Raw genomic sequence first — 115343 nt, forward strand, 5'->3', positions numbered from 1 at the left:
TCTTGATTGTTTGAAATAATATTTATGTGTGCATTTGGGTATATGGAAATAACCAGATTAAATATTCGCCAAGTCAGATTCCTAATATCTGTCGCACCCATAATAATTAAAACGTTTATAATGTCATTGGCCGATTTTCCCCTCGCAGCAGTATTCCAAAAAGCGGGCCTCAATGGCTGCCACTCAATACCCATAAGCCATTTTGCATCAACAAGATGATCAGGTTTTTGGTCTGGTATACTGTGGATTGCTAGTCCGCTTGGATAATTCAATCGGAAAGTATCATCAAGATACACAGTTTGTAAAAAACAATTAGAAATTTTGTTTAAAACGGGTGGTGAAGCATAGTAACTATCAACAAGAGCAAAGCCAGTGACACTATTAACTAACCCCGGATTATCTTGCCAGCATATCCAGGAGATATTTTCATCTGGAATAAAATTCTGCGCACATGAATCCCCATCTATTATCCAATAGACGTCACCGCCTCTTTGTTTCCATGCGAATGCATAGGCACTACAGCGGCTTATATGTCCCATGCCGCGCTGTAGATCTCCTTCGGTAAATATCCATAGTGGTAGCAATTATCTCACCTTGAATACAGGTTGAATAGGTTCTCCATCAAGCGCACTGGCCAGTGTCAGGTCTCTATCGTGGCGAATGAGCGCTGGTAGTATGTCGCGATAAGCAGCCAGCAAAACGGCCACATCCTGTTCGCTGTGGGCCAGATTCATATTGTGGCTGCCAAGTGTGAGGATCCCTCGCTTGCACAACTCCTGGATCAGATAGCTCTTGAGAAGCCAAGTCGAGTGGTTTTCTGAATCCGCAACCAGCAGAAAGTTCCAGCTCGGGTGTCCGGCGGTTTGTAGCCAGACTGGGGCATCGATCTCTTTTAGCAAGCTATCGAGCCCATCCAGTACCTGTTGTCCCCGCTCTGCAAGCCTCTTTGGTACATCCAGTCGCCGCATCTTTTTGATGACGGCGTTTGCTGCAGCGAGTGCAATCACGTCCCCGCCGAAGGTGCCGGAGAAGAAGATATCTTCCATCCGTTTCATATATTGGCGGCGGCCGACAACGGCAGAAATAGGGAAACCGTTGGCCATACCTTTGCCAAATGCCGCGAGGTCCGGTGTTACACCAAAGAGGCTCTGAGCCCCGCCCAAGTGGTAGCGAAAGCCGGTAATGGTCTCATCAAAGATGAGCAGCGCGCCATGGGCATCGCAGAGTTGGCGCAGACCAGGCAGAAAATCCGGGTTTGGCCAGGTTACATTCATCGGTTCCAGAATGACGGCGGCAAACTCGCTCGGGTGAGCTTCCAGCAGACGCTGCAGCGAGGCAAGATCGTTGTAGTCAAATCTGTGCGTCAGCTCTCTCACGCATTCGGGGACCCCCAAATGGCGGGTGGTCGAGCCTATATACCAGTCTTGCCAGCCGTGGTAGCCACAAACGGCTACCCGCTCGCGGCCAGTGACTGCGCGGGAGAGCCTGATACAGGCTGAGGTGGCATCAGTCCCATTTTTGCCAAAGCGAACCATTTCGGCACAGGGGATAAGCTCAATGAGCTGTTCCGCGACCTCGGTTTCCAGCCGGTGGGGAAGGGAGAAGATCGAGCCCAGATTGAGCTGTTCCATTACAGCCTCATTCACATCCTGATCGCAATATCCAAGACTGATGGCCAGCAGGCCGCTGGCGAAATCAAGATACTCGTTGCCATCTACATCCCAAACATGTGCACCTTTGCCGCGCTCGATAAAGAGTGGGGCGGCGCCATAGGGAAAACAGAGGCGGCTTTTGGAGAAGGTTTGGGAGCCAAGAGGAATGCTCTGTTCCGCCCGAGCAGAGAGAGCCAGTGAATGTTGATAACGTGAGGTCATATGTGATTCTCCTTGGCCAGCGAATTAGCCAATCCTTCGTTGCGTTGGTGCCGGGTATTCAGTGTTGCCAACTCCGGCTGCTGCGCCAGCAGGTCGAGGATATCGTCAGTCGTAAAGGTTGGGTTGACAGGATAGAGAGCCTGATAAATGCGCTCCACCAGCTCAAAATCGTCAGGCTCATCGACAGTCCAGCGCAGGTGGGCCAGCGAAGGCGAGCGCTGCAGTTCGCCGATGGAAAACTGCTCGGGATGACAGCGAACGTAATAGGTGACATGTTCCTGCTCGGTCTGCGTTGTGGCTTTTTCCTGCAAGGTTGCCAGAGTCGCTCCAGTCATGATCTCGGCATCCAGCCCATCCGGATAACTGGGATTGCCGCAGTTGCTGCTGTAGTCGAACTTGCCCGAGAGATGGAGGGCTATCAGCTCGTCTATTACCATTGGGTCTGCCAGTGGGCAGTCAGCTGTGAGACGCACAACATGGGTCGGACTATAGGGTTGGGCCGCCAGATAGAAACGCAGCAATACATCGTCAAGAGGACCGCAGAAACAGGGGATATGCAACTTTTCGCACAGTTCGGCAATGGCACGATCTTCTGGCTTATCGCTGGTGGCAACCAGCAGCTTGTCCAGTAGTTTGCTCTGTTGCAGCCGTTCAATCTGCCTTGCCAGCATGGGTTCGCCCAGCAGTTCCTTCAGTACCTTGTTGGGCAGGCGGGAAGAACTGGTTCTGGCTTGCAGAATACCTAGGATCATTGTGTTCTCCAGAGTCCGGGGTTGATAAGTTCCTGTTCCATAGACGCCAGATGGGCGATATCGGCCTCGTAGCACTCGTGCAGCGCTTGACTGGCTGCAACGATAGCGGCCAGCTCTTGGGCATGACAAACACCGACAACAAAGCGGCTTACTTGTGGTAGGGCCGTCATGATGGAGAGGGCTCTGCCAAGCGGGGCCATTGAGGGATGCCAGTGGTCAAACCGTTCAAGTGCGGTAGCGAAACGCTGAAAATAGTCAGGTCGCTGTGCTGGCTGCATCAACAACAGTCCCTGCAAAAAGAGCGAGCGAACATGGATTTCACAACCCATATCTACCAGTTTGTCGAGCCATCCAGTGCGTAAAAAGCGTTGATCGAGCAAATTGGCAGGTAATTGCACCAGTTCCAGAGGATATCCAGCTGCGCTCCAGGCATCGAGCTCCTCCGGGGAGTAGACGGAGATCCCGAGTTTTCCGATCGAGCCCTGTTGCTGCAAATCGGTGAGCAACTCGAACATGGCAGGTGAGGCATCCTGGCTGCGGTGCAGCAGCAAGCCATCGAGCCGCTTTCGCCCCAGCAAATGCAAACTGTTGTTGACTGCGGCCTTAACATCGTAGAGCGGTAGCCCAGGCGCCAGCTTGTCGATGAGCGTGAAGCCAGTGATATCTCTTTGTCCCAGCCTCTGCTCGGCATTGCCATAGGCTTGCGCCGTATCCAGGGTATCGATACCTGCATGACGGGCCAATGCAATGATCTCGTCGAGTTCCTCATCGCAGACTTGTCCGTCGTGATTGCTGATCCCGTAATCCAGACCGAATTGCACCGTGCCCAGAGCTAGTCGCATAGTGCCTGCTCCAGCGCATCTACGACCTGTTGCTGTTCTGAGTGTGTCAGAGCCGGGAACAGCGGAAGAGAGATTGCACCCTGATAGTAGGCTTGCGCGCCCGGATAGGCAGCTGGATCATGTCCCAGACCATGGTAGTAGGGCTGGGCTGGGATAGGAATATAGTGAACATTGGCGCCAATACCGGCAGCACGCAGCCGGGCAAATACCTGATCGCGTTTGGCTACTTGGATGACATAGAGGTGATAACCGCTCTGGCGGTTATCACTCTGCTGCAACGGCTGGACCGACAGGGGGGATAATAGCGCGTCATATCGACTGGCAAGTTCACGTCGCTGGGCAATGAACTGATCAAGACGGCTCAACTGACTAAGCCCGAGTGCAGCTTGAATGTCGGTCAGACGATAATTGAAGCCAAGAAGTTGCTGTTCGTAATACCACTCTCCGGGGGAGGGCATGAGCAGCGCTTGCGGATCACGAGTGATTCCGTGGCTGCGATAGAGTCGCAATTTGGCTGCCAGCTTCTGATCCCGGGTGGTGACGGCACCTCCCTCTGCGGTCGTAATCGGCTTGACCGGATGAAAGCTGAAGACCGTCATATCGCTGTGAAGGCAACTACCGATAGGTGACCCCTGATAGTGGGCGCCCAGTGCATGGCAGGCATCCTCGATCAGAACGATTCCGTACTGGCGACAGAGCGCACCGATCTCTTCGAGATCGCAAGGCTGCCCGGCTAGATGCACCGCAATCAGGGCTTTGGGCTGGGTGTGGGTAAGCACTGCTTGCTGCAGTTTCTTATCCAGTGCTACTACATCGATATTACCGGTAGAAGGTTCAACGTCGACAAAGTCAACGTTGGCATTGCAGTAGCGAACACAGTTCGCCGAGGCCACAAAACTGACCGCGGAAACCCAAACGGTATCTCTGGCGCCAAGCTCTAGTACGGCGCAGGCTAGATGAAGTGCCGTGGTACCGTTACTGCAAGCCACTACGTGTGGCACTTGGCAATAATCGGCGAGTCCTTGCTCGAAGGCTGGAACGGCTTGGCCTTGGGTCAGATATTCAGATTTCAGTACGGCAACGACTGCCTCAATATCGGCATCGCTGATCGATTGGCGGCCATAAGGGATCATTCGGACAACACCTGCTGGTTCATGCTCTGTAGTTCAGTTATCGACAGAAAGTGCTTATTATTTAGAGAATTGTATTCAAAACTCGGAGCAACCAGCGTAGCTGTTTCGCCCAGAGCATTAATGCTGAAATCATTGTTGCGGCTATTGAAGCTGATGCTGGGGGCAATCACGTAGTAGTCATTGAACTCATAGGTATGGAAAGAGTCGTCTGCCGGGCACATTACCTCGTGGAGCTTCTCCCCGGGACGAATACCTATAATCTCCTGCTTGAGCGACGGGGCCATAGCAGTAGCAAGATCGGTGATCCTGACCGACGGTATTTTAGGTACGAACAACTCTCCGCCACGCATGCGCTTGAAATTGTTCAATACAAAATCGACCCCTTGCTGCAGTGTCAGCCAAAAACGGGTCATCTCTGGATGAGTGATGGGAAGCGTATTGGCGCCGCTCTTGATCAGATTGTCGAAGAAGGGAACGACCGAGCCCCGTGAGCCGACGACGTTGCCATAACGCACGACCGAGAAAATGGTTGGATTCTTGCCAGCCATATTGTTGGCGGCGACAAAGAGCTTGTCAGAACAGAGTTTGGTGGCACCGTAAAGGTTGATCGGGTTGGCAGCCTTGTCGGTCGAGAGTGCGATAACCTTCTGGACTCCATTGTTGAGAGCGGCCTTGATGACGTTCTCGGCTCCCCCAACATTGGTCTTGATGCACTCCATCGGGTTGTATTCAGCGGCTGGCACTTGTTTGAGCGCAGCGGCATGCACAACAAAGTCGACATCACGCATCGCCATATCGAGGCGCTCGGCATCACGAACATCGCCGATAAAGTAGCGCATGCAGGGATGGTTGAAACGTTGCTGCATTTCAAACTGCTTGAGCTCGTCACGGGAGTAGACGATCAGTCGTGCGGGCTGGTAGTGAGAGAGCACGGTCGCAATAAATTTTTTGCCAAAAGACCCGGTGCCACCGGTAACCAGAATTGTTTTTCCATTGAACATGATGGTGCCCCACGATGAGGATTGATATCTATAGAATTCTAATGCAGTTTTTATGCCATTTGCAGACGGATATTTATAGGTATGATCTGAATGGCTGTTTTTTGGTTACTTATCACCACGCATGGTGCTAGCGCTGGCGAGCGTGTGGCATATATCTTCCACCGCATTGAGGGCTCTTGGGGTGAATCGGTGCAGCTCATCGGAGTTGACCAGCATCAGTCGGTGATGTTTCACCGCATCAAGGTTTGGCCACTGCTGCCAGTGACGCAGGGCGTCAGGATCTTGACTCCCGGCCAGGATCAGCTCGGGGTTGGCCCTGATGACCTGTTCAATATTCACCTGTGGGTAGGGCGTTCTGGCATTGCTCATGACGTTGACTCCGCCGCAGAGTTCGATGGCCTGCGTAGGCCAGGCATTGCCACTGACGCTGGTGAGGGGGGGATACCAGAGCTGGTAGAACACCTTGACGCCGGTTGGTTGGCCATAGCGCTGTTGCAGGGCATGCAGGCGTGCCAGATAGCGAGCGGCGGCTTCGTTGGCGCTCTTTTCCACCCCCAGCAATTTGCCCAGCGCCCGCATCTCGGTAGCCAGCGAGGCAAAATCGGTAGGCTCAGAGTAGAAAACCGGGATACCCAGCTGCTCCAACGGGGCCAGCATCCGTGATTGAGCCGAGCGCCAGCCGAGAATGAGGTCCGGCTTTTGTGCCAGCACTGCCTCGACGTTGATGCTGCGATAATTCGCTACCCTAGGCTTGGTTTTGACCTCGGCTGGGTAGTCGGAAGCATCGTCGATGGCGACCAGCTTGTTGCCGGCGCCAATCTCGTAGAGCAATTCGGTCAGGTGGGGAACAACGCTCACCACCCGGGTCGGCGTTGCGGCCAGCAGCACACCGGGCAACCAGGCAAGCAGCACGCAGGGCAGCCAGACAGGCAAGCGCAACACTCTACCCATGAAATAACCCCGCTACCGTGACAACCAGCGCCAGTATCAACCAGCCCCAGCCGCACCCTTGCAGAATGTTGAGCACCTTGCGCGGTGTCTCGCTATCTGGTTCAGCACCCGTGCCGATGACGGGCCAGCGCTGGAGAGCCCCCTGATAGTAGCGAGGGCCACCAAGACGGATCCGGCACTTGTCTACCAGCAGAGTGAGCAGCATCCCCATGGCGGGATAGGGCCAGAGCGCGCCACTGCGCAGCAGCTGTGCGGCCTGTTTGAGACGGCTTGCCAGCAGTGGCAGCCCCAGCAGCAAAATGACGGAGGCATTGAGCCCCTGATAGAGGGCGCTGGCGGCGCGACCAAAGTGGTCGAAGGCGGGATCTTTGCGACTCCAGCTCTGATTCATCAGCTGCACCAGCCGCCAGAGCAGGGCGCCCTGTACGCCGGCCAGAGCATATCCCAGCAGTGGGCCAGCCCATTGGCCGACCAGACGCAGGGCACAGCTCTCCGTCACCGCTTTGGCGAGCCCCATGGCCGAGAGTTTGCCGGTTTCCCGTTTGAGCCAAGGGGCTGCCTGCAATCTCGCCAGCGGCAGGGTCTCCTGGGTGGCGAGCGAGCGGGTGGCATGGGCGAGTTCGCGCAGCGGGCGGGATTCGAGCATCAGCAGCAGGAACAGCAGGTCGAAGATCGGCTCGCTCAGGGCCAGATTGCGCAGCGACCAGAGCCCGGCTGCGCAGGGGAGCCAGACTACCAGCATTGCCAGCAGGCCGGCCTGTATTTGCTGGCCGGGTGAACCATCGGGTCTGTGTACCTTGTGCCCCAGCCGGGTCAGCAGGGGCGTGACGGCCGAAAGACGCAGATGGGATGGCCACGGGATCACCGCCTCCAGCAGGGCAGCCCCCACCAGAATGGCCGCCGTCGTCGAGAGGAGGGCGTCGGCCATCAAATCAAGCGAGCCGGTCTCGATCACAGCTTGCCGAGCATCTTGATAATCACTTCGGCGGAGTGCTTGCCGGCCACTTCGATGAAGGCATCGAAGGATTCAACCTGTTCCTTGCCGGCGATATCGGACATGGCGCGTACCACCAGATAGGGCACCTTGAACATGTGGCACACTTGACCGATGGCGGCACCTTCCATCTCGACCGCCAGCATCTGCGGGAAGTCGGCGCGAGCCTTGGCGATGGCGTCCGGTTTGCACATGAACTGATCGCCGGTGCAGATAAGGCCGACCTTGGTCTGGTGTTTGCCCTGCTCGGCGATGCAATCCTGAGCGACCGCGATGAGCTTCTCGTCGCAGGGGAAGGCGGCGGGTTGCTGCGCCATCTGGCCCATCTCGTAACCAAAGGCGGTCACGTCGACATCGTGAAAACGCATCTCGCTGGCGATCACCACATCACCGATGTGCAGGTCCTGGGCAAAGCCGCCCGCAGAGCCGGTATTGATGACGCAGTCGGGGGCGAATTTTTCCAGCAGCAGGCTGGTGGCCACGCTGGCGGCGACCTTACCGATACCGGAGCGGGTCAGGATCACCTCTTTGCCTGCCAGCATCCCTTGATAGAGCTCGCAGCCGCCCAGTTGCAGGGTGGTGGGGTTGCTCATCTGGCTGCGCAGCAGGACCACTTCTTGCTCCATGGCGCCGATAATACCTACTTTCATTGCTGACCTCGTCTTGATAGCCGTGTGGCTGAATTTAAGTTGCTGTAGATCATAACAAAAGATGGCGTCGGCGCCGAGAGGCACAAGCGAAAGGAGAGATGAAGCGCGGCGCTCCATATGGGAGCGCCGCGGGTGACAAAAAGCATTGATGAGGCGGGACGAGGGCCTTTAGCCGAGCGCGGTATCGAGGGTCATCATCAGGGCAAAGCCCGCCATCAGGCCGAGGGTTGCATAGGTCTGGTGACCGTTGCGGTGGGTCTCCGGGATCACCTCGTGCGAGACCACAAACAGCATGGCGCCGGCGGCGAGCCCAAGTCCGATGGGGTAGGCGATGGCAAGGCCGCTGGAGAGCCCGACCCCGAGCAGGGCGCCAACCGGTTCGAGCAGGCCGCTGGCGATGGCAACCAGCACCGCCACCGAGGGGCGAAAACCGGCGGCGCACATGGCCAGCGCCACCGCCAATCCTTCCGGAATATCCTGCAGTGCGATGGCAGTGGTGAGCGGCAGCCCCACCGACATATCCCCCTGCGAGAAGCTCACCCCGATGGCCATCCCCTCCGGCAGGTTGTGCAGGGCGATGGCAAAGACGAACAGCCAGACCCGGGAGCAGCTCTCGTGGCCGGGGCCGCAGGGGCCGGTTTTGTCATGCTCGTGCGGGGTAAACTGATCCAGTCCCAGCATCAACAGCACCCCGAGGGTCATGCCGACCACCACCACGGCGGCGGCGCTAAAGCCGTTGCCGGTAATCCCCTCGGCGGCCTCCAGCCCCGGCAGCAGCAGGGAGAAGGCACTGGCCGCCAGCATCATACCGGCGGCAAAGCCCAGCATGGTGTCCTCAACCTTTTGCGGTACCGAGCGCAGAAACAGGGCGGGCAGGGCGCCGATGGCGGTGGCGGCAAACCCGGCGGCACCACCGATGAGGCCGTAGCGCACGCCGCTGGTCACCTCGCCGGTAGCGAGCATGATGAGACTCTGCAACAGCAGCAACAAGACGGCAGCCAGCGCGATAAAGAGACCGAGGGCGGTAAGTGGCCGCGCCTGCAGTTGTTCACGCAGCTGGGCAGACCAGGTTGAAGCGGGCAGATACGAGCTGTTATCCATAAACAGGGCCTCTTGTTACAGCAAATGATTACAACGAAGGGGGGATGGCGCTCCGCCATCGGATTATGTTGGTCATTACAACGAGTTGATGGCCCCTTGTCCATGCCACTGCCTCGATTGCATTTATCGGTTAACTATTTGAAATGATTTGGTCGCTATAAATATTTTGTGATGAATGTCAGGTTGTGAAGGAAATCAGCTTGCATTCATTTGGTGAAATCTGGTGAAGGATTAGGCGATATTGTGATAGAGTGCGCGCCTCGCGAAATCGTCCTTCCCCCGCTTTCGCAACCTTCCATCTCCCGTCAGGAATGGCCGGGATCAGCTCATACGGATGTGATCGCTACTGTTTACCTGCTTGTCAGCAGTTGAGGATCAACAGCCAATCATGTTTTACAAGAATCTCTCCATCGGCAAAAAGATTGCCGTGGTTTTTGCGGTCATTGCCGCAGTCAACGTTGTCTTCGGTGTTTTTCTCTCCAGTGAATTGCGCGGCGTGCGCGATCGGGTGCTGAATTTTACCGACTCCACTTTACCGAGCGTGCTTTCGGTCGAAACCCTGCTCTACGACGTCTCTTATGTACGTCGGGCCCAGTTTGCCCTGCTGATGGTGGATGATGCCGCCGACTTGCAGGCCCGTCGTGGCCGCATTCAGGAGAATATTCGCAAGGTTGACGAGGCATTTCGTGCCTACGAGGCGACCGTAGGGGCCGACAACGAGCGCCAGGTGTTTAACCAAGCCAAACAACAGTGGCTGACTTATCAACGTTCGGTAAACGAGTTTGATATGCTGCTGGTGCAGGGTCAGCATGATCAGGCCAAAACCCAGCTGTTTGCCTCCAACCCGCTCTTCGGGGCGCTGGAGCAGGCGGTCAACTCGCTGATCCAGGTGAACCTCGGTTTCGTCAAAGAGAACCGTGGCAGCCTGCTTGGCAGCGTCAGCATGGTGACCACCTTCGCCATGGTGAGCATCGGTGCCCTGCTGGTGTTCATGGTGGTGATGACCTGGTTCCTGACCCGCCAGATCTGCCTGCCGCTGCAAGCCGTGGTGGCTCAGGCCAATGCCATTGCCGCCGGCGATCTGACCCATCAGCTGGAGCGTCAGCACATCGGCCGCGACGAGCTGGGCATGCTGGCCAAAGCTTCTCTCAAGATGCAGGACAACCTGCGTGGTCTGATTGAAGAGGTAGTGGCTGCTGTCACCCAGCTTGGCACTGCCATCGAGGAGGTGAGCGCCGTCTCCGAGCAGTCCGCCAAGGGCATTCAGAGCCAGCAGCAGGAGATCTCGCTGGTGGCGACCGCGATGACCCAGATGAAGGCCACTGTGGCCGATGTGGCTGGCAATACCGAAACCGCCTCCAGCTCTGCCAGCTCTGCCAATGCGCTGGCCCGCAGCGGCAATCAGGATGTGCAGCGCTCGCTGGTGGCTATCACCCGGGTTGCCGAGGAGATCGAGCAGGCCGGTACGCTGGTGACCGAGCTGGAGCGTGAATCTGCCCAAATCAACGTGGTGGTGGATGTGATCCGTGGCATCGCCGAGCAGACCAATCTGCTGGCCCTCAATGCGGCCATCGAAGCCGCCCGCGCCGGCGAGCAAGGCCGTGGCTTTGCCGTGGTGGCCGACGAGGTGCGCACCCTGGCGGGCCGTACCCAGGCCTCGACCGGCGAGATCGTGGCCATCATCGAAACCCTGCAGGCGCGCGCCAATCAGGCCAAAGAGGTGACTGGCCAGAGCTGCGAGATGATCCGCCAGTGTGTGGATCAGAGCGAGCAGACCAGCAACGGCATCCAGCAGATTGAAGAGGCGGTCGCCCAGATTGCCGACATGGCGATCCAGATTGCCAGCGCCTGCGGCGAGCAGGATGCGGTCTCCGACGAGCTGGGCCGCAACGTCGAGCGGATCAACGAGTCCGCCAACGAGGTGGCTCTGGGCGCCGATCATACTGCCCGTGCCTGTCTGGAGCTGAGCCAGCTGGCGGTGGGTCTGAAGCAGACCATCGGTCGTTTCCGCCTCGCCTGATAAAGGGGCTGGCGTACGCCGGCCTCTTCATGCATAAAAAGTCGGGGCGCTTTGCATGCCCTCACGATACCCGGCCATGTGCCGGGTGTTTTTTTATCTGGCGATTGTTACTCGGCCTGATGGTTGGGGGTCTTCGCAAGAGGATGAAGATCAGGGCAAACAGGAGGCCAGGTGTTTATCCCGGCCTGTGTGCGGTGATATTCAAGAAGGTTGGTTAAGGCGTATTTGCTAACGAGAGAAGGGCTACGAACTTTTTCGGGGATGGGAGTGGGGTGAGCTGCGGGGGAGGAGAGCATAAACTGTGTGCTGCGGTGACCCTGTCAGGGGATATCGCAGCAATAAAAAAACCGGCTTGCGCCGGTTTTTTTATCTGTCTGCTCGAAGGCTGGCTTATTTGGCCAGAGACTCCGGCAGATCTTCGCGGATCTTGCCCAGCATCTCTTTCAGGACGCGCGGGTTGGCAACCACGATGTTGCCGGAGTTTTCGTAGTTGTGGCCACCAACGAAGTCGGTGACGATGGCGCCAGCTTCTTTTGCCAGCAGCTCACCGGCAGCGGTGTCCCAGGGTTTCAGGCCGATTTCCCAGAAACCGTCGACACGACCGGCAGCCACGTAGGCCAGATCCAGTGCGGCAGAGCCGGAGCGACGGATGTCGGCACATTCGATGAACATGCTCTGGAACATCTTCAGGTAAGGCTCGATGTGATGCTTCTGCTTGAACGGGAAGCCGGTCGCCAGCACGGTGCCAGCCAGCTCTTTGGCCTTGCCGACACGAATGCGGTAGCCGTTCAGCTGGGCGCCGCTACCACGGGTAGCAGTGAACAGCTCGTCACGGATCGGATCGTAAACAACGGCTTGTTCAGTCTTGCCCTTGACGCGCAGGGCGATGGAGACGGCAAAGTGCGGAATGCCTTTGACCAGGTTGGTCGTGCCATCCAGTGGGTCAATGATCCATTGGTAGTCCGGATTGGTACCGGCAATCTCACCAGACTCTTCAGCGACGATGCTGTGTTCCGGGTAAGATTTTTTGATGGTGTGAATGATGGCCGCTTCAGCTTCACGGTCAACGTTGGTCACGAAGTCATTGCTGCCTTTTTGGATAGCCTCAATGTTCTCGGGCTGGGAGAAGGCTTTTACTACAACTTGACCGGCGTTGCGCGCAGCGCGCACGGCGATATTCAGCATCGGATGCATAGGTTCACCACTGGATGTTAAAGAACGGGGGATAAAAGGACGCGGTATGATACCAGTATTTTGTGCGATGGCAACTGTTATCCCCCTACGACCAATTGATTGCGACTGCCAGATCTGACGGCTCCAATATAGCCCTAATCTGCGCTAGTCTTATGGCAGCAGCCGGATACTGGCTGCCATGAGCATAGGGATATGAGCCATGAATTTGTCATTAGTGAGTCAAAACGTGTCAGGCGCCAGTGAAGGTCTGCTGGCCATTTTGCGGTCATCACCCGAGTATGGTGACCATTTTGCCCACATCAGCGTGACGCCACTGACCGAGTGGCAACCGGCCAAGGCCGAAGCGGCGATCCTGCTGATCGATGGCGATACCCCCTGGCAGGATGCCGGGTTTATCCGTGGCGAAGACGATGCCATCGGATTGCCGGTACTGCCGCTGTTGATCCGAAAGGGGGACAAGGATCTCACCATCTGCGGCCCCGATGTGCGTGACCCCCGTTTCTACTTTGTCTCCAACGGCATCGTGCTGGAGGAGTCTGAGCTGGCAGACCCCTCGTGTAGCCGGGTGCTGCTGCGCAAGCTGGAATCCTACTTCCCGCTGCTCTCTCGTCTTATCCTGCTGCGTCAGCGCAAGTCGGCCGTCGTCTTGAACTGATTTCCCCGGCAAGCTATGCAAGCGGCGCACTATCTGTCATCACTGGCAGATAGTGCGCCGTACTCTTTATGGTAAAACCATATCTGGTGAAATCGCGGGCATCAGGATGTTCTGTTTTTCGTGTGATCAAATCAGCAAGGAAGGAGTGAAGGATGATCGACTTTTATACCGCCGCAACCCCCAATGGCTTCAAGGTGGCCATTGCACTGGAAGAGCTGGGACTGCCCTATCGGGTCATTCCTCTCGATCTCTCGGCACTGGATCAGAAGAAGCCGGAATTTTTGGCCATCAACCCCAACGGCCGCATTCCGGCCATCATCGATCGGGATAACGGCGATTTCGCCGTATTCGAGTCGGGCGCCATCCTTATCTATCTGGCGGAGAAAACGGGCAAACTGTTGCCGGCGGATCCCAAACGCCGCTCTCAGGCCATTCAGTGGTTGATGTTCCAGATGGGCGGGGTAGGGCCCATGATGGGACAGGCCAACGTCTTCTATCGCTACTTCCCCGAGAAGATCCCCGCCGCGATCGAACGCTATCAGAAGGAGGGGCGCCGCCTGTTCGAGGTGCTCGACAGCCATCTGGCTCATCACGAATATCTGGCGGACGAGTACAGCATCGCCGATATCGCCACCTGGCCCTGGGTGCGGATTTATGACTGGAGCGGCATCGCCATCGAAGGGTTACCCCATCTGCAAGCCTGGATGGATCGGATGGCCGAGAAGCCTGCCTGCCAGAAGGGGATCACCATACCGCCGCGCAAAGAGCAGCCGGATGAGCTGATCAAGCAGGCACAACAGATGGTAACACGTTGATTTTGAACCGCAGACGGGGCGTATTGCCCCGTAATATTAGAAAAACTAAGGCAAGCCGATTATAAAGATTCGTTCGTTTTCTGTGAGCTGAATCACTATGATGCCCCCATACCACCAAGCGTCCTGTGCGGTGGTCTGGCGGGCTCCCCGCCTACTGTTTCCAACACTGTTTTTGATTGCATCACAGCCTCTGTGATCAGATTCCTCTGGGCACATTTTGTGCCAGAGGGCGGCAGCATTTTTTCGATTTTTTGGGACTGATATGGATCGGCACAGTTTTTATCCGTTGTTTTTACTGACCATTCTGATGGTCGCTGTGGGCCAGATGACCCAGACCCTCTATGTCCCCTCCATTCCCATGATGGCGGGGGACTTCAATGTGGCCTCGGGCCAGTTGCAGGCGGTGATGGCCTGTTACCTGATCCCCTATGGCCTCTCCCAGTTTGTCTACGGGCCGCTGTCGGATCGCATCGGTCGTCGTCCGGTGCTGATCGTCGGCATGATGGTGTTTCTGGTAGGCACCCTGATCATTCAGGTCATCCCCCATTTTGCTGCCCTGCTGGTGGGCAGCTTTATTCAGGGGCTGGGTACCGGTGCCGGTGGCGCCATGAGCCGTACCGTGATGCGCGATCGCTACAACGGTGCCGAGCTCAACCGCGCCAACAGTCTGGTGAGCATGGGGGTGATCTTCTCCCCGCTGCTGGCACCGGTGCTGGGTGGCTGGCTGACCGAGCTGTTCAACTGGCGTGCCGGTTACTGGTTCCTGTTCGGTTTTGGTGCCGTAGCCACTCTGGCGATCATGGCCTGGTTTGGTGAGACGCTGCCTGCTGCTGCCCGTCAGCCACTGCGCGTCGGTGCTGCCTATCGCCATGTGCTGGGCAACCCCAAGTTTCAGGGCAACCTGCTCTGCCTGATGGCGACCTTTGCGGGACTCGCGGTATTTGAAGCGGCGGCCGGTGTGCTGCTCGGCGATGTGCTGAAACTGAGCGCCCGTACCGTGAGCGTGCTGTTCGTGCTGCCGCTGCCCGGCTATCTGTTCGGGGCCTGGCTCTCTGCCAAGCTGAGCTTTCGTTTGACTCAGGGCAAACTGATGCGTCTTGGCATCGCCTTTCTGGCGCTCGGCTCCCTCATCATTCTGGTGCCGGGGCTGTTCGGGGTGGTGAGTGCCGCCTCGCTGGTCGGTGGTGCGGCCGTCTACTTCATCGGTAGCGGCATTCTCTACCCGACCGCCACTTCCTGTGCCATCGAGCCCTTCCCGGGTCAAGCCGGCACCGCGGGGGCCATTCTCGGCGGGATGCAGAATCTGGGGGCCGGTGTGGTGACCCTGCTGGCGGCCGGTTTCCCGATGACCGGTCAGGTGACTTTGGGTGCCATCATGACCCTGATGGTGCTGATCGTGGCGCTGAGTTTTGTCTGGCTGCGCCACCACGGCTCGCCGCACGAGCAGATGGCGATTTGATGCCCGCGCTTGCTCTCTGAAAGCCCGCCTTCTGGCGGGCTTTTTCTTTGCCAGAACCTAATGCGGTCTACTGCTCGGCCTGCGTCAAGGCTCGTTTGCCGGTTCACCTTCTGCCACCAGTTCAAGAAAGGCGCGCATGGCGGGGGTGATGCTCTGCTGGCGGGTCAAAAAGGCGGTATGGCCGATATTCTTCAGCGGAGCGAGTGGCAGGCAAACGAGATCCGAGAGTTTGCTGGCAGAGCGGGCGAGGCCGGCGCTGACGATGGCCCAGCCCAGCCGGTGGCGTACGGCGCTGACCAGATGGAACAGCGAGTCGGTCTCCAGTACCACGTTGAGCGAGGTTCCCCCCTGCTCGGCGGCGCGATCCAGATACTGACGAAATTGCATGGTGCGGCTGGGCAGCACCAACGGCTGTTGCTGCAGTTCAGCAAGCGCAATGTCGCCGTTGCGCGGGTACTGATCCGCTTCGTCACGGTTCATCAGCACCGCCATCTGATTGGCGCCTTGCGGGTAGACATGAAAGGCGCGCCGGCCAGCTCCGCCAACCGGTTCATCAAATCCCAGTCCGATATCGCACTGATGCAGCTCCAGCTGTGATAGCAGGGCTTCGTTGCTGAGCACCGACAGGCGAATGACGATATCGGGATAGCGCTGCTTGCAACGGGCGATAAACGGCATGATGTCGAGATTGGACTGGGGCACGATGCCGATGCGCAGGGTACCGGATAGCTCGCCCTGAAACAGGGCCAGCTCCTGCTTGAGCGCCTCCTGCTCCAGCAACATCCGTTCGGCATACTGGCGTACCAGCTCGCCAGCCTCGGTCAGGGCGACAAACTGGCTGGTGCGTACCACCAGATCGGTGCCGACACTCTTTTCCAGCGCGGTAATGCTGGCCGAGAGGGTGGGCTGGGTGATGTGGCAGGCTTTGGCCGCTTTGGCAAAATGCCGGTGTTTGGCTAGCTCGTGAAAGTAGTGAAGTTGCTTGATATTCATCTGGTTGTAGTGGAGGCAGTGGAACCGGCTATTGAAGAATTAATCAATTGAAAAAACATCTTCGATAGAACAACTCTATCAGGATATAGATTTATTTCATTGGTTTTGCGTCAGTCGCCTCTCTAAACTTGAATGCAGTTTGCATTTTTAGGCCAACCTGCATGCCTGCCCATTCTCCCGTCGTAACCCCCGCCAACTTGCTGTCACTGGATCATCTGGTGGAAGAGGTAGCCGTAGCCATCAACATCAATGGCATCAACCACGCGGTGATGATGGCGACCCCAGACGATCTCGACGACTTTGCCGTCGGCTTTCTGTTTGGTGAGGGGATCATCCGGCATAACCACGAAGTTCACGACATCCAGGTCGCGCCAGCCGAACAGGGTATTGTGCTGGATGTGACCATCGCCAACCGCTCCCTGGCCGCTCTGACCGAGCACAAGCGCCGGCTGACCGGGGTGACCGGCTGCGGTATCTGCGGCGCAGCGGCGGTAGAGCAGGCGTTGCCCGCACTGTCGGTGCTGCCGCTGACGCCGCCGCTGGATGGGGCCTGGCTGGCGGGGCTGCGTGCGCAGATCGCCCAGTGGCAGCTCAAGGGTCAGCAGCACGGCGCCCTGCATGCAGCGCTGGCGCTGGATGCCGAGGGGCGGATCCTCCACTGCCGGGAAGATATCGGGCGCCACAATGCCCTCGACAAGCTGATCGGCCTGCTGCTGCGTCAGCAAAGTGCGTGCGACACCCTGGTGGTGACCAGCCGCTGCGGTAGCGAGTTGGTGCAAAAAGGCGTCCGCTTTGGTGCCCGTCATCTTATCTGCCTGGCATCGCCCAGCCAGCTGGCGGTCAGGCTTGCCCTCAAATACAACCTCAACGTCGTTCATATTCCCAAGTTTGATGCCCCGGTCAGCTATTCGAGCTATCGCCCGGCGGATCCCATCGGAGAGTGCCATGAGTCATATTGAAAAGCCCGCCAAAGCCGGCGGTTTTTCGTCCCTGCAATCCACCATGAAACAGGTGCTGCGCAGCCAGAAGACCCGTCAGAACATCAAGAACCTGCTGCGGGTCAACCAGACCGACGGTTTCGACTGCCCGGGTTGTGCCTGGGGTGACAACGACCACGGTACCTTCCAGTTTTGTGAAAACGGCGCCAAGGCGGTGGCATGGGAGTCTACCGGCAAGACGGTGGGGGCCGAGTTTTTCGCGGCCCATTCGGTGCGCCAGCTGGCCACCCAGAGCGACTACTGGCTCGAGTATCAGGGGCGGCTGACCGAGCCGATGCGCTACAACCCGGCGACCGATCACTATGAGCCGGTAAGCTGGGACGATGCCTTCACCCTGATTGCCGGCACTCTCAAGGGGCTGAATAGCCCGGACGAGGTGGAGTTCTACACCTCGGGGCGTGCCAGCAACGAAGCTTCCTACCTCTATCAGCTGTTTGGTCGCCTGTTTGGCACCAACAACTTCCCCGACTGCTCCAACATGTGCCACGAGGCGAGCGGGGTAGCGCTGATCCAGTCGGTCGGCATCGGCAAGGGGACTGTGGTGCTGGATGACTTCGACCAGGCCGATGCGGTGTTCGTCTATGGTCAGAATCCGGGTACCAACCACCCGCGCATGATGAATGCCCTGCGTCAGGCAGCGCGCGGCGGCTGCAAGATCGTCAGCTTCAACAACTTGAAAGAGGTGGCGCTGGAGCGCTTTGCCAGCCCGCAGAGCCCGCTCGAGCTGCTGACCCCGGCGGCCACCACCATCAGCCACCAATACCTGACGCCGAAACTGGGTGGCGACATGGCCGCCATCCGCGGCATGGCCAAGTACATCCTGGAAGAGGCGCCAGAGGCGGTGGATCGCGACTTTATCGCCCGCCACACCCGCCACTTTGCCGAGTACGAGGCGCAGGTGCGTGCCACCGACTGGGCGGCGATCGAGCAGCAATCCGGCCTGACCCGCGCCGACATCGTGCAGGCTGCCCGGGTCTTTGCCGCCAGCCAGCGCATCATCAGCTGCTGGGCCATGGGGGTGACCCAGCATCTGCACTCGGTCGATACCATCCGTGAAATCGTCAACCTGCACCTGATGCGCGGCCAGATTGGCAAGCCGGGGGCTGGGCTCTGTCCGGTACGGGGTCACAGCAACGTGCAGGGCAACCGCACCATGGGTATCAACGAAAAGCCCACCGCCGCCTTTATCGAGCGGCTCGAGCGTCACCTGCAGGTGAGCCTGCCGCGGGCCCGTGGCCACAACGTGTACGAAGCGCTCAAGGCGCTGGACCAGGGCAAGAGCAAGGTGCTTATCTGCCTGGGCGGCAACCTGGCGGCAGCGGCGCCCGATACCGACTTCACCTATGGGGCGATGAAAAAGGCCGAGCTCAACGTGCAGATCAGCACCAAGCTCAACCGCAGCCACTTGCAGGTGGGCAAGACGGCGCTGATCCTGCCCTGTCTCGGTCGTACCGAGCTCGATATCCAGAGCACGGGCAACCAGAAGATCACGGTGGAGGACACCTTCAGCATGGTGCACGCCTCGACCGGTGCAGCAGAGCCGGTGTCGCCCCTCTGCCTCTCCGAGACTGATATTGTGGCGCGGATGGCTCACGCTACCGTGGGCAGCGAGCGGGTCGACTGGCTGGCTCTGCGCGATGACTATGCTCGTATTCGCGATCTCATCGAGCAGACCATCGCCGGCTTTGCCGATTTCAATGCCCGCATCCAGCAGCCGTGCGGTTTTCATCTCGATAACTCCGCGGCGCTGCTGACCTGGAATACCGCCAGTGGCAGCGCTGAGTTTCGTGCCAGTACCCTGCCGCACTCTGTGTTGCCAGAGTGTACCCGCCATGCCGAGCAGATGGTTGATCAGCCGGTACTGCTGCTGCAGAGCCTGCGCTCTCACGATCAGTACAACACTACTATCTACGGTATGGATGACCGCTATCGCGGCATCAAGGGCCAGCGCAACGTGGTGTTCATGAACGAGGCGGATGCCCGTCAGCTTGGCTTTGCCGAAGGGGAGCGGGTCGACATGGCAGCCATCTGCAACGATGGGCGCGAGCGTAGCGTGACCGGTTTTGTAGTGGTGATCTACGAGATCCCGCGTGGCAACATCGCGGCTTATTACCCGGAGACCAACCCGCTGGTGCCCATCGACAGTATCGGCGCCGGCTCGTTTACCCCCACCTCCAAGTCCATTCCGGTGCTGGTGACCGCCTCCCGCCAGCCAGAGAACCTGTTGCTGGTCAAATAAACGGACTAACGCGGCTGGCTGCGCTCACCGTCTGCACTTTGAATGCCGTGATGCCCCGGATGAACTGTTCATCCGGGGCATTTTTCTGGTGTGCGGGGCAGGGGGTTGGCTGGTTGCGTGGACAGGCAGGAAAAGAAAAAGCCCGTCACATCAGTGACGGGCTTTTTGCAGTTGGAACCCCGGAGATGCCGTTGCCGGTTTGGGCCCTTGAACCGTCGGTTCAAGGCGGGGTTCGGATCTGACCGCAGGCTTCTCGGTCGTGCCGAGCATGCGCAATAGCCAGAAGGCAGAACCCCTGTTTGGTATGAATATCGGCTCGGGGACTTGAACCGGCTGACAAACACCCCAGGGTATTTCAAAACAGTTTGCGATTAGGGCTGCTGCCCCTCTTCGCTGGAATCGCCATATTGACCGTGTTCGATCAAGGCCGCTTCGATGGTGCGCTGCAGCATCTTGATCCGCTTGTCCATGGTCTCAGAGTATTGGTGGTTCTTCTCTTTTTCAAGACAGAGCTCATGGCAGAAATTAAGCGCCGCCATGACCGCCAATTGCTCGTTGCTGGAGACTTTGGAGCGTTGACGCAGGTCGATCAGTTTATCGGTCAGCTGGTCGGCGGCCTGGCGCAGGGCATCCTGCTGTCCCAGGGGACAGGATACCTTGTAGGGACGTCCCAAAATGACGATTTCTACGGCCTCTGTGCTCATGCCTTCCTCAATACGGCGGAGCTGATTTCCGCCTTTATCCACGTGGACAACTGGGCGGGACTATATAGCGCAGATACATAAGTTTCAAGGCCTTGCTGGCTCTGGAAGAGGGAGAATGCTAGGATCCTGACCATTAATTCTGCAAATTTGCCTGAACTTTGAGCGGATCCTCTATGAGCAAAACAAACCCCCTTAAATATGCGGCTGTGGCCGACATCATGGAGCAGCATGAGCTGATGGCCAGTGCAGTCGAGGCCCATGGTGTGATCTGCGGTCTGGTGTGTGGTGGTGTGGCACTGGATGAGAAGAGCTGGGTCCCCCATTTCAACGATTTGGTGAACGACGGTTTCGGTCTGCCGGCCCCGGTGCGCCAGGTGATGACCGATCTTTATCACAATGTGGTCGAGAGTCTGATGGCCCAAAAAGGGGTGGAGTTGTTGCTGCCAAGCGATGATGCTCCCCTCGATGAGCGGATCGATGCGCTGGTGGACTGGTCCCAGGCGTTTCTGGCCGGTTTCGGCGTGGTGCAGCAGGAGCTGTCGCGTGCGTCGGAAGAGCTGCAGGAGATGATCCAGGATATCGCCAGCATCACTCAGGTCTCTGCCGAGTTCGATCAGGAAGATGACGAGAACGAAGCCTCCTTCCTGGTGCTCTACGAACACGTCAAGCTGGGGGTGATGATGGCCTTCGAAGAGTTTGGCAAGCGCCCCGATACCCCGAGCGCGCCGCCGACCCTGCACTGATTGGGTGTGTAGGCAAGCCTGCCTCCTTTTGCAAGAGCGCCAACAGGCGCTCTTTTTGTCGGCCATATTCTGGCTAACCCTGTGAGCCATAACCGCTTTTTTGCCCTCAAGCGCACATCCGCCGGTCGCCTTTGTGGTAGCATGAGGCCACGTTTTTCACTTCTCCCTCTCTGCTTATGCCCCAATCTGATGTGCGACAGGTCGATGTGACGCTGGTCGGTGGTGGAATGAGTGGTGCCGTGCTGGCCCTCTCGCTGGCGGCCCTGCGCAAGCCGGACGGCTCGCCCCTCGATATCCTGCTGCTGGAGGCGAGTGCCCCCGAGCCGCAACCATCCGCAACCCCTGCTCACCCCGGTTTTGATGCGCGCGCCATTGCGCTCTCGGCCGGTACCTGCGAAGCCCTTGAGCGGCGCGGACTCTGGCCCCTGTTTGCTCCCCATTGTGCCCCCATTACCCATATCCATGTCTCGGATCGCGGCCACAGCGGTCAGACTCGCCTCTCGGCGGCGGAGTACGGGCTGCCTGCGCTCGGTCAGGTGATCGAGTTGGCGGCGGCGGGCAGTGAGTTGCAGCGGGCGATGGCCGCTATTTCGCACATCAAGGTGATCTGTCCGGCCAAATTGCGCGAGGTAGCACCGCGGGAGGAGGGGGTGACTCTCACCCTCGAGAGCGGTGAGCAGATTGATACCCGACTGCTGGTGGCGGCGGACGGGGGCAACTCCTTCGTGCGCCAGCAGTTAACGCTGCCGGTGAGCCGTCACGACTATGAGCAGAGCGCCATCATCGCCACCGTTAAAACGCAGCAGGATCCGGCGGGCCGTGCATTCGAACGTTTTACCGAGAGCGGGCCGCTGGCGCTGCTGCCGATGCAGGACGGCCTCTCTTCGCTGGTGTGGAGTGTCAGACGGGACGAGGTGGATGAGCTGATGGCGCTCGATGATGCCGCCTTCCTTGGCCGCTTGCAGCAGGCCTTTGGCTGGCGGCTCGGTCGCTTCGAGCGATGTGGCGTGCGCAACGTCTACCCGCTGATCCTGACCGCCTGTGACTACCCGCTGGCCCAACGTACCGTGCTGGTGGGCAATGCAGCGCATGCCCTGCACCCCATTGCCGGGCAGGGTTTCAACCTCGGGATGCGGGATCTCGACCTGCTTACCGGGGCGGTGGCCAAGGCGCTGGCAGAGGGCGAGGATATCGGCAGCTTCAAGGTGCTGAGCGGTTACTGGCAGCTGCGTCAGCGCGATCAGGAGCAGACCGTCTGGCTCACCTCCTCGCTGGCTCAGCTCTTCTCCAACAGCCACGATCCGCTGGTGGCCGGGCGCAATCTGGCGCTCTCCCTGATGGGGCGCCTGCCGTGTCTCAAGGCGCCGCTCGCTGCACGAACTCTGGGGTTCGTTGCCGATCTCTGTAGCAATAATCGGCGGCAATAAATCGCAAGAGTTCAACAAAGAGCCCAGCAAAGAGTTCAACAGTTGCACGAGGGGAGGCCATGCGCCTCCCTCTGCTGGCCGATGGCCAGCCATGAAAGGATGAGATGATGCAGATGCAGATGCAAAATGTGGATGTGGTGATTGTCGGTGGCGGCATGGTGGGGCTGGGGCTCGCTGCGGCCTTGAAACATAGCGCCCTCAAGGTGCTGGTGGTGGAGGGACAACTGCCCGACCCGCAGCTGGGGGAGGTGGCCGACAATCGGGTCAGCGCCCTGAGCCTGGCCAGCCAGCAGATCCTGCGCCATGTTGGCGCCTGGGACGGTATTGAAGCGCGCCGCCTGCAGGCCTACGACAAGATGGCGGTGTGGGAGCAGGACAGTTTCGGCCATATCGACTTCGATGCCGCCAGCCTGCGTCAGGCCAACCTCGGCCATATTGTCGAGAACCGGGTGATCCAGTTGGCACTGCTCGAAGCCATTGAAGGTGCCAGCAATATCCAGCTGCTGACCCCCGCCAGAGCCAAGAATCTGCAGAGCGGCCCGGCGGGCGCCCTGCTGCTCCTTGAAGATGGTCAGGCCATCTCGGCCAAGCTGGTGGTGGCTGCCGATGGTGCCCACTCCTGGGTGCGCCGTCAGGCCGATATTCCGCTCACCAGCTGGGATTACGGCCACCACGCGCTGGTAGCAACGGTACGCTGTGCCGAACCCCATGAGGCGGTGGCCCGCCAGATCTTCACCCCGGATGGCCCGCTCGCCTTTTTGCCGCTGTGGCAGGAGAACCTCTGCTCCATCGTCTGGTCGCTACCTGCGGCCCGCGCCGAGGCGCTCTGCGCCTGTGATGACGAACAGTTCAACCGCCAGCTCACCACCGCCTTCGATGCCCGCCTCGGTCTGTGCAAGGTGGAAGGGCCGCGCAGCGCGATTCCGCTCACCGCCCGCTATGCCCGCGATTTTGCCCGCGAGCGGCTGGTGCTGGTGGGTGATGCCGCCCACACCATCCACCCGCTGGCAGGGCAGGGGGTCAACCTCGGCCTGCTGGATGCGGCCGCGCTGGCCGAGCAGATCTTGCAAAACCATGCCACGGGCGAAGATATCGGCCTGCTTGCCAACCTGCGCAGCTACGAGCGTTGGCGCAAGAGCGAGGCGGCTCGCATGCTGGCGGCGATGGAGGGGCTCAAGCGGCTGTTCAGCGGTGCCAACCCGCTCAAGAAGCTGGTGCGGGGCGTGGGATTGCGCGCGGCCAACCTGCTGACTCCGTTCAAGGAGGGAGTGATCCGTGCGGCCATGGGGTTGGAGGGTGAACTGCCGGCACTGGCCCGTCTTGACGGGATTGTGGCGTCTGTTACGCCTGCACCTACCCGGCTAAAAGGTGAAAAAAACTAATATTACTGGCCGCTTTTGGCAACAAAAGTAATCCGACAAGGCTGATGCCCCATTTTGGGCATCAGCCTTTAATTTTGGTGTGTGGCGAAACGTTTTTCTGCAAATTGTGACGAAACGGTAAAAATCAAAATTTAATCTCGGCTATGGCCGCTTGAGGCTATTTTTATCGCGCCATTTATCTTAGTGTCTTGAGTCAGTTTACGGGGAGGGGATTAGTTTTTTTTGAGCGGCACGCTCGACGGCTTGTCATATAATCCGCTCCGTTCAAGGAATCCCTCTTGCCTGGCAAGGGCAGGAGCGAGCCACACCCTGTGATCCGATAGTGTTCCCGCTGCGGCGCAGCGCTGCCGGGGTGAAGATGCGGATCGCAAGGGCTGTCGCTGAAGCGAAAAGGCTTTTTGCTAAGGAAAGAATGCGATGATCCAGACTACAGTACTGCATCCCAAACACCTGGAAGCCGGCGCCAAGATGGTGGACTTCCATGGTTGGGAGATGCCCATCAACTACGGCTCCCAGCTGGAAGAGCACCACGCGGTGCGCAGCGATGCCGGCATGTTCGATGTTTCCCACATGACCATCGTCGATTTGACCGGCGAACGGGTCAAAGCCTTTCTGCGACACCTGCTGGCCAACGACGTGGCCAAACTCACCGTCTCCGGCAAGGCCCTCTACAGCGGCATGCTCAACCCGGAAGGCGGGGTGATCGATGACCTCATCACTTATTACCTGACCGATACCTTCTACCGACTGGTAGTCAACTCTGCTACCCGCGAGAAGGACCTGGCCTGGATCCGCCATCACGCCATCGACTTTGATATCACCGTGACCGAGCGTCCCGAGCTTGCAATGATCGCGGTGCAGGGGCCCAACGCCAAGCTTAAGGTAGCGACCGTGCTGAGCGCCGCCCAGCGCACCGCCGTGGTGGGGATGAAACCCTTCTTCGGCGTGCAGGCTGGCGATCTCTTTATCGCCACCACCGGTTACACCGGTGAGGATGGTTATGAAATCGTGGTGCCGCAAGAGAAAGCCTGCGAGCTGTGGCAGGCTCTTCTGGATAACGGCGTCGCCCCCTGTGGTCTCGGTGCCCGCGATACCCTGCGCCTCGAAGCGGGCATGAACCTCTATGGTCAGGATATGGACGAGTCAATTTCTCCGCTGGCCGCCAACATGGCCTGGACCATCGCCTGGGAGCCGAGCGATCGCAACTTTATCGGCCGCGCTGCGCTGGAAGCGCAGAAAGCGGCGGGCAACCAGCCCAAGCTGGTGGGGCTGGTGATGGAGGAGAAAGGGGTGCTGCGTGCCGGCATGCCGGTCACCTTCACCGCGGCAAACGGTGAGAAGCGGGAAGGTGTGATCACCTCCGGCTCCTTCTCGCCCACCCTCGGCTACAGCATCGCGCTGGCGCGGGTGCCCCGCGATATCGGCGAGCAGGCCGAGGTGGAGATCCGCAAAAAGCTGATCACCGTGAAGGTCACCAAGCCTGCTTTCGTGCGCAACGGCCAGAAGCTGGCATAACCCCCTTACATTTGCAGGCGGGCAGGCGTCCGCCTGCCCGATTTAGCAATGAGCGTTTCAACCCGACTCAAAGATCAAAGGAAACAGAGATGAGCCATATCCCGAGCGAACTGAAATATGCCACTTCCCACGAGTGGATCCGTGTCGAAGGCAACGGTGAGGCCGTGGTCGGCATCACCGAGCACGCCCAGGAGCTGCTGGGTGACATGGTGTTTGTCGAGCTGCCGGAAGTGGGCAAGCAGGTGAGCGCCGGTGACGACTGCGCCGTGGCCGAGTCGGTCAAGGCTGCCTCCGACATCTACAGCCCGGTGAGCGGCGAGATCATTGCCGTCAACGAAGAGCTGGAGGGGAGCCCCGAGCTGGTCAACTCCGACCCCTACGGCGCGGGCTGGCTCTATCGCATCAAGCTGGACGACGCAGGCGAGCTGGCCAACCTGCTGGATGCCGAAGGCTACCAGAACGTGGTAGACGAAGAGTAATGCCGTTGGGCCCTGCGAGTGCGGGGCCCATTTGTATGGCTGCAGGCCCCGGGTCTGCAGGCGGGTGAAGTGGCCCATATTCGATCCTCAGGCTCGGCTTGAGGTCTGTTTACAGGGTGACCCCCGGGATGCCCGCGAGCATCCGGTGCCGCTTTGTTCTGACAGCGGCATAGCGAACATGAGTGAAGCCGGCACGGCTGGCTATCAGCACTGTCTATACAGGATTTATTAGCAGGACCTATTTATCAGGAATCAGGGAAATGACCCAGTCACTGTTTGAACTCGAACAAAAACACGATTTTGTCCGCCGCCATATCGGCCCGGGCGAGGAAGAGCTGCGCCAGCTGCTGGCGACCGTCGGGGCCGAGAGTCTGGACGATCTGATTGCCCAGACCGTGCCCGCCGCCATTCGCCTGCCGGGCCCGCTCGGCATCGGTGCCGGCATGACCGAAGTGGAGGCGCTGGCCAAGCTCAGGGGCTATGCCACCCAGAACAAGATTGCCAAGAGCTATATCGGCATGGGTTATCACGATACCCATGTGCCCCACGTCATTTTGCGCAACGTGCTGGAAAACCCGGGCTGGTATACCGCCTACACCCCGTACCAGCCCGAGCTGGCGCAGGGCCGTCTCGAAGCCCTGCTCAACTTCCAGCAGCTGACGCTGGATCTCACCGGCATGGATCTGGCGAGTGCCTCCCTGCTGGATGAAGCGACCGCCGCCGCCGAGGCGATGGCGTTGGCCAAGCGGATGGCCAAGTCCAAATCCAACCTCTTCTTCGTGGCCGATGATGTGCACCCGCAGGTGATCGATGTGGTCAAGGAGCGTGCGGTTCACTTCGGTTTCGACGTGGCGGTCGGCGCCGCGAGCGATGCAGTGAGCGAAGGGGTGTTTGGTGCCCTGTTCCAATACCCCACCACCACCGGTGAGGTGAAAGATCTGCGCGCCCTGATTGCCGCCGTACAGGCCCAGAAAGGGCTGGCCTGCGTCAGCGCCGACTTGCTCTCCCTGCTGCTGCTCAAATCCCCGGGTGAGCTGGGCGCCGACGTGGTGTTGGGCTCCGCCCAGCGCTTTGGTGTGCCCATGGGCTACGGTGGCCCACATGCCGCCTTCTTCGCCACCCGAGATGCCTACAAACGTTCCATGCCGGGTCGCATTATCGGTGTCTCCAAGGATGCCCGCGGCAAGGCCGCGCTGCGTATGGCGATGCAGACCCGCGAGCAGCATATCCGCCGCGAGAAGGCCAACTCCAACATCTGTACCGCACAGGTGTTGCTGGCCAACATGGCGAGCTTCTACGCCGTCTACCACGGCCCGGTGGGGCTGAAAACCATCGCCTCCCGCGTGCACCGTCTCACCACCATTCTGGCGCTCGGCCTCAAGGCCAAGGGCGTGGCCCTCAAGCATGCCAGCTGGTTTGATACGATCACTGTGCTGACCGCTGGCAAATCTGAGCTGATCGCCAAGGCCGAGGGGCTGGGCATCAACCTGCGTGCGGATCTCGACGGTGCGGTAGGGGTGTCACTCTCTGAAACCACCACCCGCGCTGATGTGGCCGAGCTGTTCGATCTGTTCCTCGGTCAAGGCCACGGCTTGGATATCGAGGCCCTCGACCAGGCGGCGCAGGCCCATCACGCCATCCCGCAGGATCTGCTGCGCACCGATGCCGTGCTGACCCACGAGGTGTTCAACAAGTACCACTCCGAAACCGAGATGCTGCGTTATATCCACCGTCTCGAAGCCAAGGATCTGGCGCTCAACTACGCCATGATCTCCTTGGGTTCCTGCACCATGAAACTCAACGCCACCGCCGAGATGATCCCGGTGACCTGGCCCGAGTTCGGCAAGCTGCACCCGTTCGCCCCGCTGGCGCAGGCCAAGGGCTATCAGCTGTTGCTGGCCGACCTCGAAAACTGGCTGGTGAAGGTGACCGGTTACGATGCGGTCTGCATGCAGCCCAACTCCGGGGCGCAGGGTGAGTACGCTGGTCTCTTGGCCATCAAGAAGTACCACGAATCCCGCGGCGAGGGGCATCGCGACATCTGCCTCATTCCGGCTTCTGCCCACGGTACCAACCCGGCCTCTGCCCAGATGGCGGGGCTCAAGGTGATCGTCACCGCCTGTGACAAGTCGGGCAACGTGGATCTCGACGACCTGCGCGCCAAGGCGGCCGAGGCGGGGGATCAACTCTCCTGCCTGATGGTGACCTACCCCTCTACCCACGGGGTGTATGAGGAGACCATCAAGGAGGTGTGCGACATCGTTCACCAGCACGGTGGTCAGGTCTATCTGGACGGCGCCAACATGAACGCGCAAGTCGGGCTGACGGCGCCGGGCTTTATCGGGGCGGACGTCTCTCACCTCAACCTGCACAAGACCTTCGCCATTCCTCATGGCGGTGGCGGCCCGGGCATGGGCCCCATCGGCGTGAAGAAACATCTGGCACCGTTCGTGGCCGGTCACGCCGTAGTCAAGACCGACAAGGAGAGCCGCAACAACGGCGCCGTGTCGGCTGCACCGTTCGGTTCGGCCAGCATCCTGCCCATCAGCTGGATGTACATCGCCATGCTGGGTGACGAAGGACTGAAGAGATCCACTCAGGTGGCCATCCTCAACGCCAACTATCTGGCCAAGAAGCTGGGTGAATCCTTCCCGGTGCTCTATTCCGGACGCAACGGCCGGGTGGCTCACGAGTGCATCCTGGATATCCGCCCGCTCAAGGAGGCTTCCGGCATCAGCGAGATGGACGTAGCCAAGCGGCTGATGGACTACGGCTTCCACGCGCCGACCATGAGCTTCCCGGTAGCGGGCACCCTGATGGTCGAACCGACCGAGTCGGAATCCAAGCGCGAGCTGGACCGCTTCGTCGAGGCGATGACGTCCATCCGCGCCGAGATTGCCAAGGTGCAGGAGGGGCAGTGGAGTCTCACCGACAACCCGCTGGTCAATGCACCGCACACCCAGGATGATGTGATGGATGCAGAGTGGAATCGTGGCTACAGCCGCGCCGAGGCGGTCTTCCCGTCCGAGGCCGTGCGCGCTAGCAAACTGTGGCCGTCGGTCAACCGCATCGACGACGTCTACGGCGATCGCAACCTGTTCTGCGCCTGTATCCCGACCGAGGATTACGCCAAGTAAGGGCGTGTTTGGAGTAAACCAATAAACAACAGGGCCACCCAAACGGGTGGCCCTGTTTGCTATGGGAAGGTTGGCCGCTAGCCGAAAGTGCGACTCAAATCTTTGAGCTGGCTTGCCTTGTTCAGCAGGCTGGCGCTGGTCTCGCTCACCTTGTCGATCTTGAGGCTGTTATCGTGGGAGAGCGAGGAGATCAGGTTGATATTGCGGCTGATCTCTTCGATGACAGCTTGCTGTTGGGTGGCCGCGGCGGAAATCTGGTTGGAAAAATCCGAGACCTTGTCGATCTCGACCACGACCTGATTCAGGTTGCCGGTACTTGCCCGGGTGGTGGCAAGACAGGCGTTGGTACGAGTCACATTGAGGTGCATCATCTCTTTCCATCCCCCCAGCGTGTGCTGGATGTGGCCGATGCTGCTCTGGATCTGCTCGGTAGCCTTGTGGGTACGGGTAGACAGGTTGCGCACCTCATCGGCGACTACGGCAAAACCGCGCCCCTGTTCGCCCGCTCGTGCCGCTTCGATGGATGCATTGAGTGCCAGCAGGTTGGTCTGATCCGCAATGCCGCGAATTTCAGTCATGATGCTGCCGATCCGCTCCGATTCGCTGGCCAGCTCGACGGCTGACTGGAATGCCTGCTCCGCTTGGGTGGCCAGCGCCGACATCTCTTCTCCCGCTTCCGAAAGCTGGGTGCTGGTGGTGATGCAGTGGCTGCGGGCCTCTTCGATCTGGTGGTTGCTGTCCTGAATATTGCGGTTGATCTCCTCGGCGGCCGAAGCCATCTGGGTGACGGCGGTGGCTATCTGCTGGATCTGCGTATCCTGCGAGGAGATATCTTTACTGGCCAGCGAGGCTGAACCTTGCAGATCGTTGGCCATGCTGTTGAGCGAGCCCGTTGCATCGTCAACCCGGCCGAGCACGGTACGGATCCTAGCTTGCCCGAGTTTGATATGGAAATCGGCGATGCTATGGGGGGCATCACCCGAGAAGATGAGACGGCTGATGCTGTCGTAATCCTGCTCGAGCCGCTGCAGGTATCTTGGTGTCAGAAAGAGCGGGTGGCGGTTTAGCCAGAGCACGGCCAGCAGAGGAGCGATGACCAGCAAGGCCTGGATGGGGGGGAGTAGCCAGAGAGCCATGGCGGCGCAAACCAGAAGCAGCGGAATGCTGAACATGGTCGGCGTCAGCAGGTTCTGGCCAAAACGGATGGCGGAGCCGCTTTCGCGAGCCCTGAGTACCTTGTACATTTTATCGGCCCGAGCCTTGTGTTCCGGGGCGGGACGACAGCGAACCGACTGGTAACCCGAGATCTGGCCCCCCTCATAGATAGGGGTGACATAGGCGTCAACCCAGTAGTAACGGCCATCCTTGCAGCGATTCTTGACCAGCCCGCGCCATGGTTTCCCAGCCTGCAGATGGGCCCAGAGATCGGCAAATGCCGCTTTGGGCATGTCCGGGTGGCGGACCAGATTGTGGTGCTGGCCGATCATCTCTTCGAGGCGGTACCCTGCCACCTGGCAAAACGCCGGGTTGGCGTAGGTGATGTCCCCTTTGAGGTCCGTGGTCGATACCAGCTGGATGTTGTCGGTCAACTCTACTTCGGTATCTATGGTGTGAAGCGCGCTGCTGGCCATGATCAGGCTCCGGTGTTGAGTAACGGAATGCTTCATCTGAGTATGACAGAGAGCCTCATTATTGTGTCTTTACACATTAAAAAATTGTGCTACTGCAGCAGCACTTGCTCCCCTGTTATTGGCGCCATGGTTTGGCGTGAACGCTCTGGCCAAGTAACATGGCATCATGTGATGTAACGCTGTAAAAGGGCTAAGAATGAAGTTGGACGCAATTTTGTGGGATTACGATGGCACCCTGGTCAATTCGGTGCCCAAGAATATCGACATCACCAAAAATATTCTGGCCGAGGTGGCGCCTCATCTGACCGGCGACAATCTACCCCGCTATTTGCGCAGTGAAGCCGACTATCACTATGCCAACCATGCTGCCAAAAATTGGCAGGCCCTCTATGTCGACTTCTACGGTCTGTCACAGACCGAGATGCTGCAGGCCGGTTCGCTCTGGGCAAAGCATCAGGAGATTAACCAAACAGAAGTGCATTTCTTTGCCGGGCTGGAGGCTGTGATAGGCCACTTTTCTGAGGTTCCTCACGGGATCTGTTCGCAAAATTCCCAGAAAAATATCCGCCGGGTGCTGGAGCAGCATGGCGTGAACGGACAGTTCAAGGCTGTGGTGGGTTACGATGATGTCCCCGCGCAGCAGCAAAAGCCGCACCCCTTGGGTGGCATCAAATGCCTGGAGTCTATTTTGGGGACTATACAGAGCGCATCACTGCTCTATATCGGCGATCATGAGGCGGATGTGCAGTTTGCTCGCAATCTGCAAGCCGAGCTTGGCGACACCGCACGGGTTATCTCTGTTGCTGTCGCCTATAGCCACTCAACTCCGGAGCTGTGGGAGCACAAGCCCGATCATATTGCCCGCAAAGTTGAGGAGTTGTATCCCATCATCCAGCAACATCTGTAACGGTAAGCCACGGATTTTTGTCCGTGATAAATAAGACGCCGATCATCCGATCGGCGTTTTTCATATCTGGGGGGATGGTTGTTAGAACAGCAACTGCGTGAGGTAGCCCATCAGGACAGCCATGCCGAGGATCACGGTCAGAAAGGCCACTATCATGGGGGCTTTGAACATCGATCTGAGCAAGATCACTTCAGTCAGGCTGGCACCGGCGCTGCCGATGATAAGGGCCATCACGGCGCCCATACCCATCCCTTTGCCCAGCAGGACCGAGGCGAGAGGAATGACTGCCTCGGCACGAATATAGAGCGGGATCCCGACGATGGCGCTGAAGGGGATGGCCAGCGGGTTGTCGGCGCCGGCATGGGCGGCGATCCACTCGGCTGGAATAAAGCCATAGATGAAAGAGCCGATGAGTACGCCAAGCAGCAGGAAGGGCAGTACATCGCGAAATTGCTGCCAGGCATCGGAACCTGCCTTGCGCAACTGGGCAGGCAGCATTTCTGTAGCAACCGGGGGCGTAGCTGTATCCGGGCAGCACGAGAGGGTGGGGACCTCTGCACTCAGGGCTGAGGTACTACAGCAGGTGGCGCTTGCCATCGACCGTATGGCCTTGATGGGACTTGCGTTGGTTGTGCAGCAGGCGGTTTGCGCCGGAGAGGATCTCTTGGGGCCGGGTTTGCAACCGGTGGTGCAACTACCGGAGATTGCCTCTTTGGCATCAATGACATGCCGTTCGAACCCCATCTTGTCGAGCAGCAGGCTGGCCAGCATGGAGACGCTGGCGGAAATCACTGCGTAGAGCAGTGTCACTTTCCAGCCGAATGTGGCCCACATCAGGCCGACGATGATGGGATTCAAGAGCGGGGAGATGAAAAGAAAGGTGATGGTCGGGCCAAAGCCGGCTTTGGCGGAGAGCAATCCTCTCAGCATGGGGATGGTGGAGCAGCTGCAAAAAGGGGTGATGGCACCGAGCAACGCAGAGAGCAAGTAGCCTCTGCCTTTACGTGCCCCCAGCAGGCGCTGGATCTTTTCATCGGGGATCTTTTGCCGTAGCAAGCTGACCCCTGCACTGATGACCAGAAACAGGATGGAAAGCTCAAAAGCCAGGAATAAAAACATATGGGATGCATCAGTCAGCATCGGTAACCAGTGGTTCATCATCATACTCTCTTGGTGAAAACTATATTTCTAAAATATTCGAAATGATGTGATGGTCAAGATATTTCTGGTATTATCGAAATATTACCGCGTCGCAGGGGAATGAGAATGGAGCTGGAAGAGGTTGCCAAGGCGTTGAAGGAGCTGGGTCATCCAACCCGTCTGTTTATCTTCAAGCATCTGGTCAAGGCGGGGGAGCAGGGGTTGCCGGTGGGTGAGCTGCAAAAGCAGCTGGAGATCCCGGGATCAACCCTCAGCCATCATATTGCGGCACTGGTCTCGGTCGGGCTGGTGAAGCAGAACCGCGAGAGCCGCACCCTGCTTTGCGTCTCCCAATATGCGGTACTGGAAGAGATCATCGCCTTTTTTCAGGAGGAGTGCTGCGTCAACAGTCCTACCCGTACAGAGCCGTTATCCGCCAAGGCACCGGTTGGTGAACAGTGAGCGATTCGCTTGCATAAAAAACGCCGATCAGATGATCGGCGTTTTTGCTATTGAGAAGCCAGGTTATCAACCCAGATTGACGGCTGCCTTGGTCTGGGCCTGTCCCTTGCGCTTGATGACGAAGCCGATGCCCAGCACGACCAGCCAGGCCGGGATCAGTTCGACCGAGATGCGGAAATCGGGGGTCATGTACATGATCACCAGAATACCGGCCATGAACGCGAGGCAGAGGTAGTTGCCGAAGGGATACCAGAACGCCTTGAACTTGGGCTGGACACCTTCCGCGACCTTGGCCTTGCGGAACTTCAGATGCGCGAGGCTGATCATCGCCCAGTTGATCACCAGTGCGGAGACCACCAGCGCCATCAGCAGACCGAAGGCCTTGCCCGGCATCAGGTAGTTGATGAGTACGCAGAGCAGGGTGGCGATGGCAGAGACCGAGAGGGCAACCAGCGGTACACCGCTCTTGTTGGTCTTGAGCAGCACTTTCGGGCCGTTGCCCTGTTTGGCCAGACCGAACAGCATGCGGCTGTTGCAGTAGACGCAGCTGTTGTAGACCGACAGCGCCGCTGTCAGCACCACGATGTTGAGCACGGTGGCGACCAGATCGCTGTCCAGTGCGTGGAAGATCATCACGAACGGGCTGCCGCCTTCGACCACTTTACCCCAGGGGTAGAGGGACATCAGGATGGCCAGGGCGCCGATGTAGAAGATCAGGATCCGGTAGATCACCTGATTGGTGGCCTTGGGGATGCTCTTCTCGGGGTTGTCAGCTTCGGCTGCGGTAATACCGACCAGCTCCAGACCACCGAAGGAGAACATGATCACCGCCATCGCCATCACCAGACCGCTGATGCCGTTCGGGAAAAAGCCGCCCTGAGCCCACAGATTGGTCACGCTCGCCTCGGGGCCGCCGGCACCGGAGATGAGCAGATAGCCGCCAAAGCCGATCATGCCGATGATGGCGACCACCTTGATGATGGCGAACCAGAACTCCATCTCGCCAAACGCTTTGACGTTGGAGAGGTTGATGGTGTTGATCAGCACGAAGAAGAAGGCTGCCGACATCCAGGTCGGGATCTCGGGCCACCAGTATTGGACGTAGATACCCACCGCAGTCAGCTCGGCCATGCTCACCAGCACGTAGAGCACCCAGTAGTTCCAGCCGGACGCGAAACCGGCAAACTCACCCCAGTATTTGTAGGCAAAGTGGCTGAAGGAGCCGGCTACCGGCTCTTCCACCACCATTTCACCGAGCTGGCGCATGATCAGGAAGGCGATAAAGCCGCCGATGGCATAACCCAGCAGTACGGAGGGGCCTGCCATCTTGATGGTCTGGGCAATCCCCAGAAAGAGGCCGGTACCGATGGCACCGCCCAACGCAATTAACTGAATGTGGCGGTTTTTGAGGCCGCGTTTCAGCTCTTCACCGTCTTGTTTCAAATCCATGGATCTGTCCTTTACCTATCTCTGTTGTCTCTTGCCGGTGTTGGGCTCTTCCTGAGCAGCATCGCGATGCGTAGCCAAAACCTGACGAAATCCGTATTTATTTCGTTACGCCATGTCGTTTTCAATTTTTAATCTGGACTGGCAACGGAGGCAGAATAGTGATAATTCGCCATAAATGCACCTGTTTTCCGCGCTGGGTGGTGGTGTTTTGGTCATAAACCAGCTTTTTCATTAGATTTTCAGGTTATGAGATAGGTTTTGCTTGAAATTCAATCAATCGAATTGTGTTTTGTTGACATTTGTTGAGTTGTTTTGATTTCTGGGTGTTTGACCGGGAGGAGAGGGCTGATGATGGAGAGGCAACAGGGTGAGCTGCGGCATACTCGTGACGAGGTAACACTGCTGCAGCGCTGGGTTGCCAGCGGATTGCTGGTAACGATCTGGCTGCTGATTGCCGCCAGTCCGCTGCTGCTGGTCGCGATGACGGCCATGATGGGGGGCTGGTTTGTACTGGGTGATGAGGGGTTGTTGCACCACTGGCCGTTGCTTCTGCTGGCCGGAGGTGTGGTGGGGGCGTTGGCGGGTTGTTTGCTGGCCGAGCGGATCCGCAGGCGCCACGGCCTGCTGCCCTTTTATGCCCGTTTGCTGAACAATCCCGAACTCAATCGCTAGGCAATCCCGGGCGGCTTTTCATCACGGTGGCCATGGGGGAATAACCAGAAAAAGAGGGGGAGAAGCTTGATGGCTTCTCCCCTCTTTGCATCTGGCTTGGTTTATCTGCTGTCAAGCTGGCTTAACAGAGCTGGCGACGCAGACCGGTTGCCTCGAGGATTTTGGCGCTGATCTCCTCTACCGAGTGGGAGCTGGTATCGAGAAAGCGGATCGCCTCCTGACGAAACAGCCGCTCCACGCTGGCCAACTCCTGCTCGCACTGCTCCAGCGAGGCGTAGCGACTATTGGCGCGGCGCTGGTTGCGGATCTCGTGCAGCCGCTGTGGCGCTATGGTGAGGCCAAACAGTTTGTGACGGTTGGCCTTGAGGGGCGTCGGCAGCTCCAGCCCACCCATGTCCTGCTCGATAAAGGGGTAGTTGGCGGCGCGAATACCGAACTGCAGCGCCAGATAGAGGCTGGTGGGGGTTTTGCCGCAGCGGGAGACCCCGATCAGGATGATGTCCGCTTCGTCGTACTCTTTGGTGGTGATGCCATCGTCGTTGGCCAGCGCGAAGTTGACCGCTTCGATGCGGTCGTCATAGAGCTTGCGGTTCTCCATGCCGTGGGTGCGATGGGGGCGGGGCTCGGCCTTCACCCCCAGCTCCTGCTCCAGCGGGCTGACGAAGGTGTTGAGAAAGTCGTGACTGCTCGCTTCGGCTTTCAGCACCTCCTCGCGCACCTGGGGATCGATGATGGTGTGAAACAGGATGGGGCGCACCCCGGTCTGGCGAAACTGTTCATCGATCCGCATCCGCACCTGACGTGCCTTTTCACGACTCTCCACGAAGGGGATGGTGATCTGCTCGAAGGCCAGTGGAAACTGGCTCAGTACCGCGTGGCCGAACACTTCGGCGGTGATGGCGGTGCCATCGGAAACATAAAATACGGTGTGCACGTAGAGCTCCTGTTACATCGACCAAGGGGCTGGCCAGGAAGTATCTGTCGAAACCATCCCCCTGTTGTCAACCGATCTGCCATGCCCAAGTTGTGAAGTGGCTAGCAAACCTGAGTCGTTATCTTTTTGTGTCGGCATTGTAGAATGTTCGGGTCATTCGACCATCCCCTATCTTGCTCGGGGATTTTTTTGACAATAAGTAGAAAACGTTTTCATGGTCGTTGGCAATAGAAGAAAGAGACAATAACGCACCTTACTCACCTATAAAAATCGGGCACAAAAAAGGTGCCATGGCACCTTGCCCACCAACCTGGAGACATGCAAGTGCAACAGTACGTACTCTGGTACGAGCAACTCGGAATGCAGGACGTAGAACGAGTTGGCGGCAAGAACGCATCCCTTGGCGAGATGATCAGCAACCTCTCTGGCGCCGGTGTATCGGTGCCGAGGGGCTTTGCCACCACCGCCTTTGCGTTTAACGAGTTTCTGGAGTCAAGCGGCCTCAACGGCAAGATCCACCATCTGCTCGACAATCTGGATGTGGATGACATTGCCGCCCTCAATCGGGCCGGTCAGCAGATCCGTGACTGGGTGATCGAAGCCCCGTTCCAGAGCGCGCTGGAGAAAGCGATCCGCGAGGCTTACGCCAGACTGAGTGCAGGTTTGGATGCCTCTTTTGCGGTGCGCTCCTCTGCCACCGCTGAGGATATGCCGGACGCCTCCTTTGCCGGCCAGCAGGAGACCTTCCTCAACGTGCGCGGCATCGATGCGGTCATGGTAGCCATCAAGCATGTCTTTGCCTCACTGTTCAACGATCGCGCCATCTCCTATCGGGTGCATCAGGGTTATGACCACAAGGGCGTCGCCCTGTCGGCCGGGGTGCAGCGGATGGTGCGCTCGGATCTTGCCGCCTCCGGCGTCATGTTCACTCTGGATACCGAGTCGGGTTTCAACGACGTGGTCTTTATCACCGGGGCCCACGGTCTTGGCGAGATGGTGGTGCAGGGGGCGGTCAACCCGGACGAGTTCTACGTGCACAAGCCGACCCTCAAGGGGGGACGCCCGGCGGTGGTGCGCAAGACCCTCGGCTCCAAGCTTATCAAGATGACCTATTCCGGCGATGCCAGCCATGGCCGTCAGGTGCAGATTGTCGACACCAATGAAGCCGAGCGCGGCCGCTTCTGCATCACGGATGCCGAGGTGATGGAGCTGGCGAAACAGGCCCTTATCATCGAGCAGCACTACGGCCGCCCGATGGACATCGAGTGGGCCAAAGATGGGCAGGATGGCAAGCTCTACATCGTGCAGGCACGTCCGGAAACCGTACGCAGCCGCCAGGAGGCCAACACCCTCGAGCGCTTCGCCCTCAAGCAAGCGGGCAAGGTGCTGATCGAGGGGCGGGCCATCGGTCACAAGATTGGCGCGGGCCCGGCGCGGGTCATCTCCTCCATCAGTCAGATGGACGAAGTACAGCCCGGCGATGTGCTGGTCACCGACATGACCGACCCGGACTGGGAGCCCATCATGAAGCGGGCCTCCGCCATCGTCACCAACCGGGGCGGCCGTACCTGTCACGCCGCCATCATCGCCCGCGAACTGGGCATTCCGGCGGTAGTGGGTTGCGGTGATGCCACCAAGCGCATCGAACCGGGCCAGCTCATTACCGTCTCCTGCGCGGAAGGGGATACCGGTTTTATCTATGACGGCGAACTCGACTTCGACGTGGCGGTCACCGAGGTGGGCAACATGCCGCGTCTGCCCATCAAGATCATGATGAACGTCGGCAACCCGGACAGGGCGTTCGACTTCGCCCAGCTGCCAAACGCCGGTGTCGGTCTGGCCCGTCTCGAGTTCATCATCAACCGGATGATCGGGGTGCACCCCAAGGCGCTGCTGGAGTTCGACAGCCAGAGCCCCGAACTCAAGGCCACTATCGGCAAGATGATCGCCGGTTACGAGAGCCCGCGTGAGTTCTACGTCGCCAAGCTGACCGAGGGCATCGCCACCCTGGCCGCCGCCTTCTGGCCGGAGCGGGTGATCGTGCGGATGTCGGACTTCAAGTCCAACGAGTACGCCAACCTGGTGGGGGGCCGTGACTACGAGCCTCACGAAGAGAACCCGATGATCGGTTTCCGCGGTGCGTCGCGCTACATCGCCGACAGCTTCCGCCCCTGTTTTGCCCTCGAGTGCGAGGCGATCAAGCGGGTGCGCGATGTGATGGGGCTAACCAACGTCGAGGTGATGATCCCCTTCGTGCGCACCGTGGGCGAGGCGGAGCAGGTGATCGACATCCTGGCCGAGAACGGTCTGCGCCGTGGCGAGCGGGGGCTCAAGGTGATCATGATGTGCGAGATCCCGAGCAACGCCCTGCTGGCAGACAAGTTCCTCGAGCATGTGGACGGCTTCTCCATCGGCTCCAACGACATGACCCAGCTCACGCTTGGACTTGATAGGGACTCGGGGCTTATCGCCCACCTGTTCGACGAGCGCAACGAGGCGGTCAAGGCGCTGCTGGCAATGGCCATTGCTGCCGCCCGCAAGGCGGGCAAGTACGTGGGGATCTGTGGCCAGGGCCCGTCTGATCATCCGGACTTCGCCGCCTGGCTGGTGGAGCAGGGGATCGACTCGGTGTCGCTCAACCCGGATACCGTGGTCGACACCTGGCTCTATCTGGCGGAGAAGCATGGCCGCAAGTAAGCTGCTGTCTTGGCAAGCAGAATAGAAAGGGGGCCATGATGGCCCCCTTTGTTATCCCGCTGACGAGACTTATTTTGGTTGCCGCTCGGCCCCCGACAGCTCGATCTGTACCTTCACCCCCTCGCTCTGGAGCTTGGTGGCGATGGCGTTGAGATCGGTGCCCGATTTGGCCTCCAGCAGGGCGATACCACCGCTGCTCTGCTTGAAGTTCAAGCCGTGGCGGCTTGCCAGTGCCTTGGCGGTGGTATCGTCAGCTTCCACCAGCAGGGTACCGCTGACGGTGAGCTCGGGGCTGGCGGCTCCCTGCATCAATACGTCGCCGCGACGCAGGCTCTGCTGCGGCACTTTGTCATCCAGACTGCGGGCGACCCGCTTCTTGCTGCCATTGTCGGGAATGAGGTAGGTCTGGCCGTTCACCTCTATGGTGCTGTACTGCTTGCCATCCATGGTGACGGACTCCTCGGCGCAGAGCTGTCCCGAGAGGGGGGCCAGCAGAGTTGCCAGAAGCAAGGTAACAGGTTTGTTCATGGTAATACTCCTAGCGTGTTAGCTGCGGTTGGCATCGTGACCCAGGACCCGCAGGGACCATGAGATCAGTTTGCCCGGTTGACGGTTGTTGCGCTCGGTCAGGGTGGTGCGCTCCTTGGTCTTGCGATTGAGCAGAGAGACCTGACGGGTACCGTTGGCAACGTCGGTTACCTCCAGTCGCCACTGGCCTTCGGCCGATTCACCGTAGAACTTGTGGGAGAGCAGGCGCATGTCACGCAATCCCTTGGTGCGCACAAAGCCCAGCTGCTGCTGGTCGAGAGATTGGCCAACCAGGCTGTTGAAAGGGCTCAGCAGGATGCTGCGGGTGCCGGCGGGGGAGACCAGTTCGATCAGAAGATCAGGCAGACGCTGGTGATCCAGGCTCACCATCACCTGAACCGCTTCGACCGTCAACGGTGTGGCAATGCGTGTTGTCGAGCTGGTCGGGCTGTTGCCCACATCCGGGATAGTGGCGGCACTGCCGGTGACATTGATCTTCTGCCACGGCAGCTGCACCAGCGGGGGGAGGGGCTGGTGATTGGCTGCCAGCTCAAGCGCCTTGTTGACGTCGATCAGACCGAAACCGTAAGTCGGGCTGAACCACATGCCGGCGGCATTGCGCTCCCACCCTTCCAGCCCTTTCACGTCGCGCACCTTGCCGGTACTGCTGGTGTAGCTGACCATCACGGGTTGATGTTTGGCATCGACCCGGGTAGCGCTGCGCGCCAGCAGATCCCGAAAATCGCGTACTGACAGATCCGGGTAGGCTGACATCAGCAGTGCCATGGCGCCCGAGGTGCTGGGGGTGGCGGAGGAGGTGCCGTTCATGACGCCGTTGTAGTCGCAACTGGCATCCAGCTGAGGGTTGCCGTGCAGCCGGTTGGTGCGGGGATCGTCGGTGCGGTTGTAGCCCATATCGCAGCCGGGCAGATCCGTGGTCACCATGGCGGGGGAATCGGTACCGTACTCGCCGCCGGTGGCGCTCAGGAAGACGTTGCTGCCGACGCTGGAGTAGGAGGATCTGACACCATCTGCGTTGAGCGCGCTTACCACCAGGTTCCAGAAGTTGCTGTTTGAGGGGTCGAGATTGCTGTTCTCAAAAGGCAATTTGGGGCCGTTGCCGGTGCGATTGAGCACATAGCCGCCCGCCGCTATCTTGTTGAAGCCGTTGCCGGCAGCCTTGATATAGGCGGCACTCTGCGCCTTGAGGGTTTGCTGTTCGAACAGGCGGTCGAGCTGGGCCTGATCCAGATCGTTGGCCGGACGGGGATCGACCAGGCTCATGCCATAGCTCTGGTTGAACACCCGGTTATCGCGGCTGGCATCGCTGTCGCCAAGGGCGTAGAGCCAGTCTTTCTGCAACTGCTGGCTGTTGTCGTCCAGCAGGTTGAACCCCTGTAGCTGGGCCCGCGGGGCGATCCCCTTGGTGCCGATGGCGTTGTCTACCGCCGCTATGATGCCGGAGACCGAAGTGCCGTGCGCCGTATCCGCATCAGTCGGGGTCGGGTCATCGCTGCCAGTCACCACGTTTTTTGAGCCCGGACGGACGTTGTCCGCCAGATCTGGGTGGGCGATAGCCAAGCCATCATCCACCACGGCCACATTGACGCCCTGACCCAGCACGCCGGTGCGATGTGCCCACCAGAGGTTGAGATCGTTACCTGCCACGCCGCCACGGGCGCTGAAGGCATCCTGGCCACTATTGAGCAGATACCACTGCTGATCCTGCAGCGGGTTGATGCCGGGCAGACAGCGTTCGCTGCTGCTGCGGCCGGTATCCAGTCCGGCTTCCTTGCCGGTCAGGGGGGCACAACTTTCATTTGCCTGAACAGATGCAACTGGCAGCGCCGACAGCAGTGCTGTGATCGCCAGTGCTAACGATGTTTGCTTCATTATTTTTAAACTCCATCTTATAGAGCACCTTCCTGGGTGCGAATGGAATCTACACATGGATAATGAAGAGCCAAAAGAACCTGTTTGCATAAGTTAGATCAGCCTCAAAGAAATCTGATCTTTTTTATGTTAGATATTCCATTGGAGCTGATCGTGTGTTTTATTGAGAGCATTTATCAGCGCTCGCTATTGATCTTTTTGTTGTTAGCTCAGGTGGTTAGCTGTCTTTGTTAACTGATGCCCGCTGAGCACAGCCACACTGGCGCTGTTTGTTTGCACTCCGTTCTCTTCATTCCCCATCTCTTCGTCGCCAGGCTCATAAGCTTCCTCATTTTTGTCGCTTGGTATTGGTAGCCGACTCTGATAAGTTGTCTTTCATTAGCCATTTGGACGTCCAGATTTCCAATTTGAAATCAGTAGTCCGCTATCACCTTGATGAGTCTTGAGACAGGGAGTCTTGTATGTTGCGTCGCACCTTCTGGTTTTGTTCTCTATTGCTCTTGCTGAGCGGCACTCTGGCTGGCACTGCCCGGGCGGGTGAGCTGGATCGCCAAGAGATTGTGATCGGCACTACGGTGGGGGATTTTGCCGACATGGTGACCGACTCCATCAAGCCGCAGCTGGAGGCCAAAGGGTACAAGGTCAGGCTGGTGGAATTTACCGACTATGTTTCCCCCAATATTGCGCTGGCGGATGGCTCGCTCGATGTGAACTGTTTCCAGCACAAGCCTTACCTCGAGAGCTTTAGCAAAGACCGCGGTTTGTCACTGACGCCCGTTGTGCAGGTGCCCACCGGGCCGATGGGGCTCTATTCCGGCAAGTTGGCCACGCTCGATCAGCTGAAAGAGGGGAGTTCGGTGGCTATCCCCAACGATCCCACCAATCAGGCGCGCGCCCTGTTGATGCTGCAGGATCTGGGCTGGCTCACTCTCAAGAAGGGGATTAACCCGCTCAAGGCGAGCGAGTTTGATGTGGTGAGCAACCCGCACAATCTCAAGCTGGTACTGCTCGAGGCGGCGCAACTGCCCCGTTCGCGGGAGGATGTGGATTTTGCGGTGATCAACGGCAATTTTGCCGCCTCCAGCGGCATCCCGTTTAGCCAGGGGCTCTTTCTTGAGCGCAGCTACGATTTTATCAACTGGGTGGTCGTGAAGCAGGTCGACAGCGAGAAGCCATTTGTCAGGGATGTGGCGGCCGCCTACAACTCGGCGGAATTCAAGGCATATGCCGCCAAGCGGTTTGCCGGCTACAAATTGCCGCAGGCATGGTCGACCGGGCCGGTTCAATAATCCACACCAACAATTGCTTGGCGTAACTCCATAAAAAACGCCCCCGAATGCGGGGGCGTTTTGTTTGAGATAGATGCCTGTCAGGGGTGACGGTAGAAGCGGTTGAGCTCGTTCATTACCTGGATCATGGCGCCCATGTCGGGGGTGGCCCGCTTGATGGGTTGATAGCTGTTGCGATCCAGCAGCTCGAAGTCACCCTGTTTGTTGAAGTGGGTGATGGTTCCGCTCTGGTAGATGGCAAAGTCGTTCTGATCCCCGGCCAACAGCCAGTTGCGCGGGCTGAAGTCGAACAGCGAGCGACCAATGCTGTAATCACGCGGCGGGTTGCGCACCCCCAGCATCCCCTGCATCAGGGTTGGCGCCAGGTCGAAATGGCTGCTCGGCTGCTCGATCACCTGGCTGTTTCGGCCAGGCCAGGCCACCACCATGGGCACCTGCACCTGATAGAGGGAGTAGTTGCTGCCAGCGCCCCAGCTGTTGTTCTGGGTGTCGTTGAACTCCTGACCATGGTTGGAGGTGATGACCACCACTGTATTGCTGTCCATGCCCTGCAGCTGCAGCTTGGTCAGCATCTCTTCCAGCAACTGGTCGGTATAGAAGACCGAGTTCTTGTAGCGATTCTCCAGCTTCACCAGGTTTTCCGCCCGATAGGCGGTGGCCGGATTGAAGTTGGTCAGCTCCGGCTGGAAAGGACCCTTCATGGTTGCGGGCAGCTGGTAGTCGCCAGGACTTGAGAGATAGACCAGCGAGAACCAGGGGCGCTCCGGCGTGCGCTTCTCCAGCCACTGCTGCCAGTCGGTCAGCAGCTTGCCATCGTTGGTCTGCTCGGAGACAAACACCTGTTTGCGCAGACCTGCGAGGATGCTCTTGCGATACTTCTGGCCATCTTCTATCGCCCCGAACAGGCCGAACTGGTAATCCTGGCGCAGCAGTTCGTCAAACAGCACCGGCGGGCGTTTGTCGCTGCTGATCTCTTTGTAGTAGTGACCGGGCAGGCCATAAAAGAGGCTGAACATCCCCATCAGGTCATCGTTGCCGCCGCTAAGGTGATTGCGGAAGCTGAGATGCTGATCCGCATAGCGCTGCAGATTGGGCATGTTGATGTTGTTGAGCATGTCAAAGCGCAGCGAATCGACCACCACAATCAGCAGGTTGCTGTGGGTGAGGGGCGCATTGACGTTGAGTGGCCGCAGCGGATAGCGGATCCGGCTGTCACTGTCATCGCTCTGGCTGGCCGCCTGCTTCTCGTACTGATCCAGATCCAGCCAGCCATGTTTGGCCAGGAAGGAGCGGGCCGTCATGGGGTAGGAGAGGGGGAAGTTGGCACGCTGCATGGTAATGGGCTGATACAGGGTGGCATCCGCCCAGCTGTTGACCACGTGGGTCAGGATAAAGCAGACCAGCAGCGCCAGCCCTACCTGATTGCCGTACTGACGGCGCTTGCGCTTGTTAATCTTGCGCCAGACATAGGCCGACAGCAGCAGTTGCAACAGGAAGATGGTCGGCACGGCGACGAAGATGATGCTCCAGATCGAGCCCTCCTCGGTCTGGGCCTGATCCAGCAGCAACTGCCACACCTGGGCATTTAGGTGGAACTTGAAGAGCCGGAATACCTGGGTGTCGATCAGCAAAAGCACCAGCGCCAGCGTCGCCACGACGGCGGAGATGAAGCGCAGGGGCTTCTCTTTGGGCAACACGAAGCTCAAAGGGAAGATCGTCAGCAGATAGGTGACGAAACTTAAGAACGAGAAGTGGCCAATCCAGCTTACAACGAGGTAGACCACGCCAAGGGTGGTCGACGGCCAGCTGATGGCACCCAGATAACGGGTGGCAATCAGCATGGCGAGAATGATGTTGAAGAAGGAGAACCAATGCCCCCAGGTGATCAGGCGAGAGACATTATCACGATAGGGGTTACCGGTTTCGACCATAGTGATCCATCTGCGTTGAGAAACGTCAAATCAACAGAGTCGGGGACTCAGTGCGTGTCGTGGCGGTTATCGACCGATGCGGTCAGGGCCTGGACAAACTTTTCGGTGATGGCCTGACGCTGGGCCGGAGCCATACCGTTGATGATATTGGTAGTCAGGTTGCCGAGCACCATCAGACTGAGATCTACCGGCGCCTTGTGCTTCTCCAGGGCGGTGATCAGGTCGTTCATCAGGGCGTCAAACTGCTCGTTATTGTACTTTGATACGATGGGCATAATCTTCAGTTCATCTCGGTTCAAAGCGCCTTATAATACTTCACCCTTTCGGCTAACACTATGGCTTTGTGACATGAGTCTCGATATCGACAAGATCATACTTCACTCCCTGCGCCAGGGCGGCGATGGTCAACCACACGCCGATACCCGCAGCCAGACCCTGCCTCCCGACGAGGCGGTACAGGGACTGATGGCGGAACTGCATCGCATCTATAACGGCAAGGGAGGCAAGGGCTTTGGCTTCTTCGCCGACCCCGAGGCTGCCGTCGCCGAGCTGGCGGAGGGGGAAGAGGCCCCCAAGCAGCCCTCTCCCGCGTTTCGCATCGCCCTCGAACAGCTGCTCGACGAGCAGAGCGAATTTGTGCCCTTCTCGGTCAATGTGACCCAGATGCTGGTCAAACAGCTGGTGGAGCACGCCCTCGATGAGCAGGGGGTATTGCTGATTGCCAAATACAACTATGTCGGTGTCGATTATCTGATGATCGCCCTGCTGGAGGGCAAGGAGAGCGTCACCGTCAGCGAAGCGCTGGAGTTGCGTCATATCCAGTATCTCGATATTGGCAAACTCAATCTGGTGGCCCGCATCGATTTGACCGAGTGGAAAACCCAACCCGAGTCACGCCGTTATATTACCTTCAGCAAGGGACGTATTGGTCGCAAGCTGGGCGACTTCTTTATGGATCTGCTGGGTGCCCGTGAAGGAATGGATGCCAAGATCCAGAATAAAGGGTTGCTGCAGGCGGTTGAAGATTATTGCGAGAGTCGTCAGCTCGAACCGGCAGAGCGCAATGACTATAAAAAGCAGGTCTTCAAATATTGCACCGAGCAGGCGAGTGCCGGTGAAGAGATCGAGATCAAGGAGCTGTCGGCAGAACTCTCCGCAAAAGATGCCGGCGAGGGTGACCTCGATTTTTACAGCTTCATCGGTCAGGAGTACGAACTGGAAGAGCGCTTTCCGGCCGATCGTTCCACCCTGCGCGGGCTGACCAAGTTTGTCGGTTCCGGCGGCGGTCTGACCCTGAGTTTTGAGCAGAAGTTGTTGAACAGTCGCGTATTTTATGACCCGCAGACCGACACCCTGACCATCAAGGGGGTACCGCCCAACCTCAAGGATCAGCTGCTGCGCCAGTCGTAATGTGATCAAGCCGTCATTTCCGGCAAAAAGAGACTCTGCCCTGGCAGAGTCTCTTTTTTATTGGGCGAAAGGGGCAGGGCGAAACCGGGCCGGTGCTTTGTTAACAGATCAAACAAAATAAACCACCTGAAAGGGTTTTCATTCAGGTGAAAACCCTTTCATTGAGGTAATTATATTTCAGTTTGGTAATTATATTTCGGTTGTTGTTTTGAAATAAGCCGATAAACAGGGTTATTTCCCCGATTTAAGAAAATGTTTTCAAAACTTTCTGGAAGGAAATACGTAATTGCATTTCAAAAATGCGAGTTGCGTCATGTGAGGCGAATGACGCTTGGGATAATATTCACTTCGCACACAATGCTCTTACAGCGCGGAACTACTACAAGGAAAGGCTCATGAAAAAGAAATTGCTGTCATCCCTGATCGGTCTGGCCACTCTTGGCGTCGCTTGCACTGCTACCGCTGCCATCGATGAAGGCCAGCTGACCATCTGGATCAACGGTGACAAGGGATACAATGGTCTGGCTGAAGTGGGTAAGAAATTTGAAGCAGAAACCGGCATCAAGGTTACTGTTGCTCACCCGGATCAGGTTGAAGTGAAATTCCAGCAAGCCGCCGCCACTGGCAACGGCCCGGACATCTTCTTCTGGGCTCACGACCGTTACGGTGAGTGGGTCAAGGCCGGTCTGCTGGTTCCGGTAACGCCGAGCGCTGCCACCAAAGCCAAATTCGAACAGCTGGCATGGGATGCCATGACTGTTGACGGTAAAACCTATGGCTACCCGGTTGCCATGGAAGCAGTCAGCCTGATCTACAACAAGGATCTGCTGCCTGAGCCGCCGAAGACCTTCGAAGAGATCGCCAAGATTGACGAGACTCTGAAGAAGAACGGCAAGCGCGCCATCATGTGGGCCTATGACACCCCCTACTTCAGCTACCCGCTGGTGGCTGCCAACGGTGGCTACGCCTTCAAGAAAACCGCTACCGGTTATGACGTGAAAGACACCGGCGTGAACAACGCTGGCGCCAAGATCGGCGTAGGCTACATCTCCGAGATGATCAAATCCGGTCACCTGGAGAAAGGTATCGACTACGGCGTAATGGATGCCAAGTTCAACAAGGGCGAAGTGGCCATGATGATCAACGGTCCCTGGGCCTGGAGCAACCTGGACAAGAGCGGTATCAAGTACGGCGTAGCGCCGCTGCCGACCCTGAAGGGCAAACCGGCTAAAGCCTTCGTTGGCGTACTGGGTGCCACCATCAACGCCGCCAGCCCGAACAAGGATCTGGCCATCGAGTTCCTGGAAAACTACCTGCTGACCGATGCCGGTCTGGCTCCGGTCAACGCCGACAAGCCGCTGGGTGCCGTTGCGCTGAAATCCTTCCAGAAGACTCTGGAATCCGATCCGCACATCAAGGCCACCATGCTGAACGCCCAGGCTGGCGAGCCGATGCCGTCCGTGCCCGAGATGAGCCGTTTCTGGTCCTCCTTCGAAACTGCCCTCAAGAACGTGACCTCCGGTCGTCAAGGTGTTGACGAAGCGCTGGATACCGCTGCCAAGCGTATCGTTCAGTAAGCACGCACTACCCGGGAGGCCGCAATGGCCTCCCTCTCTCTCAAATCTCTCTTGGCGTTATAAAGGTTAATTGGCATGGAAGTAGTACCTTCTGTTGAGTCCTATGCCGGTCCGAAGGATAAGCACACCTGGCTTAAGTGGACTATCGCGGCCCTGGTCGCCATCCTCAACGGCTACGCAGCCGTGATGATGTACGCCAGTGGCGAGTGGGTATTCGCGCTGCTGGATCTGGTGGTGGTATCCGTCGGTCTGTATGTCTTCATGAACAAGAAGACCTATGCCCATCGCTACATCTTTCCGGGTGTGGCTGGCATGGTTGTATTTATCATCTTCCCTCTTGCCTACACGATTGGCATCGCCTTCACCAACTATTCAGGCACCAACTTGCTCTCCGTGGAGCAGGCTCGTGATTACCATCTGAAGAAAACCTACAAGGTGGCGGGCGGTGAATTCGATTTTACGCTGCTGGGTGGCGACAACGGCCAGTTCCAGCTGCAGCTGAACCAGGATGATCACGCCTATATCAGCCAACCCGTTACCCTGATGAACAACAAGGCCCGCGAGCTGGCCGTGAGTGAAGGGCGGGCACAGGCAACTCCTCAGGTCATCGAGCTGACGCCGGTCACTGGCGAGATCGCCAGCAAACCGGCCCCCATTCGTGCCATCGTGGATCATCGCACCCACCTGAGCGCGCTGGATCTGGTGCTGCCGGATGGTTCCACCCATCTGACCCTGAGCAGCCTGCGCAAGTTTGCCGCCCAGAAGTCCCAGTACACCCGTCTGATGGATGGCGCCGTGCTCAAATCCGGCGTGGTGATCAAAGACAGCAACCTGCTGCGCGACAACCAGAGCGGCGAGCTGATGCTGCCCAACGGCGAGACAGGTTTCTACCAGTACATCGACGATCAGGGCCAGTTTGTCGGCAAGGGCATCGCTCCGGGCTTTGTGGTCAGTGTGGGCTGGAAGAACTTCGCCCGCATCGTGACTGACCCGGGTATTCAGGCGCCGTTCCTGCAGATCTTCGTCTGGACCGTGATCTTCTCTGCCTGTTCCGTGGCGTTCACTCTGGCCATCGGTATGGTGTTGGCCTGTCTGGTGCAATGGGAATCGCTCAAGGGGCGCGGCTTCTATCGGGTCATGTTGATCCTGCCCTACGCGATTCCGGCGTTTATCTCCATCCTGGTGTTCAAGGGGTTGTTCAATCAGAACTTCGGTGAGATCAACATGTTCCTGGAAGCGGCCTTTGGCATCAAGCCGGACTGGTATACCAATCCCATGCTGGCCAAGGTGATGATCCTGATCGTCAACACCTGGCTGGGCTACCCCTACATGATGATCCTCTGCATGGGCCTGCTCAAAGCTATCCCGGAAGATCTCTATGAAGCGTCCGCCATGGACGGTGCCGGTCCGGTGCAGAACTTCTTCAAGATCACCGTGCCGCTACTGATGAAGCCGCTGACCCCGCTGTTGATTGCCTCGTTTGCCTTCAACTTCAACAACTTCGTACTTATCCAGTTGTTGACCAACGGCGCACCGGACATCATCGGCGCCAGCACTCCGGCCGGTACTACCGACCTGCTGGTGAGCTACACCTACCGGATTGCGTTCCAGGGATCGGGTGGTCAGGACTACGGTCTGGCCAGTGCCATCGCCACCGCCATCTTCCTCATCGTAGGTGCGCTGGCGCTGCTCAACCTGAAATTGTCCAAAGCCGACAAACAGCTGTAAGGAGGCTTCAACATGGCAATCGTACAACCCAAATCAGTCAAATACCGGGTGTGGGCAACCCACTTGGTCATGTGGGGCTTCCTGGCGCTGATCATCTTCCCGTTGATCATGGTTATCGCCATCTCGTTCCGTAACGGTAACTTTGCGGTAGGGGAGATCATCCCCTCCAATCCGACCCTGGATCACTGGAAACTGGCGCTGGGCATCTCCATCACCAACGCCGACGGCAGCATCACGCCGCCGCCGTTCCCGGTGCTCACCTGGTTGTGGAACTCCATCAAGATCGCCGGCATCACTGCCCTGATGATCGTGACGCTCTCCACCACCTGTGCCTACGCCTTTGCCCGTCTGCGTTTTCGTGGCAAGTCCACCATCCTGCAGGGCATGCTGATTTTCCAGATGTTCCCGGCTGTGCTGGCACTGGTGGCCATCTACGCGCTCTTTAACAAGATTGGTGATTACATCCCCTGGCTGGGTCTCAACACCCACGGTGGCCTGATCCTCGCCTACATGGGCGGTATCGCCCTGCACGTCTGGACCATCAAGGGCTACTTCGAGACCATCGACTCCTCTCTGGAGGAGGCTGCGGCCATCGACGGTGCGACTCCGTGGCAGGCATTCCGCCTGATCCTGTTGCCCCTGTCGGTGCCCATTCTGGCGGTGGTGTTCATTCTGGCCTTTATCGGTTCCATTACCGAGGTGCCCATGGCCTCCATCCTGCTGCAGGATGTGAACAATCTGACCCTGGCGGTCGGAGCCCAGCAGTACCTCTATCCGCAGAACTACCTGTGGGGTGACTTTGCCGCAGCCGCTGTGCTCTCCGGCTTCCCCATCACAGTGGTGTTCCTGCTGGCACAGCGCTGGCTGGTTGGCGGTCTGACTGCCGGTGGTGTGAAAGGTTAAGTTTATGGCCGGGGGAGCTGACTCCCCCCGCTATCACGATTTGCAAAGATTCAAGAGCGGAGCTCGTCATGGCTGAAGTAGTACTCAACAACGTTCGCAAAAATTACGACCCGGCTGTTCACAAGGACACCCTGCGCAATATCAACCTCTCCATCAAGGAGGGCGAGTTCATCGTCTTCGTCGGCCCGTCCGGCTGCGGCAAATCCACCCTGCTGCGGATGATCGCGGGTCTGGAAGACATCACCAGCGGTGAGCTGACCATCGGCGGTCGCTACATGAACGACGTTCCGCCGGTAGAGCGCAACGTGGGCATGGTGTTCCAGTCCTACGCCCTCTATCCGCACATGAACATCTACGAGAACATGGCCTTTGGTCTGAAGCTCAAGAAGATGGACAAGGAGAACATCCACAAGCGGGTGATGCGCGCCGCTGAAATTCTGGGGCTTGAACCGCTGCTGGAGCGCAAGCCCAAGGCGCTCTCCGGTGGTCAGCGCCAGCGGGTCGCCATCGGTCGCTCCATCGTGCAGCAGCCGCAGGTGTTCCTGTTTGACGAGCCGCTCTCCAACCTCGACGCCGCGCTGCGGGTCAAGATGCGGATCGAGATCGCCAAGCTGCACAAGGAGCTCAACTCCACCATCATCTACGTGACCCACGATCAGGTAGAAGCGATGACCCTGGCCGACAAGATCGTGGTGCTGAGTCCGCTCAAGGCCGATGCCGCCAGCAACCTGGAGCAGTTCGGTTCACCGCTGGATCTCTACCACAACCCGGACAACAAGTTTGTGGCTGGTTTTATCGGTTCGCCCAAGATGAACTTCCTGGCCGCCGAGCTGATGGAGATTGGCGAACAGGAGTGCGTGGTCAAGCTCTCTACCGGCGACAGCGTGCGGGTGCGGGTCGATGCCCGTCGTGGTGCGGTGGGTGACAAGGTTGAGCTGGGCATCCGCCCGGAGCATCTGGTGCCGCTGAGCCACGCTCATGCCGACAGCAAGCTGAGCGGCGTGGTGCAGGTGGCCGAGCATCTGGGTGCCGAATCATTCGTCTATATGGATGTGGATGGTCACGACTTTACCGTCAAGACCACCTCGGATGTGGATGTGGCGACCGGTCAGAGCTACAGCGTGGGTATTCCGGCTGAAGCCTGCTATCTGTTCGATGCCAAGGAGCAGGCGTTCCCGCGTACCGCCAAGTACATCCGTACCTGATCGCGGTTTGGTGCAAGTTTTCCGTATCTTCAATGCCTTTTTGCCGGTCTTGCGACCGGCTTTTTATTGCCTGCCGTTTGGCTAAACCGGCAGGCGCGGTAGCTGGGCTTAGCCCTCGAGATCGGCAGTTATATCGGGAACAAAGGTCTGGCTGGTCAGGGGGGGGCGCTCGTACCCTTCGGTCTTGATCGGGGGGAGCTTGATGGGTTCGTAGTGGATCGCCTCGTAGGGCACCTTGCCCAGCAGATGGGCGATGCAGTTGAGGCGGGCACGGCGCTTGTCGTCCGCCTCCACCACGAACCAGGGGCTGTCCTGGGTGTCGGTGTAGGTGAACATGTCATCCTTGGCTCGGGAGTATTCGACCCAGCGCGAGCGGGACTGCAGATCCATCGGGCTGAACTTCCAGCGCTTGATGGGAGTGTTGATCCGCTCCTTGAAGCGCTTCTCCTGCTCCTCATCAGAGACCGAGAACCAGTATTTGATCAGGGTGATGCCGGAGCGGATCAGCATCCGCTCGAACTCGGGGCAGGCGCGCAGAAACTCGCGATACTCGGCGTCGCTGCAAAAGCCCATCACCCGCTCGACCCCGGCGCGGTTGTACCAGGAGCGGTCAAACAGCACCATCTCGCCAGCTGCGGGCAGGTGGGCGACATAGCGCTGAAAGTACCACTGGGAGCGCTCGCGGTCCGAGGGGGCGGGCAGCGCCGTCACCCGGCAGACCCGGGGGTTGAGGGGCTCGGTGATCGCCTTGATGACGCCCCCCTTGCCGGCAGCGTCCCGTCCCTCGAACAGCACTACCACCTTGAGCCCCTCCTGCTTGACCCACTCCTGCAGCTTGACCAGCTCCTCCTGCAGGTGGGCGAGGTGGTGTTCATAACATTTTTTGTCCAGACGTGGCCGCTTCTTGCTCTTGTCCTTCGGCATCTTCTTCTCCTCTTTGAGTCCCTTCTTGCCGTCACTTCAGCTTGCACCAGGGAGAGTCGACTGCCAAGGGGGACGTGATACACTGCCCGCCCATCGCTGGCAACAGGAGATAACATGAAGCATTTTATGGAGATAGCGGGCCGCCGGATGGCCTATCTGGATGAAGGGCAAGGGCCGGTGCTGCTGTTTGGCCATAGCTATCTGTGGGACAGCGCCATGTGGGCGCCGCAAATCGAGGCGCTCAAGGGCAGCTATCGCTGCATCGTTCCCGAGCTGTGGGGCCACGGCGATTCCGATCTGCTTCCGGAAGGCGCCTGCACGCTGGCAACCCTGGCGCGCGATCATCTGGCGCTGCTCGATGCTCTCGGGGTCGACGAGTTCGTGCTGGTGGGCCTCTCCATCGGCGGCATGTGGGGTGTGGAGCTGGCGCGCATGGCCCCAGCTCGCCTCAAGGGGCTGGTGCTGATGGACAGCTTCGTTGGCCTCGAGCCGCAGATCACCTGCGAGCGCTACCTCGGCATGCTGGCGATGATCGAGCAGCTTGGCACCGTGCCGGCGCCTATCGTCGAACAGGTGGCGCCGCTCTTTTTTGCCAATCAGCCTGATGATGCGCTGATGAGCGGTTTCAAGGCGCGCCTTGCCGCCTGGCCAAAGGATAAGATTGCCGCCATGGTCGCGGTGGGCCGCAGCTTTGTGACCCGCGAGGATCGCATCGAGTGGCTGGAGGAGATCACCACTCCTGCCTTGGTGATGACCGGCTGCGAGGACAAGGCGCGCCCGGTGCTGGAGGGCTATCTGATGGCCGAGGTACTGGGTTGCCCGTTCAGGGAGATCCCGGCAGCCGGCCACATCTCGTCGCTGGAAAATCCGGCCTTCGTCAATCAGCAACTGAGCGAATTTCTGGCAGCGCTATGAGCCTGAATGGGCAACCTGAACAGGCGGTACTAGCAGCCTGACGATGGTCGTGAAAAAGGGAGCCGAAGGCTCCCTTTTGTTTGTTCGTATCTCACGGCTCATCAACGTTACCAGATATAGCCCAAGGCAAATCCCGCATAGAGTTCGCCGTCGTGCTGGACGATGGGGCTGTTTTTGATGTCCCGATCATACAATTCGTAGTTCATGGCAAACATGCCAATCCAGTTGGGGCTGAAGCGGTAGCTGGTGATGAGAGCCGCCATGGGGGAGAGGGTTGACCCTGTATCCCAGGCTGGTCGCTGGGCGGTGGCCTCGCTCTCGGAGATGCCGCCGAAGTAGTAGTTGGCCATCTTGTCGCTGCGCAGCATCACCCCCATCCCCGGCATGATGAGCAGGTTGTCGCGCTGGATGGGGAAGTCGGCCCACAGCAGCAGCTCCTGACCCTTGCTGCGGCCGGTGATATCGCTGTTGGCCCGCACGGTCAGCAGGGCGTAGGGGGTGATGATGTTGCCACCGATCCCGCCTTCCAGCTGCCATTTGCGCCGTTCCATGCCGCTGAAGGCGGGAGAATCATCGGGATCCAGATTGCCAAAACGCACCCGGCCATAGCCATACAGGGCTACGTTCTCATCTTTGTAGAAGTAGTAGCGCGCCCGATCGCCGAGAAACATGAACTGCTTGCCGAAGTAGATAAAGCCAGGGATAGCGTAGGTGGCATTATCCTGCGCCTCATAGCGGGCTTGTCCCCCGATGAGCGCCGCACCGGCGACAAAGCCTTGTGGCACCGGACTGGTTGGGCTGTCGCTGGTGAGCAGATCCATGGAGCCAAGGTCGATATCGGCGCGGGCGGGCAGGGCGGCAGCGAGGAGCAGGGTCGTCAGCCCTGCCGCTCTGATTTGACGAAAAAAGGTCATGGACACTCCGTTGTCACGATTGCATGGGAAGTGGGTTATTTTGCGGCGCTCGGCAGATCTTCGCGTTTTGGCCAGGCATTGATCACCGCCTTGACCAGGGTGGCGAGGGGAATGGCGAAGAAGACCCCCCAGAATCCCCACAATCCGCCAAAGACCAGCACGGCGATGATGATGGCGACCGGATGGAGGTTGACCGCCTCCGAGAAGAGCACCGGTACCAGCAGGTTGCCATCGAGGGCCTGAATGACCAGATAGGCCACCATCAGCCAGGCGAACTCCGGGGTGAGGCCCCACTGGAACAGGGCGACCATGGCAACCGGTACCGTCACCACGGCGGCGCCTATGTAGGGGATCAGCACCGAGAAGCCGACCGCGACCGCCAGCAGCACCGAGTAGCGCAGCCCCATCAGGGCGAAGGGGACATAGGTGGCAATGCCGACGATCAGGATCTCGATCACCTTGCCGCGGATGTAGTTGATGATCTGGTTGTTCATCTCGACCCACACCCGGTTGACCAGGGTGCGGTTGCGCGGCAGGAAGCGGCGCAGGCTGCCCATCAAGACCCGCTTGTCCTTGAGCATGAAGAAGACCATCAGCGGCACCAGGATCAGGTAGATCATGATGGCCACCACGTTCACCAGCGAGCTGAGCGAGGCGCTCACCAAATGCTCGCCGCCACTGAGAATGCGCTGGCGGATATTGTCGATGACGGTTTCTACCAGGCTGACGTCGATAAGCTCGGGATAGCGGTCGGGCAGGGTGCGGACATAATCCTGAGCGTGAGTCAGCATGGCCGGTGCCTCTTTGGCCAGATTGATCCCCTGACTGACCAGGGTCGGGATAAGGCCCAAGAGGGCAGCGACCGCTACCGTAATAAAGAGGATCAGAATGACGCTGGTAGCCAGGGTGCGCGACAGCCCCGCCTTTTGCAGCCGGGCCACCGGCCACTCCAGCAGATAGGCCATCACCAGCGCCACCAGCAGGGGGGCCAGCAGATCGCCAAACAGCCAGATGATGGCAAAGCAGAAGACCAGCAACAGGAAGAGGGTAACGGCATCGGGATCGGAGAACCGGGTCTGATACCAGCGCTTCAAGACTTCTAACATGACTGCATCCTTACACGACAGGGGCTCAAGATGGCTGTGTCGCCCCGACAACCAGCTGCAAAGAGAGGGTATTATCCGGCTCCGGAGTGAGAATTACCCCGTGGCCGAGACGCTGCAGATAGGCCGGAATATCCTGCCGTGAGCCCGCATCGGCCAGTCGTATGGTCACGGTTTGACCGGTTTTGGCCTCCCGCAACCAGAGCTTGAGCCGGATCAGCGGCTCGGGACAGCGCCAGGGGGTCAGGTCGAGATATTCCATGGGGGCTCCATCACGCAGATGGCCGCTATTATGGCCGTGATAAGAGCATGAAACAACGCTTGTAGCCCTTGATGGGCAAGGGTATTCTGCCGAGGCCCTTTCTGATGGAGATAGAGATAACGTGGCACGCTTTTCCCCCCTGATGGCATCACTTCCCCTGCTGGCTTCCCTGATGGGCGCCACGTTTCATGCCGAGGCGAACAATCAGCTTCCCGACATAGGCACCGCCGGGGTCTCGGCCCTGCCCATCGAGCAGGAGGTACGCTACGGCAACGCCTTCATGCGCTTTGCCCGTGCCGGCTTGCCGATCATCGATGATCCCGTATTGAGCCAATATATCGACGATCTGGGGCAGCGCCTGCTCTCCAACGCCGATGGGGTGCGTTTCCCGTTTACCTTCTTCCTCATCAATGATCCCAGCATCAACGCGGCCGCCTTCCTTGGCGGGCGGGTCAAGGTGCACACCGGCCTGTTTCTCTACGCCGACAGCGAGAGCGAGCTCGCCTCGGTACTGGCCCACGAAATCACCCACGTGACCCAGCGCCACATCGCCCGCTATATGGAAGCACAGGCAAGCAGCTCGGCGGTGACCCTGGCCGGTCTGGTGGGCTCCATTGCGCTGGCGGTGATCAACCCGACCGCCGGTATTGCCGCGTTGCAGACCACGCTGGGCCTCTCCATGCAGTCTGCCATCAACTACACCCGCGACAACGAATACGAAGCGGACCGGATCGGCATGAAGACCCTCTACGATGCCGGTTTCGATCCCATGGGTATGGCCAACTTCTTCCAGAAACTGGCTGCCGAGTATCGTTATGCCAGCAAGCCGCCAGAAATGCTGCTGACTCACCCGCTGCCGGAGACCCGGATCAGCGAGGCCCGTGCCCGGGCGAGCAGCTATGGCCGCCGCGACTTGCCGCCGAGCCTCGACTTCTGGTTGGCCAAGGTGCGCATTCAGGTGCGCTATGGTACCGATACCCCGCAGGGGATGCTGAGTTACTTCGATAGCCGGATCCAGAAAGGGGATTATCCGCTCAAGGATGCCGCCATATACGGCAAGGCGTTGGCGCTGATCCAGCTCAAACGCACCGACGAAGCGGACACGCTGATGAAGGAGCTGGCCACCCGTCACCCGGAAGATCTCTTTATCGTCGATGCCCAGACCGACATCGACCTGGCCAAGGGACGCAGTGCCCAGGCCATCGCGCGCCTCGAGAAGTTCCGCAGCCAGATGCCGGACAACGAGGTGGTGGTGGTCAACCTTGGCAACGCCTATCTCGAAAGCGGCAACTACAAGAAGTCCATCGCCATCCTCGATCCCTATGCCCGCGCGCATGAGGAGAACAATCTGGCCTGGAACCTGCTCTCCGACGCCTATCGCAAGGCGGGCAGAATGACCGAGCTGCACATGGCGCGGGCTGAAATCCTCTCTCTGCGCGGTGATTATCAGGCGGCCATCGACGAGCTGATCGTGGCGCGTGGCACCACTAGTGACCGGATGACTCTGGCCCGACTGGAGGCGCGTATCACCGAGCTGGAGCGGGCCAAGAAGGATCTCGACAGCCTCAAGGGTTGACGAGAGGTTATTGCCAACAACAAGGGCGCACTCTGGTGCGCCCTTGTTGTTTATGGTGAGTCAGAGAAACAGCTTTGAGCACTGTGGGCCGCTCAGTTGCCCGGATGCCTGATGGATACCTTGAGGGCGTCGATCTGCGATTGACCCAGTTCACCAACCAGCGTCTGCTTGAGTTTGCCCTCACTATCGAGCAGGTAGCTGGTAGGGAGCCCGCTTGGGCGAGGGAAGGGGAGCCCGGCATCCTCATTGGCAATGAGGAGCGGCACCTTGATGTGGTACTGGGCGGCCAGCTTGTCCAGCTCTGCCGGGGTGATCGGGTCGTAGTTGATCGCCACCACGGCGATCTCTCCTTCGGTAGACAGCGCGTTTAGGTGCGGCATCTCTCGCAGGCAGGGGGCGCACCAGGGGGCGAAGTAGTTGACCAAGAGCGGCTTGCCGGCAAAGTGGTCAAGGGCCACCGTATGCCCCGCCGTGTCGGTAAATTCGGGGGCGGGCGTGCAGGCGCCCAGCATGCCAGCCACAATCAGCCAACAAATTCGTTTCAATTCCTTTCCACTGCCGCTTACCCTGACCATCACTTTCCCCTACAATAGCGCCGTTTCTTGTCCCATCTTGCGATTAATCAGGGAGTTACCATGAGCGAGACCCAAATCTACCACAATCCGCGCTGCTCGAAGAGCCGTGAAACCCTGGCGCTGCTTGAACAGCACGGGATCGCCCCTGATGTAGTGCTCTATCTGGAGCAGGCCCCGAGTGAAGAGGAGATCCGCAAGCTGCTGACTCTGCTCGGCTTTAGCGACCCGCGCCAGCTGATGCGCACCAAGGAAGATCTCTACAAGGAGCTGGGCCTCGGCGAAGTGAATGGCGACGACTTGATCCGTGCCATGCACCAGCATCCCAAGCTGATCGAGCGCCCCATCGTCATCAAGAATGGTAAGGCCCGCATTGGTCGTCCGCCGGAGCTGGTGCTGGAGATCCTCAAGTGAGCACCCGCTTTGCTCGTCTGCTGACTCTGGTCGGCTTCTTTGGTCTGCTGGGCTGGGTCATCCTCTGGCATCTGTGGCTCTCGCCCCATCCCGACCTCAACCCCTGGCTGTTGCCGGTGATCTGGACGGTGCCGCTGCTCTTCCCCCTCAAGGGGATAGTGCAGGGCAACCCCTATACCCATGCCTGGGGCAACTTCGTGCTGATGCCCTACTTCCTCCACGCCCTGACCCTGATCACCACGGATGAGGGGGAGCGGTGGCTGGCGGTGGTGGAGCTGCTGTTCACCACCCTCGCGTTTGTCGGCACCATCTACTACGCCCGTCTGCGTGGCCGCGAACTGGGCCTCAGCATTCGCAAGAAGAAAGACGAAGCCAGGTAATGTAAGAAGTAACGTGAAGCTACGTAATGAAGAACGCCCCGCAAGGGGCGTTTTTTATGGCGGTGATACCAGACCCGAATCTGCCCGGAGCAGGGCCAGCTGCTGCACGCTGTGATGCATCAGTTGCGGGTAGAAGCGCAGAAATCCTGCTTCGCCCCCTTGCCATTGAGCCGCATCGAGGGTGAGCAGTGCATCGCCGAGTGGCATCGGGCGGCGTAGCCGGCGGCCAATACCATTGAGGGCCTGCGCCAGCCCCTCTTTGCGCTGATAGGAGGCGATCCAGTTCTGCTCGGCCATCCGCTTGAGGGGGAGCGGCAACCCCTCTGGCAAGACGTGGTGATCAGCCAGCAACTGGCCATAGCTCTGCGCGAGAAAGCGGGGCAGGGGGTCTGCGCTGAACGCTTGCCAGTGCTGGCTCAACCAGTGGTCGTAGAGCATATCCACCACTATGCCGCCAAAGCGGCGCCAGGGGGCCTTGAAACAGGTAACGGCCGCCTTGTGCTCGGGATGGCTATCGGTGAAGGCATCGATTTTGCGGTGCAGCCAGATCCCCTCGTCAAACGGTGCGGCAAGGCCCGTTGGCAGCGAGCCTTTGACAAAATCACCGAGCAGGTTGCCGGTGAGGGAGCTTCCGGTGTGGGCGGCCAGATGAAGGTGAGCCAGAAAGTTCATGATGAAAGCGGGGCCTGCGAACGGATAGTGCCGCTGAGAGTAGCGGATCTTCCATCTCTCATGAAAGTCTTGTTCAGGAAGTGCTTTCACCGGCGCGCCAATAGTGGGTAAATAGTCCATCTGCCTGATGGCATGTCACGGGATTGAGCGAGGAGTAACCATGATGTTGACCCTGATCGAGGGGGCCGAAATTTTCAGCCCCGCCTACCTTGGCCAGCAGGATCTGCTGGTGGCGGATGGCCGCATCGCCTGGATGGGCAAGGGAATGAGCGTGCCCGCCGACTGGCCACTGGTGCGCGTCGATGGACGGGGTCACTATCTGGTGCCCGGCATGGTGGATCCGCTGGCCCATATCACGGGAGGCGGTGGTGAGGGGGGCTTTGCCTTTCGTACCCCTGAACTGGCCGCGAGCGAGGCGCTCAAGGCCGGAGTGACCACGCTGGTGGCGGCACTTGGTACCGACAGTCTGACCCGCTCGCCGGCTCAGGTGCTCGGCAAGGTGCGTGAGTTTCGCGCCGCCGGCGTGAGCGCCTTCATGTATACCGGCTCCTACCATCTGCCAGTCAAGAGCATCACCGGCACGGTGGAGTCAGACATCATCCTGATCCCTGAAGTGCTGGGGGTGGGGGAGGTGGCCATCAGCGACCACAGATCCAGCGCGCCAACCCACGATGAGCTGGCCCGTCTGGTGAGCGAGGCACGGGTGGCCGGGTTGCTCGCGGGCAAGAGCGGGGTCAGCTTCTTCCATCTGGGCGATGGTCAGGGCGCACTGGCGCCACTACGGGCGCTGCGTGACAAGACCGATATACCGCTGCGCCAGCTCTATCCAACCCACTGCAACCGCAATCCCTGGCTCTTCGCCGAGGCGATTGAGTGGGGCAAGGCGGGAGGCTGGGTCGATCTCACTACTTCCAGCTTTCCCGATCTGGTCGAGGATGGCGAGCGGCTGGCGGCCGATGCGCTGGTGGAGCTGTTGGCCGCCAACGTACCGGCCGATCGCATCAGCTTCAGCTCGGATGCCAACGCCAGTCTGCCGCGCTTTGATGGCGAGGGACGCCTTATCGAGATGCGCTGCGGCCAGATTGCCAGCCTGTGGCAGGAGTGCGTTCGAGCCTGCCAGCTTGGGGTGCCGCTCGAGGTGGCGCTGGCGGTCGTGAGCGCCAACCCGGCGCAGGCGCTGGGGCTTGGCGGCAAGGGGCGGATCGGGGTCGGTCAGGATGCTGACTTGCTGTTGATCAAGTCAGCGTCGCTCGCCATCACTAAGGTGATGAGCGGCGGTCAGTGGCGTAGCTAAGCTCTTGGCGTTTTATTGCGCGTATCGATTTCCAAACAAAAGGCCCGACAACTGTGTCGGGCTTTTTGCTGGGAAGAGGCAGCCTAGATAGCCAGAAAGCCGAGGATCAGGATGGGGCCGAGCAGACTCAGGATAAAGCCGGAGACAATAGCCACCGGCACGACGGTGATGCCGCCTGACTTCTGAATGACCGGCAGGGTGAAGTCGAGGGCGGTGGCGCCGCCATAACCGATAGCCGCGGAGGGGTGACGCCGCATCAGGATCGGAATGATCAGGATGGCGATAAGCTCGCGTCCCAGATCGTTGATAAAGGCGGCAGAGCCCAGCACTGGTCCCAGCTTGTCGGCCACCAGAATGCCGGAGAGCGAGTACCAGCCGAAACTCGATCCCAGCGCCAGTCCGTGAGCCAGGGGCATGTCCAGCAACTGGGCCGCCAGCAGGCTGCCGAGCCAGCTGCTGACAATGACGGTGGCGGCGATCTTCATTCCCCAGGGGTTGAGCAGGATCTGGCGCAGCCGCATGCCGGAGTTGCGCATCTGCACCCCGACCAGAAAGAGCAGCAGCATCAGCGCCCACTCGCTCCACTTGTCGATGGGCAGGGCGCGCAGATCTACCAGCAGACCCAGCAGCACACCGCCCAGTACCACAAAGCAGAGCTGCAGCGACTCCCACAGGAGATGGAGCTTGCTCGGCATTTTGGCATCGCTGGCGGCATGGGTCGGCGGCGAGCGCTTGTCGAGCCACCAGAGGGCCAGCAGGTTGCAGAGGGTAATGGCGCCGAGCATGACCCCGGCCACTTTGAAGATGACGGCGAGGTTGCTGCCAAGGTTCTCCACATAGGCAAGCCCCAGCCCCATCAGAAAGAGAATGAGGTAGACCATTTTGCCCAGCCCCTGATTGACCAGCTTGATCAATCGGGCGGAGGAGAGGGGAACCAGATAGCCGATCACCAGTGGCAACAGGATCAGCAAGACATTGAGCAACATCGGGGCCTCGATCACAAAAACTGATAAAAATCCCACCTTATCATTACTTATTGGCTCTGTGTCACATTTCTCTCGCTTTCCATGGGGTTTCGGGGCCATTTATTAGGGAGTTGTTACTTTTCAGCTTGATGTGGGGTGTGCGAAGGGGAACGCAGCTTCCTGACAAGGGGCCAATAAAATCAGTTTGATCCATTTGCTCCAGCCAGAATCTGCATGGGGAGTGGTTGCATAAAGCCATTTTGGAGTCGTTACGGACTGAATGTGGTTTTTCTCTTGCCACGTCCATGATTGGGGTATAAAAAGGCGGTATTCCAAATGCCGATGAAACGGCTGTTTATGCAAACAAAGTGCTGAAAAATACGTGATAGTCGAATAAAAATAGAGCGATTAACCAGGATCCCCGCGTTCCATATTGTTTTTTCACTATCCGGGTGATATTTTCGCTGAAGGTTACCATCGGTTAAATTTTTGTTAAGTTGGCGATGGTGGAGTCACGCCCCTGCGGCGTCTAGGGACAGACAAGGTTGTAATGGATGAGCGACGTTGCCGCACTGGAAGTACGTGATCTGCACAAATATTTTGGCACCCACGAAGTGCTCAAGGGCATTGACATGACTGCCCACAAGGGGGATGTCATCTCCCTTATCGGTTCCTCGGGTTCGGGGAAGTCGACTTTTCTGCGCTGTATCAATCTGTTGGAAACCCCCTCATCCGGCAGCGTCTCCCTCCATGGCGAATTGATCCGGATGAAAACCAGTCGCTCCGGCGAACGGTTGCCGGAGGATATGCGTCAGGTGGAGCGCATTCGCAGCCGGTTGGCGATGGTTTTCCAAAGCTTCAATCTCTGGTCGCACATGACCATCATGCAGAACATCATCGAAGTGCCGATCCAGGTGCTCAAGGTGCCCCGTGCCGAGGCGATCGCCAAGGCGGAGCAGCTGCTCAACCGAGTTGGACTCTGGGAACGGCGTGACTACTACCCGGGTCACCTCTCCGGCGGTCAGCAGCAGCGTGCCGCCATCGCCCGTGCGCTGGCGGTGGAGCCCGAGGTGATGCTTTTTGATGAACCCACTTCGGCGCTCGATCCCGAGCTGGTGGGAGAAGTTCTCGGCCTGATGCGCGAGCTGGCCGAAGAGGGGCGTACCATGCTGGTGGTGACCCACGAGATGTCATTTGCCCGCGATGTATCGAACAAGGTGATGTTCCTGCATCAGGGAAGAGTGGAGGAGGAGGGCAACCCCAAGGAGATTTTTGCCCATCCCAAATCCGAGCGGTTCAAACAATTCATCTCCTCCATCTATTGATGGCCGGAGCCCGGATTTACACGATCGACTGTTTTATCAAGGAGAGATACATGAACAAGCTGATGCTGGCGACTACCGTGATTGCTGCCCTCTCTTCCGGCAGCCTGATGGCCAAGGAGTGGAAAGAGGTGCGTATCGGGGTTGAGGGTGCCTATCCCCCCTTCTCCTGGACCGAGCCCAATGGCGAGGTAAAAGGGTTTGATATCGACATCGCCAATGCCCTGTGCGAAGAGATGAAAGTGAAGTGCACCCTGGTCAAGCAGGATTGGGACGGCATCATTCCGGCGCTGCTGTCGCGCAAGTTTGACGCCATCATCGCCACCATGGACATCACAGAAGAGCGCAAGAAGAAGGTGGACTTCACCCAGAAGTACCAGCACATTCCGGCCCGCTTCGCCGCCAAGAAGGGCACTGATGTGCAGCTCGACAAAGCCTTTATGGAAGGCAAGTCCGTCGCGGTGCAGCGTGCGACCTCCATGGATACCTTTATTACCGACAACTTCCCCAATGCCACCATCAAGCGTTACGGCACCGCCGATGAAGCCTATCTCGATCTGAAATCCGGTCGTGTGGACTATGTGCTGGCCGACTCTGCCGCCATCACCGACGGTCTGCTGAAGAAAGAGGGCGGTGATGCCTTTGAATTCGTCGGCCCGAAACTGACCGATCCCAAGTGGTTTGGCGAGGGTGCCGGTATTGCGGTGCGCAAGGCTGACAAGGATCTGAAAGAGAAATTCAACGCTGCTATTCTGGCGCTGCGTGCCAACGGCAAGTACAAGGAAATCAACGACAAGTACTTCGAGTTCGACGTTTACGGAGAGTAAAACAAAGAGACGTTTACGGCGAGTAAGTCCAAAGACGTCTACGGCAAGTAACGACAGGTTGATCCCGTCAGTAGTCATCGGGCCCGTCACCTCCCTGAGGGAGTTTACGGGCCCGCATTGATTGCAATGGAGCTGCACATATTTCATTCGGACTGCTATGGAGCCTTCTGGTTAGCAGGTGCGTGAAGATTCAGTGGCGATGGAGCTGCATATGTTTGATTTGAAAGGATACGAAGCCTCGCTGCTGGAGGGCGCCTGGGTCACCCTGGAAGTGGCGCTGGCCTCCCTGCTGCTGGCGTTGCTGCTGGGGATGCTGGGGGCGCTGGCCAAACTCTCTCCCTACAAGTGGGCCCGGGCCATCGCCACCGGCTACACCACCATTATTCGCGGTATCCCCGATCTGGTGCTGATGATGCTGCTCTTCTTTGGCGGCCAGGTGCTGATCAACGGCATCTGCACCTGGGTCAACGAGACTTACAACAGCTGGTTACTGGAGAGTAATCCCAATCAGGAGTGGGTCTCCCTGCTCCCGGACTATATCGACATCAGCCCCTTTGTGGCCGGTGTCGCGACCATCGGTTTTATCTTCGGCGCCTACATGACCGAGACCTTTCGCGGCGCCATTCTGGCAGTGGACAAAGGTGAGCTGGAGGCAGCCCGGGCCTTTGGCATGCGGGCAACCCAGGTGTTTGTGCGGATCCTCTTCCCCCAGATGATGCGCCACGCGCTGCCGGGGTTTGGCAACAACTGGCTGGTGCTGCTGAAAACCACCGCGCTGGTCTCCATCATCGGCCTCGATGACATGGTGCGCAAAGCCTCGTTGGCGGCGGGCTCGACCCAGCAACCCTTCACCTTCTACATGGCGGTGGCGTTGATCTTCCTGATCTTCACCGCAGTCTCCACCTCGGCGCTCAAGTGGGCCGAGCGTCATTACGCCATCAAGACGAGGTAAGCAATGGATTTCTCAATCATTCTCAAAGAGTGGCCCACCTACTGGGAGGGGCTCTATACCACCGTCTGGCTGGTGGCTCTCTCTCTGATCCTTGGGTTGATGCTGGCGGTGCCCATGGGCATCCTGCGCAATAGCCGCAACTGGCTGATCAAGGGGCCAATCTGGGCCTATATCTACTTCTTTCGCGGCACCCCGCTGCTGGTGCAGCTCTTTATCATCTACTACGGCGCCGCCCAGTGGGAGTGGCTGAAGAACAGTGCCGCCTGGTCGCTCTTCTCCGAAGCCTGGTTCTGTGCGCTGCTGGCCTTCACCCTCAATACCGCCGCCTATACCGCCGAGATCGTGCGCGGGGCGGTACACAATATGCCGCGCGGCCAGATTGAGGCTGCCAACGCCTTTGGCATGACCCGCTGGCAGACCCTGACCCGGATCATTTTGCCCAACTCGTTTCGTCGGGCACTGCCGGCTTACAGCAACGAGGTGATCTTCATGCTGCAGGGTTCGGCGGTGGCGGGCATCATCACCATCGTCGATCTGACCGGCGCGGCGCGGATCATCAACTCTCGCTACTACAGTCCGTTCGAGGCGTTTTTGACCGCAGGGCTGCTCTATATGCTGCTCACCTTTGTCATCGTCTGGCTGTTCAAGAAGTGGGAAGCGCGCTGGCACGCCCACCTGCGCCCGCGCAATGTGTAAGGGTTGAGCTGCCAAGATGAGCGAAAATGGCTCCGCCTGTTGCAGGCGGGGCCATTTTTTATCTTCATCGTCTGCCGCCCGGTTTGCCAAATGGCGGACGAGCAGGGAGAATGCAGCACTCCCGAGCGCCGCCAGCCGCTGGCTGTGAGCCTTATTCCCCAGTTCCCGAGGTTTTATGTACCGGATATTGTTTGAGCATCCCGCTTTCCTGGTTATCGACAAGCAGCCCGGCATCGGCATGCACGACGAGAAGGGCGACGGGGAGGCGGTCAATCCGGGGCTGGTCAATCGCGTGAAGGCCGATACCGGGCTCACCCTCTATCCGGTACACCGGCTCGACAAGATGACCTCCGGTCTGGTGCTGCTGGCCCGCACCACAGAGGCGAATCGCGAGCTGAGCATGGCCTTTGCGGCCCGTGAGGTGAGCAAACAGTATCTGGCGCTCTCCGATCGCAAACCCAAGAAGAAGCAGGGCTGGGTGAAAGGGGATATGCAAAAGGGGCGCGGCGGCAGCTGGATGCTGGCGCGCACGCTGGATAATCCTGCCATCAGCTGGTTTGATTCGGTGTCGGTGCGCGAGGGGCTGCGGCTCTATCGCATCAAGCCCCAGACCGGCAAGACCCACCAGATCCGGGTTGCCCTCAAAAGCATCGGTGCCCCCATTCTCGGGGATGAGCGCTATGGCGGTACGTCAGCCGATCGCGGCTATCTGCACGCTTGGCGGCTCAATTTCACCCTGGCGGGCGAGCCTTTCGACTTTGTCTGTCCGCCCGATGTGGGGAGTGAATTTGTCACTCCCGAGCTCACGGCAGCCATCGCAGCCCTTGCGCCCTGATGTTTATGCGCCCAGCGTCTGACGCCATTATCCATTCAGCGAAAGAGCGTGATCCTGACGGACGTGCGCCGCGCTGGATCCTGGCCGACTTTGACGACACATTGGCCCCCGGCGACAGCCACGCCGGTCTGCTGCGCTATATCCTGCGCCGCCGGATCTGGCCGCTGCTGCTGTTGCCGGTGATTGCGCTGGGTGGCTTGGTCTATTTGTTGCCCAGCCAGCGGCGGCGCGGTATCTCCCTTATCTGGTGGGCCATCACGTTGGGGCTTTCCCCTTTGGGCTGGCGCAAGCTGGTGCGTGCCTATTGCAGCACCAGGCCGGGGTTGTATCGTCAAGCTCGCGAATTGCTGCAAAGCGAGGGGGCGCGCTGCTGGGTGATCTCCGCTAGTCCCTGCGCTCTGGTGCGAGCTCAGCTCTATCAGCAACTGCCCGGCCAGTTGCCCCACCGGATCATTGGCTCGCAGATGCACTACCGTTTTGGCGGCCTGATGCCGCGCTTCTATTGCCACGGCCAGCACAAGCTGCTGCCGGAGATTTGCGCCCTCGATGCCGAGCTGGCGCTTAGCGACAGCCTGCACGATCTGCCGCTGCTGGGGTTGGGGAAAGAGGCGTGGCTGATCAATCCGACGCCCACGCGACTGCAAAAAGCCCGGGCCCGCTTGCCCCATCTGCTGGTCAAAAACTGGCAACTGTAAGCCAAAGCTGACAGCCACGAGGGTCGTTACCGTTTGATCCGCAAGGTTGTGGCTTAGATGTCACAATCCATTTACATCTTTTGCTGCCAGCTGCGAAAAACTATCTGCAACCCGCCTCTTCTCTTCCTGCTACGCCCTGCTTCTAATGAAACAAGTTGTTAACACTTGCCGCGCCGCTGGGCGCTGCAATCCGTTTTAACCGAATCAAGAGCAAGGAGCGCCCGATGAATGCCACCTCTTCCGCCACCCATACCATCAATCCGTTAGGCACTGACGGTTTCGAGTTCGTCGAGTACACGGCCCCCGATGCCAAGGGGATTGCCGCCCTCAAGAGCCTGTTTGTTTCGCTCGGGTTTGCCGAGGTCGCCAAGCACAAACACAAGCAGTGCTGGCTCTACCGGCAGGGGGATATCAACTTCGTGGTCAATGCCGAGCCCCACTCCCAGGCGGAGCAGTTTGCCAGCCTGCATGGGCCGAGCGTTTGCGGCATGGCGTTTCGGGTGAGTGATGCGGGCAAGGCACAGCAGTTCGCCATCGCCAAGGGGGCCAAGCCCTTTGTCGGCAAGATTGGCCCCATGGAGCTCAATATTCCCGCCATCTACGGTATCGGCGAGAGCACCCTCTCTTTCGTTGACCGCTATGGCGACAAGGGCTCCATCTATGACGTGGATTTTGTCTTCTACCCCGACTGGCAGGCCCGGATGGCGGAGGTGGATGCCGGTCTCATCGAAATCGATCACCTGACCCACAACGTCCATCGCGGCAATATGGATGTCTGGTCCAACTTCTACGAGCGGATCGGCAACTTCCGTGAAATTCGCTACTTCGATATCGAAGGCAAGCTGACCGGGCTGCATTCGCGCGCCATGACTGCCCCCTGCGGCAAGATCCGCATCCCCATCAACGAGTCGGCGGATGACAAGTCGCAGATCGAGGAGTACCTGCGCCAGTACAAGGGGGAGGGGATCCAGCACATCGCACTCTCCTCGGCCGACATCTACCACACCATCCGTACCCTGCGCAGCCGCGGCACCGGCTTTATGCCGACCCCGGATACCTACTACGAGAAGGTGAACGGTCGGGTCGAGGGGCATCAGGAGGATCTGGCGGCCCTGAAAGAGCTGCGCATCCTCATCGACGGCTCCCCCACCAAGGATGGCATCCTGCTGCAGATCTTTACCGATACCGTGATAGGCCCGGTCTTCTTCGAGATCATTCAGCGCAAGGGCAACGAAGGGTTTGGCGAGGGCAATTTCAAGGCGCTCTTTGAATCGATCGAGCTGGACCAGATCCGCCGCGGCGTGCTGGATGGCGGTGAGGATGAGAAGGGTGCCCGCAAAGAGGGAACGAGCAATGCGTAACTGGATTAACTTTCCCCACCGGGAGGGAACCCACTCCCGACAGGCTCATGCCGACCTGCCTGAACAGGCCATCTATGAGCGCGAGCTGGGGCGCAGTGGCTTTTTCGGCCCCGCCACCCACATGCACCACAAGCATGCCCCCACCGACTGGAGCAGTTGGGAGGGGCCGCTGCGACCACGACTGTTTGACCTCAATGCTTTGCAGGAAGAGGTGAGCTCCCTCTCCCCCTGGGTGGCCCCCGATATTCTCAGCAACCCTCACTGCCGCTACCGAGTCTGGCGGCTCTCCGAGGCGATGCCGTTTCTGGTGCGCAACGCCGACGGCGACGAGCTGCTCTTTATCCACGAGGGGGGCGGCGAGTTCTTCTGCGACTACGGTCACCTGACTCTGCGGGACGGCGACTACGTGGTGATCCCCCGTGGCACCATGTGGCGCATCGAGCCGACAGCGCCCCTGTTCATCCTGATGATCGAGGCGACCAACGACAGCTACCAGCTGCCAGACAAGGGACTGGTGGGCAATCACGCCATCTTCGACCCGACTGCGCTTGATGTGCCCGCCATCAACGAACGCTTTTTGGCCCAGCAGGATGAGAATCCCTGGTCGCTGCAGGTGAAGCGCCATGATCAGGTGTCGGTCATCACCTGGCCGTTCAACCCGCTGGATGCGCAAGGGTGGCACGGGGACTTGTGCGTGGTGCGCCTCAACTGGCGGGATATCCGCCCGCTGATGAGCCACCGCTACCATCTGCCGCCGTCGGCCCATTCGACCTTTGTGGCGAGCCGCTTCGTGATCTGTACCTTCGTGCCGCGCCCCATCGAGAGTGACCCCGGCGCCCTCAAGGTGCCCTTCTATCACAGCAATGACGATTACGACGAAGTGCTCTTCTACCATGCAGGGGACTTCTTTAGCCGGGACAATATCGAGCGGGGTATGGTCACCTTCCATCCCGCCGGTTTCACCCACGGCCCCCATCCCAAGGCGTTTGCGGCAGGGCAGGTCTATGCCAAGAAGTTCACCGACGAGGTGGCGGTGATGCTAGACACCCGCGATGCGCTGAACGTCGGCAGCCTCTGTGAAGGGATCGAGAACACCCGGTATGTCTCCAGCTGGCAGCGCCCGGACGCTGCTGCCGGCAAATAAGGAATCGCTTATGAAATTGGCAACATTGAACAATGGCAAGCGCGATGGCGCTTTGGTGGTGGTGAGCCGGGATCTGGCCCGGGCGGTGCGGGTGAGCGAGATTGCTTCCACCCTGCAGGCCGCCCTCGATGAGTGGGCCGAGGTTGCCCCCAGGCTGGAGGCTGTCTATCAGCAGCTTAACGAGGGCCGTGTGACCGAGGCATTCCCCTTTGACGAAGCGTCTTGCCTTTCTCCGCTGCCGCGCGCCTTTCAGTGGGCCGATGGCAGCGCCTACGTCAACCATGTGGAGCTGGTGCGCAAGGCCCGCGGCGCCGAGATGCCCGAAAGCTTCTGGCACGATCCGTTGATGTATCAGGGGGGCTCCGACAGTTTTCTCGCCCCCCGTGGGCCTATCGTGATGGGTTCGGAGGAGTGGGGGATCGATTTCGAGTCGGAGGTGGCCATCATCACCGACGATGTGCCGATGGGGGTGAGTGCGCAGGGGGCCGCCAGCCACGTCAAATTGCTGATGCTGGTCAACGATGTGAGCCTGCGTAACCTCATTCCGGGCGAGCTTGCCAAGGGCTTTGGCTTCTTCCAGTCCAAACCGTCCAGCGCCTTCTCGCCGGTGGCCATTACCCCGGATGAGCTGGGGGATGACTGGCGCGATGGCAAAGTGCATCTGCCGCTTCTGACCCACCTCAACGGTGCGCTGTTCGGTGCGCCAGAAGCCGGGGTGGACATGACCTTCAACTTCTTCGAGCTGATTGCCCATGCGGCCAAGACCCGCCCCCTTGGTGCGGGCTGCATCATCGGCTCCGGCACCGTCTCCAACTACGATCGCAGCGCCGGCTCATCCTGCATCGCCGAGCGGCGCATGCTGGAAATTCTTGATTGTGATCAAGCTATAACCCCCTATATGAAATTTGGTGATAGAGTGGCCATCACCATGCTGGATCGCCATGGCAAGAGTCTGTTTGGCACACTCTCCCAGCAAGTGGTGCAGGGTGGCCGCCAGACAGAGTGATGATCCCCGAGAGATGGGGGGCCGACAGGGGGCGAGGCTGCCTGTCGGCTGACAAAAGAAGGACGAAGTATGTTGCAGTTGTTTGGCTACTGGCGCTCGTCAGCCAGTTTTCGGGTGCGGATCGTGTTGCAGCTCAAGGGACTGGATTATGAGCAGCACCCGATCAATTTGCGGCAGGGGGAGCAGAGCGAGAAGAGTTACAAACGGATCAACCCGCAGGGGCTGGTGCCCTTTCTGGTGGATGGCGATGTGCAGATCGGTCAATCGGTCGCCATCATGGAGTACCTTGACGAAACCTATCCCGCCCACCCCCTGATGCCCTCGGCCCCCGAGGCACGCGCCAAGGTGCGCCAGATAGTCAACATGATTGCCTGCGACACTCACCCCCTCAACAACTTGCGGGTGCTCAACTATCTGGAGACACACTTCAGGGTGGGCAAGGAGCACGAGGCGGTATGGTATCGCCACTGGATTGACGAGACCTTCACCGCCCTCGAACAGTTGCTGATGACTACCGCCGGTATCTACTGCGTCGGCAACGAGGTCACTCTGGCGGATTGCATGCTGGTACCCCAGGTCTACAACGCCCGCCGTTACGAGATGACGCTGGACGCTTATCCGACCATCAACCGCATCGTCGCCAACTGCGAACAGTTGCAGGCCTTTATCAAGGCGGCCCCTGCCAACCAGCCGGATGCACAACCCTGAGCGCGCGATGCAGCATTTTGATGGCTAAAGCAGCAAATACTCATTGAGCAAGTGAGACGACTGGCTCACTCACGAAATATGTTCGCGCTGTTGCCAAAACTCAGCTTGTTTTGTGAACTGCCATGGCAGCCCTTCCTGTGTGTTGGAATGGCTGCCATGGCGGGATTTTCATCAATTAGTTCTGCATATCCGTGATGTAATAGGTCACGGGATATGTTGTCTGTTTTTTCATGTCCTGATTCACGAGCCCTACTTTTTTGGCATTTTCAATGTTGTAGGTTGCACGTCGACTCTCAGACGAGGTGATGGCCTTTAGCTCCTCTGCCGGAATTTTGGTGCAGGAGGAGTAAATGGTGCGAAAGAGCGAGTTGTATTTTTCAGCGTCGTCCAAAATACGCTGTGCCTGATCCGGCTTCAGGTAATCATTGATTTCATTTGCCGCGGCAGCAGGATGAAGTAAGAAAGATGCCATTGGCATGGCATAACGCTCATTCGATGCACAGTAAATTATAGTTGCAGAAGAGGCGACATTTGATGCGTTAATCATATTCAGCTTCGTCGGGTTTTTACGCAACGCCTCGTAGGCCATATACCCGGAGTCCATATCACCGCCCCCGCTATTGAGATATATGTCTATATTTTGAATGTTGCGATAATTGCCGTTGATTTCATCAACAGAGGATAACAGCCAGGCCACTGTCTGCGGGTCTATGCCTGCATTGAAGTAGATGGCTGCCTTATCTACATCTGTGTCATTGACCGTATTTCCCTTGATGAAAAAAATGTTGGCGTGCACATGTAGCGGTAATGCCAGAGCAAGCAAAATTAGTTTTTTTCTCAACATAGATACCTCATTGATAATATATTCAGGGACACATGGTTGCTGACAATATCACTATTTCAAATATCGGCATCTGAAAAATGAAATGCTGTTAATTGATACCTGCATTAATACAGTCTCGGCTACCCTGATTTCACCTCCACATGACGAATGCCATAGTGCCAGTTATGTAGCAGGGGAATACCCTATCCCATTCTTCGATACGTGGTGCTCTGCCCGAGCCTATGCTCACTTTCAACGTCGGTTTTATGGGCCATGTTCTGATCGTCGGTTTACTCTATTTACCATAAGAAGAAGCCCTTCACCGTGGTGAAGGGCTTTTTGCTATCTGGCGTTAGCCGCTGGGGTCGCCCCGCTCTGGCTTAGTAGCCCTGCTGGTGCACATCCATTACTGCGCGGCCAGACGGGTCGGCCATCTCCTTGAACTTGGCATCCCACTCCAGCGCGGTGGGGGTGGAGCAGGCGACCGACTTGCCGTAGGGCACGGTGCGGGCGGCAGCCTCCAGCGGGAAGTGCTCGTCGAAGATGGCGCGGTAGAAGTAGGCCTCCTTGGTGAGCGGGGTGTTGATGGGGAAGCGGAATGCGGCCGCCTCGAACATCTGATCCGTCACTTCGGTCTCGACCATCGCCTTCAGGCTGTCGATCCACGAATAGCCTACGCCGTCGGAGAACTGCTCCTTCTGGCGCCATGCCACTTCGTGGGGCAGCAGATCCTCGAATGCTTCGCGCAGGATGTGCTTCTCGATCTTGCCCTTGCCGCACATCTTGTCGGCAGGCTGCAGGCGCATCGCCACGTCCATGAACTCCTTGTCGAGGAAGGGCACGCGACCCTCCACCCCCCAGGCGGCCATCGACTTGTTGGCGCGCAGGCAGTCATAGAGGTGCAGTGAGGCGAGCTTGCGCACGTTCTCTTCGTGGAACTCTTTAGCGTTGGGCGCCTTGTGGAAGTAGAGGTAGCCACCGAACAGCTCGTCGGAGCCTTCGCCAGAGAGCACCATCTTGATCCCCATCGCCTTGATGTAACGGGCCATCAGATACATGGGCGTGGAGGCGCGGATGGTGGTGACGTCATAGGTCTCGAGGTGATAGATGACGTCGCGCAGGGCATCCAGACCCTCCTGCACGGTGAAGTGGATCTGGTGGTGGATGGTGCCGAGGTGATCGGCCACTTTACGGGCGGCGGCGAGATCCGGCGACCCTTCCAGCCCCACGGCGAAGGAGTGCAGTTGTGGCCACCAGGCTTCGCTCTTGCCATCGTCCTCGATGCGGCGCGCCGCATAGAGCTTGGTAATGGCGGAGATAACGGAGGAGTCCAGCCCGCCGGAGAGCAGCACGCCATAGGGCACGTCGCACATCAGCTGGCGCTTGACAGCTGCTTCCAGCGCCGCTTTCAGCTCGGCCTTGTCGCTGACGTTGTGCTCGACCGCGCTGTATTCCATCCAGTCACGCTTGTACCACTGTTTGAGCTCGCCATCCTTGCTCCACAGGTAGTGTCCCGGCGGGAAGGTTTCGACGCTCTTGCAGACCGGCACCAGCGCCTTCATTTCGGAGGCGACATAGAAGTTGCCGTGCTCGTCGCGGCCGGTATAGAGGGGAATGATCCCCATGTGGTCGCGACCAATCAGGTAGGCATCCTGTTCGGCGTCATAAAGAATGAAGGCAAAGATGCCGTTGAGATCGTCGAGAAACGCCGGGCCCTTCTCCTTGTAGAGAGCAAGCAGCACTTCACAGTCAGATTTGGTCTGGAACTGGAAATCGACCTTGAGGGTCTTTTCCAGCTCTTTGTGGTTGTAGATCTCGCCGTTGACCGCCAGCACATGGGTGCGCTCGGGGTTGTAGAGCGGCTGGGCGCCATTGCCCGGGTCGACGATGGCCAGACGCTCGTGCACCAGAATGGCTTTGTCTGAGCTGTAGACGCCGGACCAGTCAGGCCCGCGGTGACGCAGTCGCTTGGACATCTCCAGCGCCGATTTGCGCAGGGCTACTGCATCGGACTTGATATCCAGAATGCCGAAAATTGAACACATTGGCGGTAATCCTCTTGATTTTTATATGAGCCCCCCACGTTTGGGCTCGAAATTCCATTTACATTCCTCGTCAGACACAATGCCTAGCGGAAAAACCTTTTGCAAGCGGGAAAACCGCAGAAAATCATGCCGTAAGCGTCAAGCGGATCAACAGGATAAGGGCTGCTGCAACGGGGCAGGGTGACGTGAACGTCAAGTCGAGGCGGGTTCGAAGATGACGTAGACCTTGCGACAGGGGGTGAGGGTCTCCCACTCTCCGACAAAACCGGCGGGAATGACGAATTGATCGCCGGGTTTGAGGGCCAGCTGGCCGCCCAGACTGTCGTGGATCACCACATCCCCCTCCAGCAGCTGGCAATACTCGTGCTCGGTGTAGTGGATGGCCCAGCGGCCCGGCTCGCAAGCCCAGAAGCCGATGTGAAACTGCTGGCTGGGGTCGGAGTAGTGGTTCCACACCGTCTGACTCGGGTTGCCCGCTTTAATGCGCTCGGGGGCAGGCATCAGCGGGGTGGGGGCCGCCTCATGGCGGTCGAGCAAAATCCAGTCGTTGAGGGTCTTCATGGTGCCTCCCTGGCAATGGGGATATAAAAGCGGGGCCATCCCGGCCCCGCGTTTGTTCGTTTTATTAAACGAGGTTGTGCATAACTTAAACGATGCGCACTCCCTTGCCAAGGGCCGCTAGCCGCAGGATCAGAGCGGTTGCAAACGGCGGATCACATGGCGGGCAAAGCCGCTGCCCGCTTCGTTGTAGACGTTGAACACTGCATCCACCCCCTGCTCCTTGAGGGAGGCGATATCATCCTCGAAGCGGACGATGGCGGCTATCTTGCCGGCAAAGCCGTGGCTGCGCAGCTTCTCGATAGCGTAGAGGTTACCCGAGTGGTGGGGCATCGCCAGCAGCACCAGATTGACCTGATTGGAGAGCAGCACCTTGTCCCAGAAGTCGGTATCGGTGGCATCCCCCTCGATGACGTTCATCCCCTGGGCACGCAGGGTAGGCAGCTTCTCGCTGTCGTTCTCCACCCCGAGGATGACGTTGCCGTACTTGTTCTCCAGCTCGAAGTAGGCCCCCTGACCGATCCGCCCCATGCCGAGGATGATCACCTCCGCATCGCCAAGCTCAATGGGTCTGTCTTCCGGATGGAGGTTGCTCGCCTGCAACCCCTTGAGCCAGTGACCGATACGGTGGTAGATGCGCTCACTCTGGGCATTGAGCGGAGCGGAGATCATAAAGCTTGCCGCCAGCGCCAGAGAAACCGCCACCAGCCACTCGTAGGAGAGCCAGCCTGCCTTGGCTGCGATGGCGGCGACGATCAGGCCAAACTCCGAGAAGTTGGTGAGCGCCAGGGTGGAGAGCAGGGCGGTGCGCACCCGCAGGTGAGCGCCGCTGTAGACCAGATAATAGAGGGCGCTTTTGAGCGGCAGGGCCAGCACCAGCGCCAGCGCCAGCAACATGGTGTCGTGGGTTGGCAGACCGTTGAGGCCGATGGTGAGGAAGAAGCAGATAAGAAACAGGTCTTTGAGGTTGAAGAGCGCCTTGGCAAGGCCTGCTGCGGCAGGATGGGAGGCGAGCATCATGCCGATGATCAGCGCCCCGAGATCCGGCTTGAGGCCGACCACTTCAAACCCGGCCGCCCCCACCACCAGCGCCAGAAAGACCCCGAACAGCACCTGCAACTCGCCGTGACCGGCCCGCTCCAAGAGCTTGAACAGCAGCGGGCGCAGCAGCGGCAGCCCCAGTACCCAGAGCGCCCAGATGCTGGGCCACTTGCCGCTGGAGAAGGCCAGAAACGCCACCGCGAACACATCCTGCATCACCAGCACGCCGATGGCGATGCGGGCGTAGAGGGCATTCATGTCGCTGCGCTCTTCCAGCACCTTGACCGCAAAGACGGTGCTGGAGAAGGAGAGGGCAAAGCCCAGCAGCAGTGCCAGCTTCCAGTCCAGCGACAGGGCCAGCACCAGCCCGAGCCCCTTGCAGACCAGCAGCACCACGGTAAAGAGCAGGGTGGAGAGCAGCAGATGCAGGCTGGTGGTGCCCCACACATCGCGTCGCATCAGGGTCTTGATATTGAGCTTGAGACCGATGGTGAACAGCAGCAGGGTGACGCCGAGATCGGCGATCTCGTTGAGGGCCGGGGTGTTGTGATAGCCCATGCCATTGAGGATAAAACCGGCGGCCAGAAAGCCGAGCAGAGGGGGCAGGCCAATCAGATTGACCAGCATGCCGCAGCCAAAGGCCACGGCGATGAGAATGGGTTCCATAACAGGTCCAGCTGGGGCAGGGGAGACCTGCCCTGTTTAAATCCTTGGGTATCAGACGATATCGATGTCGACCACGGAGTCGAAGATGTGGTTCGGCCGAAACGGCATGCGGTCGATATCGGCGACCTTGCTCACCCCGGAGAGCACCAGCACCGTCTCGAGGCCTGCCTGAAAGCCCGCCAGAATGTCGGTGCGCAGGTTGTCGCCGATGATGATGGTGTCGTCGGAGTGGGCCTCCATCCGGTTGAGCGCCGCGCGGATGATCCAGGCGCTCGGCTTGCCGACATAGAACGGCTTCTTGCCGGTCATCCGCTCGATGGGGGCGCACAGAGCGCCGCAGGCCGGGTGCATCATGGGGCCGTGGGTATCGGGGTTGGTGGCGATAAAACGGGCCCCCTGATCGACGAACTTGGCCCCCTGCTGGATCATGGTCCAGTTGTAGTTGCGGGTCTCGCCCACCACCACGAAGTCGGGGTCGATATCGGTGATGGTAAAGCCGGCCTTGTAGAGCTCGTGGGTCAGCGCCCCTTCACCGATCACATAGGCCTTCTTGCCATCCTGACGTTTGAGAAAGTCGGCGGTGCCCATGGCGGAGGTGTAGAAGCACTCCTCCGGCACCTCGATCCCGGCGGAGCGGAAGCGATTTTGCAGATCTTTCTGGGTCTGGGCCGGGTAGTTGGTCAGAAACAGCAGCTTGCTGCCCTGCTCCAGCAGGCGATGGACGAAGCGGTCGGCGCCGGGAATGAGATCGTTGTTGTGCAGGATGACACCGTCGATGTCACAGATGACGTTCTTCATGAAAACTCCTTGTCAGGGCGCAGACGAGCTGCCAATCGGTAAGACGTTCAATCATTTATGATTTTTGTGACGCCATTATAAATCTGTTTGATGACAAGTCTCCCCTGTCTTGCAACTTGAGCGCACAATAAGCATGAAGTCGGGGCAATCGTGTGGAGGGGTTGCCCCCGGGATCTGGTCGCTGATGGAGCCGTCGCCATGGATAACCCTATTGCCGAACACTTTATAGCCGAATTGCCCAAGCTGGAGCTGCACCTTCACATTGAGGGCACCCTCGAACCCGAGCTGATGTTCGAGCTTGGCAAACGCAACAATGTGCCGCTGCCCTGGCCCGACGTGGCCAGCGTGCGCGCCGCCTATGACTTTGACTGCCTGCAATCCTTTCTCGACCTCTACTATCGCGGTGCCAGTGTGCTGGTGACCGAGCAGGACTTCTTCGACCTCACCTGGGCCTATCTTGAGCGGTGCGCCGCCGACAAGGTGGTGCATGTGGAGATCTTCTTCGACCCGCAGACCCACACTGCCCGCGGTATCCCCTTTGTTACCGTGCTCGGCGGCATCGAGCGGGCGCTGCAGCGCGGGGAGCAGGAGTTTGGCATCAGCTGGCGCCTTATCATGAGCTTTTTGCGCCACCTGAGCGAAGAGGAGGCGTTCGTCACCTTGGCAGAGGCCATGCCCTTCCTGTCACGGATCCACGGCATCGGCCTCGACTCGGGGGAGAAGGGCAATCCGCCCAGCAAATTTGCCCGTATTTTTGCCAAATGCCGCGAGCTGGGGCTGCCGGTGGTGGCCCATGCGGGCGAAGAGGGGCCTGCCGACTATATCTGGCAAGCGATCAACGAGCTGCAGGTGCAGCGCATCGATCACGGGGTGCGCTCGGCCGACGATCCCGAGCTGCTCCGTTATCTGGCCGATACCCGGTTGCCGCTCACCGTCTGCCCCCTCTCCAACACCCGGCTCAAGGTGTTTGACCAGATGGCCCACCACAATGTGCTGCGGCTGCTGGAGCAGGGGATCTGCGTCACCATCAATTCCGACGATCCCGCCTACTTCGGTGGTTACATGGGGGCCAACTTTGCGGCGCTGGCGGACGATCTCGGCGCCACTGCGGATCAGCTTTGCCGCCTCTCGCTCAATGCAGTGGAGGCGAGCTGGCTGAGCTTGGCCGACAAAGCGCGGCTGACCCGTGACATCCGCACTCATGCCGCCCGCCACGGGGTGCAGCTGCACTGAGTCAGGCATCAATGCCGTCGATATGAAATGTAGTTGATTTAAAAAGAGGCTCGCCATCACTGGCGGGCCTCTTTCGTTTCAATGGTCGGTGTGATTATCGGGGAAGGTCAGCGCTATGCCACTCGCACCAGAAACTTCTCGCCCTGTCCTTCGCGCTTGAAGCGCTCGAGCAGGGTAGGCAGTGTCTCAAAGTTGCCAACTACCAGCGGCGGCAGGGTCAGCTCGCCGCTCGCCATCTGCTCCATCATGTTGACACCGGCGGCGACCAGTCGGCTCCACTGTTTGTCCGAGCCAAAGGCGTGCTGGGCTCCCAGCGCAATCTCGTGCAACGAGTGGCAGTGGGCAAAGGCGGGCAGCGGGTTGTGCGGAATGCGCCCCAGCACAGTCACCATATGACCGTAGTAGCCAAGGGCAGGCAGCAGGCTCTCTGCCTGTTGGCTGGAGACCAGATCGATGATCCCCTCGAACGGCTCGTTGCCGTTGGCGGCCTGCAAGGTGGCCAGCCAGTCTGGTTCCCGATAGTCGGCCACCCCCTGCACCCCGAGCTGTTTGAGCCAGGGATGATGACGTGGACTGGCGCTGGCAAATACCCGCGCTCCTTGCTGGAGGGCGAGCTGCACCGCAAAGCGGCCGACACTGCTGCCGGCGCCGGTGATGAGCAGCGCTTCCCCGTGCAGGCGCGGCAGCTTGGCCAGCGCCTGCCAGGCGGTGAGACCGGGACAGGGCAGGGCGGCTGCCGCCTCGTCGCTCAGGGCATCGGGTACCGGCAGCAGGGCGCGTGCCGGCACCCGGGTATGACGGGCAAAGCTGCCGTGGTGGCGCAGATCGGTGTGGTAGGCGACCCGGGCACCGAGGCGCAGATGGCTGACGTTGGCGCCGAGCGCCACGATAGTGCCCATGCCATCGACGCCGGGCACCTGACCATCCTGCCAGTGGGAGTGACCATATTCGATCAGCTTCCAGTCCACCGGATTGAAGGCGATGACCCGGTTGGCCACCAGTACCTCATCGGGGCCAAGGGGAGAGAGCGGGAGGTCGGCGAGGGTGAGCTGATCCGGTTCACCCGGGGCATGCCAGCACCAGGCTTGGGTGTGATTCATGATGACTCCTTGCGAAACAGTGGGGAGAGCTTGATGAGATTATTGCAACAGCAAGACAGTTAAACTTCCACTGTCGCAATAGCGCAACAATACGGCAGGCCCCAACCTGTGGGGCCTGCTTATCGTGGTCTGTTGGCCATTGGCAAGCAACGGCCGGTTTTATGCGTCATCGGCCTGATAGGTCGGGTAGTCGGTCAGTCCCTTCTCGCCGCCGCCAAACAGGGTGGCCGGATCGTGGGGGGCCAGCGGATAGCCGTGGCGCAGCCGCTCCGGCAGATCCGGGTTGGCGACGAAGGGACGGCCAAAGCCAATCATGTCGGCCCAGCCCGCCTTGAGGGCGGCGCGCGCCCGCTCGCCGTCATATTTGCCGGCATAGATCAGGGTGTTGGGGAAGGCATCGCGCAGACCCTGCTTGAAGTTCTCCGGCATCAGGGGGGCATCGTCCCAGTCCGCTTCGGCGATGTGCAGGTAGACCACGTTGAGCTGGCCCAGCAGGCGGGCGGCGGCCAGATAGGTCTCCTGCGGGTTGGCATCGACGGTGCCGTTAAGGGTGGTGAGCGGCGCAAGACGTACCCCGACCCGGTCAGCGCCGATCTCGCTGCAGACCGCTTCGGTCACCTCTTTGAGGAAGCGCAGCCGGTTCTCCAGCGAACCGCCGTAGCCGTCGGTGCGGGCGTTGGACTCGGAGTCGAGGAACTGGTTGATGAGGTAGCCGTTGGCGGCGTGCAGCTCGATGCCGTCAAAACCGGCGCTGATGGCATTGCGAGCCGCCTGACGGAACTGGCCCACTACCGCATCGATATCGGCTTGGGTCATGGCGCGCGGGGTGACGGTCTCGACAAAACCGGGGGCATCGCTGCCGTTATCGACAAACACCTTGACGCCGACCGCGGGCAGGGCCGAGGCCGAGATGGGCTGGGCGCCGCCGATGTTGTCCGGATGAGTGACCCGACCGACGTGCCAGAGTTGGGCGAAGATGGTGCCATGTTGGGCGTGAACGGCGTCGGTCACCAGCTTCCAGCCGGCGATCTGATCGGCGCTGTAGATGCCCGGCGTCCAGGCGTAGCCCTTGCCCATGGGATCGATCTGGGTGCCCTCGCTGATGATAAGGCCGGCACTGGCACGCTGGGCGTAGTAGCTGGCCATCATGGCGTTGGCCACATCACCGGGCTGACTGGCGCGGGAGCGGGTCATGGGGGGCATGACGATGCGGTTGGCAAGGTGCAGCTGACCCAGTCGCTGCGGGCAAAACAGGTGATCGTGGCTCATCTTGAGTTCCTCATGGTGGGATTGAGGCTGACTCTAGCCGCCAATAGCGTTGCAACAAAGAGGGGTAATTGCACCATTGAATTGCACTGCATGCAGCAATCGCGACTGGCAGCGGATGAACGTCGCGCCGGATGGCTGGCGGGGTCGAGCGGGCGCTGCAATCGGTGCATCACATGCAAATGCAAGGCGAATAAAAAAAGAGGGCTCACAGGCCCTCTTCTTATGGTTGCGTTGCGGCACGATTAGCCGGCGACCGGCATCACCCGCACCCGCTCGATGCGCCGCTCGCTCACCTCCAGCACCTCGAAGTTGAGTGCCTGCAGTTGCAGCTGCTGGCCCGGGGTGGGCAGGGTGCCGAAGTGGGAGAGCAGCATGCCGGCCAGGGTCACGTACTCGTCGCTTTCGCTCACCAGCCCCTCGTGCTCCAGCACCTGCTCCACATGGTGGATGTTGGTGCTGCCATTGATGAGCCACCCTTCGCCATCGCGGATCATGTCGGGGGTTTCGTCTTCATCCGGCAGTTCGCCGACAATCGCCTCCAGCAGGTCGTGGGTGGTGACCAGACCCTGGATCACGCCGAACTCGTCGGCCACCAGAATGAGGCTCCCCTTCGCCTTGCGCAGCTCCGCCAGCAGCTTAATCACGTTGATGGTCTGCGGCACGATAATGGGGTCGTTCTGCTTGGCCAGTGCGCTTAAGGATTGCCCTTCGTTGAGGGCAAACAGCAGGTCGCGCGCCTTGACCACCCCGATCACCTCGTCCAGATCCCCGTCACAGACCGGGAACAGGCTGTGGGGTTCGCGCTGCAGCAGGATGCGGATATCCTCGCTGGAGTCGTTGATATCGATCCAGGCCATCTCGGAGCGCGGCGTCATGATGGTGCGGATGGAGCGCTCGGCCAGCGACAGCACGCCGGTCACCATGTAGCGCTCCTCCTCGCCAAAGCTCACCGGCGCGGCGGCCGGGGCATCCAGATCGTCATCCGGTCGGTCCTGATACGCCTTGCTCCCCATCAGCTTGAAGATGGCGGCGGTGGTACGCTCGCGCAGCGGCTGTTTGGCTTCGTGGCGCATGGCGCTGTGCTGGGCCAGCTGGTTGAAAAACTCGATCAGCACCGAGAAGCCGATGGCCGCGTAGAGGTAACCCTTCGGAATATGGAAGCCGAAGCCCTCCGCCACCAGGCTGAAACCGATCATCAGCAGGAAGCTCAGGCAGAGCACCACCACGGTCGGATGGGCGTTGACGAAGCGGGTCAGCGGCTTGGAGGCGAGCACCATCACCACCATGGCGATGGTCACGGCGGCCATCATCACGCCGAGGTGTTCCACCATGCCGACGGCGGTGATGATGGAGTCCAGCGAGAAGACAGCATCCAGCACCAGAATTTGGGCGATCACCACGCCGAAGCTGGCGTAGGCGCCGACCGGGCCATCATCGTGAGGTTTGGCCTCCAGCCGTTCGTGCAGCTCGGAGGTGGCCTTGAACAGCAGGAAGATACCGCCCCCCATCAGGATGAGATCGCGACCGGAGAAGGGGTGATCCCAGATATGCAAAATGGGGGTGGTGAGGGTGACCAGCCACGACATCACGCTCAAGAGCACCAGCCGCATCAGCAGGGCGAGGCCAAGGCCGAGTACGCGCGCCTTGTCCCGCTGGGCGGGGGGCAGCTTTTTCACCAGAATGGCGATGAAGACCAGGTTGTCGATCCCGAGCACGATCTCGAGAATGATCAGGGTAAAAAGACCGATCCAGATGTGGGGATCCAGCAGCAATTCCATTATGTGACCTCAAAAAAACAGACAGAGCGAACAGTGAACAGGGCTAGCGAAAGCCGCAGCGACTGCAAGGCAATGGCGTTATTCAGAGGCGCTGGTTAAGCAGAAACAGATAGCTTTTGACGGGAAGAAACGAAGGGCAACTTCGGGGATTGTCCATGATGGGCAATAAAACCTCGGGTTAAAAATGAGCCCTGATGATAGCGGCTGGCGCCAATTTGGCAAGTGGGCGGTGTCGGGATGTGACGCAGCCGGTGGAGGCTGGCTGCCAGCCTCCACCGGTTATCGGGTTACAACCAGCGCTTTTCGCGGGTGAAACAGACCGAGAGCCAGGCATCGCCCAGGGTGTCGCCGAGGCGGGACCAGAGTTCCTGACGCAGGGCATCCTGCCGCTCGACGGGCCACTCCTGACCCGGGGCGACCAGAATGTTGAGTTCGAGATCGAAGCGGCGACCACTTTTCGCCAGATGGCTGTAGCACTCGACGCCGTGACGCTGGCGCAGCGCCTCGACTTCGTTCTCGACCAGCTGGGAAACATCCCCTCTGGGGGCGATTTTCAGCACTTCCCGCAGGTTGCGACCGAGCACCTTGATGGGAATGAGGGTGGCGCAGAGGGCCAGCAGCGAGACCAGCACCGGGTCGATATAGCGGTTGTATTGGCCGTAGCCGATGGCATCGAGGCCGATGGCGACCACGAAACCGATAAGCAGGGTGGCACTGAGCAGGGTATCCACCAGCCACTCCTTGGAGTCTACCCGCACCAGTTCGGAGTCAACCTGCTCGGCGACCTGGGCTTCAATCCGGTAGAGGATGGCGCAGAAGAAGGTGGAGACAACGGCATAGATGAGGGCATGACCGAGATCGATCTCCCGTCCCCCTTCAAACAGGGTGGTGAGGCCGTTGTAGAGTGCCGCCAGACAGAGCAGCAGAATAATGGAGCCATTGATGACGTTGGCGATAGGCTCGAAGTGCGCATAGCCATACTGGAAACGGTCATCGGAGGGGCGGGTGACGAGGTAGGCGGTGACCAGACCGAGGCCCGTCATGCCCATGCTGAACAGGGTAAAGATACCATCGAGCATGATGGCGTTGGAGCCAACGAACAGGCCGTAGCCGATGCCGAAGATGGCGAAAGTGATGCAGCCAAACAGCGACAGGGTAAGCGCCTGCTTCTCTGTGGTGACCAGCGTACTGATAACATGGCTGTGGTGAGCCATAAAAGTCCTCCTTTCAAATGGTTAATATTGCTACGCGCAAGCGGTTTTCGAGCTGATATACTGCCCGCTCACATGTGAGCGGACTGGCCTGATTGCCATTGACGGGCGATGGGTCAGTCGTAGTCGCCGGGGTGCCGGCATCAAGCAAATAAGGGAACAAGGATTCATGATCCCGAGACTCGATTACCAGGACAGTTTGTCACCCACAACCCTGTCGTTCCTAGAGTTGCTAGGGCGCAGCGCCTTTCGTGGTGATATCGAAAAGTCTTATGCAAGCCGGTTGGCGATGGCGACGGACAACAGCGTCTATCAGGTAGTACCTCAGGCGGTTCTCTATCCGCGCAGTGCGGACGACATAGCAGTGATGCTCAAGCTGGCGGCGGAGCCGGCGTACCACACTCTGAGTTTTTTCCCTCGCGGTGGCGGTACCGGCACCAACGGTCAGTCATTGGGCGGCGGCATTATCGTCGATCTCTCCCGTCATATGAACCAGATCATGGAAATTAATCTGGAAGAGGGGTGGGTGCGCGCCCAGGCCGGGGTGGTGAAAGACCAACTCAACGCTTATCTCAAGCCCTACGGTTACTTCTTCTCGCCTGATCTCTCCACCTCCAACCGCGCCACTTTAGGCGGCATGATCAACACCGATGCCTCGGGGCAGGGCTCGTTGGTTTACGGCAAAACCTCGGATCACGTGCTCGGCCTCAAAGCTGTACTGGAGAACGGTGACCTGATGGCCACCGAGCCACTGACCGGTGAGCGACTGGCCGACAAGCTGGCGCTGGAGAATCGGGAAGGGGAGATCTATCGCACCCTCTATCGCATCGGCAAGGAGCGCCGCGCCGACATCGAGGCGACCTTCCCCAAGCTCAACCGCTTTTTGACCGGTTACGATCTGAAGCACCTCTATAAACCTGATACCGATACGCTGGATGTCAGCCGGGTGCTGTGCGGATCTGAAGGGTCCCTCGGCTTTATCACCGAAGCCAGACTCAACATCACACCCATTCCGCGCTATCGCACCCTGGTTAACGTCAAGTACGACAGCTTCCCCTCCGCCCTGCGCAATGCCCCCTTTATGGTGCAGGCCGAGGCGCTGTCGGTGGAGACGGTGGACTCCCGGGTGCTCGGGCTGGCCCGCGCCGACATCATCTGGCATTCGGTCAAAGAGCTTATTCAGGATGTGCCCGGCAAGGATCTGCAGGGGCTCAATATTGTCGAGTTTGCCGATACCGACGAGACTGCGCACAAAGCCAAGGTGGCTGAGCTCTGCCGCCGTATCGACGCGCTGCTGGCCAACGGTGAAGCCGGGATCATCGGCTATCAGGTGTGTGACCACCTGCCGAGCATCGAGACCATCTACGCCATGCGCAAGAAGTCGGTGGGGCTGCTCGGCAACGCCGAAGGGCGCAAGAAGCCGGTGGCCTTCACCGAAGATACCGCGGTGCCGCCAGAGTCGCTGGCCGATTTCATCATGGAGTTTCGCGCCCTGCTCGATGCCCACGGCCTCGACTACGGCATGTTCGGCCACGTCGATGCCGGTGTGCTGCATGTGCGCCCGGCGCTCGATTTGTGCGACCCCGAACAGGAGGTGCTGCTGCGGCGCATCTCCGATCAGGTGGTGGCCCTCACCGCCAAATATGGCGGCCTGATGTGGGGCGAGCACGGCAAGGGTTTTCGCTCCGAGTACAGCCCCGCCTTCTTTGGCGAGCTGTGGGAAGAGCTGCAGCGGGTCAAGGGGGCGTTCGACCCGGCCAACCGTATCAACCCGGGCAAGATCTGTATCCCCTATGGCAGCGATGCCGAGCTGGTATCGGTGGATGGGCCCAAGCGCGGCAAGTTTGACCGCCAGATCCCGGTGGCGGTGCGCGAGAGTTATACCCGGGCCCTCGATTGCAACGGCAACGGTCTCTGTTTCACCTTCGAAACTGACTCCCCCATGTGTCCCTCGGTCAAGATCAGCCGCGACCGCCGCCACTCACCCAAGGGGCGGGCCGGCCTGATGCGCGAATGGCTGCGTCAGCTGGCGGAGCAGGGGTTCGACCCGTTGGCGGAAGAGGTGGCACTTCACTCCGGCGGCGTACGCTTCAAACAGCTGGTGGACAAGGTGCGCAACAGCTGGGCCAAACAGCGCGGCGAATATGACTTCTCCCACGAGGTGATGGAGGCGATGGCTGGCTGTCTGGCCTGCAAGGCGTGCACCAGTCAGTGCCCGATCAAGGTGGATGTACCCGATTTTCGTGCCCGCTTTATGCAGCTCTACCACGGTCGCTACCTGCGCGCGCCCAAGGATTACTTCGTCGGCACCGTTGAAAGCTATGCGCCGCTGCTTGCCAAGGCGCCGAAGCTGGTCAACTTCTTCCTCGAGAAAGAGTGGGCTCAGAAGGCGGCTGCAAAGGGCATCGGCATGGTCGATGTGCCGCTCTTGAGCGTGCCGACTCTGGCCGAGGAGCTGCGCGATAACCGCGCCCGTTACTTCGACCTGCCAGGTCTGGAGGCCATGACTCCCGAGCTGCGCCAGAAGGTAGTGCTGATCGTGCAGGATCCCTTCACCAGCTATTACGATGCCCCCGTGGTACGCGACCTGGTGAAACTCGCCAGCAAGCTCGGGTTCCAGCCCTACCTGCTGCCCTTCAAGCCCAACGGCAAGCCCCAGCATATCAAGGGGTTCCTGCGTGCCTTTGCCCGCACCGCGGCGAGCAGCGCCCAGTTCCTCAACAAGATTGCGACGCTCGGCATTCCCATGGTGGGGGTAGATCCGGCCATGGTGCTCTGCTATCGCGACGAGTACGCCAAGGCGCTGGGGCCGGCGCGCGGTGATTTTCAGGTGATGTTGCCGCAGGAGTGGCTGCTCTCGCTTCCGGCCGACGTGCTGCCGAAACGTGAAGATCAGACAGCAGAGCCCTGGTATCTCTTTGCCCACTGCACCGAGAAGACTGCCAAGCCCTCGACTCACGGTGACTGGGGCACCCTGTTTGGCCGCTTTGGCGCCAAACTGCAACCGGTCCCGGTCGGTTGCTGCGGCATGGCGGGCACCTATGGCCACGATGTCAAACAGGTGGAGAACTCCAAGGGCATTTATGGGTTGAGCTGGGCTGAGCCGCTGGCCCGTTTGCCACAGGATCGCTGTCTGGCGACCGGTTATTCCTGCCGCAGTCAGGTCAAACGGATGGAGGGAGAGAAGATCAAACATCCGCTGCAAGCCCTGCTGGAGCTGCTCTGATGCTGCGATTTCCCAAGCGGTTTCGGGTGCCGAAAGCCTATCGGCACCCGCGTTTCTTGTTGTTGCCCGCCACCCCCGCTCAGGCGGTGGTGGAGTTTGTCGCCATCCTGCGCGAGCGCGAGCAACTCCATCAGCTGTTTCGGCCAAACGATATCTGGCCCTCCGCCAATTTCAGCCTGAGTCAGCACGAAGGAGATCTGGAGTGGCAGCAGTCGGAGTTTCTGGCCAAGCGCTCCTTTGCCTATGGCCTCTGGAGTCCGGATCGGGAGCCGCAATTTTGGGGCGGAGTTTATCTTTACCCTTCGGTGTTGCCAGAGGTGGAGGCGGAGCTCTTTTTCTGGAAGGTGGCCGAGGCTCCCATCAGTGATGAAGAGTTGGAAGAGCTGCTGCGCGCCTGGCTCGCCAACGTGTGGCAGTGGTCAGAGCCTCGCTTGCCGGGTCGGGAGATGCCCTGGGCCGAGTGGCCCGGCGTCACCTACCCGTGGTAAGGGGGGAGGTTTCAGGTTTCTCCTGCCCCGGCTGCTGGCCGGGGCAGGCTGGTTGTGCAATGCAGTGATGCTCCATTTTCCCCATGCAATTGAAGGAGTTCTCTTTTCATGAGTCAGGAATCATCCCCTATCTGGCGCAGACCCATGAGCCTTGAAGGGCTCAACGCCAGCTCCCGCAATACCCTGATGGCCCACCTCGACATCATCTATACCGCCTTTGGCCCCGACTGGCTGGAGGCCACCATGCCGGTGGATCACCGTACTCACCAGCCCCTTGGCATGCTGCACGGTGGTGCCTCTGTGGTGCTGGCGGAGACGCTGGGATCGCTCGCGGCCAACATGGCGGTCGGGCCTGACAGTTATTGTGTGGGTCTGGAGGTGAACGCCAACCATCTGCGAGCCAAGCGGGAAGGGGTGGTAACGGGGCGCTGCTCGCCACTGCATCTGGGGGCGACGACTCAGGTGTGGCAGATAGAAATTCGCGATGAACGTTGTCGTTTATTGTGCACCAGCCGGTTGACCATGGCGGTGCTCAAGCACAAGCGGGGCAAGGACTCCGGAGAGGAACGATCTGCAATAACGCATCATGAGTGAAAAATAAGCAAGCTTAACTCGCAAGATCCCTCTATAATTGCCAACGTCTTGAGAGGCTTATCACATTTTTCAAGACAGCAGAACAAAGTGGCGCTATAATCGCCGCCTTTTTGCTATTCCGCGGTGTTAGCCGCCTGCCTTAATCTGGAAGAATCTATGTCTGATACCGAACAACTGCCCCTTTTTAGTGAGCTTGGACTGGCCGCGCCTGTATTGAAAGCGCTGCAGGACGTGGGCTATGAGCGCCCGTCCCCCATCCAGGCCGCAGCAATTCCCCACCTGATGGCGGGCCACGATCTGCTGGGGCAGGCGCAAACCGGTACAGGGAAGACCGCTGCTTTTGCCTTGCCTCTGTTGTCTCGTCTGGAAGCTGGTAACCGCAACACCCAGATCCTGGTGCTGGCGCCGACTCGCGAACTGGCTCTGCAGGTGGCTGAAGCGTGCCAACGCTATGCCCACCACATGCCTGATTTCCACGTGCTGCCCATCTACGGTGGCGCCTCCTACGAAACCCAGACCCGCGCTCTGCGTCGCGGTGCTCAGGTTGTCGTCGGTACTCCGGGCCGCGTGATGGACCTGATCCGTCGCAAGAACCTGGATCTCTCCGGTCTGAAAGCTCTGGTGCTGGACGAAGCGGACGAAATGCTGCGCATGGGCTTCATCGATGACGTGGACTGGATCATGGATCAGTGCCCGGCCGGTCGTCAGGTTGCGCTCTTCTCCGCCACCATGCCGGAGCAGATCCGTCGTGTGGCCCAGAAACACCTGAAGCAGCCCAAAGAGATCAAGATCGCTTCCAAGACTGCTACCGCTACCACCATTCGTCAGCGTTACTGGCAGGTGACCGGTCTGCACAAGCTGGACGCCATGACCCGTCTGCTGGAAGTCGAGCCCTACGAAGCTCTGCTGGTGTTCGTGCGTACCAAAAACGCCGCTGAAGAACTGGCTGGCAAGCTGGCCGCTCGTGGCCACGCCTGTGAAGCGCTGCACGGCGACATCCCGCAGAAGCTGCGTGAGCGTACCGTTGACAAGCTGCGTCAGGGCCAGCTGGACATCCTGATCGCCACCGACGTGGTTGCCCGTGGTCTGGACGTTGAGCGCATCACTCACGTAGTGAACTACGACATTCCGTACGACACCGAATCCTACGTTCACCGTATCGGCCGTACTGGTCGTGCCGGTCGCAAGGGCGAGGCCATCCTGTTCGTGGCTCCGCGCGAGCGCCGCATGCTGCGCGCCATCGAGCACGCAACCCGTCAGGCCATCGAGCCGATGAAGATGCCGAGCACCGAGGACATCAACCAGCACCGTCTGGCCAAGTTCAAAGAGCGTATCCGCGAAACCATGATGGGCGAAGAGCTCGAGATCTATCACAACCTGGTAAACGAGCTGATCGAAGAAGATTCAGCCGATCCGCTGGAGCTGGCTGCCGCACTGGCCAAGCTGGTACAGGGCGACCAACCGCTGCTGCTGGATGACTCTATCCCGGATCCGCTGTTCAACAACAGCAACGATCGCGGTGGCTTCGAGCGTCGTGACTTCAATGACCGCGGCGGTCGTGACTTCGGTGACCGTGGCGATCGTCCGGCCCGTCGCATGCCGTCTCTGGAGCCGCGTCCACTCAAAGACAATCCGGACGTTGAGATGGAGCGCTACCGCGTAGACGTGGGTGCCCATCACGGCGTCAAGCCGGGCCAGATCGTGGGCGCCATCGCCAACGAAGCGAACATCGAGAGCCGCTTCATCGGCAACATCGACATCGCTGACGACTTCTCCACCGTCGACCTGCCCAAGGGCATGAGCGCCGATGTGCTGGAAGTGATCAAGAAAGCCCGTGTTTGCCAGCGTCCGCTGCAGATCACTCGCTACACCGAAGTGCCGGCCGGTGGCAACACCAGCAGTCGTCCGCCGCGCGGTGATCGTCCGTTCCGTGGCGACCGTCCTTTCAACAAGGATCGCCGTCCGCAGGGTGACCGTCCCTTCAACAAGGATCGCCGTGAAGGCGGTTTCGACAAGGGTCGCAAGTTCGGTGGCAAGCGCCGCGACAGCTAATCCCTGATTGGTAATGCCAGAAGGCCGCTCATTGAGCGGCCTTTTTTATGTTTTTCCTGATGGTGCTTCGCCATAGCGAATCGAGGGCGCACAACTTACTTCGGTGATAGAAACGAGAGCCAAAAGGGCATTATTTTTTTGTTAAACGGTTGTGAGTGATAGGGGAGTGGTGTCATCCTGTCTCAGGACATTGAGGTCGTAGTCAATAAGGTGTGCCTCTGGTTGTGTTGTGTTGTGTGGCTGCGACTTTAGTCGGTATCCCCTCTCTTTCGTTTGCATATGGCAGAAGAGAGAACGATTAATAAACTGAACACAATGACATGGAGGTTCATCATGACCGGATGGTTTGGCAGAGTGCTGTTGTTGTCTGGGTGTCTCGTATCGAGCGTGGTGCTGGCAGACGATGCGTTTCTGACGATTAAGGGTGATGGGTGTTGCAATGGCAAGGGGCAGATTAGCCTGACCCGGGCCGAGTTTGAGGCACTGCCGCAAAGCGAAGTGACCACCAAAACGCCCTGGACCGAAGGTAGTCACACTTACCGCGGGGTGCTGCTGCGGGAGCTGGTGAAGAAATACGGCCTAAAGAGCAGCGAAGTCAAGGCGATGGCCATCAATGATTACTGGGCTGCCGTGCCTGTCGAGGATGGTGACAAGTATCCTGTGCTGGTTGCCGAGAAACAGGATGGCAAGCCGCTGACCCTGCGCAACAAAGGACCTCTCTGGATTATCTACCCGCTCTCTGATTACCCCGACCTGAACAAGGAGCTTTATCACAGCCGCATGGTGTGGCAGCTGATTGGGCTAGAGAGCAAGTAACATGCTGCGCGGCAAGTTTGTCAGCCTGATCCTGATGGTGACTGCCTTTTTGGGGGTCGCCATCTGGTCGGTCTGGAACTATGACCGCGCATTCAATGCTGTTACTCGCTATACCCAGTTGTCAGCCTGGGCGTTGGCACAGTTGGAGCTGGAAGTTCACGGTTTTGGCGAATCACTCCAGCTTTATCGCGCCGGCTCGGTGAGTCAGGAGGAGATGAACAAGCGGTTTGATATCGCCTGGAACCGACTTGATGTTTTCCTGCATGGTGAAGAGGCAAAGCCGGTCAGGTCTCGCTTTGGTGCTGCCCAAGCCGCAGGGCAGCTGATGTCGCTGTTTGAAGAGTACGAACAGGATGTGGTGAGCGGAACGCGCGATTCGACCCGGTTAGCTCGTTTCTCGATAGAACTTGATCGCGATCTGGCGGCTATTCGTGATGTCATGGTGAAGAACTTTACCGGCCCCTCTGCCATTGCTCAGCGCGAGCTGCTCAATGAGTCGCGTACCCAGAATTTTGCCATTCTCGCCTTTCTGATGTCGGCAACTATGGTGATGCTGGTGATGCTGTTTCGCGAAGTGCGTCACCAGCAGTTTCTTGCGTGGAACGATCCCCTGACCCGTCTCCCCAATCGGGCGGCGCTTATCAAGCACCTGAAGTTGCGGGCTGCCTATCGTGGCGGCGGCAGCAGTATCACTGTCTGCCTTGTGGATCTGGGCCACTTTCGTGAAGTGAACGACAGCCTGGGATACGAGATAGGGGATGGGTTGCTTAAACAGCTGGCCGAGCGGATACAAAACGTGGCGGCGCCCGGTATTTTTGTGGCCCGCACCGGCAGCGACGAGTTTGCCATCATTATCTCCGGCGCCATGCCGACCTATCTGCGTTTCCCCTTTCTGGAGCAGCTGCGCACCGAGTTGGCCGATCTGGCCTTTGCGGCAGATCCGGCGCACCGGGTCAGGGTCTTTATGGGGGTAAGCCAGTATGCTCGCCCGGTACATACTCCGGAAGAGATGTTGCTGTTTGCCGATATCGCCCTCGATAGTGCCAAGCGCCAGCGGCTTCATCGTTCGGTAGTCTTCTCCCGAGCCATGCATCAACACTACCTGCGCAACCGCCGCCTCTCGACCGAGCTGCGTGAATTGATCCAGAGCCCCGAGTGCCAGCAGCTCTGCCTCTACTATCAGCCGATAGTGCGTGGTCAGAGTGCTGTCCGGCTTGGGGCCGAAGTGCTGATCCGCTGGAATCACCCGGAATATGGCTTTATTCCGCCGCTCGATATCATAGCGCTGGCAGAGGAAAACGGTCTGGGAGAGGCGCTGGGGCTCTGGATTTTCCACCGTTTGCAGCGTGATCTTTCCATCTTCCCGCAAGATCTGGTGGAGTTGCTGGAGATCTCGGTCAACCTCTCCAGCTCCATGTTCAATATGGGGCTGGCTGCCAATGTCGAGGAGAGGATGAGTGTCGGCCCGCTCGGGTTACAGCAGTTGATCGTGGAATTGACCGAGACCATAGCGCTGGATGATATCGAGCTGAGCAAGCAGATCATCGCCTCACTGCGCCACATCGGGGTGCGGGTGGCACTCGATGATTTTGGAACCGGCTGGTCCTCATTCTCATATCTGCGTGAGCTCTATTTCGACAAGCTCAAGATTGATCGCTCCTTTATCACCGCCATCGACAACGATACCCGGCAGGCACTCTTTGTTGAGGCTATCACCTCGCTCTCTCATCAGCTGGGGGTGCGTGTCGTGGCCGAAGGGGTGGAAAACAATGACGAACTCAAGGCGGTGCTGAGCATAGGGGTGGACGAGATCCAGGGGTACTTCTACTCAAGGCCGTTGACCTTGCAGGACTTTCTCCAGTTCTGCCACCGCTACTTTGTCAATCGCGCCATCATGCAGGAAGTGGCGCTCGGGTAGAGCAGAAAACAACTTGCCATCAGCAACAAAAAGGCGGCCAACAGGCCGCCTTTGCTATCTAGACAGTGCCATTTTCAGGTCAGAGCACCATGGCGGCAATCCAGCCGAAGATAACCAGCGGGATATTGTAGTGGATAAAGGTGGGCACCACGCTGTCCCAGATATGGTCGTGCTGGCCATCAGCGTTGAGGCCCGATGTGGGGCCGAGGGTGGAGTCCGAAGCTGGCGAGCCTGCGTCCCCCAGCGCACCGGCGGTACCGACCAGCGCGATGATCGCCATGGGAGAGAAACCCAGTTGCAGGCAGAGCGGCACATAGATGGTGGCGATAATGGGCACGGTGGAGAAGGAGGAGCCAATTCCCATGGTGATGAGCAGGCCCACCAGCAGCATCAGGAAGGCGGCAATGCCTTTGTGCTGACCGATAGAGCTGGAAACGACCTGAACCAGGCTCTCGACGCCGTGAGTCGCCTTCATGACAGCAGCAAAGCCGGCGGCGGAGATCATGATGAAGCCGATCAGCGACATCATGCGTACCCCCTGGGTGAAGGCATCCTGGCTCTCGCGAAACTTGATGACGCCACCGCAGGTAAAGATGACAAAACCGGCCAATGCCCCCAGTACTATGCTGTTGGTCATCAGCTGGAGACCAAGTGCGACGCCGATAGCCAGCAGGGCCACCCAGATATGGTTGAGATTGAGCTCGACGGTTTCCGGCTCGGCTTCCAGGATCTTGGCCAGGTCATACTGGCGGGGCTTGCGGTAGCTGAAGAAGACCGCAATCAGCAGGCCCAGCACCATGCCACAACCCGGGATGGCCATGGCCAGCGGGATCTGGCTGGAGGTGATCGGCACACCGTTATCGATAAGGTTCTTGGCCAGAATATTGTTCAGGAAGATGCCGCCAAAGCCGACCGGCAGCACCATATAGGTGGCGGTCAGGCCGAAGGTGATGACACAGGCCACTTGACGACGGTCGATCTGCATCTGCGCCATCACATGGAGGAGGGGCGGGATCAGGATCGGAATAAAGGCGATATGCACCGGGATGATGTTTTGCGAGGAGATGGACACTGCCAGAACGGATGAGAGCAGCAGGGTCTTGACCCACAAAATACGGCTGCTGCTGGCATCCTTGCCCAGCTGGCTGATCACCTTGCTGGCCAGCAGGTCGGTGATCCCGGAGCGGGAGATGGCGACGGCAAAGGCCCCCAGCATGGCGTAGGAGAGGGCAATCTCGGCGCCGCCACCCAGACCGCCGCTGAAGGTTGCCAGGGTATCGGTCAGGGAGAGCCCGCCGACCAGGCCGCCAGCAATGGCGCCCAGCGCAAGTGAGACCACCACATTGATCCGCAGCAGACTGAGCACCAGCATCAGTCCGACTGCGATAACAACTGGATTCATTTGATTTCCTTATGTTTGTTATTGCTGTCTGTCATGTGAAGGGGAGTTAGTTTGCGAAAAATGTGACAAATGTCGAGAAAAAAATCGGTCAAAACGGGCATCTGACCAAGGTCATCTGAAACAAAGTTGATCGGGGATGGTATTTGCTCTTCGTATGTCGCGGCTCCCATCTTGCACTCGTGTGGGAATTGCCAGGGGGATAAAGCGGGCGTTGGAGGGGCAATAGAGGCAATAGAGGCAAAAGAGAGTCAAGGTACATAAAGAAAGGCTGCCTGCGGCAGCCTTTGCAACTTATTCCAGATCCTCATCTCCGGAGGTGGAGTCGCTATCCGGCCCGACTGGCGGCCAGCCGCCCATGCTCTTCCAGCGGTTGACGATATGGCAGAAGAGGTCGGTGGTCCGCTCGGTATCATAGAGAGCAGAGTGAGCCTCTTTGTTGTCAAACGGAATGCGGGCGCTCTGGCACGCCTTGGCCAGCACGGTCTGGCCCAGCGCCAGCCCGGAGAGGGCGGCGGTATCGAAGGTGGCGAACGGATGGAACGGATTGCGTTTGAGGCCAGCCCGCTCGGCTGCCGCCATCACGAAGCCGTGATCGAAGGTGGCGTTGTGGGCCACGATAATGGCGCGGCTACAGTCGCTCTCCTTCATCCCCTTGCGGATCCCCTTGAAGATCTCGGTCAGCGCCTCTTTTTCAGAGACAGCACCGCGCAGCGGGTTGAAGGGATCGATACCGGTGAACTCCAGAGCGGCACGCTCCAGATTGGCACCTTCGAAAGGCTCCACATGAAAATGGAAAATCTGATCGGGCAGGAGCCACCCCTGCTCATCCATTTTCAGGGTATAAGCCGCGATTTCGAGCAGGGCATCGGTTTTGGCGTTGAAGCCGGCTGTTTCAACATCGATGACGACGGGGTAAAAACCACGAAAACGGCCCTTGAGGGTATGAACTGCGTCGGTCATGGGATCTCGGTCAGCATAAAATGAGGCGGCATTATGGCAAAAAAGCGCAGGCTTGTCCCCATCCCGCAAGAGGGAGCCTTGCGGGACAAGCGATGGCTCAATATCTGTGCAGCCACCAGCGAGCGGCCAGTAGTGCCGTGATGCTGCCGAGAATGGCACTGGCCAGCACATCGGTTGGCCAGTGCATGCCGATCACCATGCGTGACAGCCCTATGCCGAAGGCCCAGAGCGGCAGCAGCCAGACCCCTGCCGGTGCGCGAGCCAGCCAGATGAGGCCAAAGAATTGGGCAAGGCTCATGGCGGCGATGCTGTGGCCGGAGGGGAAGGCGTAGTTCACCTCCTTTTGCCAGTGATTGCCAAGCCACTGGGGCAGCGCCAGCAGCTGGCTGGCGGCGTGTACCTGTTCGCTGCGCACTTCGGTACTGGCGGCGTAGAAACTCTTGATGGTGGGGATCAGGGATTGGCTCTCTAGCCAGAGCAGATAGGGTCTGGGCTCCTCGGTCAGATGCTTGATGATGCTTTTGATGAGCCAGTCTCCGGCGAGCAGCACCAGCAGTGCGCCAACCAGAGCCAGCAAGGACGAGCGATCGAGCTGCAATTTCTGCCTGGTCAGCAGCAATAGCAGCGCGGCGCTGATCCCAATTCCGGGAATATCGACCATGCGGGTGAGGGCATAAGGCCACCAGAGCCAGCCCGATTGCAGCGAGCCGGTCAGAAAGGGTTGCCAAGGGAGGATGGCAAGCAGCAGCAGAGGCAGGATCAAGAGGGTGGTAAACGCGAGCACCTGACTGCGGGAGAGGGAAGGGCTATGGGGCGGCATGATCTCTATCGGCAAGGGTCTGGAAAAAGAGCGCCATTGTGCCACTGCATGGTTTGACGGCAAAGCAGACCTGCCCTTCTGTTTACCTCTGCTTACACATTTGGCTGTTCGTTCATCAATTACCCTTGGTCTGCGGTAACCAAGTGCATGTCAGGCTGAAATATTGGCGGGCTTTGGGCTAGAATGGCGCGTCCATGGCGGTTGCTTGCAAAGAGAGCCCGATGAAAATAGTCGTAGATGAGAATATGCCCCACGCAGTGGAGCTGTTTGCCGAGTTTGGTGAAGTGGTTGCCCTGCCCGGGCGGCAGATGCAGGCCAACGATCTGCAGGACGCAGATGTGCTGCTGGTACGCTCGGTGACCAGGGTGAACGCCGACTTGCTGGCGACCAGCCCCAAACTGGCTTTTGTCGGTACCGCGACTATCGGCACCGATCACATCGATAAGGCTTTGCTGGCTAGCCGCAATATCCCTTTTTATAGCGCCCCCGGCTGTAACAAATATTCGGTGGGGGACTATGTGCTCTCCGCTCTGCTGGTGTTGGCTGAGCGCTACGAGCTTGATCTCGCAACCATGACGCTGGCGGTGATCGGGGCCGGCAATACCGGCGAGTGTGTGGCCGGCAAGGCCGAAGCGCTCGGTATGCGGGTGCTGCGCTGCGATCCCCCCAAGGCGCGTAATAATCCTGAAGCGGATTTTGTCGACTATCAGACAGCCCTTGGCGCCGATATCGTCAGCTTCCATGTGCCCATTACTCGTGAAGGGCCGGATGCGACCTACCATCTGCTGGATGCCGAGCAGATAGCTGCGCGCCCCGCCGGGCAGATCCTTATCAACGCATCCCGTGGCGAGGTGTGGGATAACCGGGCCCTGTTGGCGCGTCAGTTGAGCGACAAGCCATTGCGACTGGTGATGGATGTCTGGGAGAACGAACCGGAGCCGCTTGCGCAGCTGGTGCCCCATACCGAGATTGCCACCCCCCACATTGCCGGCTACAGCCTGGAGGGGAAGGCGCGCGGTACCTGGATGCTCTATGGGGCGCTCTGCCGCCAGCTGGGGCGCGAGCCCCGTCAGGATCTGCGTACGCTGCTGCCGGTTGCCGATGTGCAGGCGGTGGTGCCCGGACGGGCGCCGGATCAGGCATTGATCAAGCAGCTGGTTCACCTTATCTACGATGTGCGCCGCGACGATGCCCGTTTTCGCGCCCGGCTGGGTATCCCAGGTAGCTTCGATGAGCAGCGCAAACATTACCCGGAGCGCCGCGAGCTCTCCTCCCTGCAAATCAAGGGTGAGTTTGCTTGTGACATGCTGGGCGCTGCCGGATTTGATATTTCACACTCATAAGGTGGGTGGGCCGCTACGTCCGCACTACTTATGACCCCGTTTTTACCAATCCGAGTCAGGTTTGCTCTGCCTCGGATTGGCCATATCAGGCGAGGATGCCCCGCATATCGGAGCCCCGCCGACCATGGCGCCAGCTGGCGCCATAGCCGTTTTATTAGAGGAGAACAGAATGAGCCAGCAGTTTAATGTCGCGGTATTGGGCGCAAGTGGCGCCGTGGGCCAGGCCATGATCGAGATCCTGGAAGAGCGCGAGTTTCCGGTCGCTACGCTCTATCCGCTGGCTTCCAGCCGCAGCGCCGGTGAAACCGTGCGCTTTGATGGCAAGAATCTCGAGATCCTCGATGTCGAGGAGTTTGACTGGAGCCTGGTGCAGATTGCCCTGTTCTCTGCCGGGGCCGAGGTCTCTGCCAAGTGGGCACCGATTGCTGCCGAGCATGGCTGCATCGTCATCGACAACACCTCCTGCTTCCGTTACGACGAAGATATTCCGCTGGTGATCCCGGAAGTGAACCCGGATGCGCTGGCCGATTTTCGCAATCGCAACATCATCGCCAATCCCAACTGCTCCACCATCCAGATGCTGGTGGCCCTGAAGCCGCTGCATGACGAGGTGGGCATCGCCCGTATCAACGTCGCCACCTATCAGTCCGTCTCCGGCTCCGGCAAGGAGGGGGTGAGTGAACTGGCAGGCCAGACCGCCCAGCTGCTCAATGGTCGCCCGGTCGAGCCGACTCTCTACCCCCAGCAGATCGCGTTCAACCTGATCCCGCAGATCGATAGCTTCACCGACAACGGCTACACCCGGGAAGAGATGAAGATGGTGTGGGAGACCCAGAAGATCCTGGGGGATGCCAGCATTGCCGTGAACCCGACTTGCGTGCGGGTGCCGGTCTTCTACGGTCACTCCGAAGCGGTGCATGTCGAGCTGCACCAGCCGCTCGATGCCGAGCAGGTAAAGGATCTGCTGCGTGCAGCACCGGGCGTGACCCTGTTTGAAGAGGAAGGGGACTATCCGACACCGGTGCGTGATGCAACCGGCAAGGATGAAGTGCTGGTTGGCCGCATTCGTCAGGATATTTCTCACCCCAATGGTGTAAATATGTGGATCGTGGCCGATAACGTTCGTAAGGGTGCTGCCACCAACAGCGTCCAGATTGCCGAACTGCTGGTTCGCGACTACCTGTAAGGCCGTATGGCCAAGAGGGAGCACCGCAGGACGGCGGCGCTCCCTCTGAGCAAATAGTGTGGTGTGTGACCGGTACCGCACTGCGGTGTTGCAAGATTCTTTTGCGATATCAACTGATTAAGTTTTTTTCTACACTCAGAGGCAAGTTGGGTGCTAAATGTGTCGGACTGCTGGCTTGCAAGGCGAGCCTGATTTATATTGAACCGACTGTTTTGGGGTAACTATCCAGATTTTTCAATGTGATAGGGCCGTCATACGAAGGAACGAATATGGGACATTCCCGCATAACATTGGCAACGCTACTCGCATTGGGTCTGCTGGGCACCGTTCAGGCTGCAGATTCCTCACGGGAGCCGTTTTTTGTCGAACTGAAAGGCCCTGACGAGCCCGCACCACCCGCTGTCAACAGCCAGCCGCTGGCCCAGCCCGTCGCGCAGCCGGTTCGGGCAACCGCCCAGCCCATCGTCCGTCAGGTGGCAACCGCCAATCCCGCCAGCTATGGCCCGATTCGTCCTACCGATACCCTCTGGAGTCTGGCAAGCAAGTACCGTCCCTCCAGCCGCGTCAGCGTCTATCAGACCATGGTCGCGATCTACGAGAAAAACCCCCGCAGTTTTGCCGATGGCAATATCAACCATATTCTGGTGGGCTCGCGCATCCAGCTGCCCACCGCTGCCGAGGCGAGCGTCATCACCGATGCCGAGGCTCGTGCCAAGTTCCGCAGCGACAATGCCAGCTGGAAAGGGCTGAGCCCCAAATATCTGGCCAACAAACAGGCTCATACGGCTAAACCGGTCGCAGCAAAAGCCGCGCCAGCCAAGCCTGAAGTGGCCAAGGCAGAGCCAGCGAAGGCGGCGCCTGCTCCGCTGCCAGCCGCTAAAGCGGCGCCTATTCCTGCCCCTGTGGCCGAACCGAAACCGGCTGCCGAGACCAAGGTGGCTGACGCCAAGGAAGTGGCCAAGGTCAACGAGGCTCCGGCGAAAGAGGCCGTTGCCCCGGCCCCGAGTGCGGCAAGCGGTACCGCGCCTGCTCCGCTGCCCTCCGATCTGGACAAACCGGTTGGCAAACCTGCTACCGAGATGACCCTGGCGCTGGAAGATGCCAATGCCCAGCTCGCCCAGGTGACCGAGATGAACCACAGGCTCAAGCTGCGCCTGCAATCCCTGACCGAAGAGGTGGAGACCCTCAAGGCTCAGCTGCAGGATCAGACTGCACTGGAGAAAGAGATTGCCGAGCTCAAGGCCAAGCCGGTCCCGCCCGTGGTGGCCGAGCCCGAGCACAAGCAGAACTGGCTGATGGACTTGCTCTCCTCACCGCTCAATCTGGCGATGATCATTTTGCTGCCGGTGTTGCTGGTGCTGGCGCTGGTGACCCTCTGGCTGCGCGCCCGGGCCCGTCGTGAGCTGGAAGAGCAGGAGAAGAGCCTCTCTGAATCCACCGCAATGATGATGGATCAGGATCACAGCGAGTTTGATGATCTGCTCAGCGTCGATATCACCGACAACGAGCCGGAGCGTCCGCTGCCTGACCTCAACACCCCGGATGGCTTCATGCCGGTTGAGCCGGCGCCGAAGCCGGATGTCGAGCTGGTGTTCAGCGACGAGGGCGAGATGGATCTGCAGGGCTTCGAACCCGAGCGGATGCCTGCTGCTACCAGCAGTGACCCCGATCTGGTACCGGACCTTGATCTTGCCCATGACGAGCCGATAGCGCTTGCCAGTGAGCCAGCCATGGATCTGGCCAGCGAGTTCAATCCCAAGCCCAAAGGCGCCAACGAGATCATGAGCGAAGAGGAGCTGCAGGCTGCGCTCTTCGCCGAGCTGGACGCTGATCTTTCTGCCGATATCGAGCCGGAATTGAGTGCGCCGGCGCATGCTGAACCTGCCGATGATGACCTCGCCAGTTTCGATCTCAGCGATTTCGAAGGTGCCTTTGAGGAGCCGGCTGTCGAGATTGAGGATGAACATGCCATCGACCTGAGCCTGGATGGGGACGCCAGTGCTGACGAGATGCTGGCCGAGCTGGGTCTGGAGCCTGAACCGGTCAAGTCCAGGAAAGAGGCTGAAGCGGATCTGGAGTGGGATCCCAACGAAATGGCGCTCTCCGATTTCGAAGATGCCTTTACCGAGGTCGAATCGCACCCTGCCGATCTGCAACCCCGCGAGCAGGCGCAGGAGAGCGGTTACGTCGAGATCGACAAGCTGTTGGCGGAAGCGGATGCCAGCACATCGGAGCCGGAACCCTATCAGGGCTTCTCGCTGGATGTGGGGCTGGACGGTTTCCCCGAAGTGCTGCCGGAGTCTACCGGGTTTGATGTGGATGCCGATGATGGCGGCGTTGGTGCCAAGCTGGATCTGGCACGAGCCTACCTTGAAATCGACGACAAGGACAGTGCCCGCGAGCTGCTGCAAGAGGCGGCAGAGCAAGGGAGTGACCATCAGCGCGCCGAAGCGGAAAAACTGCTCAAGCGACTGGGATAATCCCATCATCCCGATGGACTTGAACGACAAGGGCAGCCAGCGGCTGCCCTTTTTACTTGTTGCCGTGGCTGGAGCTTGCGCGGATTTTGGGATTTTTGCCGCGAGATGCGTATAATCCGCCCCGTTTCTTTCACTGCTTTACCAAAAGACACCCTTATCCATGCGAATTGCCCTAGGTATTGAATATGACGGCAGCCGGTATTTCGGCTGGCAGCGTCAGCGAGAAGTGATCAGTGTGCAGGAGGAGCTGGAGAAAGCCCTCAGCCGGATCGCCAATCATCCGGTCTCCATCCAGTGCGCAGGACGCACCGATGCCGGTGTCCATGCCACCGGTCAGGTGATCCACTTCGATACCGATGCCAAGCGTGCCGAAGGGGCCTGGACTCTGGGTCTCAACTCCAACCTGCCGCCCGACATCGCCGTGCGCTGGGTCAAGGAGGTGGACGAGGAGTTCCACGCCCGCTTCAGCGCTACCGCCCGTCGCTACCGCTATGTCATCTACAACCACAACTACCGGCCGGCCATTCTCGGCAGCGGCGTCAGCCATTATCACGAGGCGATTGATGCCGAGCTGATGCATCAGGCCGGGCAGTGCCTGCTGGGTGAGCAGGATTTCAGCTCGTTCCGGGCCGTCGGTTGCCAGTCCAAGACGCCGTGGCGCAATGTGACGCACCTCTGCGTCAGCCGTCAGGGCCCCTATATCGTGCTCGATATCCGTGCCAATGCCTTTTTGCACCACATGGTGCGCAACATCACCGGCTCGCTGCTGCTGGTGGGGCAGGGGCTCAAACCGGTGGAGTGGGTAGCCGAGGTGCTGGCTGCCCGGGATCGCAATCTGGCCGGGCCAACTGCCAAAGCGGGTGGCCTCTATCTGGTCGATGTGGATTACCCGGCTGAACTGGCTCTGCCCCGGGTACCGCTTGGCCCGTTGTGGCTGCCGGACTCGGCACCGGGTACGACCAGTTTTTAGTAACTGCGCCCGAAAAATTGTGGTTTAATGACCCGTCATTTGTTGCCATCGAGCTATTAAGTCATTGAACAGACAAGGCTCGATGCGTTTTGTCAGGCACAAAAGCATTAAGGAATTCCATGAGCTGGCTTGAGAAGATTCTTCCCAAGAGCAAGATCACTGCCCCTCGTCGTCACAACATTCCGGAAGGGGTGTGGACCAAGTGCAGTGCTTGTGAACAGGTGCTCTACCGGGCAGAGTTGGAGCGCAATCTCGAAGTGTGCCCCAAGTGTGATCATCATATGCGCATCAGCGCTCGCGCCCGTCTCGAGAGTTTTCTCGACGAGCAGGGCCGCACCGAAGTCGGTGCCGAGCTGGAGCCTCATGATGTCTTGAAATTCAAGGATTCCAAGCGCTACAAGGATCGTTTGTCTGCCGCTCAGAAAGAGACGGGGGAGAAAGATGCGCTGGTGGTGATGAAAGGGACCCTCAAAGGGGTACCGGTTGTCGCCTGTTCGTTCGAGTTCTCCTTTATCGGTGGCTCCATGTCCTCCGTGGTCGGTGCCCGCTTCGTGCGCGCCGTTGAGGAGAGCATCAAGGAAGGTCGTGGTCTGGTCTGCTTCTCCGCTTCCGGCGGTGCCCGCATGCAGGAAGCGCTGTTCTCCCTGATGCAGATGGCCAAGACCAGTGCTGCACTGGATCGTCTCTCCAAAGCCGGCCTGCCCTATATCTCCGTGCTGACCGATCCCACCATGGGTGGCGTCTCCGCCAGTCTGGCCATGCTGGGCGACATCAACGTGGGCGAGCCCAAGGCGCTGATCGGTTTTGCCGGCCCGCGCGTTATCGAGCAGACTGTACGCGAGAAGCTGCCGGAAGGGTTCCAGCGCTCCGAATTCCTGCTGGAGAAGGGCGCCATCGATCTCATCATCGACCGCCGCGAAATGCGTAACCGTCTGGCCAGCTTGCTTGCCAAACTGATGAATACTCACGTCATCGCAGAGTGAAGATGAGTTCAAACATGCATCAATCCCAAAGCCGGTCGCTTGTCGACTGGCTTTCTTATTTGGAGCAGATCCATCCGGTCTCTATCGATATGGGGCTGGAGCGGGTCGGCACGGTTGCCCGTCGCATGGGGCTCACCCGATTGCCGTTCAAGGTGATCACGGTGGCGGGGACCAACGGCAAGGGCTCCAGCTGCGCCATGGCAGCCAGCATCCTGATGGCCGCCGGCTACCAGGTTGGCGTCTACTCCTCGCCCCATCTGCTGCGCTTTACCGAGCGGGTACGGGTCAACGGTCAGGAGCTGGCAGATAGCGATCACTGCGCCGCCTTTGCCGAAGTGGAAGCGGCGCGCGGCGAGATAGCGCTCACCTTCTTCGAGTTTGCGACCCTGGCCGGTTTGTGGCTCTTCTGCCGTGCCGCGCCCGATGTGCTGCTGCTGGAAGTCGGCTTGGGTGGTCGGCTCGATGCCACCAATGTGGTGGAGTCCGATGTCGCCATGATCACCTCCATTGCCCTCGATCACTGTGACTGGCTGGGTGATACCCGCGAGGCGGTGGCGGTGGAGAAAGCCGGGGTGTATCGCGCCGGCAAACCCGCCATCAGCGGCGAGCCCAATCCTCCTCTGAGCATCACGAGCGAGGCGGCGCGTATCGGCGCCAACCTGCGTCAGGTCGGTATCGATTTTCGTGGCGATGAGCACGAGAGCTGCTGGGATTATCATGGCTTCAATCAGTGGCGCGATCTGCCCAAACCGGCCCTGCCGCTGATGAATGCGGTGACCGTGCTGGCGGCGCTGGAATCTCTCGGCTTGCCGTTGCCGGAGTCTGCCATCCGCGACGGGCTGGCCAATGCCCGGCTGGCTGGCCGGATGCAGCAGCTGCAAAGCGCGCCGCTGGTCATCGTCGATGTGGCCCATAACCCCCATTCGGCCGCCTATCTGGCCGCCCAGCTGCACAAGATGCCCTGTGCGGGTGTGCGCCGCGCCGTGGTGGGCATGCTCAAGGACAAGGATATGGCGGGGTCGCTTGCCGAGCTCGATGGCCTGATTGGCGAGTGGTATCTGGCCAGCCTGACCGGCCCGCGGGCGGCAAGTGCGGCCCAGTTGGCACAGGCGCTTGGCTCCGGACAGGGGCCGGCGACGACCTTTGACAGCGTCGAGGCTGCCTATCAGGCTGCCTTGGCCGTATCGAGTCCTGACGATATGGTCATTGTGTTTGGTTCGTTTTACACTGTCGCCGATGTGCTGGCGGGGTTCGCCAGCTAGCCAGCCCCTCTTTGTCGGGGGCATGCCATGAATTGGATCAAGTAAAGGAAGTAGGAGTCAACTTGGCCTCGAAGTTTCAAAACCGTCTGGTGGGCACCGTTATTCTGGTGGCCCTGGTCGTTATTTTCCTGCCGGACCTGCTGGATGGTCACAAGCTGGCGCAAAAGGAGGAGGCGTTTGCCAAAATTCCGCTGCGTCCCGATCTTGAGCCAGCCAAGCCCGCGTTGCAGGTATCGGCGGCAAGCACGCTACCGGCCGAGCATCTGGCCAGCCAGCAGCAAGCCTCAGCCGCCCAGCAGTGGCAGGTGGAAGAGGTCGCCGACCCCATGACCCTCGGCAATCAGGGGAGTGCCGCCCAGCAGGCCGGTGCGCAGGTTGCCCAGCAGCCGGTGCAGCAGGCCGCGCCTGCCAAGCCGCAATCCAAGCCGGAAGTGGTCGCCAAGGCGCCGGTTGAACAACCCAAGCCGGCACCAAAACCGGTTCCGACCAAGCCGGTCGAGGTAGCCAAGGCGCCGACTCCTGCGCCAGCCAAACAGCAGGCAGGCCAGATCAAGTCCCTCGATGACCTTATCGAGAGCAAGATGAGCCAGCCGACCACGCCTGCGCCCGCCGCGGCACCGGCGCAGGGGAGCTGGATCCTCCAGCTCGGCGCGTTCAAGAACGTCGACAGTGTCAACGCTCTGGTGAGCAAGCTGCGTGCAGCCGGTTACTCGGCCCATACCTCGCCGCGCACACCGGTGCAGGGGCAGATCAACCGGGTCTTTATCGGGCCGGATGTCTCCAAGGCCAAGCTGCAGGGGATCCAGGGACAGATCTCCCAGATGACGGGGCTGAGCGGCTCGGTCGTCGCTTACAATCCCTGATTTTCATTGCACTCGCATCACAACACCGCGCCCGTCGCGGTGTTGTTTTATCTGGCTGTCGCTATTTTTAAGTCCCGCGTCGCAAAGGCCACCACCTGGTTGGGATTTGCGGGGAGTTGGGTTAGTCTGAGCCCTCTGTCACCCATAGGAGTTCAAGATGATCCTCTCGACAACCCCCACTCTGGAAGGCAAGAGCATTCGTGAATACCGCGGCATCGTGGTGGGCGAAGCCATCCTTGGCGCCAATATTTTCAAGGATCTCTTTGCCGGGATCCGCGACATTATCGGCGGTCGCTCCGGCGCCTACGAAAAAGAGCTGGCCCGTGCCCGCGAGATTGCCTTTGATGAGCTCAAGGAGCGCGCCTCTGCGCTGGGGGCCAATGCGGTGGTCGGCATCGATATCGACTACGAGGTGGTGGGGCAGAACGGCAGCATGCTGATGGTCAGCATCAGCGGCACCGCCGTGGTGGTTTGAGATAGCAAGCTTTTCCCCGCGCGCTGAACCCGCGTGTTGAACTGGCAAGCCGATAACCGGGTTATCGGCTTTTTTGTGCGCGACGCTTGATAACAGAGATGCCAGATCGGGGGATGATGAAGCTAGTTTTGAAATTAACATATTGATTTTGTTTATTTATAATTTTTCATAACTGGCTGGTGCGGGTTTTATTTTTTTTAACTGGGCCAGCTGTATCGGCTGGACTAGAGTTGTTGCCATCAGGACAACGACTCCTCATGGATGAACACCATATTTTCTTGAAGGCGTATCAAGATGCACAAAAAATCTGCTCTGCTGACTGTTATCACTCTGGCCATCGCTGCTTATGCTGGTAGCGCGGCGGCAACGGTTCCGAACTTTACCGCTGACTGCCCGATGAACATCAAGGTCAAGTCGCAGGATGGCAACGTCTATATCAACGGCAAAAAGGCCTCGCTGAAGACCAATGCCCCCAATGCCTACTCTGCCCAGAGCGGCAAGATCATGATCGGTATCAGCGCCGACTCCGCCACCAGCGAGCCGAGCATCGATTACGCCATCAAGCATGACAGCCGTGCCAACGGCATCTGCACCGTGCAATCCTGGTCGGCAGGCAAGGCCACCACACCGCCGATGGCCAAGGGGGATTCCCCCTATCAGGGCAAGTGGGTTGCCAAAAACAGCGGGACTGGCCAGACAGTGGCCGTCATCCGGGTGGATGGCAAGGAGCAGGTGTGGGTCAACGACGTCAAGGTCAAGGCCAAGCGTGCCGATGGGGCGCTGCAGTTCCGTCAGGGGATGATCCTCTACACCCTGCAGGGCGACCCGCGGGTGCGCGGTGAAAGTGAGTGGCTGGACAGTGACGCAGGCTCGACCGGTCCTATCTCCTTCGAATAAATCCGTTTTCCAATTGCGATAAAAGCGACGCAGGCCATGGCCTGCGTCGCTTTTTATTGGCCGCATGAAGGGGCGCGCTATGAGCGGTTACACCCCGGCCAGGGTATTGGCTTCACCATACCAGTCCAGTTTGTCAGCCAGGGTCACCACCGAACCGATGATGATGAGGCTCGGGCTCTCCACCTGAGTGGCCAGCAGCGCCAGCTGTTGCAGCTCGCCGCGCACCACCCGCTGTTGCAGGCGGGTGCCCTGTTCCACCAGCGCCACCGGGGTGTGGCCGGGCAGACCGTGGGTTTGCAGCTCGTCCTGAATGCGGCCAGCATGGGCCAGCCCCATGTAGAAGACCAGGGTCTGGCGGGGGGCTGCCAGCGCCGACCACTCCTGTGCGATATTGCCCTCCTTGTCGTGGCCGGTGATGAACTGTACCCGCTGAGCGTGATCACGGTGGGTGAGGGGAATGCCGCTGTAGGCGGCGCAGCCCGACGCTGCCGTGATGCCCGGCACCACCGAGAAGGGGATGCCCGCCTCGGCCAGGGTCTCCAGCTCTTCGCCACCCCGGCCAAAGATAAAGGGATCACCCCCTTTGAGCCTGACCACCTGTTTGCCAAGGCGAGCCTGCTCCAGCAACAGCTGGTTGATCGCCTGCTGGGGCACGCAGTGGCGACCCGCCTCCTTGCCGACAAAAATCCGCTCGGCATCCCGGCGCACAAGTGCCAGCACCTCCTGCGAGACCAGCCGGTCATAGACCACCACATCCGCCTGTTGCAGCTGTTGCAGACCGCTCAGGGTGAGCAGCCCCGCATCGCCCGGGCCGGCGCCCACCAGGGTGACGCTTCCCTTGCTCTGCGGTTGCTCATCGAGCAGCTCGGCAACGCTCTGCTCGGCAGCCTGTTGTTGGCCGCGGGCCAGCTGGCATGCCAGTCGCTCATGGCTAAAGAGCCGCTCCCAGAAGCGGCGGCGAGCCAGCTTGTTCGGTATGGCCTTGACCCGCTCGCGCAGCTTGCCCGCCAGCGCCGCGAGCTGGCCGAGGTGCTGCGGCAACATGGCCTCGAGCTTTTCCCGCAGCTGGCGGCTCAGCACCGGCGCCGAACCTGCGCTGGAGATGGCCACCATCAGCGGCGAGCGGTCAATGATGGCGGGCATGATGGCGCTGCAGTGGGCCGGAGAGTCCACCACGTTGCAGAAGATTTGGCGCAGGTTCGCTTCGTTGAAAACCTGATGATTGACCTCGGGCTGGTTGGTGGCGGCGATCACCAGCCACTTGCCATCGAGCAGCTCTGGGTGAAAGTCGGCGGCGCAGACGGTCAGCACTCCCTGCTCGGCCCAGCTCATCAGCTGGGGTTCGAGATGGGGTGCATTGATGGTCACCAGGGCTTTGGCATCGAGCAGCAGGCGCGCCTTGCGCACCGCGACTTCGCCACCACCGACGATAAGCACCGGCTTGTGTTGCAGCTGACAGAAGAGAGGGAGAAAGTCCATAACGGGCTCCGGATACGGGTCCGGCAGCAGCGGGCTGCGCAGGACGAAAAGAGGAGAATGCGTAGAAACGCAGTGAGAGGAAAAAGGGGGAAGCGTGATCCACGCCCGGGCCAACGACAGATCCCCACCGGTTGTCGGCCACTATGATCAGCTTCCCCAAACGAGGTTTTTCCTATTGCACCGCTTTGACATGCATGTTGGCGACGTACTGATCTTCGGCCCAGAAGATGCGGTCAGCGACCATGGCTTCCGGGTTGAGGGTGACGCCGTGCAGCACCCGCTCCTTGAACTTGTGATAACCGGCCCGGTCGATAAGGTGACCCATGTGCAGGTAGATGGGCTTGCCATCCAGCATCTCTGCCTCGAACTCGAACAGGTTCTTGATCACCGCATGCAGCACATCCTCGGTCACCCAGTTGAGGAACAGCTTGCCGGTACGGGGGGTCTTCTTGCTGGTGCGTCCCCCCAGCTTGACCATGTAGAGCTGCTTGGGATCCCGCTGCCAGGCGAGGGTCGGGCAGGCCAGCACGCACTCACCACAGCCGATGCATTTGCTCTCCTCCTTGACCGCCTTGCCATGCTTGATGGCGAGGCAATCCACCGCGTGGTGGCTGCACGCCTTGACGCAGGCGCCGCAGCCGATGCAGCGCTCGGCATTGAAGTGGATTTTGGCGATGCCGAGGATGCCGAAGTCGGCCATGTTGGCCTTGGCGCAGTCGTTGGGGCAGCCGGCGATCACCATCTTGAGGTGATAGGGGTTGGGGTAGAGGTGCTTCTCCATCCGCTGGGCCAGCCCGGTGCAGTCGATATTGCCCTTCTGGCAGATGGTGTTGCCCTGACAGGCGACGATGTTGCGCCCGCCGATGCTCTGGTAACCGGCTCGGGTGTCCTCTACCTCGATGCCGCAGGTCTCTACCTCAATCTCCCTGATAAAGGGCTCGAGGGCGGCATTGACCTTGTCCATGTCCTGATACTTGATGCCGGGCATCGCCAGCTTCTGGCGGGTGGTGAGGTGGATCAGGCCGTTGCCGTACTGTTCGGCAATCTGCTGGGCCACCGCCAGCAGGTGGGCGGGCATGATCCCGCCGGGAATGCGCACGCTGATCATCGCTTCGCCGCGCACCTTGGAGAGGCGGTATTCGTTCTTGGCGCGGGCCTTGATGATGTCGATATCTAGACTCATGGTGTTCTCCCTCAGTCGATCAGATACTGGGCCTGGTCAAAACGAAAGACCGGTCCATCCACGCAGATATAGGTGTCGCCCATCCGGCAGTGGCCACACTTGCCCACGGCGCAGGCCATGCGGCGTTCGTAATCGACCCAGATGCGATCCTTGGGGATGCCGCGCTCAAGCAGGGCGAGTACCACGAAACGGATCATGACGGGAGGGCCGACCACGATGGCCTGGATATCCTCGCTATCCGAGAGGTCCAGCTGGTCGATGTAGTCGGTGACCCGGCCGATGCGAAACTGCTCGTTCTCCTCACCCTCATCCAGCGTGACGATGAGGTTCTGGCGCTCGGCCCAGAGCGGCATCTCGTGGCGATAGAGCACCGCCTGCTCGTTCTTGAAGCCGAGGATCATGTCGAGGGACTTCACCTGTTCCGGGTGTTTGCTGAAGCGACGCAGCAGCCCCTTGACCGGGGCGACGCCGGTGCCGCCCGCCACCACGATGAGGTGCTGGTTGCGATAGGCCTCGAGCGGGTAGCCGTTGCCGTGGACGCCGCGCATCCACACCTTGTCGCCCACATCGAGGGCAAACAGCGCATCGGTCACCTTGCCGACCTTGCGGATCAACAGATCCACATAGCCATCGCCATAGTCGGAGACCGAGATGGGCGCTTCGCCGACAGTGGGCAGGGAGATCTCCACAAACTGGCCGTAGTGGACATCAAAGTCGCGGGAGACCCGAAAGTTCCACTCCAGCTCGGTGTGGCGCTCGATGGCCAGAATGGTGTAGGCCTTGGGCAACAAGCGGTTTTCGACCACCTCCTGCTGCGGTTCTGCTGTTGCGGTTTGCTGGCACTGGCACATATCAGTTCGCCCCCTGCGCGTGGTCGGCCGCGATGGTCTGTTCGACCACATCGGTCATCTTGTTGATGATGTTGCTAAAGGAGATGTAGTGAGGGCAGCGATCGTCGCAGCGGCCGCAGCCGACGCACATGTGCTCCTCCCCCTGACGGGCCTTGTAGTCGTTGACCTTGTGCAGGGCGCGATAACGCAGGCGTTCGCCATGCTTGGCGCGAAAACCGTGGCCACCGGCCATGTCGCTGAAGCCATCCACCATGCAACTGGCCCACTGGCGACGGCGCTCGCCCTGCTTGGGGTTCTCCGCATAGGTGAGGTCGTGCACGCTGTAGCAGCTGCAGGTCGGGCAGGAGGTGGTGCAGCGGCCGCAGCCGATGCAGCGGCTGTCATACTCGGCCCAGATAGAATGGGTGGTGAGGATCTGGCGGATCCGCTGCGGGTCGTCACAGACGCTGTCCGGGGTGTGCACCTTGACCGGGTTGCTCTGGACAAATTCCGGGGTGAAGTCGTCGGATTCACCCAGTTCGGTAAAGTAGCCGAGCAGATCGGGATTCTTCACCTCGATTCGGGCACCCTCATCGCTCAGACGAATGGCGGCGGCGTAGTCTTGGGTCTCATTGCTGCCCATGGAGACGCAGAAGCAGTTCTCGAAGCTCTCGCGGCACTCCAGCAGCACCAGCTTGAGCTTGCTGCGCAGCCGGGCGTAGTAGACGTCGCTGTTCTGGCCGTTCTTGAGATAGACCTGATCCAGCCTGCGCAGGGCGTGGATATCGCAGCTGCGCAAGAACAGCAGGGTGGGCTTGGCCTCCACCTTCGATTCGCGCAGCTCCAGATTGTCGAAGTGGAACAGGGTCTGGGTGATGGGGAGCACCACCTCTTTCGGGGAGAAGTGGGACTTCTCCTGCCACACCAGTTCGGCCGGATGGCGGATGCTGTGGTAGGTGACGTTGTCGGTGTCGGAGAAGCGACCGCCCCGATATTCGGCCGCAGGGGCCATGATCCGGTAATCGGGTAACAGCCGCTCGAACAGCTGCGCCAGCGCGGGCTGGGTGAGAAGAAACGACATAAATAAACACCTTGTCTTGGGGTGACATGCCTTGGCATTGCAAGGGGCGTGTCTGTCCCGGTATTGACTAGCCGGGAGAGCTGGGCAGCTTTCCCGCGGTCCGGTTTATGACTCATCTTGTTCAACTGACCCGATGGTTATTGTGTTGGCGGCGCGTGCGTCGCGGCAGGTCGGGTCATGCCTGTAAAGCTGTTATCAATTGAGCAGGGCGGCCTGATAGCCGGCGCACTTGCCCATCACGTATCCCATCTCCAGCTTGTTGATATCGCGGGTAAAACGGGACACGGGGAAGTAGTCGGCCGGGGCGATCACCTCGATCTGGCAATCAGCGGGCGGATTGGCGATGAAATCAAGCGCCTCGTTGTAGCTGCGATCCCGCTGCTCCAGCGCCTGTGCCAGCGCGGGGTGAGTCTTGAGCAGGGTGCGGATCATCCAGGGGAAGGGCATCGGCTTGAGCCGGTAGCCCAGCGGCTCGGAGAGGATCACCGTCATCTGGCGGGCGCCGCGGCGGTAGGCTTCGATCACCGGGATGGAGTCGGCGACGCCACCATCGGTCATCGGCACCCCGTGCACCTCGGGATATTCGCGAGAGGCGAGGGGAATGGCGCAGCTGGCGGGCAGCACCTCATTCATGTTCTCCGGCTTGACCCGGATGTACTCTGCCTTGCCAGTCAGGGCATTGGTCACCACCGCATAGAAGGGGATGCCGCTCTCCCGATAGCGATGGATATCGAGGGGGTATTTGCGGCAGCTGGTGTGCCAGAGCCAGTGGATATCCACCAGATTGCCCCCCTTGGCAAAACGCAGCGGGTCGAGAAACTCCGGGGTGCAGGCCAGCTCGGTCAGGATGTCGTGGCTGCGGCCATGCTGGCTGGCGAGATAGGCCAACAGGTTGGTCGCGCCGGCCGAGACGCCGATGGCGAAGTCGAAGGGGCGGTAGTCACGTTCGATAAATGCATCCAGCACGCCGCTGGCAAATATGCCGCGCATGGCGCCACCTTCAACAACCAGAGCTGTGGGGGATGCGGTTCTGTTCATGACGGGGTCCTCATTGAAATCGGCGTTGCAAGAGTGTCGGTCGGCGGCAAGTTTCAAGCCTGCCCGGGCGACCATTCTGGCTGCCAGCCGGGGCTGGCTATCGCAATGAGGTCATTCTAGGAGCGCTGTTTTGTTTAGAATATCTGTTAATAATGAATCAAGCGTTTTGTATTTCTAAACGATGGCGAGCCAGCCGTTGTGCCAACAGGGGCGATAAGAGATAGTCAGGGCTCTGTTTTCACGTTTTGATGAGCCCCGGGAGATGTGCCTGATGACAAGACTCCTTGCCCCGCCACTCCAGCGCGGCGACACCATCGCTTTTTTCTCCCCCTCCAGCGCGGCAACCGCCTGGGCCCCCACCCGTTTTGCCCGTGCAAAAGCCTTTCTCGAAGGGCAGGGCTTCCGGCTCAAGTCGGGCAGCCTCACCGGCCAGCAGGATCACTGGCGCTCCGGCTCCATCGCCGCGCGGGCCGAGGAGCTCAACGCCCTTATCCGCGACCCCGAGGTGCGCTGCATCATGTCGGTGATTGGCGGTAGCAACTCCAACTCCCTGCTCCCTTATCTCGATTTTGCTGCGCTCAAGCGCGATCCCAAGATCATCGTCGGCTACTCCGATGTGATGGCGCTGCTGCTCGGCATCCATGCCCAGACTGGTTTGGTCACCTTTTATGGCCCGGCGCTGGTGGCCTCGTTCGGCGAGTTGCCACCGCTGGTGGACGAGACGCTGGCCAGCTTTTTACAGATTGTGCTGGCCGACGAGGTTGGCGTCCCCTGCACGTTGCCCACCCCGGCAAAGTGGAGCGATGAACGGCTCGATTGGGAAAATCAGACCCGGGCCAAGCAGTGCCAGCCCAACCGGCTGATCTCGGTGGGGACTGGTCGGGTAGCGGGGCGGCTGATAGGCGGCAACCTCAACACCATGGCGGGTATCTGGGGTTCCCCCTATATGCCGGCCATCGAGCGCGGCGACATTCTGTTGCTGGAGGACAGCCTGAAATCTGCCGAGACGCTGGAGCGCTCTTTTGCCCATCTCAAGCTGTGCGGGGTGTTTGATCGGATCGGCGCCCTTATCCTCGGCAAGCACGAGCTGTTCAACGATCAGGGCAGTGGCAAGCGCCCGCTCGATATCCTGCTGGAGGTGGTGGGGGAGCCGAACTTCCCCATTCTGGCGGAGTTTGACTGCGCCCATACCCACCCCATGCTGACGTTGCCGCTGGGCGTCGAGGCGGAGCTGGATCTCGACCGCCAGCAGCTTACCTTGCTGGAGCCTTGGTGGCAGAGCGTCTGACGGAGCGAAGGAAGCAGACAAGGCCGCTGATGTGGCCTTGTCTGTTGTTGGGGGATGGGATTGTCAGGGCAGGGCATCGGCCCGGAAGCTGGCACGGATCTGCGGCACCAGTGGCGCAACGTCGAATCCCTTCTCCTCGCCCAGTACCGGATGGAGCAGGGGGCCGTCGCTGATGGGGGTGAGATTGCCGGCCAGCAGCTGACGAGTGGCTTGCCCCATCTGGTAGAGCTGACGCACCGGCGCAAACTGGGTCGCCAGATTGAGGGGGTCATCGGCGCGGGTGAAGGCCATCATGGGGATCTGATAGGTGGCATCGCGCGCCGGTTTGTCGCCGTGAATGCCCTTTCCGGCGGACATCAAAAACGGCTGGTGATCGCCAAAGGCGATGACCAGATAGCGTTTGCCCGACTGATCGAGACTCTTGAGCAGCCGCTCCAGCGAGGCCATGGCATCCACCACCCCGGTGTAGTAGGTGTTGAGCAGCTGCCTGTCACTCTCGCTCTCGTTCGGGCAAGCGCCGCTGCGCTCCTGTGCCTGATAGCGGGGGCCATCGAAGGGGCCGTGGCCCTGCATGGTGACCGCATAGGCAAAGAGCGGTTTGTCATCCTGTTCGCTGCGTTTGAGCAGGTGATCAACGAGGGCATCGTCCGAGATATAGAGCCCCTTGTGCTCAAGGGTGGAAAAGCGGCTGTCGAACCAGCGCTCCTGATAGCCAAGCGCCGGGATCGCCTTGGCGCGGCCCCAGAACTTCTCCACATAGGGGTGGACGAAGAGGGTCCGGTAGCCGCTCTGGTTGGCACTGCGGGCCAGCCCCGGCACCTGATCCGAGAGGTAGTAGTAGGGCACCACACCCTGCTTGAGCAGCCCCACCGGCAGGCCGGTGTTCATCTCGAACTCCGCCAGCACCGTCATGCCACCGGTGGTAGGGGAGTGGATGGTCTTGTGCCACTGCTGGATGGTAGCGGGCAGGTTCAGGGTGGGCGCGGGGGCGCAGAGCCGACCCTGCCAGTCGAGCATCAGCGACTCATATTGCAGCACGATCACCAGATCCCAGCGCGGCGCAGCCCCCTGCGGCGATTGGCTCAGCCGGGGAGTGAATTCGTTGATCTGCAGCGGGTAGCGAAACACGCTGCCCTGCTCCAGCATCTCGTCCACCAGATTGAACAGATAGAGGCCGGGGCCGGAGCGGATGATGTCCCTGTGGTAGTTGACCGCCCGATCCACGTAGCGCACGTTGGCCCCCAGCAGCTTGTTGCTGGTCTGGGTGGCAAAGACGCAAAGGGCAAAGAAGGCCACGGTGGCGGCGGCGGTGCGCAGGATCCAGCGGGAGAGGGCAAAGCGCCAGCAGAGGAAGAGCGCCATAGCGCCGCCAAGCAGCGGCACGACGGGGTGCTGATCCTGCAGGATCCGCAGCAGCGCCATCAGGTTGCCGAGATCATCGCCGCCGAGCGGCACACCATAGATGGCGATCTTCATGAAGTTGGCCAGCAGCCCTATGCCGGAGAGCGCGGTAAAGACCAGCCCCATGTAGAGGTTGAACCCGGCCAGCGCGCACAGGCTCCAGCCCAGCACCATGCTGCCCCAGGCGAGGTAGTAGTGCTCCGGGCGAAAGCCCGACCAGAGCAGAAACTCCCCCAGTTTGAACACCACGAAGCCGTGCAGCAGCACGAAGGTGAGGTTGCCGAGCAGCAGGCTGCCGATGATGCGCCAGCGCAGACTGCGGCGCAGCCTTGGCAGCACCGCCTTCAGCACGGCGGCGCTCAGCGCCAGTACCAGCGTCAGGCTCACCATCAGGTAGGTGAGGTTGAAGCCCTGCTCCGGCAGGGTCTGCAGGATCTGGCTGAAGTCGCCGCTCTCGGGGCGGTCTGCCAGCAGCAGGCCGATCCGCAGCTGGTAACGGCTGGCCAGCGCATCGTCGGGGGCGCGCAGCGTGCTGTTGAGATCCAGAGTGCAGCGGTTTTGGCGGCATACCTGATGCTTCTCCACCGGTTGGCTCAGCTCGTCGATCCGCTCCCCCTTGTCGTTGAGCAGCTCGACTCGCACCTTGTCCCCCGGCTGGAGCGGCCCTCGCAGTTGCCACTGGCTGCGCACCACCAGATAGAGGCCGCGGCTGTCGCTTTTATAGAGCAGAGCGTGGCGGGTGAGGGTGGCCAGCGGGTTGTCGGCGGGCCCCAGCACCAGCGGTTGGGCACGGCCAAGCCAGCTGCCGGGATTGATGAGGGGCAGCAGCAGGGTG

100 protein-coding genes and 1 other RNA gene (2 of these 101 only partly in view) are annotated in these 115343 nt (G+C 59.5%); 54 read left to right on the forward strand and 47 right to left on the reverse strand.

Annotation, left to right across the window (positions count from 1 at the left end; genetic code table 11):
- From NOM67_RS01120 to NOM67_RS01165, 10 genes are all read right to left on the reverse strand, one after another.
- Positions 1-539 carry the 5' portion of a hypothetical protein gene (locus NOM67_RS01120; RefSeq protein WP_156852056.1) on the reverse strand. It extends 370 nt beyond the left edge of the window, so the window shows 539 of its 909 coding nt (coding positions 1-539); the start codon lies at positions 537-539; the stop codon falls past the left edge of the window.
- 45 nt (positions 540-584) lie between these two features.
- Positions 585-1874 carry an aminotransferase class III-fold pyridoxal phosphate-dependent enzyme gene (locus NOM67_RS01125; protein ID WP_156852055.1) on the reverse strand — a complete coding sequence of 430 codons (1290 nt, stop codon included), beginning with the start codon at positions 1872-1874 and terminating at the stop codon, positions 585-587.
- Positions 1871-2626: a cytidylyltransferase domain-containing protein gene (locus NOM67_RS01130; RefSeq protein WP_156852054.1), complete on the reverse strand. Its 756-nt coding sequence runs from the start codon at positions 2624-2626 to the stop codon at positions 1871-1873. The genes NOM67_RS01125 and NOM67_RS01130 overlap by 4 nt, the downstream gene beginning before the upstream one ends.
- On the reverse strand, positions 2623-3468 hold the full coding sequence (locus tag NOM67_RS01135; RefSeq protein ID WP_255933202.1) for an aldo/keto reductase: 846 nt from the start codon (positions 3466-3468) through the stop codon (positions 2623-2625). Before NOM67_RS01135 ends, NOM67_RS01130 begins: the two co-directional genes overlap by 4 nt.
- Complete coding sequence (gene pseC / locus NOM67_RS01140) at positions 3459-4601, reverse strand: UDP-4-amino-4,6-dideoxy-N-acetyl-beta-L-altrosamine transaminase (RefSeq protein WP_255933203.1); 1143 nt, start codon at positions 4599-4601, stop codon at positions 3459-3461. Before pseC ends, NOM67_RS01135 begins: the two co-directional genes overlap by 10 nt.
- Positions 4598-5602 carry a UDP-N-acetylglucosamine 4,6-dehydratase (inverting) gene (gene pseB, locus NOM67_RS01145; RefSeq protein WP_124242786.1) on the reverse strand — a complete coding sequence of 335 codons (1005 nt, stop codon included), beginning with the start codon at positions 5600-5602 and terminating at the stop codon, positions 4598-4600. The genes pseC and pseB overlap by 4 nt, the downstream gene beginning before the upstream one ends.
- Positions 5603-5707: 105 nt before the next feature.
- Positions 5708-6553, reverse strand: a complete 846-nt coding sequence (locus tag NOM67_RS01150) for a cobalamin-binding protein (protein ID WP_255933204.1) — start codon at positions 6551-6553, stop codon at positions 5708-5710.
- Positions 6546-7508 carry a cobalamin biosynthesis protein gene (locus tag NOM67_RS01155; protein WP_255933205.1) on the reverse strand — a complete coding sequence of 321 codons (963 nt, stop codon included), beginning with the start codon at positions 7506-7508 and terminating at the stop codon, positions 6546-6548. Before NOM67_RS01155 ends, NOM67_RS01150 begins: the two co-directional genes overlap by 8 nt.
- Positions 7505-8197, reverse strand: coding sequence for a 5'-methylthioadenosine/S-adenosylhomocysteine nucleosidase (mtnN, locus tag NOM67_RS01160; RefSeq protein WP_255933206.1), 693 nt, complete (start codon positions 8195-8197; stop codon positions 7505-7507). Before mtnN ends, NOM67_RS01155 begins: the two co-directional genes overlap by 4 nt.
- Positions 8198-8365: 168 nt before the next feature.
- The gene (locus tag NOM67_RS01165; protein WP_019446013.1) at positions 8366-9298 is read right to left on the reverse strand and encodes a ZIP family metal transporter; all 933 of its coding nucleotides are present in this window, start codon (positions 9296-9298) and stop codon (positions 8366-8368) included.
- Between the two features lie 388 nt (positions 9299-9686).
- Between NOM67_RS01165 and NOM67_RS01170 the strand changes: the two genes are divergently transcribed.
- On the forward strand, positions 9687-11318 hold the full coding sequence (locus NOM67_RS01170; protein WP_033116033.1) for a methyl-accepting chemotaxis protein: 1632 nt from the start codon (positions 9687-9689) through the stop codon (positions 11316-11318).
- A 390-nt stretch (positions 11319-11708) separates the two neighbouring features.
- On the opposite strand, the gene suhB is transcribed toward NOM67_RS01170, so the two are convergent.
- Positions 11709-12512, reverse strand: a complete 804-nt coding sequence (gene suhB, locus NOM67_RS01175) for an inositol-1-monophosphatase (RefSeq protein WP_162516794.1) — start codon at positions 12510-12512, stop codon at positions 11709-11711.
- Between the two features lie 199 nt (positions 12513-12711).
- Here suhB and NOM67_RS01180 point away from each other — a divergent pair, with 199 nt between their 5' ends.
- From NOM67_RS01180 to emrD, 3 genes are all read left to right on the forward strand, one after another.
- Complete coding sequence (locus NOM67_RS01180) at positions 12712-13167, forward strand: hypothetical protein (RefSeq protein WP_042030005.1); 456 nt, start codon at positions 12712-12714, stop codon at positions 13165-13167.
- A gap of 152 nt (positions 13168-13319) precedes the next feature.
- Positions 13320-13982 carry a glutathione S-transferase family protein gene (locus NOM67_RS01185; protein WP_255933207.1) on the forward strand — a complete coding sequence of 221 codons (663 nt, stop codon included), beginning with the start codon at positions 13320-13322 and terminating at the stop codon, positions 13980-13982.
- Between the two features lie 262 nt (positions 13983-14244).
- Positions 14245-15441, forward strand: a complete 1197-nt coding sequence (gene emrD, locus NOM67_RS01190; protein ID WP_005333920.1) for a multidrug efflux MFS transporter EmrD — start codon at positions 14245-14247, stop codon at positions 15439-15441.
- 84 nt (positions 15442-15525) lie between these two features.
- Here emrD and NOM67_RS01195 read toward each other — a convergent pair whose 3' ends face one another.
- Positions 15526-16434 carry a LysR family transcriptional regulator gene (locus tag NOM67_RS01195; RefSeq protein ID WP_255933208.1) on the reverse strand — a complete coding sequence of 303 codons (909 nt, stop codon included), beginning with the start codon at positions 16432-16434 and terminating at the stop codon, positions 15526-15528.
- Positions 16435-16595: 161 nt separating this feature from the next.
- Between NOM67_RS01195 and fdhD the strand changes: the two genes are divergently transcribed.
- Complete coding sequence (gene fdhD, locus NOM67_RS01200; protein ID WP_255933209.1) at positions 16596-17393, forward strand: formate dehydrogenase accessory sulfurtransferase FdhD; 798 nt, start codon at positions 16596-16598, stop codon at positions 17391-17393.
- Positions 17380-19671, forward strand: coding sequence for an FdhF/YdeP family oxidoreductase (locus NOM67_RS01205; RefSeq protein WP_255933210.1), 2292 nt, complete (start codon positions 17380-17382; stop codon positions 19669-19671). The genes fdhD and NOM67_RS01205 overlap by 14 nt, the downstream gene beginning before the upstream one ends.
- A 172-nt stretch (positions 19672-19843) precedes the next feature.
- Here NOM67_RS01205 and ssrS read toward each other — a convergent pair.
- Both ssrS and zapA read right to left on the reverse strand, forming a co-directional pair.
- A non-coding RNA gene (ssrS, locus tag NOM67_RS01210) (6S RNA) lies at positions 19844-20026 on the reverse strand.
- Between the two features lie 16 nt (positions 20027-20042).
- The gene (gene zapA, locus NOM67_RS01215) at positions 20043-20375 is read right to left on the reverse strand and encodes a cell division protein ZapA (RefSeq protein ID WP_033116026.1); all 333 of its coding nucleotides are present in this window, start codon (positions 20373-20375) and stop codon (positions 20043-20045) included.
- A gap of 173 nt (positions 20376-20548) precedes the next feature.
- On the opposite strand from zapA, the gene NOM67_RS01220 reads away from it, so the two are divergent.
- From NOM67_RS01220 to gcvP, 6 genes are all read left to right on the forward strand, one after another.
- A complete protein-coding gene (locus NOM67_RS01220; protein ID WP_033116025.1) occupies positions 20549-21118 on the forward strand; it encodes a UPF0149 family protein in 570 nt (189 codons plus the stop codon).
- Positions 21119-21294: 176 nt separating this feature from the next.
- The gene (gene ubiH / locus NOM67_RS01225) at positions 21295-22545 is read left to right on the forward strand and encodes a 2-octaprenyl-6-methoxyphenyl hydroxylase (protein ID WP_255933211.1); all 1251 of its coding nucleotides are present in this window, start codon (positions 21295-21297) and stop codon (positions 22543-22545) included.
- 113 nt (positions 22546-22658) lie between these two features.
- Positions 22659-23927 (forward strand): FAD-dependent 2-octaprenylphenol hydroxylase, encoded by a 1269-nt coding sequence (locus NOM67_RS01230; RefSeq protein WP_255935089.1) that lies wholly within the window; start codon positions 22659-22661, stop codon positions 23925-23927.
- Positions 23928-24344: 417 nt separating this feature from the next.
- On the forward strand, positions 24345-25442 hold the full coding sequence (gcvT, locus tag NOM67_RS01235) for a glycine cleavage system aminomethyltransferase GcvT (RefSeq protein ID WP_255933212.1): 1098 nt from the start codon (positions 24345-24347) through the stop codon (positions 25440-25442).
- An 89-nt stretch (positions 25443-25531) separates the two neighbouring features.
- Entirely contained in the window at positions 25532-25921 is a 390-nt protein-coding gene (gene gcvH, locus NOM67_RS01240; RefSeq protein ID WP_033116021.1) for a glycine cleavage system protein GcvH, read from the forward strand.
- A 260-nt stretch (positions 25922-26181) separates the two neighbouring features.
- Positions 26182-29058: an aminomethyl-transferring glycine dehydrogenase gene (gene gcvP / locus NOM67_RS01245; protein ID WP_255933213.1), complete on the forward strand. Its 2877-nt coding sequence runs from the start codon at positions 26182-26184 to the stop codon at positions 29056-29058.
- Between the two features lie 77 nt (positions 29059-29135).
- Here the strand turns inward: gcvP and NOM67_RS01250 are convergent, their stop codons facing one another.
- On the reverse strand, positions 29136-30689 hold the full coding sequence (locus NOM67_RS01250) for a PAS domain-containing methyl-accepting chemotaxis protein (protein ID WP_255933214.1): 1554 nt from the start codon (positions 30687-30689) through the stop codon (positions 29136-29138).
- Positions 30690-30885: 196 nt separating this feature from the next.
- Between NOM67_RS01250 and NOM67_RS01255 the strand changes: the two genes are divergently transcribed.
- On the forward strand, positions 30886-31596 hold the full coding sequence (locus NOM67_RS01255; protein ID WP_255933215.1) for an HAD family hydrolase: 711 nt from the start codon (positions 30886-30888) through the stop codon (positions 31594-31596).
- A gap of 81 nt (positions 31597-31677) precedes the next feature.
- Here the strand turns inward: NOM67_RS01255 and NOM67_RS01260 are convergent, their stop codons facing one another.
- Positions 31678-32754, reverse strand: a complete 1077-nt coding sequence (locus tag NOM67_RS01260; RefSeq protein ID WP_370689114.1) for a permease — start codon at positions 32752-32754, stop codon at positions 31678-31680.
- 108 nt (positions 32755-32862) lie between these two features.
- On the opposite strand from NOM67_RS01260, the gene NOM67_RS01265 reads away from it, so the two are divergent.
- On the forward strand, positions 32863-33198 hold the full coding sequence (locus NOM67_RS01265) for a helix-turn-helix transcriptional regulator (RefSeq protein WP_255933217.1): 336 nt from the start codon (positions 32863-32865) through the stop codon (positions 33196-33198).
- Positions 33199-33264: 66 nt separating this feature from the next.
- On the opposite strand, the gene NOM67_RS01270 is transcribed toward NOM67_RS01265, so the two are convergent.
- Positions 33265-34647 (reverse strand): amino acid permease, encoded by a 1383-nt coding sequence (locus NOM67_RS01270; RefSeq protein WP_156852039.1) that lies wholly within the window; start codon positions 34645-34647, stop codon positions 33265-33267.
- Between the two features lie 348 nt (positions 34648-34995).
- Here NOM67_RS01270 and NOM67_RS01275 point away from each other — a divergent pair, with 348 nt between their 5' ends.
- Positions 34996-35319, forward strand: coding sequence for a hypothetical protein (locus NOM67_RS01275; protein WP_255933218.1), 324 nt, complete (start codon positions 34996-34998; stop codon positions 35317-35319).
- A gap of 121 nt (positions 35320-35440) precedes the next feature.
- Here the strand turns inward: NOM67_RS01275 and NOM67_RS01280 are convergent, their stop codons facing one another.
- Positions 35441-36253 (reverse strand): pyruvate, water dikinase regulatory protein, encoded by an 813-nt coding sequence (locus tag NOM67_RS01280; RefSeq protein ID WP_033116017.1) that lies wholly within the window; start codon positions 36251-36253, stop codon positions 35441-35443.
- Positions 36254-36571: 318 nt separating this feature from the next.
- On the opposite strand from NOM67_RS01280, the gene ppsA reads away from it, so the two are divergent.
- Positions 36572-38950, forward strand: coding sequence for a phosphoenolpyruvate synthase (gene ppsA / locus NOM67_RS01285; protein ID WP_255933219.1), 2379 nt, complete (start codon positions 36572-36574; stop codon positions 38948-38950).
- 69 nt (positions 38951-39019) lie between these two features.
- On the opposite strand, the gene NOM67_RS01290 is transcribed toward ppsA, so the two are convergent.
- Positions 39020-39478, reverse strand: a complete 459-nt coding sequence (locus tag NOM67_RS01290) for a hypothetical protein (RefSeq protein ID WP_201929960.1) — start codon at positions 39476-39478, stop codon at positions 39020-39022.
- A gap of 18 nt (positions 39479-39496) precedes the next feature.
- Positions 39497-41371 carry a S8 family serine peptidase gene (locus NOM67_RS01295; RefSeq protein WP_255933220.1) on the reverse strand — a complete coding sequence of 625 codons (1875 nt, stop codon included), beginning with the start codon at positions 41369-41371 and terminating at the stop codon, positions 39497-39499.
- 461 nt (positions 41372-41832) lie between these two features.
- Between NOM67_RS01295 and NOM67_RS01300 the strand changes: the two genes are divergently transcribed.
- On the forward strand, positions 41833-42660 hold the full coding sequence (locus NOM67_RS01300; protein WP_255933221.1) for a MetQ/NlpA family ABC transporter substrate-binding protein: 828 nt from the start codon (positions 41833-41835) through the stop codon (positions 42658-42660).
- An 80-nt stretch (positions 42661-42740) separates the two neighbouring features.
- Here the strand turns inward: NOM67_RS01300 and NOM67_RS01305 are convergent, their stop codons facing one another.
- Positions 42741-44591 (reverse strand): DUF3413 domain-containing protein, encoded by a 1851-nt coding sequence (locus NOM67_RS01305; RefSeq protein WP_104015105.1) that lies wholly within the window; start codon positions 44589-44591, stop codon positions 42741-42743.
- A gap of 47 nt (positions 44592-44638) precedes the next feature.
- Positions 44639-44866: a YejL family protein gene (locus tag NOM67_RS01310; protein ID WP_005344699.1), complete on the reverse strand. Its 228-nt coding sequence runs from the start codon at positions 44864-44866 to the stop codon at positions 44639-44641.
- A 73-nt stretch (positions 44867-44939) separates the two neighbouring features.
- On the opposite strand from NOM67_RS01310, the gene yejK reads away from it, so the two are divergent.
- From yejK to NOM67_RS01335, 5 genes are all read left to right on the forward strand, one after another.
- The gene (gene yejK / locus NOM67_RS01315) at positions 44940-46001 is read left to right on the forward strand and encodes a nucleoid-associated protein YejK (RefSeq protein ID WP_255933222.1); all 1062 of its coding nucleotides are present in this window, start codon (positions 44940-44942) and stop codon (positions 45999-46001) included.
- A 395-nt stretch (positions 46002-46396) separates the two neighbouring features.
- Positions 46397-47578 carry a maltose/maltodextrin ABC transporter substrate-binding protein MalE gene (gene malE / locus NOM67_RS01320; protein WP_033116010.1) on the forward strand — a complete coding sequence of 394 codons (1182 nt, stop codon included), beginning with the start codon at positions 46397-46399 and terminating at the stop codon, positions 47576-47578.
- Positions 47579-47653: 75 nt separating this feature from the next.
- A complete protein-coding gene (gene malF, locus NOM67_RS01325; protein WP_041209356.1) occupies positions 47654-49306 on the forward strand; it encodes a maltose ABC transporter permease MalF in 1653 nt (550 codons plus the stop codon).
- A gap of 12 nt (positions 49307-49318) precedes the next feature.
- Positions 49319-50209, forward strand: coding sequence for a maltose ABC transporter permease MalG (gene malG / locus NOM67_RS01330; RefSeq protein ID WP_041209357.1), 891 nt, complete (start codon positions 49319-49321; stop codon positions 50207-50209).
- 68 nt (positions 50210-50277) lie between these two features.
- Positions 50278-51414, forward strand: coding sequence for an ABC transporter ATP-binding protein (locus tag NOM67_RS01335; protein ID WP_042029975.1), 1137 nt, complete (start codon positions 50278-50280; stop codon positions 51412-51414).
- 108 nt (positions 51415-51522) lie between these two features.
- Here NOM67_RS01335 and ppk2 read toward each other — a convergent pair whose 3' ends face one another.
- Positions 51523-52338, reverse strand: a complete 816-nt coding sequence (gene ppk2, locus NOM67_RS01340; RefSeq protein WP_043849822.1) for a polyphosphate kinase 2 — start codon at positions 52336-52338, stop codon at positions 51523-51525.
- A 114-nt stretch (positions 52339-52452) separates the two neighbouring features.
- Between ppk2 and NOM67_RS01345 the strand changes: the two genes are divergently transcribed.
- Positions 52453-53253, forward strand: coding sequence for an alpha/beta fold hydrolase (locus NOM67_RS01345; protein ID WP_255933223.1), 801 nt, complete (start codon positions 52453-52455; stop codon positions 53251-53253).
- Positions 53254-53360: 107 nt separating this feature from the next.
- Here the strand turns inward: NOM67_RS01345 and NOM67_RS01350 are convergent, their stop codons facing one another.
- The 3 genes from NOM67_RS01350 to NOM67_RS01360 are packed head-to-tail and all read right to left on the reverse strand — an operon-like array spanning position 53361 to position 55532.
- A complete protein-coding gene (locus tag NOM67_RS01350) occupies positions 53361-54167 on the reverse strand; it encodes a MipA/OmpV family protein (protein ID WP_255933224.1) in 807 nt (268 codons plus the stop codon).
- A gap of 35 nt (positions 54168-54202) precedes the next feature.
- Positions 54203-55273 carry an AI-2E family transporter gene (locus tag NOM67_RS01355; protein ID WP_042029968.1) on the reverse strand — a complete coding sequence of 357 codons (1071 nt, stop codon included), beginning with the start codon at positions 55271-55273 and terminating at the stop codon, positions 54203-54205.
- Between the two features lie 25 nt (positions 55274-55298).
- The gene (locus NOM67_RS01360; protein WP_042029966.1) at positions 55299-55532 is read right to left on the reverse strand and encodes a sulfurtransferase TusA family protein; all 234 of its coding nucleotides are present in this window, start codon (positions 55530-55532) and stop codon (positions 55299-55301) included.
- A gap of 121 nt (positions 55533-55653) precedes the next feature.
- Between NOM67_RS01360 and NOM67_RS01365 the strand changes: the two genes are divergently transcribed.
- Positions 55654-57108: a M48 family metalloprotease gene (locus tag NOM67_RS01365; protein ID WP_367948931.1), complete on the forward strand. Its 1455-nt coding sequence runs from the start codon at positions 55654-55656 to the stop codon at positions 57106-57108.
- Between the two features lie 92 nt (positions 57109-57200).
- On the opposite strand, the gene NOM67_RS01370 is transcribed toward NOM67_RS01365, so the two are convergent.
- Entirely contained in the window at positions 57201-57683 is a 483-nt protein-coding gene (locus tag NOM67_RS01370; RefSeq protein WP_255933225.1) for a TlpA disulfide reductase family protein, read from the reverse strand.
- Between the two features lie 60 nt (positions 57684-57743).
- On the opposite strand from NOM67_RS01370, the gene arsC reads away from it, so the two are divergent.
- Positions 57744-58094: an arsenate reductase (glutaredoxin) gene (arsC, locus tag NOM67_RS01375; protein ID WP_064339945.1), complete on the forward strand. Its 351-nt coding sequence runs from the start codon at positions 57744-57746 to the stop codon at positions 58092-58094.
- Positions 58091-58474 (forward strand): DUF2069 domain-containing protein, encoded by a 384-nt coding sequence (locus NOM67_RS01380; protein WP_041209367.1) that lies wholly within the window; start codon positions 58091-58093, stop codon positions 58472-58474. The genes arsC and NOM67_RS01380 overlap by 4 nt, the downstream gene beginning before the upstream one ends.
- Before the next feature lie 54 nt (positions 58475-58528).
- Here the strand turns inward: NOM67_RS01380 and NOM67_RS01385 are convergent, their stop codons facing one another.
- Positions 58529-59146 carry an ACP phosphodiesterase gene (locus tag NOM67_RS01385; RefSeq protein ID WP_255933226.1) on the reverse strand — a complete coding sequence of 206 codons (618 nt, stop codon included), beginning with the start codon at positions 59144-59146 and terminating at the stop codon, positions 58529-58531.
- Positions 59147-59309: 163 nt separating this feature from the next.
- On the opposite strand from NOM67_RS01385, the gene iadA reads away from it, so the two are divergent.
- Positions 59310-60440, forward strand: a complete 1131-nt coding sequence (gene iadA, locus NOM67_RS01390; protein WP_182927949.1) for a beta-aspartyl-peptidase — start codon at positions 59310-59312, stop codon at positions 60438-60440.
- Positions 60441-60523: 83 nt separating this feature from the next.
- On the opposite strand, the gene NOM67_RS01395 is transcribed toward iadA, so the two are convergent.
- Positions 60524-61426 carry a lysine exporter LysO family protein gene (locus NOM67_RS01395; protein ID WP_255933227.1) on the reverse strand — a complete coding sequence of 301 codons (903 nt, stop codon included), beginning with the start codon at positions 61424-61426 and terminating at the stop codon, positions 60524-60526.
- 533 nt (positions 61427-61959) lie between these two features.
- Between NOM67_RS01395 and NOM67_RS01400 the strand changes: the two genes are divergently transcribed.
- The 10 genes from NOM67_RS01400 to maiA all read left to right on the forward strand — a co-directional run bounded on the left by NOM67_RS01400 (position 61960) and on the right by maiA (position 70951).
- Positions 61960-62730: an ABC transporter ATP-binding protein gene (locus tag NOM67_RS01400; protein WP_033115996.1), complete on the forward strand. Its 771-nt coding sequence runs from the start codon at positions 61960-61962 to the stop codon at positions 62728-62730.
- A 50-nt stretch (positions 62731-62780) separates the two neighbouring features.
- The gene (locus NOM67_RS01405; RefSeq protein ID WP_255933231.1) at positions 62781-63554 is read left to right on the forward strand and encodes an ABC transporter substrate-binding protein; all 774 of its coding nucleotides are present in this window, start codon (positions 62781-62783) and stop codon (positions 63552-63554) included.
- Positions 63555-63765: 211 nt separating this feature from the next.
- Positions 63766-64506, forward strand: coding sequence for an ABC transporter permease (locus NOM67_RS01410; protein ID WP_005352911.1), 741 nt, complete (start codon positions 63766-63768; stop codon positions 64504-64506).
- 3 nt (positions 64507-64509) lie between these two features.
- On the forward strand, positions 64510-65202 hold the full coding sequence (locus NOM67_RS01415; RefSeq protein ID WP_005337302.1) for an ABC transporter permease: 693 nt from the start codon (positions 64510-64512) through the stop codon (positions 65200-65202).
- A gap of 175 nt (positions 65203-65377) precedes the next feature.
- Positions 65378-66037, forward strand: a complete 660-nt coding sequence (locus NOM67_RS01420; protein WP_106842986.1) for a TIGR01621 family pseudouridine synthase — start codon at positions 65378-65380, stop codon at positions 66035-66037.
- Positions 66037-66732, forward strand: a complete 696-nt coding sequence (locus NOM67_RS01425; protein ID WP_255933250.1) for an HAD family hydrolase — start codon at positions 66037-66039, stop codon at positions 66730-66732. The genes NOM67_RS01420 and NOM67_RS01425 overlap by 1 nt, the downstream gene beginning before the upstream one ends.
- A gap of 224 nt (positions 66733-66956) precedes the next feature.
- A complete protein-coding gene (gene hppD / locus NOM67_RS01430; RefSeq protein ID WP_255933252.1) occupies positions 66957-68093 on the forward strand; it encodes a 4-hydroxyphenylpyruvate dioxygenase in 1137 nt (378 codons plus the stop codon).
- Positions 68086-69237 (forward strand): homogentisate 1,2-dioxygenase, encoded by a 1152-nt coding sequence (locus NOM67_RS01435; protein ID WP_255933254.1) that lies wholly within the window; start codon positions 68086-68088, stop codon positions 69235-69237. Before hppD ends, NOM67_RS01435 begins: the two co-directional genes overlap by 8 nt.
- A gap of 10 nt (positions 69238-69247) precedes the next feature.
- The gene (locus tag NOM67_RS01440; protein ID WP_156852023.1) at positions 69248-70243 is read left to right on the forward strand and encodes a fumarylacetoacetate hydrolase family protein; all 996 of its coding nucleotides are present in this window, start codon (positions 69248-69250) and stop codon (positions 70241-70243) included.
- A 69-nt stretch (positions 70244-70312) separates the two neighbouring features.
- Entirely contained in the window at positions 70313-70951 is a 639-nt protein-coding gene (gene maiA, locus NOM67_RS01445) for a maleylacetoacetate isomerase (RefSeq protein WP_198037914.1), read from the forward strand.
- Between the two features lie 175 nt (positions 70952-71126).
- Here maiA and NOM67_RS01450 read toward each other — a convergent pair whose 3' ends face one another.
- The 5 genes from NOM67_RS01450 to NOM67_RS01470 form a co-directional block, all read right to left on the reverse strand.
- Positions 71127-71795, reverse strand: a complete 669-nt coding sequence (locus tag NOM67_RS01450) for an ATP-dependent Clp protease proteolytic subunit (RefSeq protein WP_156852021.1) — start codon at positions 71793-71795, stop codon at positions 71127-71129.
- Positions 71796-72154: 359 nt separating this feature from the next.
- Positions 72155-73819, reverse strand: coding sequence for an asparagine synthase B (gene asnB, locus NOM67_RS01455; protein WP_058056656.1), 1665 nt, complete (start codon positions 73817-73819; stop codon positions 72155-72157).
- 192 nt (positions 73820-74011) lie between these two features.
- The gene (locus NOM67_RS01460) at positions 74012-74380 is read right to left on the reverse strand and encodes a cupin domain-containing protein (RefSeq protein ID WP_255933259.1); all 369 of its coding nucleotides are present in this window, start codon (positions 74378-74380) and stop codon (positions 74012-74014) included.
- Positions 74381-74509: 129 nt separating this feature from the next.
- Positions 74510-76084: a cation:proton antiporter family protein gene (locus tag NOM67_RS01465; RefSeq protein WP_124242768.1), complete on the reverse strand. Its 1575-nt coding sequence runs from the start codon at positions 76082-76084 to the stop codon at positions 74510-74512.
- 51 nt (positions 76085-76135) lie between these two features.
- Positions 76136-76882: an HAD-IIA family hydrolase gene (locus NOM67_RS01470; protein WP_033115984.1), complete on the reverse strand. Its 747-nt coding sequence runs from the start codon at positions 76880-76882 to the stop codon at positions 76136-76138.
- A 198-nt stretch (positions 76883-77080) separates the two neighbouring features.
- Here NOM67_RS01470 and NOM67_RS01475 point away from each other — a divergent pair, with 198 nt between their 5' ends.
- A complete protein-coding gene (locus NOM67_RS01475) occupies positions 77081-78115 on the forward strand; it encodes an adenosine deaminase (RefSeq protein ID WP_255933262.1) in 1035 nt (344 codons plus the stop codon).
- 113 nt (positions 78116-78228) lie between these two features.
- Here NOM67_RS01475 and NOM67_RS01480 read toward each other — a convergent pair whose 3' ends face one another.
- The 4 genes from NOM67_RS01480 to NOM67_RS01495 all read right to left on the reverse strand — a co-directional run bounded on the left by NOM67_RS01480 (position 78229) and on the right by NOM67_RS01495 (position 83476).
- Positions 78229-79215 carry a zinc-binding dehydrogenase gene (locus NOM67_RS01480; RefSeq protein WP_255933264.1) on the reverse strand — a complete coding sequence of 329 codons (987 nt, stop codon included), beginning with the start codon at positions 79213-79215 and terminating at the stop codon, positions 78229-78231.
- 159 nt (positions 79216-79374) lie between these two features.
- Positions 79375-80484 carry an alkene reductase gene (locus tag NOM67_RS01485; RefSeq protein WP_255933266.1) on the reverse strand — a complete coding sequence of 370 codons (1110 nt, stop codon included), beginning with the start codon at positions 80482-80484 and terminating at the stop codon, positions 79375-79377.
- A 242-nt stretch (positions 80485-80726) separates the two neighbouring features.
- Positions 80727-82262: a TerC family protein gene (locus NOM67_RS01490; protein WP_071911441.1), complete on the reverse strand. Its 1536-nt coding sequence runs from the start codon at positions 82260-82262 to the stop codon at positions 80727-80729.
- Between the two features lie 287 nt (positions 82263-82549).
- The gene (locus tag NOM67_RS01495; RefSeq protein WP_041209386.1) at positions 82550-83476 is read right to left on the reverse strand and encodes a cation diffusion facilitator family transporter; all 927 of its coding nucleotides are present in this window, start codon (positions 83474-83476) and stop codon (positions 82550-82552) included.
- Between the two features lie 166 nt (positions 83477-83642).
- On the opposite strand from NOM67_RS01495, the gene NOM67_RS01500 reads away from it, so the two are divergent.
- From NOM67_RS01500 to NOM67_RS01525, 6 genes are all read left to right on the forward strand, one after another.
- Positions 83643-86699 carry an FAD-binding and (Fe-S)-binding domain-containing protein gene (locus NOM67_RS01500; protein WP_255933271.1) on the forward strand — a complete coding sequence of 1019 codons (3057 nt, stop codon included), beginning with the start codon at positions 83643-83645 and terminating at the stop codon, positions 86697-86699.
- Positions 86699-87187, forward strand: a complete 489-nt coding sequence (locus NOM67_RS01505; protein ID WP_255933273.1) for a hypothetical protein — start codon at positions 86699-86701, stop codon at positions 87185-87187. The genes NOM67_RS01500 and NOM67_RS01505 overlap by 1 nt, the downstream gene beginning before the upstream one ends.
- 108 nt (positions 87188-87295) lie before the next feature.
- Positions 87296-87781: a hotdog fold thioesterase gene (locus NOM67_RS01510; protein ID WP_255933275.1), complete on the forward strand. Its 486-nt coding sequence runs from the start codon at positions 87296-87298 to the stop codon at positions 87779-87781.
- 156 nt (positions 87782-87937) lie between these two features.
- A complete protein-coding gene (locus NOM67_RS01515; RefSeq protein ID WP_041209390.1) occupies positions 87938-89833 on the forward strand; it encodes a DEAD/DEAH box helicase in 1896 nt (631 codons plus the stop codon).
- Positions 89834-90166: 333 nt separating this feature from the next.
- Positions 90167-90649 (forward strand): molybdopterin-dependent oxidoreductase, encoded by a 483-nt coding sequence (locus NOM67_RS01520; protein ID WP_124242763.1) that lies wholly within the window; start codon positions 90167-90169, stop codon positions 90647-90649.
- 1 nt (position 90650) lies between these two features.
- Positions 90651-92567: a bifunctional diguanylate cyclase/phosphodiesterase gene (locus tag NOM67_RS01525; RefSeq protein ID WP_255933279.1), complete on the forward strand. Its 1917-nt coding sequence runs from the start codon at positions 90651-90653 to the stop codon at positions 92565-92567.
- A 79-nt stretch (positions 92568-92646) separates the two neighbouring features.
- On the opposite strand, the gene NOM67_RS01530 is transcribed toward NOM67_RS01525, so the two are convergent.
- From NOM67_RS01530 to NOM67_RS01540, 3 genes are all read right to left on the reverse strand, one after another.
- Positions 92647-93969, reverse strand: coding sequence for a Na+/H+ antiporter family protein (locus tag NOM67_RS01530; RefSeq protein ID WP_041209393.1), 1323 nt, complete (start codon positions 93967-93969; stop codon positions 92647-92649).
- Positions 93970-94260: 291 nt separating this feature from the next.
- Positions 94261-94929, reverse strand: a complete 669-nt coding sequence (rnt, locus tag NOM67_RS01535) for a ribonuclease T (RefSeq protein ID WP_201929935.1) — start codon at positions 94927-94929, stop codon at positions 94261-94263.
- A gap of 97 nt (positions 94930-95026) precedes the next feature.
- Positions 95027-95749 (reverse strand): phosphatase PAP2 family protein, encoded by a 723-nt coding sequence (locus tag NOM67_RS01540; protein WP_255933284.1) that lies wholly within the window; start codon positions 95747-95749, stop codon positions 95027-95029.
- A gap of 221 nt (positions 95750-95970) precedes the next feature.
- On the opposite strand from NOM67_RS01540, the gene NOM67_RS01545 reads away from it, so the two are divergent.
- The 9 genes from NOM67_RS01545 to NOM67_RS01585 all read left to right on the forward strand — a co-directional run bounded on the left by NOM67_RS01545 (position 95971) and on the right by NOM67_RS01585 (position 106208).
- Positions 95971-97092 carry a 4-phosphoerythronate dehydrogenase gene (locus NOM67_RS01545; RefSeq protein WP_255933286.1) on the forward strand — a complete coding sequence of 374 codons (1122 nt, stop codon included), beginning with the start codon at positions 95971-95973 and terminating at the stop codon, positions 97090-97092.
- 169 nt (positions 97093-97261) lie between these two features.
- A complete protein-coding gene (locus tag NOM67_RS01550; protein WP_156852009.1) occupies positions 97262-98278 on the forward strand; it encodes an aspartate-semialdehyde dehydrogenase in 1017 nt (338 codons plus the stop codon).
- Positions 98279-98547: 269 nt separating this feature from the next.
- Entirely contained in the window at positions 98548-100758 is a 2211-nt protein-coding gene (locus NOM67_RS01555; RefSeq protein WP_156852008.1) for a FimV/HubP family polar landmark protein, read from the forward strand.
- Positions 100759-100918: 160 nt separating this feature from the next.
- Entirely contained in the window at positions 100919-101728 is an 810-nt protein-coding gene (gene truA, locus NOM67_RS01560) for a tRNA pseudouridine(38-40) synthase TruA (protein ID WP_033115966.1), read from the forward strand.
- Between the two features lie 119 nt (positions 101729-101847).
- A complete protein-coding gene (accD, locus tag NOM67_RS01565) occupies positions 101848-102711 on the forward strand; it encodes an acetyl-CoA carboxylase, carboxyltransferase subunit beta (RefSeq protein ID WP_041209398.1) in 864 nt (287 codons plus the stop codon).
- 2 nt (positions 102712-102713) lie between these two features.
- Entirely contained in the window at positions 102714-103973 is a 1260-nt protein-coding gene (gene folC / locus NOM67_RS01570) for a bifunctional tetrahydrofolate synthase/dihydrofolate synthase (protein WP_198037913.1), read from the forward strand.
- 62 nt (positions 103974-104035) lie between these two features.
- Positions 104036-104836: a cell division protein DedD gene (gene dedD, locus NOM67_RS01575; RefSeq protein ID WP_156852006.1), complete on the forward strand. Its 801-nt coding sequence runs from the start codon at positions 104036-104038 to the stop codon at positions 104834-104836.
- 157 nt (positions 104837-104993) lie between these two features.
- Positions 104994-105311, forward strand: a complete 318-nt coding sequence (locus NOM67_RS01580) for a heavy metal-binding domain-containing protein (RefSeq protein ID WP_041209401.1) — start codon at positions 104994-104996, stop codon at positions 105309-105311.
- A 294-nt stretch (positions 105312-105605) separates the two neighbouring features.
- A complete protein-coding gene (locus NOM67_RS01585; RefSeq protein WP_255933295.1) occupies positions 105606-106208 on the forward strand; it encodes a hypothetical protein in 603 nt (200 codons plus the stop codon).
- Between the two features lie 87 nt (positions 106209-106295).
- Here the strand turns inward: NOM67_RS01585 and cysG are convergent, their stop codons facing one another.
- The 5 genes from cysG to NOM67_RS01610 form a co-directional block, all read right to left on the reverse strand.
- Positions 106296-107687, reverse strand: coding sequence for a siroheme synthase CysG (cysG, locus tag NOM67_RS01590; protein WP_255933297.1), 1392 nt, complete (start codon positions 107685-107687; stop codon positions 106296-106298).
- Positions 107688-107859: 172 nt separating this feature from the next.
- A complete protein-coding gene (gene asrC, locus NOM67_RS01595) occupies positions 107860-108870 on the reverse strand; it encodes a sulfite reductase subunit C (protein ID WP_255933299.1) in 1011 nt (336 codons plus the stop codon).
- Between the two features lie 11 nt (positions 108871-108881).
- Positions 108882-109721 (reverse strand): anaerobic sulfite reductase subunit AsrB, encoded by an 840-nt coding sequence (gene asrB / locus NOM67_RS01600; RefSeq protein WP_255933301.1) that lies wholly within the window; start codon positions 109719-109721, stop codon positions 108882-108884.
- Position 109722: 1 nt separating this feature from the next.
- Positions 109723-110781 (reverse strand): anaerobic sulfite reductase subunit AsrA, encoded by a 1059-nt coding sequence (gene asrA, locus NOM67_RS01605; RefSeq protein WP_255933303.1) that lies wholly within the window; start codon positions 110779-110781, stop codon positions 109723-109725.
- A gap of 195 nt (positions 110782-110976) precedes the next feature.
- Positions 110977-111819, reverse strand: coding sequence for a patatin family protein (locus tag NOM67_RS01610; RefSeq protein ID WP_255933305.1), 843 nt, complete (start codon positions 111817-111819; stop codon positions 110977-110979).
- Positions 111820-112090: 271 nt separating this feature from the next.
- On the opposite strand from NOM67_RS01610, the gene NOM67_RS01615 reads away from it, so the two are divergent.
- Entirely contained in the window at positions 112091-113107 is a 1017-nt protein-coding gene (locus NOM67_RS01615) for a S66 peptidase family protein (protein ID WP_255933307.1), read from the forward strand.
- A 63-nt stretch (positions 113108-113170) separates the two neighbouring features.
- Here the strand turns inward: NOM67_RS01615 and NOM67_RS01620 are convergent, their stop codons facing one another.
- Positions 113171-115343: the 3' portion of an LTA synthase family protein gene (locus tag NOM67_RS01620; RefSeq protein WP_255933309.1), read on the reverse strand. Its footprint extends 83 nt past the window's final position; 2173 of the gene's 2256 nt are visible here — the last part of the coding sequence; its start codon lies off the right edge, out of view; it ends in the stop codon at positions 113171-113173.

It is taken from the genome of Aeromonas sp. SG16 (assembly GCF_024436135.1).
GTDB classification, from domain to species: domain Bacteria; phylum Pseudomonadota; class Gammaproteobacteria; order Enterobacterales; family Aeromonadaceae; genus Aeromonas; species Aeromonas jandaei.

What these genes read in the sequence shown, in the direction of transcription:
- NOM67_RS01490 (WP_071911441.1), bottom strand. Translation starts at nt 82,262, where the DNA reads ATGGAATTGCTGCTGGATCCCCACATCTGGATCGGTCTTTTTACCCTG.
- fdhD (WP_255933209.1), top strand. Translation starts at nt 16,596, where the DNA reads ATGCCTGCCCATTCTCCCGTCGTAACCCCCGCCAACTTGCTGTCACTG.
- NOM67_RS01250 (WP_255933214.1), bottom strand. Translation starts at nt 30,689, where the DNA reads ATGGCCAGCAGCGCGCTTCACACCATAGATACCGAAGTAGAGTTGACC.
- ubiH (WP_255933211.1), top strand. Translation starts at nt 21,295, where the DNA reads ATGCCCCAATCTGATGTGCGACAGGTCGATGTGACGCTGGTCGGTGGT.
- accD (WP_041209398.1), top strand. Translation starts at nt 101,848, where the DNA reads ATGAGCTGGCTTGAGAAGATTCTTCCCAAGAGCAAGATCACTGCCCCT.
- NOM67_RS01545 (WP_255933286.1), top strand. Translation starts at nt 95,971, where the DNA reads ATGAAAATAGTCGTAGATGAGAATATGCCCCACGCAGTGGAGCTGTTT.
- mtnN (WP_255933206.1), bottom strand. Translation starts at nt 8,197, where the DNA reads ATGAAAGTAGGTATTATCGGCGCCATGGAGCAAGAAGTGGTCCTGCTG.
- NOM67_RS01520 (WP_124242763.1), top strand. Translation starts at nt 90,167, where the DNA reads ATGACCGGATGGTTTGGCAGAGTGCTGTTGTTGTCTGGGTGTCTCGTA.
- NOM67_RS01385 (WP_255933226.1), bottom strand. Translation starts at nt 59,146, where the DNA reads ATGAACTTTCTGGCTCACCTTCATCTGGCCGCCCACACCGGAAGCTCC.
- yejK (WP_255933222.1), top strand. Translation starts at nt 44,940, where the DNA reads ATGAGTCTCGATATCGACAAGATCATACTTCACTCCCTGCGCCAGGGC.
- NOM67_RS01510 (WP_255933275.1), top strand. Translation starts at nt 87,296, where the DNA reads ATGAGTCAGGAATCATCCCCTATCTGGCGCAGACCCATGAGCCTTGAA.
- NOM67_RS01195 (WP_255933208.1), bottom strand. Translation starts at nt 16,434, where the DNA reads ATGAATATCAAGCAACTTCACTACTTTCACGAGCTAGCCAAACACCGG.
- malE (WP_033116010.1), top strand. Translation starts at nt 46,397, where the DNA reads ATGAAAAAGAAATTGCTGTCATCCCTGATCGGTCTGGCCACTCTTGGC.
- NOM67_RS01515 (WP_041209390.1), top strand. Translation starts at nt 87,938, where the DNA reads ATGTCTGATACCGAACAACTGCCCCTTTTTAGTGAGCTTGGACTGGCC.
- gcvT (WP_255933212.1), top strand. Translation starts at nt 24,345, where the DNA reads ATGATCCAGACTACAGTACTGCATCCCAAACACCTGGAAGCCGGCGCC.
- folC (WP_198037913.1), top strand. Translation starts at nt 102,714, where the DNA reads ATGAGTTCAAACATGCATCAATCCCAAAGCCGGTCGCTTGTCGACTGG.
- NOM67_RS01355 (WP_042029968.1), bottom strand. Translation starts at nt 55,273, where the DNA reads ATGTTAGAAGTCTTGAAGCGCTGGTATCAGACCCGGTTCTCCGATCCC.
- NOM67_RS01425 (WP_255933250.1), top strand. Translation starts at nt 66,037, where the DNA reads ATGTTTATGCGCCCAGCGTCTGACGCCATTATCCATTCAGCGAAAGAG.
- NOM67_RS01530 (WP_041209393.1), bottom strand. Translation starts at nt 93,969, where the DNA reads ATGAATCCAGTTGTTATCGCAGTCGGACTGATGCTGGTGCTCAGTCTG.
- NOM67_RS01335 (WP_042029975.1), top strand. Translation starts at nt 50,278, where the DNA reads ATGGCTGAAGTAGTACTCAACAACGTTCGCAAAAATTACGACCCGGCT.
- NOM67_RS01180 (WP_042030005.1), top strand. Translation starts at nt 12,712, where the DNA reads ATGAATTTGTCATTAGTGAGTCAAAACGTGTCAGGCGCCAGTGAAGGT.
- gcvH (WP_033116021.1), top strand. Translation starts at nt 25,532, where the DNA reads ATGAGCCATATCCCGAGCGAACTGAAATATGCCACTTCCCACGAGTGG.
- NOM67_RS01370 (WP_255933225.1), bottom strand. Translation starts at nt 57,683, where the DNA reads ATGGTCAGGGTAAGCGGCAGTGGAAAGGAATTGAAACGAATTTGTTGG.
- truA (WP_033115966.1), top strand. Translation starts at nt 100,919, where the DNA reads ATGCGAATTGCCCTAGGTATTGAATATGACGGCAGCCGGTATTTCGGC.
- NOM67_RS01460 (WP_255933259.1), bottom strand. Translation starts at nt 74,380, where the DNA reads ATGAAGACCCTCAACGACTGGATTTTGCTCGACCGCCATGAGGCGGCC.
- suhB (WP_162516794.1), bottom strand. Translation starts at nt 12,512, where the DNA reads ATGCATCCGATGCTGAATATCGCCGTGCGCGCTGCGCGCAACGCCGGT.
- zapA (WP_033116026.1), bottom strand. Translation starts at nt 20,375, where the DNA reads ATGAGCACAGAGGCCGTAGAAATCGTCATTTTGGGACGTCCCTACAAG.
- NOM67_RS01130 (WP_156852054.1), bottom strand. Translation starts at nt 2,626, where the DNA reads ATGATCCTAGGTATTCTGCAAGCCAGAACCAGTTCTTCCCGCCTGCCC.
- cysG (WP_255933297.1), bottom strand. Translation starts at nt 107,687, where the DNA reads ATGGACTTTCTCCCTCTCTTCTGTCAGCTGCAACACAAGCCGGTGCTT.
- iadA (WP_182927949.1), top strand. Translation starts at nt 59,310, where the DNA reads ATGTTGACCCTGATCGAGGGGGCCGAAATTTTCAGCCCCGCCTACCTT.
- NOM67_RS01480 (WP_255933264.1), bottom strand. Translation starts at nt 79,215, where the DNA reads ATGAATCACACCCAAGCCTGGTGCTGGCATGCCCCGGGTGAACCGGAT.
- NOM67_RS01505 (WP_255933273.1), top strand. Translation starts at nt 86,699, where the DNA reads ATGCTGCGATTTCCCAAGCGGTTTCGGGTGCCGAAAGCCTATCGGCAC.
- NOM67_RS01255 (WP_255933215.1), top strand. Translation starts at nt 30,886, where the DNA reads ATGAAGTTGGACGCAATTTTGTGGGATTACGATGGCACCCTGGTCAAT.
- NOM67_RS01275 (WP_255933218.1), top strand. Translation starts at nt 34,996, where the DNA reads ATGATGGAGAGGCAACAGGGTGAGCTGCGGCATACTCGTGACGAGGTA.
- NOM67_RS01540 (WP_255933284.1), bottom strand. Translation starts at nt 95,749, where the DNA reads ATGCCGCCCCATAGCCCTTCCCTCTCCCGCAGTCAGGTGCTCGCGTTT.
- pseB (WP_124242786.1), bottom strand. Translation starts at nt 5,602, where the DNA reads ATGTTCAATGGAAAAACAATTCTGGTTACCGGTGGCACCGGGTCTTTT.
- NOM67_RS01125 (WP_156852055.1), bottom strand. Translation starts at nt 1,874, where the DNA reads ATGACCTCACGTTATCAACATTCACTGGCTCTCTCTGCTCGGGCGGAA.
- NOM67_RS01555 (WP_156852008.1), top strand. Translation starts at nt 98,548, where the DNA reads ATGGGACATTCCCGCATAACATTGGCAACGCTACTCGCATTGGGTCTG.
- NOM67_RS01405 (WP_255933231.1), top strand. Translation starts at nt 62,781, where the DNA reads ATGAACAAGCTGATGCTGGCGACTACCGTGATTGCTGCCCTCTCTTCC.
- NOM67_RS01410 (WP_005352911.1), top strand. Translation starts at nt 63,766, where the DNA reads ATGTTTGATTTGAAAGGATACGAAGCCTCGCTGCTGGAGGGCGCCTGG.
- NOM67_RS01615 (WP_255933307.1), top strand. Translation starts at nt 112,091, where the DNA reads ATGACAAGACTCCTTGCCCCGCCACTCCAGCGCGGCGACACCATCGCT.
- ppk2 (WP_043849822.1), bottom strand. Translation starts at nt 52,338, where the DNA reads ATGCCGAAGGACAAGAGCAAGAAGCGGCCACGTCTGGACAAAAAATGT.
- ppsA (WP_255933219.1), top strand. Translation starts at nt 36,572, where the DNA reads ATGCAAGTGCAACAGTACGTACTCTGGTACGAGCAACTCGGAATGCAG.
- NOM67_RS01495 (WP_041209386.1), bottom strand. Translation starts at nt 83,476, where the DNA reads ATGGCTCACCACAGCCATGTTATCAGTACGCTGGTCACCACAGAGAAG.
- NOM67_RS01500 (WP_255933271.1), top strand. Translation starts at nt 83,643, where the DNA reads ATGATCCCGAGACTCGATTACCAGGACAGTTTGTCACCCACAACCCTG.
- NOM67_RS01220 (WP_033116025.1), top strand. Translation starts at nt 20,549, where the DNA reads ATGAGCAAAACAAACCCCCTTAAATATGCGGCTGTGGCCGACATCATG.
- asrB (WP_255933301.1), bottom strand. Translation starts at nt 109,721, where the DNA reads ATGTGCCAGTGCCAGCAAACCGCAACAGCAGAACCGCAGCAGGAGGTG.
- maiA (WP_198037914.1), top strand. Translation starts at nt 70,313, where the DNA reads ATGTTGCAGTTGTTTGGCTACTGGCGCTCGTCAGCCAGTTTTCGGGTG.
- NOM67_RS01525 (WP_255933279.1), top strand. Translation starts at nt 90,651, where the DNA reads ATGCTGCGCGGCAAGTTTGTCAGCCTGATCCTGATGGTGACTGCCTTT.
- pseC (WP_255933203.1), bottom strand. Translation starts at nt 4,601, where the DNA reads ATGATCCCTTATGGCCGCCAATCGATCAGCGATGCCGATATTGAGGCA.
- NOM67_RS01465 (WP_124242768.1), bottom strand. Translation starts at nt 76,084, where the DNA reads ATGGAACCCATTCTCATCGCCGTGGCCTTTGGCTGCGGCATGCTGGTC.
- NOM67_RS01205 (WP_255933210.1), top strand. Translation starts at nt 17,380, where the DNA reads ATGAGTCATATTGAAAAGCCCGCCAAAGCCGGCGGTTTTTCGTCCCTG.
- asrC (WP_255933299.1), bottom strand. Translation starts at nt 108,870, where the DNA reads ATGAGTCTAGATATCGACATCATCAAGGCCCGCGCCAAGAACGAATAC.
- emrD (WP_005333920.1), top strand. Translation starts at nt 14,245, where the DNA reads ATGGATCGGCACAGTTTTTATCCGTTGTTTTTACTGACCATTCTGATG.
- arsC (WP_064339945.1), top strand. Translation starts at nt 57,744, where the DNA reads ATGAGCGAGACCCAAATCTACCACAATCCGCGCTGCTCGAAGAGCCGT.
- NOM67_RS01475 (WP_255933262.1), top strand. Translation starts at nt 77,081, where the DNA reads ATGGATAACCCTATTGCCGAACACTTTATAGCCGAATTGCCCAAGCTG.
- NOM67_RS01310 (WP_005344699.1), bottom strand. Translation starts at nt 44,866, where the DNA reads ATGCCCATCGTATCAAAGTACAATAACGAGCAGTTTGACGCCCTGATG.
- malF (WP_041209356.1), top strand. Translation starts at nt 47,654, where the DNA reads ATGGAAGTAGTACCTTCTGTTGAGTCCTATGCCGGTCCGAAGGATAAG.
- gcvP (WP_255933213.1), top strand. Translation starts at nt 26,182, where the DNA reads ATGACCCAGTCACTGTTTGAACTCGAACAAAAACACGATTTTGTCCGC.
- NOM67_RS01345 (WP_255933223.1), top strand. Translation starts at nt 52,453, where the DNA reads ATGAAGCATTTTATGGAGATAGCGGGCCGCCGGATGGCCTATCTGGAT.
- NOM67_RS01290 (WP_201929960.1), bottom strand. Translation starts at nt 39,478, where the DNA reads ATGAACAAACCTGTTACCTTGCTTCTGGCAACTCTGCTGGCCCCCCTC.
- NOM67_RS01230 (WP_255935089.1), top strand. Translation starts at nt 22,659, where the DNA reads ATGCAGATGCAAAATGTGGATGTGGTGATTGTCGGTGGCGGCATGGTG.
- NOM67_RS01265 (WP_255933217.1), top strand. Translation starts at nt 32,863, where the DNA reads ATGGAGCTGGAAGAGGTTGCCAAGGCGTTGAAGGAGCTGGGTCATCCA.
- NOM67_RS01435 (WP_255933254.1), top strand. Translation starts at nt 68,086, where the DNA reads ATGCGTAACTGGATTAACTTTCCCCACCGGGAGGGAACCCACTCCCGA.
- NOM67_RS01350 (WP_255933224.1), bottom strand. Translation starts at nt 54,167, where the DNA reads ATGACCTTTTTTCGTCAAATCAGAGCGGCAGGGCTGACGACCCTGCTC.
- NOM67_RS01165 (WP_019446013.1), bottom strand. Translation starts at nt 9,298, where the DNA reads ATGGATAACAGCTCGTATCTGCCCGCTTCAACCTGGTCTGCCCAGCTG.
- NOM67_RS01170 (WP_033116033.1), top strand. Translation starts at nt 9,687, where the DNA reads ATGTTTTACAAGAATCTCTCCATCGGCAAAAAGATTGCCGTGGTTTTT.
- NOM67_RS01395 (WP_255933227.1), bottom strand. Translation starts at nt 61,426, where the DNA reads ATGTTGCTCAATGTCTTGCTGATCCTGTTGCCACTGGTGATCGGCTAT.
- NOM67_RS01450 (WP_156852021.1), bottom strand. Translation starts at nt 71,795, where the DNA reads ATGTTGAGAAAAAAACTAATTTTGCTTGCTCTGGCATTACCGCTACAT.
- NOM67_RS01440 (WP_156852023.1), top strand. Translation starts at nt 69,248, where the DNA reads ATGAAATTGGCAACATTGAACAATGGCAAGCGCGATGGCGCTTTGGTG.
- NOM67_RS01485 (WP_255933266.1), bottom strand. Translation starts at nt 80,484, where the DNA reads ATGAGCCACGATCACCTGTTTTGCCCGCAGCGACTGGGTCAGCTGCAC.
- NOM67_RS01260 (WP_370689114.1), bottom strand. Translation starts at nt 32,754, where the DNA reads ATGAACCACTGGTTACCGATGCTGACTGATGCATCCCATATGTTTTTA.
- rnt (WP_201929935.1), bottom strand. Translation starts at nt 94,929, where the DNA reads ATGACCGACGCAGTTCATACCCTCAAGGGCCGTTTTCGTGGTTTTTAC.
- NOM67_RS01300 (WP_255933221.1), top strand. Translation starts at nt 41,833, where the DNA reads ATGTTGCGTCGCACCTTCTGGTTTTGTTCTCTATTGCTCTTGCTGAGC.
- NOM67_RS01470 (WP_033115984.1), bottom strand. Translation starts at nt 76,882, where the DNA reads ATGAAGAACGTCATCTGTGACATCGACGGTGTCATCCTGCACAACAAC.
- NOM67_RS01150 (WP_255933204.1), bottom strand. Translation starts at nt 6,553, where the DNA reads ATGGGTAGAGTGTTGCGCTTGCCTGTCTGGCTGCCCTGCGTGCTGCTT.
- NOM67_RS01135 (WP_255933202.1), bottom strand. Translation starts at nt 3,468, where the DNA reads ATGCGACTAGCTCTGGGCACGGTGCAATTCGGTCTGGATTACGGGATC.
- asnB (WP_058056656.1), bottom strand. Translation starts at nt 73,819, where the DNA reads ATGTGTTCAATTTTCGGCATTCTGGATATCAAGTCCGATGCAGTAGCC.
- NOM67_RS01420 (WP_106842986.1), top strand. Translation starts at nt 65,378, where the DNA reads ATGTACCGGATATTGTTTGAGCATCCCGCTTTCCTGGTTATCGACAAG.
- NOM67_RS01415 (WP_005337302.1), top strand. Translation starts at nt 64,510, where the DNA reads ATGGATTTCTCAATCATTCTCAAAGAGTGGCCCACCTACTGGGAGGGG.
- hppD (WP_255933252.1), top strand. Translation starts at nt 66,957, where the DNA reads ATGAATGCCACCTCTTCCGCCACCCATACCATCAATCCGTTAGGCACT.
- NOM67_RS01585 (WP_255933295.1), top strand. Translation starts at nt 105,606, where the DNA reads ATGCACAAAAAATCTGCTCTGCTGACTGTTATCACTCTGGCCATCGCT.
- NOM67_RS01185 (WP_255933207.1), top strand. Translation starts at nt 13,320, where the DNA reads ATGATCGACTTTTATACCGCCGCAACCCCCAATGGCTTCAAGGTGGCC.
- NOM67_RS01550 (WP_156852009.1), top strand. Translation starts at nt 97,262, where the DNA reads ATGAGCCAGCAGTTTAATGTCGCGGTATTGGGCGCAAGTGGCGCCGTG.
- NOM67_RS01270 (WP_156852039.1), bottom strand. Translation starts at nt 34,647, where the DNA reads ATGGATTTGAAACAAGACGGTGAAGAGCTGAAACGCGGCCTCAAAAAC.
- asrA (WP_255933303.1), bottom strand. Translation starts at nt 110,781, where the DNA reads ATGTCGTTTCTTCTCACCCAGCCCGCGCTGGCGCAGCTGTTCGAGCGG.
- NOM67_RS01295 (WP_255933220.1), bottom strand. Translation starts at nt 41,371, where the DNA reads ATGAAGCAAACATCGTTAGCACTGGCGATCACAGCACTGCTGTCGGCG.
- NOM67_RS01305 (WP_104015105.1), bottom strand. Translation starts at nt 44,591, where the DNA reads ATGGTCGAAACCGGTAACCCCTATCGTGATAATGTCTCTCGCCTGATC.
- NOM67_RS01360 (WP_042029966.1), bottom strand. Translation starts at nt 55,532, where the DNA reads ATGGAATATCTCGACCTGACCCCCTGGCGCTGTCCCGAGCCGCTGATC.
- NOM67_RS01580 (WP_041209401.1), top strand. Translation starts at nt 104,994, where the DNA reads ATGATCCTCTCGACAACCCCCACTCTGGAAGGCAAGAGCATTCGTGAA.
- malG (WP_041209357.1), top strand. Translation starts at nt 49,319, where the DNA reads ATGGCAATCGTACAACCCAAATCAGTCAAATACCGGGTGTGGGCAACC.
- NOM67_RS01610 (WP_255933305.1), bottom strand. Translation starts at nt 111,819, where the DNA reads ATGAACAGAACCGCATCCCCCACAGCTCTGGTTGTTGAAGGTGGCGCC.
- NOM67_RS01400 (WP_033115996.1), top strand. Translation starts at nt 61,960, where the DNA reads ATGAGCGACGTTGCCGCACTGGAAGTACGTGATCTGCACAAATATTTT.